The sequence below is a fragment of the Chryseobacterium sp. SORGH_AS_0447 genome (genome assembly GCF_030818695.1).
GTDB lineage: Bacteria > Bacteroidota > Bacteroidia > Flavobacteriales > Weeksellaceae > Chryseobacterium.
Genome location: NZ_JAUTAR010000001.1, coordinates 115,343 through 230,685 on the forward strand (window position 1 = coordinate 115,343; position 115,343 = coordinate 230,685).

A 115,343-nucleotide genomic window follows, 5' to 3' on the forward strand; every position below is an offset into this window, starting at 1 on the left:
GGCCTTCTTACTTTCCATGGCCAGAAACATTGCTGTAGGCCACAAAATTCCGATGGCATTATTCTCGCTCGAGATGGCATCGGTACAGCTTATCACAAGGATGATTGCTTCCGAAACAAGAATTTCATCGGAAAAACTCAGAAAAGGAACACTGGACGACGAAGAATGGCAAAGACTGTTCTCCAACGTATCCGAACTGGAAAATGCACCTTTATATATCGACGAAACCCCTTCCCTTTCCATCTTCGACTTCCGTGCGAAATGCCGGAGACTGGTGATGCAGCATGGAGTACGGCTGATCATGGTCGACTACCTTCAGCTGATGACCGCCGGTGGTGGCGGAAAAGGAGCCGGAAACCGGGAGCAGGAGATCTCCATGATCTCCCGTTCATTAAAAGCCATTGCAAAAGAACTTAACGTTCCGGTAATTGCGCTTTCGCAGCTTTCGCGAAGTGTGGAAACCCGTCCCGGGAAAAGACCGCAGCTTTCCGATCTAAGGGAATCCGGAGCGATTGAGCAGGATGCGGATATCGTATCCTTCATCTTCAGGCCGGAATATTACAAGATCACCGTTTGGGACAATGATGAAGAAGGACAGGAAACCTCAACAGAAAACCAGGCCGAACTTATCATCGCGAAGCACCGAAACGGGGCTACTGCTGACGTGCGTTTATCCTTCCTGAAACATTTTGCAAAATTTGGGGATATCGAAGCCGCGTTTGACGGAGGCATGGGCGGAGGATATCCGTCAGGTTTCAGTACTCCTGAGCCTAGCGGTTTCGATAAAATTAAAACCACGATTCAGCCGGGAGCCGCTTTTGATTTACCGGACAGTTCGAAACTTTCAGGATCTTCCATGAATGATTTTGATGACGATGATGATTTTCCTTTCTAACAATTAAAGGTAAATCTTTCTGAATCTTAAACTAAACCTGAGCCTTCACCTCAACCTGATATGAGAATTGAAATATATACCGATGGAGCTTGTAGCGGAAATCCCGGAAAAGGCGGATACGGAATTCTCATGCGTGTTCCTGAAAAAAACTATCAGAAAACATTCTCGAAAGGTTTTAGAAAAACCACCAACAATCGGATGGAACTATTGGCGGTAATCACTGCGCTGGAAAAATTGAAATCTCCTGACAATGATATTCATATTTATACCGACAGCAAATATGTAGCCGATGCCATCAATCAGAATTGGCTCGCCGGATGGATCAGACGAGGATGGAAAAATGTAAAAAATCCTGATCTGTGGCAGAAATTTGTCATTCTGTATAATCTCCATAAGCCTAAAATGCACTGGATCAAGGGTCACGCCGGACATTTCGAAAATGAATTGTGTGATAAGCTGGCAGTGGCTGCAGCGGCATCACCGAATCTTGAAATAGATCACTATTTTGAAAGTCTGGAAAACAATACTTTATTTTAGTATCTTCGACTACTACTCCGATCGAAAATTTTCATTATTTACCCTTTAAACTTATCATTTTTTGACGATTAGCCATCATTTCCGGCAAAATTAACATTGAATACGTATTTATTGGTTGGGATTTAATATCTTTGGCAAGTCTAATTTTAAGTATCATCATATATGAATAAAAAACTATTGGCTTGTTTCATCCTGCTCTTATCGTGCGTTCTGGGAAAATTCTCAGCTCAGACGTATCAGCTGACGGGAAACCCTGTAGTGACTACAGGATGGGATATAGTCCCTTCCGCAGCGGTTAACACGGACTTTATTCAGCTTACTGCCGACCAGATCTCTCAGGTAGGCGGTATCAAATTAAATGCTCCCATCAATCTTAAATTCTGCGATAAATGGAGGGTGGAATTCGATTTCAGGATCGACGGAAACGGGACAACCAGCTACGGACGTGGTGACGGTTTTGCCTTTTGGTACCTTGCCAATCCTCCTGCTGCCTATACCGCAGGTGGTGGTTTGGGAATTCCCGCCAACTCTACCGGGCTGATGGTAGGATTTGATATCTTTAACAACAGTACCGAAGCGCAGATGAGCAAAGTACACGTTCTTTATGGAACCAACAATACAGCCGGATCAAATATTGAATTCAACAATACACCGGGAAGTACATTTCATACAGCAGATCTTAACCCTACCCAACCTTTTGTAGGTGCTACTTATAAGCATGTGGAAGTATTGGGACAGGTAGATCCTGCGACGCCTGCCAACTGGATTATCAGTATCAAGATCGACGGCATTACAGTAGTAAACCAATCTTTTGCCCCTTCGGGAGCAGCGGTGGGAATGACACAAGGCTACTTCGGTTTCTCAGCATCTACGGGAGCGGCAAGTGCAAGACACTCTATTAAAAATGCGAAAATTTTTACCGATAAAGTTTCGATCAACCAGACAACTGTTTCGGCGAGTGTATGCCCGAATCCTTCTACCGGACAGGGAACCATTAATTTAACGACATTCCAGAACCAGTTTGTAACGAATCCGGCGAACTACACATTCACTTACAGCGTTGGCGGAACTCCGATTACGAATCCGACCAACTTTCAGTTCAGCGCAAATACAACCGTATCAGTACGAATTAAAGATAATGCCGGGCTTCTTTGTGATAACCCGGACGGTAAGATCCAACTGACCCTATCGCCGTTCACTGCAACAGCAGCCACTCTTACCGAATGTAATAATAATAACGCCGGGACTGCAACCTATAACCTGACGCTTGCCAACGTGAATGAGCCTGCCGGTTCTACCAAAAAGTTCTACACGACGATGGCCGCTACCACAGAGATCACCAATCCGACCGCTTATGTTTCGGCAGCCGGAACCGTATATGTAAAAGTTACTACACCTCAGGGATGTCAGGGATCTGCCCCTATTACTTTAGCATTTTATCCGCAGATTGCATCACAGGATGCGACCATGGAATCCTGCTTTATTGATGTTGCGCCTACAACCGCTTTATTTAATCTTACCCAGGCCAATGTAACCTCAGCAACAGGAGTTACGAAAAGGTATTTCAAAACGCAGGCTGATGCGCTGGCCGGAACCAATGAAATTTTAAATCCTTCCACTTATATCGCGACATCATCAACAGTATATGTTAGAATCACCAATGTAACGAATTGTTTCGTAATCGTAAAAATAACCCTGAAGGTTTTACCTCCGATCTATTCTTCCGTGCTGAAAGATAAAACCATCTGTATCGACGCCAAAACCAGCCTGGATGCAGGACCTGGCTTCGACACCTACCTATGGAGTACGGGAGCAACTACGCAGACGATCCAGAACATTGCTCCGGGTCAGTATTGGGTACAGCTAAAAACCGGAAGATGTACAACGTTACAGACTGTAAAGGTGAACATAGCAAACCAACCGGTGATTTCCAGCATTGATATCAGCAACAATACGATTACCATCAATGTAAAAGGCGGAAAAGGACCTTTCCAATATTCTCTTGACGGAATTAAATGGCAGGATTCCAATGTCTTTACCGGACTTCCGAGAGGTGAAGTTACCGTATACGTAAAAGACTCTTACAACTGTACACCAATCCATGTTCAGATCACAGTTCCGAATCTGATCAATGCCATCACGCCAAACGGGGATAATGTAAACGACGTTATCGATTATTCCGCTTTAGCGTACAAGAAAAATCTTGTTTTCACGGTATATGACCGATATGGAAACAAACTTTACGAAGCCAACAAAATCAGAAACTTCAAGTGGGACGGTACTTCCGGCAACAAGAAAATATTGACCGGCACTTACTGGTATACCATCACCTGGAATGAAAATGACAAAAACAATACACAGACTTCTTATAACGGCTGGGTATTGGTAAAAAATAGGGAATAATATATTCTAAAAGATCACTCCGACCGGAGTGGTCTTTTTTTTATTCTCAACATCTATTTAATCAATTTAAAAAGGATTTATTGCCTTTATTATATTAATCATCAGTTAATTTACTCAAATGAAAAAACTATTACTCCTTAATTTTTTTATCATTTTTCTAGGTTTTAGCGGAAAAATCTCTGCACAGACCTACCAGCTTGCCGGAAACCCGGTGAATACCACAGGCTGGGACCTTGTTTCCAATGCTACGGTAAACACAGATTTTATACAGCTTACCCAGGATATTACCAGTCAGTTCGGAGTGGTAAAACTGTCAACCCCTATCAATCTTAAATACTGTGACAAATGGAAGGTCGAATTTGATTTCAGGATCGACGGAAACGGGACGGCAGCCTACGGTCGCGGGGACGGATTTACGTTCTGGTACCTGAGTAACCCACCCACCGGCTTTACGAGCGGAGGTGGTCTGGGCATCCCTTCAAATGCCAACGGACTGATGGTCGGTTTTGATATTTTCAACAACTCTACCGAAGGTCAGATGAGTAAAATTCATGTCTTGTACGGAACAAACAACTTACCGGCAGGAGCCAACAATATCGAATACAACAATACACCGGGAAGCACTTATCACACTCCCGATCTGAATCCTACCCAGCCTTTTGTAGGATCCACTTATAAACATGTTGTCGTAAACGGAACCATCGATCCTTTGAATGCCAACATTTGGAATATTAAAATCCAGCTCGACGGTGTTGTACTGGTAGACCAGCCTTTCACCGCTTCAGGAGGTGCTGTAGGGATGACAACCGGTTACTTCGGGTTTTCTGCAGCTACGGGAGGCGCCAGCGCAAGGCATTCTATTAAAAATGCGAAAATCTATATCGATAAAGTTCCGATCCTTACGAATACCGTTACCCCTTTTGTATGTGTAAATCCAGCTACAGGAAGCGGAACAGTAGATTTAACTTCTTTCCAGAACCAGTTTGTGACCAACCCAGCCAACTATGTATTTACTTACTTCGGGCCTGGAGGGACACCGATTACGAATCCTTCGAATTATACTTATCCTGCAGGAACAACGACGATTACGGTAGTGGTAAAAGATCCTTCTTCCACACTCTGCGACAATGGTGACGGAAAAATCGTATTGACTCCTACTGCTTTTGCAGCTAATGATGTAACACTTACCGGCTGTAACAATGACAATGCGGGAGGAGCTGTTTTCAATCTTACCAATGCCGCGCTTTCTTCGGTGACGGGAAGTACATCGGTGTTCTATAATTCCATGTACGACCTGAATCATCACATCAATGCGATTACCAATCCTTCGGCCTTTTTCTCGCCGGCAGCTACAATCTATGCTCAGGTAACCACTCCGCAGGGCTGTACAGACGTAGCCGAGATCACTCTTTCGATTTCCCCTGTTGTAACAGTACAGAATGCGACGTTAAGAGCCTGCGCCATTGCTACAAATCCTTCAACCGGTCTGTTTGACCTTACCACAGCTTTAGTATCTTCACAGCCGGGAACAAAGACATATTTCCCATCATTAACGGATGCACAGAATGGAACCAACCCGATCCAGACACCGGCAACCTACACTTCTCCCAACGGCATAGTATACATCAAAGTAACCAATGCCAACGGTTGTTATGCCATCGCCAAAGTCACCCTGATTGTTATTCCACAGGTTTTCTCTATGACGCTGGATGATAAAATTATCTGTATGGAAGACACAACGACCCTTGACGCTGGTTCTGGATTTACAAGCTATAAGTGGAGCACGGGCGCAACCAGCCAGAGCATTAATAATGTAACAGTAGGAACGTATTGGGTAGACCTGAAAACGGGAGACTGTACTGCAAGACAGACCGTAAAAGTATATGCCGCCCAGCAGCCGGTAATTACAAGTGTTGACATTTCCAATACAACAGTAACGGTCTATGCAAACGGAGGAACCGCACCTTATAAATACTCAATGGATGGAATTCACTGGCAGGATTCCAATGAATTTAAAAATGTACCTAGAGGAGACAGCCAGGTGTATGTAAAAGACGCTTACGACTGTGATCCGATTACCATTACTATCGTTGTACCGAACCTCATCAATGTCATTACTCCGAATGGTGACGGTGTAAATGATGTGATCGATTACTCTGCCCTTGCCGGGAAGAAGAATTTGACATTCAGCATCTTTGACCGATACGGTGCGAAAATTCACGAAGCCGACAAATCCAACCGGTACAAATGGGACGGAACCGTAGGCGGACGGAAAGTATCTACCGGAAGCTACTGGTATTCCGTTTCGTGGAATGAAAACGACAAGAAAAGCACGCCGATCAAATATTCCGGATGGATTTTGGTAAAAAACAGAGATTAGGAAAATAACCATTCCATATATATGAAAGGATCACTTCAAATTTATTTGGAGTGATCTTTTTTTAGTCTAATTTAGAATAAGATATTTTGCATAATTCTGATTTAATTCACATTCAATTATTAAATTTGTCCTATGAATTATTTGGAGGCTTTAAGCAGAAGATATTCTGTAAAAAAATTTAACGGCGAGATTATTCCTCAGGAAATATTGCATAATATTCTTGAATCGGGAAAATTATCGGCAAGCTCCCTGGGCCTCCAGCCTTATGAAATTCTGATTATAGAAAGTGAGGAGATGAAGCAAAAATTGATTCCGGCTTTTTATAATCCGTCTCAGATTTCCACCTGTTCACATCTGGTTGTTATTGTGGCCAAAAGAATAGTGGACGACCATTATATCAACGGCTATTTCCGGCACATTTCGAAGGTAAGGGATACCCCGCTGGAAAAGCTGGATCTTTTTAAAAACAGCATCAATCAACATATTAATCAAAAGACTCAAGATGAAATTTTCAGCTGGGCAGAAAAGCAGGCTTATATCGTGCTGGCCAATCTTATGTATGCCGCAGCGATCGAAAATGTAGACACCTGCCCGATGGAAGGCTTCCGCCAGGAACTGATTGAAGAAATTTTAAGCATCAATCCTGAAACCGAAAAAGTAAGCGTTACCCTTGCATTAGGCTACCGATCGGAGGAAGATCATTTTCAGCACATGAAAAAAGTGAGAAAACCAAACGAAAAATTGTTTAAATTTATTTAGTCATTAGACGATTTTTCTTAAACCAAGGATATGATAAAAGCGGATGTACTAGTAATCGGTTCCGGGATTTCGGGACTTTCCTATGCCATAAAAATTTCTGAACAGCTTCCCGATGCCAAAATAATCATCGTAACCAAGTCAGACGAAGATGAAAGCAACACCAAATATGCCCAAGGCGGCCTTGCGGTGGTTACAGATTCTAAAAATGATAATTTCCAAAAACATATCGAGGATACGATGCGTGCCGGAGATGGGGAAAACAAACGCGATGTCGTGGAAATGGTCGTTACGGAAGCACCTGCGAGATTTAACGAAATCGTGGAATGGGGTGCCAACTTCGATATGAAAAACGGTGAATTCGCTTTAGGAAGAGAAGGCGGCCACACCGAGAACAGGATTGTGCATCATAAAGATATCACCGGGTTTGAGATAGAAAGAGCTTTGCTGGAAACCGCCAATAAAAGTGATAACATTGAGATCTTGGACCATCATTATGTGATCGATATCATTACCCAACACCACGTTCCGGGAAAAGAACTGAACGAAGGCGACATCCACTGTTACGGTGCTTATATTTTAGATGAAAAATCTAAAAAAATTAAAAAAATCACCTCAAAGATCACTTTGGTCGCAACAGGAGGTGCCGGCCATGTTTACAAGAATACCACCAATCCTACCATTGCTACCGGAGACGGAATTGCTTTTGTAGCCAGAGCAAAAGGCAAGGTTTCCAATATGCAGTATTATCAGTTTCACCCGACGGCCTTATACAGTAAAATTGACGGGATGCTGTTCCTGATTTCGGAAGCCGTTCGTGGTGACGGAGCCAAACTACGGACGAAAAAGGGCGAAAAATTCATGCATAAATATGATGAGCGTGAAGAATTGGCCTCCCGGGACATCGTGGCAAGAGCTATTGATGCTGAAATGAAAGTCACCGGTGATGAATATGTTGGACTCGACTGCCGTGAAATGAACCGTGAAAAATTCCTGGAACATTTCCCTAATATTTATAAAAAATGTAAAGACGAGGGGGTAGATCCTTTCACCCAGCTGATTCCCGTGGTTCCTGCTTGCCATTACCTGATGGGAGGAATTGAAGTAGACCGGGACGGACAGTCTTCCATCAGAAACCTTTTCGGCGTGGGAGAATGTACCAATTCAGGACTTCACGGCGCTAATAGACTGGCTTCCAATTCTTTATTGGAAGGACTGGTTTTTGGACACAATGCTGCAATGAAAACCGTCGAGCTTCTTAATGAAAACAATTTTAACTTTGATGATTTGAAAGCCGTACCGGAATGGAATGAAGAAGGCATGAAGATCATGGATGAAATGGTAATTGTTTCGTATTTGAGAAAGCAGCTTCAGGAAATGATGAGCGACTTGGTAGGCATTGTAAGAAGCAATCGCCGTCTTAGCATGGCTTTACAGAAGCACCAGGAAATTGCTGCAGCCGTTGATGAAATATACCACTACTCCATTCTTTCTCCGCAACTATCAGAATTAAGAAATTTAACTACCGTGGCGCATCTTATCATTACCCAATCTATGGAAATGACTGAAAATAAAGGTGCGTTTTATAATAAAGACTTAGTTTAAAGTTTAACACAGTACATGGAAATCTTCGGCCTGAGAATTTTAACCATCGTCAATATTTTATATTTTTTAGGAATATTGTTGATTTTTATTGTTTTTATAGTGATGGTTTTTCTGATTTTCGGAGGTCATCGCCACGATGCAATCTATTTTCTTGGCTGGATGTTCTTATTAGCTTCTGCAGCTTTCGGAAATAAGTTTTTCAATTATTTAAAGAAAGTAATTATTTCTGAAGCAAAACATCCGCTTCCATTAAATTTATTATGTAACATCCTTAGAATGGGGAAACCATATTATTTTGGAAGAGAAACATTTGATCTGGACGAAATCATTCGTGACAATAAGCTTCCATTGACTTTTTATTATGTTAGTAATCCTCAACATCCTATTCTTCAATTTAAAAGAGATAAAATTCTTTTCCATAATCAGGAATACGACTGGAAAAGTTTCAATTGGAAATATTTTCTTTTCCGTGAAAGTCCATGGCACACAAAAAATGCCAAACATATCATTGAATTTACAGGCACCAATAAAAATAACATCCGGATAAAGAATAAGATCTATTTTGAAAAAATAAAAGCTCAAGAAAATGAAGTAATTTTGCTTTTTGTGATTCACGATTTATTATTCGGAAGCAAATCATCTTATTACTATTAAATTAAAGATATGAAAAGACCAGCATACGTTACTGATAAAGTTTTAAAACTATTCATAAAAAACGCTCTTGAAGAAGACATCCAGGATGGTGACCACTCCACTCTTTCTACCATCCCGAAAGATCTGGAGCAGAGCGCCAAGCTTCTGGTGAAACAGAATTGCATCCTGGCAGGTGTAGAGCTGGCCGAAATTATTTTCAAGACTTTTGATAAAGATTTGAAAATAGAGACCTTCGTAAAAGATGGGGACGCCGTAAAAGTGGGTGATGTAGCCTTTATCGTCACAGGAAGCGCAAGATCGATTCTTTCCACGGAAAGACTGGTATTAAACTGTATGCAGCGGATGAGCGGAATTGCTACCCTGACCCACGATTGGGATTCCAGGTTGGTGGGTACCAAAACAAAGCTTCTGGATACCCGGAAAACCACCCCCCCAACTTCAGGGTTTGTGAAAAATGGGCCGTGGCGATCGGCGGCGGGACTAATCACCGGTATGGCCTTTACGATATGATTATGTTGAAAGACAACCACATTGATTATAACGGAAGCATTACCAATGCTGTAAAAATGGCTAAAGACTATATTAAAAAGAATAAGAAAAAGCTGAAGATAGAGGTCGAGACCCGAAATCTTGACGAAGTTCAGGAAGCCATCAACGCCAAAGTCGACCGAATCATGCTCGACAATATGGATATAAAGACCATGAAAAAAGCCGTTAAGCTTGTTAACGGTACCTGCGAAATCGAAGCATCCGGCGGAATTACCCGTGATCAACTAAAAGAAATTGCCTCCACAGGAGTCACCTATATCTCTGCCGGAGCCCTCACTCACTCGGCTGACAATATGGATTTAAGTCTGAAAGCTGTTAAATAGGGATTGAATTTTCAATAAAAATAAATATATTCTATTAAAAATTCAATAATGTGATTTTTTTCATACGGAATCTCAACTATTATTCAATGCATTGTAAATCAGAAATTTAAACCTTATTGAGAATGGTTAAAAATTAACATACAGTTAATATTAGTTAAAATATATTTCCTCAATTTTGCAGAAAATTTAATCTAACTATTACTAACGATTATGAAATTAATCAACAAATCAATGCTTACTGCGATAATCACGTTATCCACAGCAAGCGTTTATTATGCTCAACAGGTTCAGGATACTGTAAAAGACACAAGATCCAAAGACATTGAGCAGGTTGTACTTACAGGAGTTGCTGATATTGCTAAAGAGAGAAAAACTCCGGTAGCTGTTTCTACAATCAAAGAAGCACAAATCGTACAAAGATTGGGTAACCAGGAATTTCCTGAGATCCTGAACACAACACCATCTGTATATGCTACTAAAGGCGGTGGTGGTTTTGGAGATGGACGTTTGAACGTAAGAGGTTTTGACACTTCTAATACTGCTGTAATGATTAACGGTGTTCCCGTTAATGATATGGAAGGTGGTACAGTATATTGGTCCAACTGGGCCGGGCTTTCTGATGTAACTTCTGCCATGCAGATTCAAAGAGGTCTTGGAGCATCAAAATTAGCAATTGCTTCTGTAGGAGGAACAATTAATATTATAACAAGAGCTGCAGATAAAAAGAAAGAAGGTAATGTAACTGTAGGTCTTGGTAATGATGGTTATCTTAAAACTTTATTTTCTTATAATACCGGAAAATCTGCAAAAGGGTGGTCTACTTCATTCTTAATGAGTAGAACAGCTGGAGCAATGTACATTGATGGTTCAGATTTTGAGGCATATAATTATTATTTCGCTTTAGGCTTCCAGCCAAATAAAAAGCACGATTTCCAATTTACCTTTACAGGAGCTCCACAATGGCATAATCAAACATTTAATAATACCATCGCAACCGATTTGGATATGGGCGACGGAAGATTAGATGGTATCTTATCTGATAAACCAAACAGAAGATATAACTCTAACTGGGGTTATTTAAATGGAGAACAATATTCACAAAGTGTAAATTTCTACAGCAAGCCAGTTGCATCTATTAACTGGGACTGGAATATTTCTGAAAAATCAAAATTATCTACTGTTGGATATGCCTCTTGGGGTAGAGGTGGTGGAACAGGAATTTTGGGTTCCATCAACGGAAAGGGTATCAACGCTTTACCAAAGACAGCAGATGGATTGATTCGTTTTGATGATATTTATGCTTGGAATACGGGACAAACAGTTGCCGACTTTGGAGCAAATAACAAGACGCCGTTTATTGGTACAAGTTCCAATGGTATTACCAGAAGAGCGAGTATAAACTCACATGACTGGTATGGAATTCTATCTAATTTCCAACATAAAGTTAATGATAACTGGAATTTCTCTTTAGGTATAGATGCAAGGTACTACTATGGTTATCACCCAGGTCTTGTTACTGGTTTCTTAGGAAATAGAGAATATCGTGAAGCAGGAAACTTCAATCAATATCCGTATTATACAGTTACGCAAGCATATGAACCTGTACCGCCGGCAAATCCTTTTGCAGCTGCGGTGAAAGATAAATCGCAGATTGTATATAGAAATTATGACGGTAAAGTTCTTTGGGGAGGAGTTTTTGGACAATTAGAATATACAAACGACAAAATTTCTGCATTTGTTCAAGGTTCTGCGTCTGAACAAAGTAACCAGAGGATCGACAATTGGGTAGGAACAGCAGATCTTTATAGTGGATCAACTTTAATTGCCTCTCACCTACAACAAGGACAAGAAGTAAGCAGAACAACAGAACAAAAATTCAGATTTGGATATAATGCAAAAGCCGGTGTAAATTATAACATTGATGAACAGCATAATGTTTTTGTAAATCTTGGTGTTTATTCCAAACAACCAAATCAAAATGCTATTTTCCCTTATAACTTACCAACTAAAACGTTCGGCTCTCTATATCAGCAAATTGAAAACAAAGATTTAAGAAACGAAAAAATATCTTCTGCTGAAATTGGTTATGGATTTAAAAGTGGTAAATTCAGAGCAAATCTGAACGCTTATTACACAGATTGGAAGGATAGATTTGTTCGTATTACAGGTATTACTTATATTAATCCTGATAATACTACTGGTACAAATGGTACAGCAAGTTTAACAGGTGTGCGAGAAGTGCACATGGGGGTTGAATTGGAAACATTCTACAAACCTTTAAATTGGCTGGAATTCAACGGAATGCTTTCTTTAGGAAACTGGAAATACAAAAACAACCCAACAGGAAGGATAGCTAACGTAAATGGTGATCCAATTACTACGAATGGAAAAGACGAAGTAACTTTAGCGTTAGATGGACTGAAAGTTGGAGATGCAGCACAAACAACAGCTGCTTTAGGGGCAACAGTAAGACCTGTTAAGAATCTTGATGTTTTCGGAACTTGGAGATATTATGACAACTTGTACGGAACATTCAGCATTAATAATAGTTTTATTATTAGAGACGGAAATATTCCTGCAGCCAGAGCTGAGAAAGGTTCTTTAGAAGCACCTTCTTATAATCTTACAGATGTTGGAGCTTCCTATACATTTAATTTGAAGAACGGTAGTAGACTAATTGTTACGGCGAATATCTATAACCTATTTGACACTACCTACATTTCAGATTTGAGATCATCAGTTAAAAAAACATTCTCAGATTTTAAAACTAGTGCGAATACTAACGAGCAGGCACAAGCCTTGTTAGATGCTTATAACGCAAATCCTAAAAACTTCTACAAAGGGTTAGATGTTAGCAATAACGTTTATTTCGGATTCGGAAGAACTTGGTCAGCATCTCTTTCTTATAGATTCTAATCAAATAAAAACATTAGATTTTATACATACCAATCCCGGCATTTCGCCGGGATTTTTTTGTTATCTTTGTGTACTTAAAAAAGAAAAAATAGATTATGGAATTTTACAACATTTTGCTTAATGCGCACAAAGGAATCGGATACCTGGAAATTCTTCTGGTGACCTTATTTGTAGTTGCCCTTTTAACGACGATGTTCGGCTACAGTGGAAAAGTAAATAAGTTTCTTAAGAAAATTACCCTTTTCACAATGATCTTTTTCCATGTGCAGTTTATAGCAGGAATTGCTTTATTATTGGTATCTCCTGGGGTTAAAGCTGCTTTATCTGCAGGAACGTTAATGAGCGATTCTTATTCAAGATTTCAATACGTAGAACATCCGTTTTCAATGTTAATCGCTGCTGTTTTAATGACAATCGTTAACAAAAAAGTAAAAACAAACCCTACCATTACCTTAGGTGTAGTGATTATGGGATTAATTGCCGTAGGTTTATTTGCATTCGCGTTCCCTTGGACCAGAGTCTTTGGGGCATAAATATATTAACAAAATAATTTTTAATTAAATCAATGAAAGTAGCTGTAGTAGGTTCAACAGGAATGGTTGGACAAGTTATGCTTAAAGTTCTCGAGGAGAGAAACTTCCCTATCACCGAACTGATCCCGGTAGCATCCGAAAAATCTGTAGGTAACAAGGTGAAGTATAAACAGGAAGAATTTACAATTGTAAGCATGAAGGACGCTATAGCTGCCAAACCTGATATCGCGATCTTCTCTGCCGGAGGCGGAACTTCTCTTGAATTTGCTCCTCTTTTTGCTGAAGCAGGTACTACCGTGATCGACAATTCTTCTGCCTGGAGAATGGATCCCGACAAGAAACTGGTAGTTCCGGAAATCAATGCAGAGGTACTAACCAAGGAAGATAAGATCATTGCCAACCCGAACTGTTCTACGATTCAGCTGGTGATGGTATTAGGTCCATTGAATAAAAAATATGATCTTAAGAGAGTGATCGTTTCCACTTACCAATCCGTTACAGGAACCGGTAAAGCAGCCGTTGACCAGCTAAATGGAGAAATCGGCGGAGATGATTCCGTTGCTAAAGTATACCCTTACCAGATCTTCAAAAATGCATTGCCACACTGCGATGTTTTTGCAGACGACGATTACACAAAGGAAGAGATTAAACTTATGAAAGAACCTAAGAAAATTTTAGGGGACGACACGTTTAATTTAACGGCAACTGCCGTGAGGGTTCCGGTACAGGGAGGCCACTCGGAAAGTGTAAACATCGAGTTTGAAAATGAATTCGATCTTGACGAAGTAAGAAAAATCTTATCCGAAACTCCTGGAGTTGTAGTGGTAGACAATGTGAAAAACAACGAATATCCAATGCCTTTATATTCCGAAGGAAAAGATGAAGTCTTTGTCGGAAGGATAAGACGGGATCTCTCACAGCCCAAGACCCTGAATCTCTGGATTGTGGCGGACAATCTGCGAAAAGGAGCCGCAACCAACGCGGTACAGATTGCAGAATACCTGGTAGAAAAGAACTTAGTGTAAACTAACAAACATAAAAAGAGTCTCAAAATTGAGATTCTTTTTTTTAGCTAACCGATGAACGTTCAGCAGAATAAAAATAAAGATAAATTAGCCTTCCAGAAGCTTATAGCCGTTTTTGGAGTCATCCTTTTTATAGGGAAAATCGTTGCATGGAAACTGACGAATTCAGATGCGGTCTTTTCGGATGCGATGGAAAGTATCGTCAATGTAGTCAGCGCCTTTATGGGACTATATTCCCTTCATCTGGCCGCCAAACCGAAGGATGAAGACCATCCTTACGGCCATGGAAAGGTGGAATTTGTAACCTCCGGAATCGAAGGTGCCCTTATTGCCATTGCCGGAATCATGATCATTTATGAGGGCATCAACAGCCTTATCGTCGGAAAGGTTTTAAGCAAGCTCGATGTCGGTATCTGGATCATCGCGGCCACAGCTGTTGTGAATTACCTGTTGGGTTATATTTCTATTAAAAAAGGAGAAGCTGAAAACTCTCTGGTGCTGATTTCATCCGGAAAACACCTGCAATCCGATACCATTACCACTTTGGGTGTAGTGATCAGTTTAATTGTAGTTTATTTTACTAAAATTTACTGGCTGGACTCAGTAGTCGCTTTGATTTTCGGGCTGTATATCATCTTTGTCGGGTACAAGATCGTCCGGAAGTCTTTAAGCGGAATTATGGACGAGCAGGACCCTGAATTACTCAACCAGATTATCAAGGTACTGGAAGAAAACCGCCGAACGGAATGGATCGATGTGCACAACATGAAAATCCAGCAGTTCGGAGCCAATCTACATATCGATGCCCATATTACCTTACCCTGGTATTACAGCCTCCGCGATGCGCACAACGAAATGGAAAAAATGATCATCCTTCTGGCCAAAAACACCAAAAGAAGTGTCGAATTCAATTTTCATATGGACGACTGCAAGCCGATTTCCTGCCCGGTCTGCCAGATCGCAGACTGTCCGGTCCGTGAGAAAGATTTTGTGAAAAGAGTAACCTGGACCCCGGAAAATGTGACCAATACGGAAAAGCACACTGCGGAATGAAAGTATTAATTTAAAGTTGGCAGGATTTGATTTACTGTTAATTGAATATTGAAATGCATATCGGAATTCAGAGAGGTAAGTCAGTATTTTAAATTGGCTTTCTATTTATATAATAAAAAATGATCTCATTTGATAATAAATACCTCTAACTGTAATGTTGACAAATAAACTCCAAGCATCCAGCTTCCCTCTTCCAACCTATTAATCCAATTTCTGCTTTAAGTCCACATTAATTTATTTTTTCTCTAAATGTTTCCGGTAATAAAACATCGGGATAATCAGAAGCAGAATCAAGGGCTGGATTACGAACCGCCGCATATAGAAAGAAAACAGATATCCGATTTCAAAACGATCGTAAATACAATAAAGATAAATCGGGAAGGTAATCAGAAAAATAATGATTATTAAAATCGCTCCCTGGATCGTCCATTGCTTATTCCGGAACCAGCAATGAATAATCAGGCAGGAGAAAAAGAGATTTAATACAAATCTGAAAAGATATCCTGTGATTAATTTTCCCCATTCAAATGATGGAAAAGGAATATTTTTTTTTGCTTCATGGAAATAATTGAGAAAAGGATCGTAGAAAAGCCGGTCTTCCACTACCCTGATACCGATGAGCCCAAGTACACCGAGGATTACCAGAAACCAATTAAGAATTCTCATTTTTTAGTGCAAAAAATTTAATCCAGATCAGCCACAGAACAACCACCGTCCCATAGATTACTGCCGGAAAGATAAAATCATGTGAAATTTTTCCGTATTGCTTGTAGTCGGCCATAACGATATTTAAACCTACAATCCTCAGGAGATTCATTACATACAGCAGGATAAGACCAATGAATGCAAAAACAAAAGTTTTAGAGCCTTTATAAAAAGCAAAAACAAAAGCGACAAAAAGAATCATTACCGATACGGCATTACACCCTTCCACCATCCGGGTCACGTATTCCTGTTTTACGTAAAACCATACCTGTTCTCCTTTTATATCATTATAAAGCTGGGTAGGAAAGCCAATAGAATTCTGAATACCACTCACCTGTTCTGCAATCATCCGGGAAAAAGGATCAAGGCCTTCCCCCCGAAAACAGTTCAGAAAGAACTGATAGCCAAAAAGCAGCACCAGGTAAATGATGATGAAGCGCAGCAAAATGCCCAAAACAGGTTTAAAATCCTTTAACATGCTGCAAAGATAGAAATTCGACCGTAAATTACTATATTTGTTTCGCCTATGATTTCCGAATACGCACAACGATTTTTTGAAAATTATACAGAAATACCATCTTCTGAATTTGTAACTTTGGCTCAAAGCGGTTCTGCAAGAGTCAATTTTCTGGCAGCAGCCGGAAATAATAAATACATTGTAACTTACAACGAAAATATTCGGGAGAACGAAAGCTTTCTGTATTACTCAAAAGTTTTTGGCGGTTTACAGCTTAATACCCCAGCTATTTTTGCCGTTTCCGAAGACTGCAGGATGTATGTCCAGGAGTTTCTAGGAGAAAACACCCTTTCTGAGATCATTACGAATAGAAGGTTTATCTAATCAAGTAAAATCTCTAGTTAAACAGACTTTGGAGAAATTACACCTTTTACAGGTTTCAACAAAGGATAAGATTGATTTCAGCAAAACGTTTGAATATGAAAGCTATGACGAACTTCCGGTAACCCACGATCTGTACTATTTTAAAAATTTTGTGGCAGATGTGCTGGAACTGGAATACCATAAATCGACTCTGCTGAAAGAGTTTAAAAAAATCGTGAACCTCATCGAAAATCTGGAACCGAAAGGACTCATGATCCGCGATTTTCAGGCCAGAAATATTATGGTGAATGAAAAGGATGATGTCTCTTTTATCGATTACCAATCGGCGATGCAAGGTCCATTGATGTATGATGTCATTTCATTTCTGTTTCAGGCCAAGGCTAATTTTCCTGAAGATTTTAAAAATGAAATGCTGGAATACTACATCAATTTAACCGAGGATCAAATAATTAAAGACAAACTAAAATCTTCGGTGGAACCAATTCAGATGATGAGATTCCTTCAAGTATTGGGTGCCTACGGTTTTAGAGGACTCATCCAGAGAAAAAAACATTTCATATCAAGCATCTCCCAAGGAATAGAAAACATAACCGCATTCTCAAACACCTGGGAAGGTATGAAAAATTATCCCGAGCTAAAACAGCTCATCGGACAATTAAGCCTGGAGAAAACAAGGTTAAAAATTGAAGAAGTTTTAAAACATTAAATAGTAATAACCCTAGTATTGTCATTCCGTAGAATCTCAACAAAGCATAAAAAAGCACGAAAGATTCGGATTTAGATTCCTCCGGAATGACAAAAACACAATTAAAACTTATCAGAAAATCAAACTTACTTATTAACAGTTTAAATAATAAATTAAAAATGCTACACATCGATATACACAGCTTTTCCTATAAGAAAGGAGGAATCCCGAAAGATGAAACGGGAAACGGAGGTGGTTTTACCTTTGATTGCCGTGGAATACTGAACCCGGGAAGAGTGGAAGAATATAAGATACAGACAGGAAATGATATCGGTGTTCAGGAATACCTGGAAACTAAAACAGACATGCCTAAGTTTTTGGAATTAATTAAAAGCTTGATATCTATCAACATCGACAATTACCTAGAAAGAGGTTTTGAAAACCTTCAGATCAACTTCGGATGCACGGGCGGGCAGCACCGATCGGTTTATTCTGCGATTAAAATTGCCCATTTCATTGAAGAAAAATACGGCAACCAGGTAGAAATCAGCCTTCATCACGATGAACAGCACCAGCTTAATTCATAAATGATAAATGATAATTTATAAATGATTATTAACCATCTTGAAAATTATCAATCATAATTCATCACCTATCAATTATAGACTATGAAGGCCCTTATTTTTGCAGCAGGAAAAGGAACCCGACTGAAACCCTTTACCGATCATCATCCGAAAGCACTGGCTAAGGTAAACGATATTCCTCTTCTGGAAAGAAATATCCGATATTTAAAAAATTTCGGTATAACCGATTTTGTCATTAATATTCATCATTTTGGAAATCAGATTGTTGATTTTTTAAAGCAAAACGATAACTTCGGGTGTAAAATAGAAATCTCAGACGAATCCGGGGAACTGCTGGAAACGGGAGGCGGCTTGATTTTTGCTAGAAAATTCCTCGATCATGGCGAAGATTTCCTGATCATGAATGCGGATATTCTTACCGACATCAACATTACTGATTTTGTAGAATACCACAAAAAGATAAAAGATTTTGCTACATTAGCCGTTTCGGATAGAGAGAGTTCCAGGAAGTTACTTTTCAATGATGATTTGGTGCTGAGAGGCTGGCTGAATGTACAGACCGGTGAGCAGAGGCTTGCGGAATTCAACAAAGGCTTTAAGCCATTGGCCTTCAGCGGAGTGCACTGTATAAATCCTCTTATCTTTGAAAAAATAAAAAGAACAGGCAAATTTTCTGTGATGGAAGAGTATCTGGATCTGATGCACACGGAGCATATTCATGGTTTTGTGCATAACAGCATCCTGATCGACGTCGGAAGACCGGAATCCGTTACAGAGGCCGAAAAATATTTTAAATAATTTGCAATGGGAATGGAAGGAACACGGGATGAAAGCTTGATCAATCCTGAATTTGAAACAGACGATACCAGGCTGCACAACAGTTTACGGCAGAAGACATGGGATGAAACCGTAACAAAGGACAGCTGGATGGTTTTCAAGGTGATGGCTGAATTTGTGGACGGCTATGAGAAGCTGGCTAAAATAGGACCTTGCGTTTCCATATTCGGGTCTGCGAGGCTACAGCCGGAAAGCAAATATTACGAAATGGCTGTTGAAATTGCAGAAAAAATTACCAAAATCGGTTTCGGGATCATTACCGGAGGCGGTCCGGGAATTATGGAAGCCGGAAATAAAGGTGCTTTTAATGCTAAGGGAAAATCCATCGGACTCAATATCGATTTGCCCTTTGAGCAGCATTTCAATCCTTACATCAATAAATCATATTCCATGAATTTCGATTATTTCTTTGTGAGAAAAGTGATGTTCGTGAAATACTCGCAGGGGTTTGTGGTAATGCCCGGAGGATTTGGCACACTGGATGAACTTACGGAGGCCTTAACATTGATCCAGACCAATAAAATCGGGAAATTCCCTATCGTGCTGGTCGGTTCGGAATTCTGGAGCGGGCTGCTGGACTGGTTTAAAGCGACACTGTTGAAAGAAAAGATGATTCACGAGGAAGATCTCGACCTATACCGTGTGGTAGATACGGCGGATGAAGCAGTAGCACACATCAAAGCCTTTTACGATAAATATTCTGTGAATGTCAATTTCTAATTGGCATATTATTTGTGATTTAAACAGACAACCATGAGTGCAAATTTATTTTTTAAGATGAAAAAAATTTTATATATATCAGGAATTTTAACATTTTTTATGTTAATGAGTTTCACGTATGTAGACTTTTTCTCTTCAATGACCAAGGTGGATTATATAGATGGAAGCAAAACATTGAAGTTCACTACAAAAATGAATACAAATCATATTTCTGATGCCATAAAAATCAACCCTAACACGGCAGGATTTGAAGCAGAAGTTAAAAAGTATGTAAATAACAATTTTGATGTGTACGTCAACGGAGTTCCCAAAACAATTACTTTCACGGGAAGTCAGGTAAGCGGAGAAACAGTATGGGTATATTTTGAAACGGGAGGCGTTTCGGACATCAATACCTTAAGAATAAAAAATACCATTCTTCTAAGCACTTTTCCCAAGCAGATTAACCTCGTTAATATAGCTTATAAAGGAAGCCAGAAAACAATGAACTTCCAACGCGGAAAAGAGGTAAACGAAGTATCTTTTTAAAGACCGTTTAAATTAGCTAAGACCACTGCATTTGCGGTGGTTTTTTTATGGTTGGCTTGAATACAATTAATGAGCTTACCAACAGTTTTGAGGCTAAAAGAAAGCCTTTTTATTGTTTTAGAGAATCAGTACCGGATGTAAAGCTATAATCAGTTTTAGTATGAATTAAACTACTTTTATAAAACAGGAAGACTGCCGATACTGGCAGTCTTCCTATTTTAAAATATTCAAACATCTTATTGAACCTGAATATTATCTAACTGAACGGTAGTGGTTACTCCACTTCCGTTTCCGGTGTATTCAAATAGAATAAATCCGTTACCTGTCAATGAAGTCGGGAAGCTGTACATTCCGGCAGGCGTCAGCGTTCCGTAACCGCTTACAGGAGTCTGCGGGATATTGGTGAATGCCGATGTAATATCGTTCTTCGTAGCCTGGGTAATATCACCAAGCGGAGTATAATTGGTTGTGTAATATACTTTTAATGCATTACCATTCCAGAATCCAACATTAACATCGAATTTTAGGGTGTTTGCAGCGGTAAAGTCTACCGGAACTGCGAAATACGTCACATAAGGACCAGTTCCTGAGTTTGCTCCCAACTGAATGTATTTGTTGCTGTTGAAAGTCTTCAACTGCCAGTATCTGTTTCCTAAAAGCGCATCATTTACATATTTAGGAAATACTTCAAGGTTACTTGGTGTTGTCGGGTAGCTTTCAAAGTTTTCAAGGAAAGATCCTGAATACGTAATGGCTGTTCCCCCTTTTGGCGGCGTTGCATCTACTCTTGCTCCTTTGAAATTAATATCCTTGGTATTTCTAATCAGCATCTGCCAGTTTGAATTGTAACGGCTTACCACAAAAGTAATATCTCCGTTTCCTGTAGGAAGCAATGAAGATCCTTCGGCAAAGAATCCTGAGTTTCTTAAGGTAACGGTGTTTCCGGAAGCATCCTCCAGAGTCCTGTCCGTATCGACACCCGCTCCGGCCACATAATCGATAAATGTTTTAGGATTAGGATAAATATCTCCAATCGCAAACTGAGCATTCGAAACTTTTACGAGAGTATTGATATATTGATCGTTTTTAGCAGCTGCCAGGTTTGGCAATTCCAAAGGCTTAAGAGTTGCCACTTCAAGACCGTTTCCATTACAAACTCCGGAAACATATCTGCTTAACAGCGATGCCGGAATTCTTCCGATAGAATAAGTAGGATCCACAGAACCGATCTTTACGGTACCTCTGTCTAATCCTAGTCGAAGACCTTTTGCGTTAATTCTGATGTGCGCTCCTACCGGAAAGTCTGCGTAGTTGCTGGATCTGTCCACTTCAATCTGTAAACCGGCCGTCGGATTTTCAGGCTTATCCTGGAAAGAAATCGTTTTGTAGAAGTTTCCGTTCTCGTCTGAAGAAACTACATAACCGTCAAAAATCTGGTCATTTGAAATTAAGACATATCCTGTAGAAGGAGCCTGAGCTTTAAATGCCGCAAGCGTCATCGTAGGCGCAGCAAATTTATTTTCACATTTAATAGGCGGAGTTTCCCACTCGTCTTTCTGAACGCAAGATGTAATCGAAATTGCTGCAACCGCAACCCCTGTTACCAAACTTAAGTATTTCTTTATTGTCATTTTATAATTTTTAGAATAGTTAGCGTATTGATTGTTAGAATCTAAACTGTAAATTTACGAAATATGATCTTCCCTGTGTGTACCAATATTTAGGTGCAAACAAAGTATACTCTCTGCTCAAATCTTCTGCGAAGGTAGGATATACCGCATTTCTGGTCTGTTCGAAACCTCCTGTAATATATTTTCTGTTATTTAAAATATTATTTACCGTTCCGGAAATCAGAACATAATACTTGCCGATCACCCATGATTTTCCTGCATTGGCATTCAGGAAGAATGACGATGGCAGCCTGTTCGGTTGAAGCACTCTTCTCAAATCAGCTTCCGTTAGTCCGGTGTACGGGGTTCCTGTAACGTCGTTCTGAACAAATGATTCTGTTCGTACCAATGCGGCAGGATCCAGATAATTGTCATCAAAATAGTTCCAGTTAGCTCCTACCCACCAGTATTTAGGATTGTTGTAACGGAATCCTACAGAGTAAGCCTGCTGAGGAGTTCCTCCCTGGCGGTAATTGGTGATATACGCTTTACCAAGGTCGATGTACGGAAGGCCATTTGCGAATACACCAACCGCATCTGAAGCGAAATAGGTTCTCGGATCATTTTTATAGGTATACTGTCCGATACTTGCCAGACCCTGTAAAGATAATGTCGGCATTACTTTTACATCTACCCCTAGCTCAACGCCCATATTCCTTTTCTTAACATCTGTCATTACCTGGGAAACAAAAGCACTCTGAACATTAGTCTGGTTACCGTCCGCATCTACGCTTTTCAACGGAATACCATCTGCAAAGAATCGCTGAACAGTTGTTTCATTATCTGTATCAACCAAGTATCCTGTTAATCTCAATTTCAGGAATGGAGAAGAAATAACATAGCTAAGGTCATTGGCATTTACCGTCATGCTTTTTACATTCGGTGCCACAGATCCGTTTACTCTAGGATTTACGAATAAATCTTCGAGATAAGGTGCCTGGTTATAGTATGCTCCATTGTATAAAAAGAAGTTTCTACCATTCAATCGGTATACGATCTGTCCTTTCAGACCATAGTTCCAATAGTTGTAGTCAGCTCCTTTTCCGAATGAATCTTTATACAAATAATGATTGAATAATCCTTCTCTGTTAGAAGTTGAATAGCCCGCCAAGGCAGATACAAATACATCAAAAGCCCCTGTAGTAAATCGTACGCCTGGGTTCACTTTTACCTCCTGTCTTCTGAAAATATAGTCGTAGGTCATTTTATCCCCTACTTTTTTCGTTACATTTTCTTCACCCTGATTGTATAAACCGGATTTTCCAGGTTGGTTGGTCGCTGCAAAAGGATCTCTGTTCAATACGAAGTCAGCTCCTAGGAGATCATTGACCTCTCTATACTGTTCAGAACGGTAATTCTGGTAAGATACATTTAATAAGAATTTCGTATTGTCGCTGAAATTATGTATAAAATGGGTTGCTGCATTCCAGATCTTATCATCGCTTACATCATTTACCAGATAATACAATGCTCTTTTTCCAGTTTGCCCATAATAGTTTCCAGCGGCCTGCTGCATATTTCTACGATATAATCTGTCCCAGTTAAGCTGGGTAAAATTAGGATCGTTTGAGGTCCATCCGTTCATTGCTGCCTGAAAAGCCTGCTGCGCTGTTGTTCCATCTACTCCCTGAGGAGGGGTTACTGATGCATTAGGATCTAAGAAATCATAATAGCTTGGTAAGTTTCTGTAATATGTTGGTGACGGATTCTGAACATTCTGCCAGTCTAAACGGGAACCTTTATCCTTTCCGAACTGATAGGAAACGGAAGTCCAAAGACTGCTGTTTTTATTAATTTTCCAGAAATCCTGAATTTGAAAGATCGGTTGGAAGCCTTTCCTTACTCTTTCACTTCTCTGCTCTCCATCCTGGTATCCCCAATAGGAATTATAATGTACCCCTCGGTAATCGTATACCTCCTGTGTACTTGGGCTGGCAGTAGATCTTCTGTATGGTGCACCGATAAAGTTGAAAGTCATCGAATGCTTATCATTAAACTTCTTCTCGATTCCCAGATACGCTCCGTAAGCGTCATAGAATGTTCCTTCCTGGATACCTTCTTGTGCCCATCTTCTGGCCCCCATTGCCGTAAATGCCCATCCGCTCTTACTCATTCCTGAGCTGTATCGCAAAGAGGTTCTGTTTCTGTAGTTTCTGTTGGTTAAAGACTGGGTAAACTGAAATCCTTTTCTGTATTCGCTCGCCTTTGTGTTCTTATAAACTACGGAGCTGTTCCCACCGAAAGCATATTCGGATGGCGAATGGTTTGCAGAGATCTCAGGATATCTTGTGATCTCATTAAGACCACCCCAATTTCCAAAATCGACATTACCGTTATCAGACTTGATCATCGAAACCCCGTTTAACATCGTTTCTCCGAATCTTCCATCGATTCCTCTTGGGCGGAACCAATAAAATCCTAAATCAAACGCTGCGATTCTGCTGAAAATATCCTGGGACGACTGTAGTAAGCCTACCGTAGAAGCTTGTCCGCTGTTGCTGTCTTCATCATCACCATCACTGTCAATAATCGCTAAACCCTGGTCCGCGCTTGTAAGTGCAGAATATAGGGTAATAACCCCTAAATCCTTTTTCTTCTCATTGTCCATCACATCAAACTCCATTACTTTGGTTTCGTAATTGGGTTTTGTAATCACAATTTGGTAATGCCCCGGCTTCAGGTCTACAAACTGGAAGTATCCGATTTTGTCAGCCGTTACATCATTGTCATTCCCTTTCAGATCTACTTCTGCCCTTTCAACAGGCTTTCCTTCGCCATCCTTCAGATACGCAGAGACAGTAGTCTGTGCAAAATAGTATGACGCTGGAAGTAAAGTAAATAAAGAGACTAATGATAGTTTTTTAATCATGAGTATATTTATTTTTTTAAATACTTTTCTTGTTAATTCTCAACAGTTTAAAAGTTGGGGCGACAAATTTAGTCAAAATTTACAACTAATAATCTTTTTAAGGTTATTTTTTCTTAACATTGCAAACTTTTAAGAATCATTATAGATAAAAAACAGGAATACCATAATTTAAATTTACAAATATTTAAAATGGGGTCAATTAAAAAAAAGTAAATTTGCAGATTAAATAATATTAATACAACTCTAAGAAAATGAAGAAATTTTTGAGTTTTTTTGCCATCATTTTTGCGGTTATGGCATTTTCACAACAACAGGGAAAACTGAGGAAGGTAGCAACTGTAGGGTTTTTAAATGTTGAAAACCTTTGGGACACGATTCGTTCAGCAGATTATATAGATGGGACCAAAGATATCAGAAATCCTGCTTTCCACAGAAGCATACCGGTGGATTCGGTAAAATTTCTGGAGGCTGAGAAATACGACGGCCCGTGGAGCGACGGTGCCCTGATCGGCAAAAAAGCGGTGCGCTACCAAAGTGGTGCTGATGAATTTACTCCGAAAAGCGCGAAAAACTACAATACAAGAGTTTATAAAGCAAAACTAGCCAACGAAGCCAAAGTAATTTCCGAACTGGGAGCTCAGTATACGAAAACAGCTCCGGCAGTGGTTGGTCTTATCGAAGTGGAAAACAGACAGGTGATCCAGGACCTCATCAATGAACCGGCCTTAAAAAAATACGATTACGGAATCATTCATTACAATTCTTACGACTACAGAGGAATTGATGTCGCTTTGATTTACCAGAAAAGAAGATTTACTCCTACCAACTCCCTGAAAAAAGAACTGAAAGTTTTCGGTGACGACGGCAGAAGAGAATACACTCGGGATATTTTGGTGGTAACCGGATTTCTGGATAATGAGAAAGTCGCTTTCTTTATGAATCACTGGCCATCCAGAAGAGGAGGTGAAGCAGCTTCTCTGCCCAAAAGAAATGCAGCTGCAGCTTTATTGAAACAGCAGATGGACAGCGTAAGAGCAGCAGATCCTTCAACAAAATTGTTTGCGATGGGTGACTTCAATGATGACCCGGTAAGTTCCAGTTTAAAAAACTACCTTAAGGCACAACCGAGCCCGAAAGACCTTAGCGACGCCAATCCTTACTTAAACCTGATGTATCCTTTATATAAGAAAGGAGTTGCTTCACTGGCTTATCAGGATGCACCGAACTTGTTTGACCAGATTATCGTTTCCAAAAACTTAATCTCGGATCAGGTAACGAAAGATTACTCCGTATACAAAGCTGAAATTTTTGCACCCCCTTATCTGGTGAACAAAGAAGGAAATTATAAAGGGTATCCTTTCAGATCCTGGAATGGGGATCAGTTTACAGGAGGATACAGCGACCACTTTCCTGCGTTTGTTGTTCTTCAGAAAGAACCATAAAGTTTAAGGCACTCCTTTTGAGTGTCTTTTTTTTATAACTTACGGATATGAAAAATATAATCGCCCTTTTGATAATTTCTTTATGTACTTTCAGCTGTTCCGCACAGACGCCTTCTGCAAGCGATAAAGAAAAGAACGAAATGAAACCTTCCAAAAATGAAGACGGAGAATGGGATCTTACGGTAATTGACACCCAGTTCGATTATTTTATGAACGCCATAGCCAAACCGATCAGCCAGTATACAGAATCTTATTTGAAGAACAGAAATACCCAGCTCGTAGCAGAATGGAATTCCTATTATTTTTCCGGACGGTACCGGAATGTGATCGAATCATCCATTGATTATGACCCTAAAGAAAAATACGGGTTAAAATTTGAATACAAGTTGTATCAGGTTTTCGCGTATGTTAACTGGCGTTATGGATTGAGGATGAACGGGCTTTCCGGAAGTGATACGACAAGGTTTTAACTAAAAAAGGTTCAGCGCAATGCTGAACCTTTTTAGTTTTAAACAGTAAAAAATTATTTGTTGAATAATTCCTCTGCTTTATCCCAGTTTACCACTTCGAAGAATGCTGTAACGTAGTCAGGTCTTCTGTTTTGGTAATTTAAATAGTAAGCATGCTCCCAAACGTCAAGTCCTAGAACCGGTGTTCCTTTTACATCAGCTACCGGCATTAGTGGATTGTCTTGGTTTGGCGTCGAAGTTACTGAAACAGAACCGTCTGAATTTTTAACCAGCCAAGCCCATCCGGAACCGAATCTTGTTTTAGCAGCATCAGAAAAATCTGTCTTGAATTTTTCAAATCCTCCGTAAGTTTCGATGGCTTCTTTTACGTTTCCTACCGGCTCTTTGCTTCCGCCCGGCGTCAGGATCTCCCAGAACAAAGTATGGTTGAAGTGTCCTCCTCCGTTGTTTCTTACTGCTGGCTTATCTGTTCCGGTCTGGCAGATTTCTTCTATTGTTTTTCCTTCAAGGTCTGTTCCTTTGATGGCGTTATTTAAATTGTCAACATATGCCTGGTGATGTTTCGTATGGTGGATCTCCATCGTTTTTGCGTCGATAGTCGGTTCTAATGCATCATAAGCATATCCTAGTTGTGGTAGTTCGAATGACATAATTTTATTTTTAATGTTATTACTCAAATTTAGTCATAATTTGATCTACCATCAAAAAATGAAGATTACTTTAATAAATCTTTAACATTGATTTCTGATTTAGAATGAATTAAATTTTGAAGCCGGGAAGATGGGTGATGGAAGCTGGAAACTTTTGGATTCCACGCATTCGAATGTAGTTTATTGAGGTCATTAAAATAGGGATCAATAAATCAATGTAAATTAAAATTACTCAATGCTCTTTTAATTTTTACCGTTAAAACATTTTTAAATGAGCAGGTTCTTAAAATAAAAGCACGGACATAAATGCCCGTGCTTTTTATAACAAATTAAATTAATTTATTTATTCATAGACATCAGGAATTCCTCATTATTCAGGGTTCCTCTGATGTTTTTGCTTACGAATTCCATGGCTTCCACCGGATTCATTTCAGAAAGATATTTTCTCAGAATCCACATTCTCTGGGAAGTCACCTCATCAAGAAGAAGATCGTCTCTACGTGTGCTGGAAGCTACCAGATCAATAGCAGGATAAATTCTTCTGTTGGCAATTTTCCGATCCAGCTGAAGCTCCATGTTTCCTGTTCCTTTAAACTCTTCAAAGATCACTTCATCCATTTTGGAACCGGTATCAATTAAAGCGGTTGCAATAATCGTCAAAGAACCGCCGCCTTCAATCTTTCTTGCTGCTCCGAAGAATCTTTTCGGCTTGTGAAGCGCATTGGCATCTACCCCACCGGACAATACTTTTCCTGAAGCAGGAGTAACGGTATTGTATGCTCTTGCCAGCCTTGTAATCGAGTCTAACAAAATAACTACGTCATGTCCGCATTCCACCATTCTCTGGGCTTTTGCTAATACAAGATTCGCTACTTTCACATGCTTTTCAGCTGCTTCATCAAAGGTAGAGGCAATTACTTCCGCATTTACGCTTCTTTCCATATCGGTAACCTCTTCAGGACGTTCGTCGATCAGAAGCACCATCATATATACTTCAGGATGGTTTGCCGCGATAGAGTTGGCAATATCTTTCAGCAACATGGTTTTACCGGTTTTCGGCTGGGCGACAATCATCGCTCTCTGTCCTTTACCGATCGGTGCTACCAGGTCAACAATTCTTGTAGAAATGGTAGAATTGTTTCCGGCCAGGTTGAATTTTTCTTCCGGGAAAAGCGGCGTCAGGTATTCAAAAGCAACACGGTCCTTAATAAAAGCAAGGTCTCTTCCGTTAACTTCCGTAGGTTTCAGCAGCGAAAAATATTTTTCCCCTTCTTTCGGAAGCCTTACAATTCCCCGTACGGTATCTCCGGTTTTCAATCCGAAGTTTCTGATTTGTGCCGTAGAAACATACACATCATCCGGAGAGGAAATGTAACTGAAATCCGACGAACGTAAGAAGCCGTAGTTATCCGGTAAAATCTCCAGAACACCTTCAATGCTCACCATTCCGTCGAAACTGAACTCTTTTTTCTGTTCATGCTGTTCCTCCGCCCGTTCAGAATGTTGCTGCTGTTGCTGCTTATTCTGATGCTGGTTTTGGTTTTGATTCGGGTTCTGGTTCTGATTTTGATTTCTATGCTGGTTTCCGTTGTTATGCGGATGGTTGTTTTGTCCTTTCTGAGGTCTTGCCTGATGTTGAGGGGTATTCGGCTTTTCTTCTGCGGGAGCAGATTCCTGAGATTCTGTGTTTTTAGGAGCTTCTGTTGGTTCCTGGGTTTCAGTGCCTGTGGTATTGGCCGTTGAAACTCTCTTTCTCTTTTTCTTTGCCTGCGGGGCAGCGTTTGTTTCTTCTGTTTCTGCCGTCTGCTCTGCTTTTGGCTCTTCTGTTTTCTGTTCCTGAACAGGAGTTTCTTTTAAAGCGGTTTCTGCTTCTGTATTTTCTTCCGCTTTTGGCGCTGCTGTTTCTGTTGCAGGCTTGGCTTCCGCTTTTGCTTTCGTTACAGTCTTTTTCGGAGCCGCTTTTCGGGCAGGCGCCTTCGCAGGTTTATCTGCCGGTTTTTCCTCAGTATTTACACTGGTTTCCGTGGTGTTGAAATATTCTTTTGCCACTTTGGGATTTGAAGCCTGAAAGTCAAGAATTGCAAAGATTTTGTCATTTTCAGTGCTGTTTCTTGCCACTTTAACGCCCAAATCCTTTAGGATTTTAGTCAGTTCCGTTACGGATTTTGACCTTAACGTTTCAATGTTAAACATATTTAATGTAAAAAATGTAATTAATTGTGAATAAGAAAAGTAAGTCGGGTGACTATTGTTTTCAAGTACATTTGTATAATGCAAATCTACACTTATTTTTGAATTGTGCAAAATTTATATTACTTTTGCGTAGAATTTAATATTCAATGCTACAAAGAATACAGACTATTTGGACGTTTTTAGCAGTTTTGGCTGCTGTGTTCCTGTTCGTTACAGCGCAGGATGTGATCATTTCCGATAGTATTCCCGTCATCAATATCGGATGCTTCGTCCTTGTTTTGATCGGGCTGCTGAGTGTTTTCAGCTTTAAAAACAGAAAAAGACAGATTTTGCTGAATACCGTCAGCATCATTATAAACGCTTTGTTGATTGGAATATTGGCGTACTGGCTGCTAAACTTATCCGGAGGAATCAGTTTTCCTGAGAAGGGTATTGAGCCGATTTTTTCATTGATTGCGGTGATCTGTTTGTTTATAGCAAACATTTACATTAAGAAAGATGAAAGGCTCGTAAAATCAGTAGACAGACTTCGATAACCTTACAACGATTTTTTGAGTGAGAACAGCTTCTTTTTAAGGAGCTGTTTTTTCTTTTATGCCTGCTTCCATCTTAAATGCTATGGACGCAAAATGGGAACTGATGTATACTGATATTGTCGGTCGCAAAGGCGCTTCTTTAGCAATTAATAGCATGGGTAAATTTATATTTTTTATTTTTTAAAATTGATATTTAAAAACCAGCTGCTTAATACTTTGGTTATACTCCATCATATCATCTTTATTATTTTTGTAAATTGAAGAACCTGATGCAACATTTTCCGGTAAACCGCGACAGATTATGCATAAATTTATCATATGAAAAAACTGACCTATCTTACCCTAAGTTTATTTTCCATTTTTACCTTTGCTCAGGAGGTTTCGCAGGAAAGAATCAAAACCGTGCTTTCCACTTTGGCCTCCGACGAAATGAAAGGCCGTGAAATCGGCACTCAGGAAAATGAAAATGCTGCCAATTATATCGCCAAGCTCTTCAAAGAGAATAATCTGGAATATTGTACCGGGACTTCTTACCTGGTCCCTTTTGATTATAAAGGAAAAACGGCTTATAACGTTTGTGGTATCAAAAAGGGAAAAACAAATCAATACCTGGGTTTCTCGGGACATTTCGACCATATCGGCACAAGCAATAATCCGAAGGATCATATTTACAACGGTGCAGATGATGACGCCAGCGGAATTACAACGCTCGTAGGCATCGCGGATTATTTTAAAAATAAAAAGCCGGAATTTTCGATGGTCTTTATAGCCTTTAACGGAGAGGAAAAGGGCATGTTGGGTTCAAGAGCTATTTCAACCGATAAGAACCTGGATAACATTTACAACAACATGACGGCCCTATTTAATTTTGAAATGGTGGCTACCGAATCTGCGTTTGGAAAAAACGCTCTGTTTATGACCGGTGACGAATTTTCCGACCTTGATGAGCTGTTCAATAAAAATGCAGCAAACGGATTAAAGGTAAATCCTGATCCTTACGCCGCCCAGCAGTTGTTTTACCGTTCGGATAATGTAAGCTTTGTAAAGAAGAAAATTATCGCGCATTCGTTTTCAACAGTTGATATGACGAAAGCCACCCATTACCATCAGGAAAGCGATGATGTAAACGTTGTTGATTTTTCCAATCTGACGCAGATCATCAATAATTTCGGAAAAACACTTGAAAAGCTGTCTCCGAAGAATTTTGCCCCAAAGTATAATGACAAAGTAAAGTTTTAAATACTCAACCGCCAATTGGCGGTTTTTTCTTTATCTAGAGGCACACTAACACGCCTCTTCGCGAATCACGTAACAAATTCCAAAGATTTGAAACTTATTGATTAAAGTAAAACGCCATTCAAAACGTCTTATCATTTTAATTATGTAATTTTGCTATCCAATTTTTTCATTGAATGAATCAATATATTAAAATACTTAAGTTCGCAAGACCCCATCGAAAATACATTTACGGAAGTTTGTTTTTCAACCTGATGTATTCTGTATTCCAGATTGCATCTTTAGGGACCATCCTTCCGGTTTTGGGAATGCTTTTCGGCACCATCGAAGCTAAAAAATACAGCTCGCCTCCATCCTATTCAGGGGAAGTGCTGGATTTCTTCAGTTACATTAAAGAATATGCCAACTATTATGTTCAGAGCCTTGTAACACAGTATGGCGCACTTACGGTATTGGCCTGGCTGTGTGTAATTACGGCTTTTATGTTTTTACTGAGAAACCTTTTCCGTTACTTGGGATCCTTTTTACTGATCAACTATCGTGTCGGGGTCACCAAAGACCTTCGGGGAGCGATGTACAGAAAAATCCTCTCTCTTCCCGTTTCTTTCTTTACGGAAAGCAGAAAGGGGGACTTGATGTCCCGTATGTCGAATGACGTAGGAGAAGTGGAAGGAAATATTTTGGGAAGCCTTGTGGAGCTGATTAATGCTCCGTTTATGCTCATCAGTACGTTGGTAACTCTGTTTTTCCTGAGTACGGAAATGACGCTTTTCTCCCTGTTGGTATTACCGGTAATGGGTACCATGATTGCCCTGATCGGAAAAAGCCTTAAAAAAGATTCTCATGAAGCTCAGAACGAAATGGGAAATATCTTTTCTATTGTTGATGAAACTTTAAAGTCAACGAAAGTGATCAAAATTTTCAGTGCTGAAAAGATTATGGACAGCCGTTTTATGCAGTCGATGCAGAAATGGATCAACAGTTCCATCCGGTTGGGAAGAAAGAAAGAACTGGCTTCGCCGATGAGCGAATTCCTGGGTTCCGTGACCTTCCTGATCATTGCCTGGTACGGAGGAAAACAGATCATCGTGGATAAGAGCATTTCACCTGCCGACTTTCTGGTTTTCCTTGGAATATTCTTCCAGATTTTACCTCCGGTGAAAAGTTTATCCCAGTCGATCTCCAACGTTCAGAAAGGGGAAGCTTCCTTGGAACGGGTACTTGATATCCTTGATGCGGATGTAAAAATTGATGAAGTTCCGAACCCTGTCAGTATTTCTACACTTAATCAATCTATCGAGTTTAATAATATCGGTTTTTATTACGATAAAGATCACACAATCCTTAAAAACTTCTCACTGAGCATTCCTAAAGGAAAAACTGTTGCTCTTGTCGGGCAAAGCGGAAGCGGGAAGACTACCATTGCAAATCTTCTGGCCAGGTTTTACGATGTTTCAGAAGGTGAAATTTTAATTGACGGTATCAATATTAAAAACTTAAGGCTGAAAGAATACCGTAAGCTGTTGGGAATGGTAACCCAGGAGTCGGTACTTTTTAATGATTCGGTGTACAATAATATTTTAATGGGTAAGCCTGATGCAACGAGAGAAGAAGTAATCGCAGCCGCAAAAATTGCTAATGCCGATCATTTTATTTCCAATCTTCCGGCAGGATATGACTCAAATATCGGTGATGACGGAGGTAAGCTTTCCGGAGGCCAGAAACAGCGGGTTTCCATTGCAAGAGCCGTCCTGAAGAATCCGCCGATCATGATCCTGGATGAAGCTACTTCTGCGCTAGATACGGAATCTGAACGGTTTGTACAGGACGCGCTGGAAAAAATGATGGAAAACAGAACTTCTCTGGTCATTGCCCACCGTCTATCTACTATCCAAAAAGCAGACTGGATTGTGGTTATGGAAAAAGGAGACATCGTGGAACAGGGAACCCATCATGATCTCATTGCGAAAAGAGGGGTGTACCACAAGCTGGTAGAGCTGCAGAATTTCGATTAAAAATTTAATCTTGTTATAAAATAAAAAGAGAAAGCCATTACAGCTTTCTCTTTTTTATGTATTATGATAAATTTACTTTTTAATCACCTTATGCGTAAACCGGACACCTCCTTCCAACGTAATATCCAATACATAGGCTCCGGCAGGGTAAGCGGTAATATCAGCTTTGGAATCAGTAGTTTCCGAAAGTTTCCTTCCGTCTGTTGAGAACACGGAGATCAGTTTTACCTTTTTCTGTCCTTTTACCGTTACATAATCTGCCGTAGGATTCGGATAAATGGAAACATCCGTCGTAGAGACATCTTTTACCGAAAGATTCTGGTTCAGGCTCTGCATATACATGGACAATACGATCTGGCCGTCCTGGTTATAAAATACGGCAGAAGGAACCTCATATTTAATCGTATGGCTTCCGGCAGAAAGAGAAGTCACCGAAAAAGTCCGTATCGGAACGGAATCTCCCGGACACCAATTGTTCCAGCTGGTCCACCAAGACGTCGACTGTGCATAATTTCCATAAATACCGTTAGGCTGTGTATTGTACATTCTGTAAGGCTCACACGATTTCCCTCCTGGCGTAAAGGTTAGCACCTGCGTATTATCAAGGGAAACGAAATTCTGTCTTCTTACATATTCTTCACCGTTGGTACCGGCTCCGTGCGGTGTCGAAACAATAAAAAACTTAGGGTTAGCCGCCGTTTGCATAAGATTGAAATTAACCAACCGTACGGTTTGCCCCGCAACATCCGTATTGTTATAGTTATTCAGCGGGCTGGAATCCAGCATCGGAAGAACCGTATTGAAGTTATTATTGACCGTAGGATCATTGGAAGTCACAAACGTCAACGTTCCGGCAAATACATCATTTCTGTTGGCGCATCCGGCAACCTGTGTATTGGCCGCATACGGAACGCCGAATACATCAAGCTCCACCCAGATATCATAAGCTGTTCTAAGTGCAACATTACTGAAAACAGGATATAGGTTATCCACATTATAAGTATAAGGAACCTCGGTGGGAGAAATATTTTTATTCATGAATGGCGTAATGTACCTTCCGACTTCAAATCTCTTTACCAATGGATCGCTCATGGTATAAGAGGCCTGCCCTTTTGGGACCAAAGCAATATGCACCCCGCCGATTCTGTCGTAGTTGTCACACAATGCCCCGATAATAACATTCATCTGGATTCTGTTCTGGAAACTATTCAGCTCTGTGTCCGTCAGTTTTCTGGTGTATCTTGAGTTCGCCAGCCGGATGGTATTCGCAGGTACGGGTTGTGAAACATTAGCTGCGTAGCCGTCATAGAAGACAATCTGTGAAAAGACATTGATGCTTGTCTGGGCTTTAAAGAAAGAGGATAGAATAAGTAAAGACAGTAGAATTTTCTTCATTCAGCAATTTTTTATTTATTAGATTTATTTAAAAACAGACAAATTTATAAATTACCGGTTAAATTATACCCATCATATCCAAAAAATATTTACAAACTTCATGTTATCATTAAATTTTATACAAAATCATAAATTTACAGTTAGGGTTTAGTATTCTGTCAGACGGGTTTTAATAAATACAAAAAAGAGGAAACCTTCCGATTTCCTCTTTAAATTTTATCATTATTAAATTTAGTCTTCTTTCATTCTGGCAATAACATCCAGACCTCCCTTTGTGATATCTCCGATCTTACACACGATTTCCGTATCCAAAGGCAAAAATACATCCATTCTAGACCCGAATTTAATAAATCCGAACTCGTGCCCCGCTTTGGCGTCATCGCCTTCTTTACAATAGAAAACAATCCTTCTGGCCACGTATCCCGCAATCTGTCTGAAGACTACCTGATGATTGGTTAAGCTTTCTACAGCAACGGTTGTTCTTTCATTCTCTGTAGAAGATTTTTCGTGCCATGCAACCAGGTATTTTCCGGGATGATATTTTTTATAGATTACTTTTCCTGAAACCGGATACCGGCAGATATGGACATTCAGCGGAGACATAAAGATGGAAACCTGGATGGCTTTCCCTTTGATAAATTCGTCTTCCTCAACTTCTTTGATCATAACAACCTTTCCGTCTACCGGGGCAATCACATTTTCCTTGTGATCCAAAATATCACGGTTTGGTACTCTAAAGAACCAAAATACCAGACTGTATACCACCAGTAAAGGCAGAATGATCACCAGCGACCACATTTCTAGAAAATAAATAGCCAGTACGCCTACGATGATAAACAGCAAGGTGGCAACGGTGATGGTTCCTTTCGATTCTCTGTGTAATTTCATGAGATTAAATAAATTTTTCTAAAATAAAGTACAAATATACGACAGGAACGCAGATTAAAAAACTATCCAGGCGATCTAATACACCGCCATGCCCAGGAATGATGTTGCCGCTGTCTTTTACAGCAAAGTTTCTTTTAAGCTGGCTTTCCACCAAATCGCCTATCGGAGCAAAAGCAGCGACCAGGAAACCGACTATCATCCAGTTTCCGCGCAGGTCATGCTGATATTTTTCAATGAAGTATGATAAAACCAAGGTGAGTACAACTCCTCCGATATATCCTTCCCATGTCTTTTTAGGAGAGATTTTTGGTGCCATTTTATGCTTACCGAAGAATTTCCCGGTGAGATAAGCGAAAGTATCGCTGCTCCAGATCAGTATAAACAGGAAAAGAACTTCCAGTGTAAAACGGTCATCGAATCTTGAAAATTTGGGCAGCCCCAAAGCAAAGCTGAAAGGCAAAGCTACGTAGATAACGATAAAGATGAGCTTACCGCTGTCGTAATAGAGTTCGTTAGGATATTTAAACAAAGTGACCACAGCAATCAGGATTAAAACCATTGCCAAAATTTCACTTAACCTGAAATCGAAAAAGAAATCGAAATGAAAATATCTTTTTGAAAAAATATAGAAAATAAAAATAACCAGTGGGAAAACAACAAATCGCTCGTAGCCTTTTCCGAATTTCATGATTTTAAAACATTCCCACGAGCCTACTCCTAATAACAGCGCAATTAATCCGAAATACAGGTATTCCTGCCTTACAAGATCAGGCGAAAAACTGTTGATCAGCTGTGCTCCGAGCGGAGTGGTACAAAGAATAATGACGGCGACATAAACAAGCCCTGAAAGAGTTCTTTGAATGAGATTTTTGTCCAAAATTTTAATTTTATAAGTTGATGCCTAATCTTCAAGCAGCAATAAAAAAAGCTTCGTATTCGTATGCGAAGAAGTATCGAGCTTGGAGTGGCCTCCGCTGATGGATGTAAGATTCTTAATGTTCCCGTTCCGTTTGATTTTCCCCATAGCATCATTCAGGTTGTTTACAATCTGTGAAACGTTGGCCATAATAATGATTTTATCCGGCAGCCTCGACGAATGGTAATGCAGGATATTGTTGTGCGAAAGCATGATCCTTCCATCGTAAGCAATCAGATACTCACAGGTAATAAAACTGGCATCGTCTCCTGACTGAAGTTCCGGTGTATACGGCGTTTTTACCACATTCAGAAAATTCTGAAGATCTTTATCCCAGCAGAACATGTTTCGGATCCCTTCTATTTTGATGATCTGGTTCAAGGTCTGCAGAGCTTCTGCTTCATCTGCACAATAATTGAAAAATCCTCCTGAATGTGTAAACAACTGGGCAAATTTATAGTCAAGATCCGCATTTTTCAGCGAATCCCCTAGCTTTTCCAGACTCTGTTTCTGCTCTTCTTCAGGCTGGTTGGTAAGTTTGCTTACAATCTTCTTGAATAAATTCAACGTAGTTTATTTTTAGTCAACTTAATACAAAAATATAAATTAATCCCATAGAAATCCAAAAACATGCCGATAAATATGAAAAAACCTGACAATTTCAGAACTGTCAGGTTTTATGATGTTTAATTTTTAAGCTTTAGATCTGGGTAGGGCTTTCAGGTGCCTGGATTTCGCCTTCTCCTTCTTTTCCTTTAACAAGGATCTGCTCTTGCGGTTCCGCAGTAGGAATCGTATTCGTTACCGGTTTTTCCGTCAATTCAGGATCCCAGGCTCTTTTTCCAAATACCTCTCTTCCAAATCTTCGCGGAAGATTACTTCTTTTTCTAGAAGTTTAGTTGCCAAAGCATCCAGCTTGTCTTTGTTATCGGTTAGAATCTGTACCGCACGGTCGTATTGTGTTTCAATAAGCCCTCTGATTTCAACGTCTATTTTCTTAGCCGTTTCTTCAGAATAAGGTTTTCCGAAATTGTACTCAGACTGCCCTGAACTGTCATAATAAGAAATGTTTCCGATATTCGGGCTCAGACCGTAGATGGTTACCATTGCCTGTGCTCTCTTTGTAACACTCTCCAGATCGGAAAGCGCGCCTGTCGAGATATTATTAAAGATAACCTGTTCTGCCGCTCTACCTCCTAACGTCGCACACATTTCATCCAACATCTGCTCTGTAGTGGTCAATTGTCTTTCTTCAGGCAGGTACCATGCTGCTCCTAACGAACGACCTCTCGGTACAATCGTCACTTTCAAGAGTGGTGAAGCATGTTCTACCAGCCATGAAATGGTCGCATGTCCTGCTTCATGATAAGCAACTCTTTTCTTTTCAGATGGTTTGATGGCTTTGTTTTTCTTTTCAAGACCACCGATGATTCTGTCAACCGCGTCAAGGAAATCCTGCTTGCTTACCGAAGAATGATCATTTCTGGCAGCAATAAGGGCTGCTTCATTACAAACGTTGGCAATATCCGCTCCACTGAATCCAGGAGTCTGCTTTGCTAAAAACTCTCGGTCTACATTATCATCGAGTTTGATCTTCTTTAAGTGAACATCAAAAATCTGTCTTCTTTCATGCAGTTCCGGAAGGTCTACATAGATCGAACGGTCAAAACGTCCGGCTCTCATCAACGCTTTATCCAGGATATCCGCTCTGTTGGTCGCTGCCATTACAATAACGTTGGTATCGGTACCGAAACCATCCATTTCAGTAAGCAACTGGTTCAGTGTGTTTTCTCTTTCGTCGTTTCCGCCCGAGAAATTGTTTTTCCCTCTTGCACGTCCGATGGCGTCGATCTCATCAATAAAGATAATTGCTGGAGACTTAGCTTTAGCCTGGGCAAAAAGGTCTCTTACCCTTGAAGCACCAACCCCTACAAACATTTCCACGAAATCTGAACCTGAAAGCGAGAAGAAAGGAACTTTTGCTTCCCCTGCTACCGCTTTCGCCAATAAGGTTTTACCGGTTCCCGGAGGCCCAACTAAAAGAACTCCTTTAGGAATTTTACCTCCCAGTTTCGTATATTTTTCTGAGTTCTTCAAAAAGTCTACAACTTCCTGAACCTCTTCTTTAGCGCCTTCTAAACCGGCAACATCTTTGAATGTTACCTGAATTCTTTCTTTTTCGTCAAAAAGCTTGGCTTTTGATTTCCCGATGGAGAAAATCTGTCCTCCGGGGCCACCGCCGCTTCCCATTTTTCTGAAAAGAATAAAATAAAATATTCCCAGGATCGTAATCCAGATCAATGCCTGAACCAGAATATCCATTAGTGGGCTTTTTCCTACACCGTAATCTTTCGATGTTTTAATAGCCGGGTTTTGTGCTTTTACCTGGTCAAATTTCTGAAGGAAAAGCTGAAGGTCTCCGTATTTAACCGTATAATCTGCTTTCGGAGCCATTGAAAAAGCAGAAAGCGGATCGTTTTCTCTGGTGTTTACCGTCGCTGTTTTTGCAGCTTTTGTAAGGAAAACATCGGCTCTTTCGGTGTCTTTATAAATTATAATGTTCTGAACTTTTCCCGCCTGCATTTCTCTGAAGAACCCATCTTCATCGATAGACTTGGCGCTGTTGTCACCAAAAGAATTGGCCACAAAAAATAGCACCAGTGCTACAATCATGATCGGAAAAAACCAGTTAAATCCTTTGTTGTTCATTTATACTTTTTAAATTAATATTAATTTTCAATTCTCGTGATGGCGGCATCCCCCCAAAGCTCTTCGATATCGTAATACTCACGTACTTCTTTCTGGAAAATGTGAACGACTACCGAAACATAATCTACGAGTACCCACATGGAGTTTTCGGTACCTTCAACGTGCCAAGGGCGGTCTTTCAGGTCGTTTCTTACTTTCTTTTCCACACTTCCTGCCAAGGCCGAAACCTGGGTATTGGAGTTTCCGCTGCAAATGATGAACGTTTCTGCCACTGAGTTTTCGATGTTGGAAAGATCAAATATCATGATATCTTCGCCTTTTACATCCTGGATAGCCTCTACAATTTTATCTATTAGTGCTTGTTTTTCTGCTGTTTTATTCATTAAAAAATACTATAATCTGCAAATTTATTGTTTTTCTTTTACTTTAGCCTTACTTTTAACCCCCGAAAGTCTTAAAGTTTTCTTAAATGAGTCAATTATTTTACCTGAATGAATGTTCTTCTACTAATGACGAAATATCCAAGTTTTTACTTTACGAAAATTCAGATTTTATTACGGTGTATACATTCAATCAGACAAAAGGTCGCGGACAATACGGAAATACCTGGTCTTCAACGGCTGAAAAAAATTTGGCTTATACGCTGGCCATAAGGACTGAAAATTTCACGGCCTCCGATGTCATGTTCAATTATTATACCGCAATTGTTATTAGCGATTTTCTTGCCAATCTGGCTGAAACCCAGGTGAAAATAAAATGGCCTAATGATATCATCCTGAAAAATAAAAAAATCGTCGGAATTCTGATCGAGAAGAAAAAATTCAACCACCGGAATTATTTTATTATCGGAGCAGGATTCAATATTCTACAGGAAACATTTGATGAAATTTCCCATGCAGGCTCACTTCTGACACTTACGGGAAAACGTTTTGATCTCCACAAATTTGCTTTGCAATTGGATGAGTATTTAACAGAGAGGTTAAAAATTTTACCTTCCGAAAAGGAAATCCTGAATCTTTTTAATGAAAAGCTTTTCCGAAAGGATGAAATTTCAGTTTTTGAAAAGGATAAAAGGCGACAAAATGGCATCATCCGCAATGCTGATGAAAAGGGAGAGCTATGGATCGAACTTGAGGATGAAGGATTACAGTCTTTTTACCACAAAGAGATAAAACTGCTTTACTGATTGGCCCTTTTGATATAAAGAAAGGCAGCAAGCGGAAAAAACACAATATTCGGGAACCACATCGCCAGAGCCGGAGACATGCTTTTGTTCTCAGAAACCACTTTTAAAGCTTCAAACGAAAATACGAAAACAAAAGCCAGGGAAATCCCCAAAGCTAAGTTAACGCCCAGCCCTCCCCTTTTTTTCTGTGAAGAAAGGGAAAGTGCCAGAAAAGTAAGGATCACGATGGAAATAGGCATGGAAGTCCTCTGATGCAACTCATTCAGGTGGGCATTCAGATTGCTGTTTCCTTTTTCGGTTTCCCTTCGGATGAATTTTAAAAGTTCAGGCGTGGTTTTATTCTGCCCCAATAATTCGTTCGGGAAAAGTTCTTCCGGATCATGACCATAATTTTTCTTCAGGTCGAATCCGTTGGAAAGTTTTTCCGTATCGTCTTTATTGATGGTTTTTTCCGTGTATGAATTTAAAACGAAGATCTTCTTGTCCTTATCCCACGATACATCGGAAGCCTTCAGCTCATAAACCATTCTCCTGTTTTTATCAAACTTCTGATACAGGAACCCGGAACCTCTCTTTTCCCTTTTGTTCCAGGTGTTGATAAAGATATATTCGGTTTTGCTAAGCTGTGCGGAAACAGGAGCGGTACCGAGCACCTTCTCCTTATTCGTTGCATTGTAGGTATAAGCTTCCAGCTGGTTTTTCTGGATATTGGCCCACGGCAATAAAAAATGGTTGATTCCCAATGATAAGATGGCGATAAATAAAGAAGTCAGCAGATAAGGCCGGGCAAAGCGATGGAAACTGGCCCCGCTGCTTATTACCGCAACGATCTCGGTATTATTTGCCATTCTGGAAGTGAAATAAATCACTGAAATAAAGACCAGGATCGAAAGGAAGGTCATGATCAAGTTGATGATCCAGAACGGGTAGAAATGGATCAGAAAGTACGTAACATTCAGCTTCGGATCGATCGCCGTAGCGTTTTCGATCCTCGGGATCTTCTGCTGCACATCGATCACCAATACTACGATAGACAGCAATATCAGCATGAAACTGAAAGTCCCAAGGTATTTTCGTACGATATATCGGTCAATGATCTTTAGCATGCTACTGCATTTTTATTTAATTATTCCTGTCAGAATTTTCTTATTTCTCTATTACAATCTCTGGCGCAGCACTGGAACTACAGCGTCTTTCCACTGGTAGAAATCTCCTGCTAAAATATGTTCTCTTGCCGTTTTTACCAAATCCAGGTAAAAAGCCAGGTTATGAATCGAAGCAATCTGTTTCGCCAGGTATTCTTTGGAAACAAATAAATGCCTCACATACGCTTTTGAATATTCCGTATCTACGAAACTTGTTCCAAATTCGTCCAGCGGCGAAAAATCCTGCTTCCACTTTTCGTTTTTCATATTCATGACCCCTTTCCAGGTAAAGAGCATGGCATTTCTTGCGTTACGCGTCGGCATTACACAATCCATCATATCAATACCCAAACCGATCGATTCCAGGATATTCCACGGAGTTCCTACCCCCATCAGGTATCTTGGTTTTTCTTTCGGCAGAATATCGGTCACCTCATCGGTAATCCGGTACATTTCCTCTTCAGGCTCACCCACGGAAAGTCCGCCGATGGCATTTCCTTCAGCTCCCGATTCAGCTATCACTTCTGCAGAAATTTTTCTCAAATCTGAAAAAGTAGATCCCTGCACAATCGGGAAGAGTCTCTGCTTATGGCCATACAATTCAGGATTGTTTTCCGTCCATTCAATGCATCTTTTCAGCCAGCGGTGCGTAAGCTCCATCGAAGATTTCGCCTGGTTATACTCGCAGGGATAAGCCACACATTCGTCAAAAGCCATAAAAATATCGGCACCGATCTGTCGCTGGATTTCCATCGATTTTTCCGGGGAAAACATATGATAGCTTCCGTCGATATGAGATTTGAATCGGGCCCCTTCTTCGGACATCTTCCGGCTGCTCGCCAGTGAAAATACCTGAAAGCCTCCTGAATCCGTGAGAATAGGAAGATCCCAGTTCATGAATTTATGCAGCCCTCCTGCTGCCTGCATGGTTTCCATGCCCGGACGGAGGTATAAATGATAGGTGTTGCCCAGAATGATCTGCGCTTTTATATCTTCTTTTAATTCCCTCTGGTGAACGGTCTTTACACTCGCTACCGTTCCCACCGGCATAAAGATCGGGGTCTGAATCTTACCGTGATCCGTGGTAAGCTCTCCCGCTCTTGCTTTTCCTTCAGAGGTTTTTTCTATAGTAAAAAACTTTTGCATCTTCTTATCTCGATAAAACGGGAGGAGGCTGAAGTTCCCCCGGTTTATTTTTTTTATCCTTTACATACTGATCCGCCTTCGGATCTTTTTCCAATATTATTTTTTGTGCATCCTCCGCAATTCCCTGCATCTTTTCCTTTACAACATAGTATTTAAAGCTGGCAATAAAATCTTCGGATTTAATATTGTGCTGTTTTAAAACATATCTCGTCCCTGCTTCCAGATTGGAATTCGGATAGATAAATGTAGCCTGATCATTGATAGCCAGGTCTGCCAGTACTTCCGCCATCTGATCTTTGGAAAGCAGGTTCTTGGGCTTATCGATGTAGTCTCCGCAGGAAAAAAGACCCATCAGCACGAAAATGAAGAACAGTTTTTTCATAACCTGTTGATGAAAGATTTCCATTTTAAATTTAATACTCCGAAAACCGCTTCATGAATAATTCCGCCATTCATCTTGCTTTCTCCCAAAATTCTGTTGGTAAAAATGATCGGCACTTCCACGATTTTAAATCCTTTTTTAAAGGCCCTGAACTTCATTTCAATCTGAAATCCGTATCCTTTTAACTTTACATTATCGAGACCGATCTCCTCAAGTACTTTTTTTGAAAAACAGACAAAACCTGCCGTTGTATCATGAATCGGGAGTCCCAATACGAACCGTACGTATTTTGAAGCAAAATACGAAAGCAACACTCTTCCCATCGGCCAGTTTACCACATTTACCCCTTTGGAGTAGCGGGAACCGATGGCCATATCCGCATTCAGACAGGCTTCGAAAAGTTTCGGCAGATCGTTCGGGTTATGGGAAAAATCGGCATCCATTTCGAAAATGTAATCATAATTGTTCTCGATAGCCCATCTGAAGCCGTGGATATATGCTTTTCCCAGACCGTCTTTTACTTTTCGTACGGATAAGTGAAGATGATGCGGAAATGCCTTCTGCAGCTCTTTCACCTGTTCCGCCGTTCCATCAGGAGACGAGTCATCCACTACCAAAATATGAAAGTCATCTTCCAATGCAAAAACTGCGGAAATAATATCTTCAATATTTTCCTTTTCGTTGTAAGTCGGAATTATGACCAGTTTTTTCATTTCAGTTTGCAAAGATAGTTTATTTAACCTTTTTATTTTATACAAAATAATCTATAATTTTGCAAAAAAATTACGTTGCCGCTATCACAAAACTTTATAAATCATACGAGAATACCTGAGAACAACGACTGGGTAATCTTTATATTGTTAGGTTGTATCTTTTTATATCTTTTTATGATGAATATCGTAGAGAGAGAAGCCAACCTGAGAGACTTTCTGCTGCAGAAATATTTTGACTCCAGCAACAATTTGCCCAGCTGGGTCATTACTTCCTGCGTAGTGGTACTTACCCTGGCCGTCCTGATCTCGCAGTATGTTCCTATGGTTCCTAAATTCGTGGCTGACTTGCAGATTTTGGGGTACCAGCTGAACAAATTTGGGTTCTGCCTGATTGCCGTTATGCTTTTTTACCTGGTACGGACCAGCCTGGGATTTTTATTTTTCCAGAGTATCGGTGATGGAAAGAAGTGGACTATTTTTTATTTTACTGCTACAAAATTTTATTTTATTCTCTCCTTTTTACTGATTATTTTGTGTGTCACCCACTATTATTTCCCGGTTGACAGAAATAAAATATTTTTCTATTACCTGTTCTTTTTTTCTTTTGTATTCATTTTCAAGGTTTTTTTCTATTTATTTCACAAGAACAAGATCTTACCTGAAAAATGGTATTATAAATTTTTGTATATTTGCACCCTCCAAATCGCACCTCTTTTGTTGCTTTGGAAGCTATTATTTTTTTAATAAATGTCAATGATGAGAATAAAGTCTATATTGGTTTCTCAACCAGCGCCAAGTGAGTCGTCTCCGTACCTGGAAATTGCAAAGAAGGAAAAGATAAAGATTGATTTCCGTCCTTTCATCCACGTCGAAGGAGTTGACAATAAAGAACTGAGAACACAGAAGATCGATCTTACGCAATATACCGGAATCATTTTCACGAGTAAAAATGCGATAGACCATTACTTCAGATTAGCGGAAGAGCTGCGCTTTTCGGTACCTGACACGATGCGTTACATCTGCCAGTCCGAAGCGATTGCGAACTATCTTCAGAAGCATATCGTTTACAGGAAAAGAAAGATCAGCTTTGGAGAAAAGAATTTTTCCGATCTGTTGCCGCTTTTCAAGAAGTTCCCGACAGAGAAATATCTGCTTCCCTCATCAGATGTTCTGAGTCCGGATATCGTAAAAACAATGGAAGCTTCCAACGTAGATTGGAAAAGAGCGATTATGTACAGAACCGTTTGCAGCGATCTTACCGACATCAATGTAAAGGATTACGACATGCTTATCTTCTTCAGCCCGCAGGGGATCAAATCTCTGCAGCAGAATTTCCCAGGCTTCAAGCAGGAAGATACGAAAATCGGTGTTTTCGGATCTACCACTTCGGCAGCAGCAGAAGAAGCAGGATTGAAAGTGGATTTGATGGCGCCTACAAAAGAAACTCCGTCCATGACCATGGCATTGGAAAAATATATTAAAGCACTTCACAAATAAGTTTTAATATAAAAATATAAAGCAACCGTCTTTTCATACAGGAAAGATGGTTTTTTTTTAACTAAATTTGAACAAGAATTAATATTAATGGAAGCTCCAAAGGCAAAAAAAATAGAAAAACTCCTCGAAACACACGGTGATCAAAGAATTGATAACTATTTCTGGCTCAACGAAAGGGAAAATCCCGAAGTCATTAAATATCTTGAAGAAGAAAATACGTATGCCGATTTCGTGATGAAAGATACGGAGCAGCTGCAAGAAGAACTCTTTGAGGAAATGAAAGCCCGCTATAAGAAAGATGATGAGTCCCTGCCGTATTTTTTCAATGGATATTGGTATATCGTTCGGTATGAAGAAGGAAAAGAATATCCGATCTTCTGCAGAAAATACCAAAGCCTGGAAAACGAAGAGGAAATTATTCTCGATGTCAACATCCTGGCGGAAGGCGAAAATTATTTTGAAGTAGGCAGCGTGGCTGTAGCTCCGAATAATGAATTAGCTTCTTTTTCAACCGATAATGTAAGCCGCAGGATTTACAGCATCAATTTCAAAAATCTTAAAACAGGCGAAATCCTTACTGATAAAATTGAGAATACGACCGGAAAAGCAGTCTGGGCCAATGATAACGAACATGTATTCTACATCAGAAAAGACGAAAGCCTGAGAGCTTTCCAGGTTTACCGTCATAAGCTGGGAACCGACGCTTCTGAAGATGTGCTGATTTTCCATGAAGAAGACGATACCTTTGACGTAAATGTCTTCAAAACAAAATCCCTGGAATATATTTTTATTGCCAGCTCAAGCACGATTTCGGATGAACACCGGTTTATCCCTTCCGACAATGTTTTTGCAGACTGGACGATTATTCAGCCGAGGATTGACGATCTGGAATATTCCGTAGAACATTACGAAGACGAATTTTACATCATTACGAATGCAGATGATGCTTTCAATTTTAAAATCGTAAAAACCAAAATCGATAACTGCGGTATGGAAAACTGGGTGGATGTTATTCCGCACCGCCCTGAAGTTCTGCTGGAAGGTTTTGAGATCTTTAAAAATTACCTGGTGCTTGAAGAGCGCGAGCAGGGCCTTTTACAGATTAAGATCATCGACGAAAAAACGCAGGAATCTTATTACCTACCGTTCTCGGATCCTACCTATACGGCCTATATCGGGGTAAATCTTGAATTTGATACGGAAGTTCTCCGCTACGGCTATACTTCCCTTACGCAGCCAAGTTCTACCTACGAATACAATATGAAAGAGAAGACCACCATTCTTCTTAAGCAGCAGGAAGTACTGGGCGGAAAATTTTTCCCGGAAAACTACATTTCGGAAAGAATCTGGGCAGATTCCAGAGATGGGGAGACAAAAATTCCTATTTCTCTGGTATATCATAAAGACACAAAAAAATCTGCGGATACCCCGCTGCTTTTATACGGATACGGAAGTTACGGCCATACGGTAGATGCAAGTTTCTCGAATGTACGGCTTTCGATCCTGGACAGAGGTTTTATTTATGCCATAGCACACATCAGAGGAGGAGAATACCTGGGAAGAGAATGGTATGAAGACGGAAAAATGCTGTTCAAGAAAAATACGTTCTTCGATTTTATTGATGCCGGAACGTTTTTAATTAAAGAAAATTACACTTCATCCAAACATCTGTATGCCATGGGCGGAAGCGCCGGAGGATTGCTGGTAGGAGCAGTAATGAATTACGAACCTTCCTTATTCAACGGGATCGTGGCGCAGGTTCCTTTTGTGGATGTGGTGACGACCATGCTGGATGAAACCATTCCTTTGACAACCGGAGAATACGACGAATGGGGAAATCCGAATGACGAAGAATATTACTATTACATGAAAGAATATTCACCGTACGATAATGTAGAAGCCAAAGATTATCCGAATGTACTGATCACTACCGGACTGCACGATTCGCAGGTTCAGTATTGGGAGCCGGCCAAATGGACTGCAAAACTGAGGGAATTGAAAACGGATAATAACCTCTTGGTTTTTAAGACCGATATGAGCGCAGGCCACGGCGGAGCAAGCGGAAGGTTTGAATCCTTAAAAGAAGATGCCCTGGAATATGCATTTTTACTAAAACTCGAAAATAAAAATTAAGATATGACTCTCCTGATTATTTTCATTGGCATTGCTCTCGTGTATTATCTTTTCCAAAAAAGCAGAATCAATCGAATTGAAAAACAGGAATACCTGCGGGAAAAGAGAGATGAAAAGTTTGAGCAGCTTCTGAATCTTGCAAGAAAGCAGGACGCGGCAAAATCTGAAGCGCAGCATATCCATAACAATCAGGAAAATTGATTTATACATTATGAATAACGAAGCAGAATATTGGCAGAAAGTAGAACAATTTTTCATTGAAAATTTTGATACGGAGAAAAATGCGCCTATTGAAACCTATCTTTTCCTGATAGGCCTTCAGGAACTGGGCAGCGGCCAGCAGAAATATACGAAAGACGATAAAGTTAACCTCATCCATATTGCCGTATGCAGGCTGCTGGAACCGTTCGGGTACTATAAATTTTCGCATTACGACGACGACGGTTATCCCCATTTTGAAAAACTGGAAGACCTTCCGGAACTGAAGCCTAATGAGCAGCAGCTCTTGATGAAAAAAGCGATCATTCAGTATTTTCAGGATGAGGAATTGATTTAAAGTTTAATTTTAATCTTTTTAAAATAAAAAAGGAAAGTAGTAGTTACTTTCCTTTTTATTTTTGAAATAATTCTTTTTACACTTTGACTAAAGCCGATGGAATGGCTTTATATTGAAAACGGGCTGAAGCCCGTTCTTACGGATAAAGGTGTTTCCATTGGCATTTTCTGGAATGATCACCGTCAGGTATTACTTCAGAATTTCATCCAGCTGAGTTAACCCCGTTTTAAATCCTTCTTCAAAACCCATTCCTAGCAATTTTGTTAACACCTCTTCGCTCGGAAAATGGATATTAACCGTTACTTTTGTTCCTTCTTCCACCCCTGTAAAGCCGAAAAGCCATTTTACTTCAGGAAAATCAGGACTTTCAATTCCGTTTTCATCGCAGAAAGAATCGGTTCCGTCGAAGCTGCGGTGTTCGGTAATTTCTCCGAACTTTACTTTCGCATAATGCCGTTCTCCCGCCGGCCCAACCATCGCATACAGCCATGTTCCGCCATTTTTAAAATCCTGGGTTTTCGTTTCGCATTTCCAGGGTCTCGGTGCCCACCATTGGTCTAGCAATTCGGATTTTGTAAAATAGTCCCAGACTTTTGATACTTCAGCATCATAGATTTTCATTACATAGATGCTTTTTGCATCGAAATCTTTGTTGAAAATAGTATTGGATTCCATAAAAAATATTTTGTTTATACAAAGCTACAGTTTATTTTAAGCATGGCTAGTTTTCCTATGCCACCCATTTAAAAATTCCTAAATAAATGTTAAAAAATAGATTTTTAAGAAAAATTACACAATTTTATGGCTTATTTTTTGTTTATTAAATCACAAAATAATAATTTTAACATTTACTATTTAAAAAACCCATTAAAAATCAATAAATGAATAATAAATTCATTCCAATAATTTCAGTGTTTATGACGATCTCACTGATTGTTTTCGTAACACTCCAGTTTTATTGGCTGAAAAATTATTATGGTGCGCTGGAACAGGACTTTTCTTCAAAAGTCTATTCTGCATTGGAAGGAACAACCAAAAGCATCGGTGAAATTGAGCTTGATAAATACCTGAATGTCGAAAACAAGGATTTCAGGAACAATATTCTGGCCAATAGTGAGCAGCCGACTTTAACGACCATCCAGCAGGTAGAGGATTCCGGCAAGCAACGACAGATCATTTACCTGAAAAACATTATCGAAAAAAGCCAGCTTCCGATTTCGCAGAAAGGAGATTCCATCAAGCTTACCAAATTATACACCGACGAAGCGGCCTATAAAATAAAGCGCGATACAACCGACCGCGGCATCCTTACGGCCGACCTCAACCAGGATATTGAAAATGGCGATTATTCAATGAAAGAATACGCCAAGATCGTAGGAAACAACCTCCCGATATCGAAAAGGGTAAATTCCAAGGTTCTGGATTCCGTGATTACCAAAGAGCTCCGGATTCGTGGGATTTCCGCTAAATTCGGCTATGGGATTATCGACAAGAATAACAACCTTACTAAAGTAGTAAGCAGGGATTATAAAGACCGGAAAGATAACAATACGTACAGTTATCCGCTGTTTACGGATCAAAAAGAAAGAACGCTGTATAGCTTAGCTCTGGTATTCCCGAAAAAGGATTATTCCCTGGCCATGAACAACTGGCCGATGCTGTTGGGAACTTTTCTGTCCTTGTTAACGATTTTGGGAATTTACATTATTTCCATCAACTATATGATGAAACAGAAAAAGCTGGCGGAGGTAAAAACGGATTTCATCAACAATATGTCCCATGAGTTTAAGACGCCGCTGGCGACGATTTCCGTAGCCACCGATTCCTTAGCCAACGATAAGATTGCCACCAATCCGGATAAGGTAAAATATTATTCGGAACTGATCAAGCAGGAGAACCTGAGGATGAAAAAACAGGTGGAGAACGTCCTGAACATGTCGAAGCTGGAAAGAAACGAAGTCCGGTTGTTTTTAAAGGAGACCAATGTACGCGAACTGATCCGCAGGACAACGGAATCTTTTAACCTGATCGTCCAGCAAAGAAACGGGACCCTTGTGCAGGAATTTAACGCAACGCATTATAATTTTAAAATCGATGAGTTCCATATTTCCAATATGCTGGTAAACCTTTTGGATAATGCCAACAAATATTCGCCGGAGGCACCGGAAATCACGATCCGAACCAAGAATGAAGGGCATTTTTATGTAATAGAAGTTTCAGATAAGGGAATGGGAATGGAAACCCATAACAAAACGAAGATTTTTGAGAAATTCTTCAGAGAAGAAACAGGAAATATCCATAATGTAAAAGGACAGGGATTAGGGCTTTCCTATGTGAAAAAAATTGTAGAACTTCATAAAGGACAGATTATTGTAGATTCTTCTAAAGGAAAAGGAAGTACCTTTACAATTAAACTGCCGATGAGCTAGATAAAAAATAAACCAAAACAAAATACAGGAAGAAAAGAGTGACGGGTTCATTCTGACGATTAATTTTAATAATTTAAACTATGAGCAACAGAATATTATTAGTAGAAGACGACCAGAGTTTCGGGGCTGTGCTGAAGGATTATTTAACGATAAATAATTTCGAGGTTACTCTTGCCACCGACGGCGAACAGGGATTGAAAGAGTTTACGGAAAACGAATTCGACATCTGCATTTTTGACGTGATGATGCCGAAAAAAGACGGTTTTTCCCTGGCTGAAGACGTAAAAAAAATCGATAAAAATACCCCGATCATTTTCCTTACGGCAAGAAATATGAGGGAAGACATTCTGAAGGGATATCAGCTGGGTGCGGACGATTATATCACCAAGCCTTTCGATACCGAATTGCTGTTGTACAAGATCAAGGCTATTCTTCAGAGAAGCTCTACGCTGGAAAATGAAGAGCAGGAACAGTTCAAGATCAGCAACATCTTCTTCGATTCCATGCTGAGACAGTTGAGAGTAGGTGATAATGAATACAAGCTTTCTCCAAAAGAAAATGAGCTGTTGAAGCTGCTTTGCATCCACAGAAACGATTTTATGCCAAGAGACCTGGCCTTAAGAAAGATCTGGAAAAAAGAGAATTATTTCACGGCAAGAAGTATGGACGTTTATATTGCAAAACTCCGTAAGCTGCTGAAAGACGACGAAGGACTGGAAATCATCAACGTACACGGTGAAGGATTCAGACTTTTGGTTAAGAATTAATTTAAAATAAATTATTATAAATATAAAGTTAGCAAAGCAATTAAAAATGTTTTGCTAATTTTGTTTTATATGAAGAATACATTGTTGGGCCTGATGGCCATTTCTATAATTACAGTTTCTTGTAAAAAAGACGAGAGAGCCACCTATCTTACGGAAGAAGCAGGCGTTGAGCAGCCGGCTGTGGCTGTAAACCAGGCTCCAAAGGCTTCTCTTATAGACCAGGCGGGCATTACCACTGGTTCCGGAACAGCAACCGTTACCGCCGCCGGGATGAACCCTCCTCACGGGCAACCGGGACACCGGTGTGATATTCCTGTCGGGCAGCCTTTGAATTCCGCTCCGGCACAACCGCAAAACGGACAGAATGTAGCGGTAAATACCCAGCAGGGACAAGCCATCCAGATTGATCCTAATGCGCTTCAGCCCGGAAAGTTTACCGTAGACAAAAGCGGAAAAGCAAAAACCGTAACTCCAAAAGGAATGAATCCGCCTCACGGAGAACCTGGGCACCGATGTGACATTCCTGTCGGACAGCCTCTGAACAGCAAACCGGCTCAGACCCAGCAACCGGCTCAGGTAGTTGCACAAAACACACCGGTTCAGGCTGCTGCACCGGCACCTACAGGTCCGAAACCGGCAGCAAACCCTCCGCACGGAGAGCCTTGGCACAACTGCGCCGTGAAAGTTGGTGAAGCTTTACCATAAATTTTGTATTTTTGCAGCATGAAATTATTTCAGATCATAACGATTATTTTCTGCTTAGGAATATTCTTTATTCCTAAAGATAATTTCTATGCGCAGAAGATGCAGGAGACCTGCTGCAAAAATGATTCTGAAATGAGCTGCTGTAAGAAAGACCATCAGCAGCATTCCAAAGAAAACCAGGGTAAGAAAGATAAAAAATCCTCATGCAGCGACGATTGCTGCTCTACCTGCGTTACCTGCTACACGTATATAGAAACACCGTGCTCCAGGAATCTGCAGGCGGAGATTTCGTATTATCAATCCAATAAAAATTTACAGTTCGAATATTCGGATCCGTATATTTCAGACCGTTTAAAAGAAATCTGGCAACCGCCGAAAATAGGTTAATTAAATAAACTTAACAATGTATCCGTTTAGCAATTTATCAATGTTTTCAGATGACTACTTTGCTATATCGAGACATTCATTTAATTAATCTAAATTTTTTAAACCCCATGAAATTATATATTTCCAGGATTATTCTTGGTATATTCTTAATATCTGCCTCATTGATATCGGCTCAAAATCTTTCTAAAAACAGTTTTACGGTAAAAGGAAACTGCAACATGTGCAAAGAAAGAATTGAAACTACCGCCAGAAAGGCAGGCGCAAAAACGGCAGTCTATTCCGTAGACCTTCAAACACTGACTCTAGAAACAGATAATACCGTTTCAACAGACGAAATCCTGAAAAAAGTAGCCGATGCCGGCCATGACAATGAAAAGTTCAAAGCTCCTGAAAACCGCTATCAGGCCCTGCCCGACTGCTGCCATTACGAGCGGAATCTACAGGCTGCGACTACAGAAAATCACGATCATCCTTTAAAAAAGGAAAATGAATTCTATGTAAAAGGCAATTGCGAATCCTGCAAAGCCCGCATTGAAAAAGCCGCTAAGGATGCCGGTGCCGATGCAGCCGAATGGAACGCGGAAACCCAGACCGTCGCTTTACATTTTGATTCGGCTAAAACCTCATCCGATAAGATCTTAAAGAAAATAGCGGAGGTAGGCCACGATAATGAAAAGTACAAATCCGGCGACAATACCTATAAAAACCTTCCTTCCTGCTGTCTGTATGACCGGACAATCCCGTTCGGGGAAGCTAATCCAAAAGTTCATTTAGAAGAATCTGAAGCATCAGAGCATTCGGAGCATACAGTTTCCAATACTGAACATTCTGCCGGAAAAGCCATTGAGGGCGTTACGGTAACAGGATCCAAAGCGGCTACCTCATTACAGAAAAAAGAGGCCGGACTGGTTTTTAACATCGATAAAAAAGAATTATTGAAAGCCGCCTGCTGCAACTTATCCGAAAGCTTTGAAACCAATGCCACGGTAGATGTCTCCTTCAGCAATGCCGTGACGGGAACCAAACAGCTTAAAATGCTGGGCCTGGATCAGAAATACACCAGCCTGACAAAGGAACTTCTGCCTGAAATCCGGGGATTGGCTTCTGCCTATGGACTCAATTTCATCCCCGGAAGGTGGATTGAAAGTATCCAGCTCACAAAAGGAGGCAGTACGGTAACCAATGGCTATGAAAGCATCACCGGACAGATCAACAGCGAGCTGCTGAAAAATGCTAAAGCGCCGGAAACTTCATTAAACCTCTTTGCCGATTTCAACGGAAGAACCGAAGCGAATATCACCAGCGTCTCACCGATCAACGAAAAATGGTCGCAGACGTTTCTGCTGCATGGAAACGGTACTTTCGGAGAGACGGATATGAATAAGGATGGGTTTCTGGACCGGCCGAAAGGAACCCAGCTGAATGCCGCTTATCTGCTCAACTACAATGATTTGGAAAAGTCAGGCTTAGGTTCGCATTTCGGAATTAATTTTATCAAGGATGAAAGGATTTCCGGACAGATTGGTTTTGATAAAAAAATCCCTCAGGAAAAGCAGTCACTCTATGGAGTAGAAATTGATATTTCCAGGTTTCAGGTCTGGAATAAAACAGGATACGTTTTTAAAGGCAAGCCTTACCAAAGCTTAGGCTGGATGAACCAGTACACCTATCACCAGCAGGACAGCTTCTTCGGATTGAGAAATTATTCCGGGAAGCAGCAGACATATTATTCCAACTTGATTTTTGAAAGTATTCTGGGAAATACCAACCATAAATACATAGCCGGGGCAAGCTTTATGTACGACGGTTATGATGAAACCTATCTGGCAGACCGTTTTAAAAGAAACGAGATCGTTCCCGGAGCATTTGCAGAATATACGCTTACCGGTTTAAAGTATACCTTAGTAGCCGGAGCAAGGGTTGATTTCCACAACCTCGCAGGAACGCAGTTTACACCGAGACTGAATTTTAAATACGATTTTACACCACAGACCATTCTGAGGCTTTCTGCGGGAAGAGGTTTCCGGACAGCCAATATTTTTGCGGAAAGCCAGCCGTATTTTGCCTCCAACAGAAGCATTCAGATCTTAGAAAATGGCGGCAACATCTATGGACTGAAACCTGAAATTGCCTGGAACTACGGAGCCAGCCTGCAACAGGAATTTAAAATCTTCGGCAGAAAATCAACCGTTGTTGCAGACTTTTTCAGAACCGATTTCAAGGATCAGGTGATGGTGGATCTGGACCGTTCCCCTCAACAGCTGAATTTCTATAATTTGGAAGGAACATCATTTGCCAACTCATTCCAGACCCAATGGGATTTTATCCCGCTTAAAAATTTAGAAGTAAGACTGGCTTACAAATATTACGATGTCCAGGCAGATTACCTGACAGGAAGAAGAGAGGTGCCATTTATGGCGAAACACAGAGGATTTGTAAATGTTGCTTATTCCACCAATAAAGATAAGCAAGGCGGATTCTGGAGTTTTGATACGACGCTGAATATTGTCGGAAAACAAAGGCTGCCGGACACCTCCTCCAACCCTGCTGCTTTTAAGCTTCCGGCATACTCAGGATCCTATGTGGTTCTGAATGCTCAGGTTTCAAAAAACTTCAATAAAAAAATCAGGGCTTATGTCGGTGGTGAAAACCTGACTTCCTATTACCAGAAGAACGCAATCCTAGATGTAAAAAATCCTTTCGGAAATTATTTCGACGGCGGAATGGTTTATGCTCCGATTATGAAGGCTAATTTTTATATCGGGTTGGATGTGAGTTTTTAGGATTGAATTTAAATAGAGTAAGATCAGAATGAATTACAGCTAATTTAACAGGAACTTAATGTGACATAAAATGAGTGGGCTGAAATTAAATTGATCATATTTCATCAATAGCGTCGGGCTTTAGCCCGATATGAAAATTGTAACTCCAAATTGGCTAAAGCCGAAATTTATTATAGGTTTTGGCTAAAGCCGCTCAGTATCCGCCATATTGTGAATGGGCTAAAGCCCAATGTCATTAAGTTAAGGTCTTATAGATTTTTTTTATAGTTTTTAGTGACCTTTGGTTTCGCTCTGACTCTGTATTTTAAAATATTCCTTTTAAAGGATCTTTTGGGTCTGACGGGGATCATATGAGAAGCAAAAAGAATTTTAAGCTCTGCCACTATATCCTCTTTTTTTACATTGCTAAAGAGCAAATTCAAAATTCTGTTTTTCATCAAGCTGTAAGAAAGGGAAGTATTGACTTTGTACCGGTACTTCTTTTTCGTATCAACTTCATTAAGCTCCTGTTCGAGTTCTCTGACAATAAGGGTCTGTATATTGCTTACAAGCAAAGTAGAATAGAAATCCTGTAAGATGCTGTTGTTTGAGTAACCGGAAAATTCCTCCAGGTGAAGCTTGTTTTTGATTTCATCAAAATAGGTTTCTATGCCCCAGCGTTCAAAATATAGGGCTTTGAAAATCTCCGAAGGATAACAAGCCTCATCTAAAAGAGAGGTTGCAAGAACTTCGATGGTGCCATTATCCAGTACGACACGCAACAATCTTACCTTAAAAGTATAGTCTCTACCATAATCTTTTCCTGACAGATCTACGTTGGGAGAAGGCTTAAAGTCTGTTATCATACTGGATATTCCGCTTTTGACGAAATCTTTTATGGTTTGGTTCAAACCTACTTTTACGCGCATAAGGTAGTTAAAATTTCTTTTGTGATGCTGATAAAAGAAATCAAATGAAGCAAAACCACGGTCATATAGCAGCAGATCATTATGGCAACAATGAGCCAACAGCTCAAGAGCCTGTAAACGTTCATCAGTATCTATAGAAGAAAGTACCCCTTTTAAACAGATTTTATTGATTGTATCATACAGTACGCAGGCTTTGGCCTGTACGCAGGTATGAGAAGTCTGGTTTTTGGATACACCATAAATCTCTTCCAGCTCTCGGGTTTGAGGTAGATTAATTCTCGAACCATCAATAGCCAACAGACGAAGACCATTGAATTTGGTCTGTACTGCAGAATTATCTGTATAGAATTCTTCCACAAGCCGCTTGTTCAGATGAATAAAAACCTCGGGCTTTATCTTTTTTCTGTTCTGTACGTATGCACTTTTTGTAAAAGTATTCTGTGTCTGGCCCAAAGATCTTATATAGTGAATGAAATTTACAATCTCACAGGACAGGCTTTTGGTAATGAAGTTGAGCATAAACAAAAGCGTATTTGAAAAGCTCAACTTCCTTTTGCGGGTGAAATCTCTGCTACTCATCCTGTATTCATTACAAATAGCCACGCTGTGGATTTCCTCCTCCAATGATAATAAAATATCTGAAACATTTTTTTTGCATAATAAGAAAATGAAAGATTAAATCTCAAATTTAGCAAAAACATAACACTAAAAAATACTAACTTAATGACATTGGGCTAAAGCCCATTTCTATTGATATTAAATAGTATACTTAGCTTATTAAAAACATTCAGCATGGCTTATAAAACTATTTAACTTAAAGCCATGCTTTTTTGTATCTTTAGCTAAAGAAATATTGCTTACTTACTGATGCTTATTTTTGAAGACCATTACAAAAAACTGGGTTTCGAAACCTTTTCTGAACAAAATCTGCAGGACTTTACAGAGAGCCGGTACAAATCCGAAATCAAGATTTTTCATGTTCCGGAAGGTTATGAACTGACCATAGATTTTAAAAACTACAAAAACGAAAATCCGGCCCTGTTTTTCCTTACCAGCCAGCACCTGCAGGTGGAACACGGCACCGGAGAATCCCAACTACTGTATTATAACCGTGACTTTTACTGCATCCAGATCCACGATAAAGAAGTGGCCTGTGACGGGCTGCTTTTTCACAATGTCTTTGAAATTCCTTTTGTTGAGCTGGACAAAGAGGAAAACAGAATGGTTAAAAATTTGTTCAGGAGCATTAGGGAGGAATTGGAGGACCAAGATTCGTCTGCTGAAGAAATGATCCGTACCTATGTAAAACAGATCATCATCCGCGCCACCCGAAAATGGAAAAAGCAGAACCTGGATAACGATAAGATCAAAATTCCCGGCAACGAACTGGAAATTTTCCGGGATTTCAGCCGGCTGCTGGAAATCCATTTCAGGAAAAAGCATCATGTATCAGATTATGCAGAGCTGCTGCATATGGCCCCAAAAACGTTAACGCACAAATTTAAAAGCTTAAAACTGGAATCCCCGAACCAGTTAATCATCAACCGGATTTTACTGGAAGCCAAAAGACTGCTCTTTTATACCGATAAGCCTGTAAAAGAAATTGCCTATGATCTGGGATATGATGATCCGGCTTATTTTAACCGTCTTTTCACCAATAAAACAGGAAATACGCCTTCCAGCTTTAAGAAAAACTATATGTCGGGAAAAAAGTACAAGAGTTAGTTCTTTTTATCTATTGAATCGGAACAATATCTGCTATAGCTTTGTCCTATTAAAAAATTCTAACAACAAAAAAATTTAACACATTATGAAACGTAATGCAACAGCCGTTTGGAACGGTACCATCAAAGAAGGAAAAGGACATTTAACCACACAGAGCAGCACATTGAACCAGACCCAGTATTCTTTCAACAGCCGCTTTGAAGAAGGAGTCGGAACAAACCCTGAAGAATTGCTGGCAGCGGCCCATGCCGGTTGTTTTACCATGAAATTAAGCGCTGAACTTACCCAGGCAGGATTTACTCCTGAAGAACTGACTACAAAATCGGTGATTACCCTGGATCCGAGCGCTGGAAAAATTACAAAATCAGAACTTACTTTAACGGCAAAAGTTCCGGGAATTTCTGAAGAAGAATTCCAGAAATATGCTAAAATCGCAGAGGAAGGATGCCCGGTAAGTGCCGCTTTCAATTTTGAAATTACCCTGGAAGCTACTTTGGCAAACTCATAATTTTGTCTGAGATTATTTTACGTTAAAAATCTTATATTAAATATAAATAGGAACGGGCTTTAGCCCGTTTTTCCTATTAAAAATCCATTCGGCTTCAGCCTAACCAAAAAAAAACAGCCCGTTAATATACCGATCGGTATATTTTTGTATATTTGTCCTGTAATTGATTATCCATGTCGAAAGCGGAAAAGACAAAACAATTCATTATTGAGAAAACAGCCCCGGTGTTCAATACCAAAGGCTACATCTCCACGTCTTTATCCGACATTGCGGAAGCCACCGGACTCACCAAAGGAAGCATCTACGGAAATTTTGAAAATAAAGAAGAAGTGGCGCTCGCGGCTTACCGGTACAATGCAGGCTCGTTAAAAGAAAAAATGATTTCATCTTTCAGCGACAAATTTCCGGCCTCAATCGATAAGCTGTATGCTTTTGTTGCTTTTTACAGAGAAAACTGGCAGTCTGTATTTTTAAGTGGAGGCTGTCCCCTGATGAATGCGGCTACGGAATCGGATGACACTTTTCCCGATCTGAAAAATCTGGTCACCCAATCTTTTGTAGAGTGGATTTCTAAAATTTCATCTGTCATATCCGATGGCCAGGAAAAAGGGGAACTTAATAAAAAGCCGGATGCGGAAGAATATGCCTCATTGTTCATCATGATGATCGAAGGCGGGATTCTGCTCTCCAAAACCACGGGTGACGAAAAATTTCTGAATCTTGCCTTAGACCATATTCTCAGGATTATTGAGGTGGAATTCATTCCGGAAGAAAAACAAAAAAATTAACATATAATATGGATAAATTAGCGGTCCTGAAAAGCTTTACGGGAAAAGAGTTTACGGAGTCTCCCTCCCCATTCATGAGATGGCTGAAGCCGGTCGTGGTTTCGGCAGAAGAAGGCCGGATCGAATTTCAGTACACTGTAAGGGAAGAATGGCTGAACCCGATGGGCAATATGCACGGCGGAGTCACCGCGGCCATTATGGATGATATCATCGGAGCCACGATGTTCTCTCTGAACGAAGAAAATTTCATTGTTACCATCAATAACAGCATTGATTATTTTTCAACTGCCAAAGAAAATGCTCATATTGTAGCCGAAACGAAAATCATCAAAAGAGGAAAACAGTTTGTAAACGCGCAATGCGAAATATGGAATGCAGACAAAACCCCGCCTGATTGCTCGGGGAACCTCTAATTTATTCAAAATCAGTAATTAAATGAAAAGAGTTGTTATTACAGGTCTTGGCGCAGTGACGCCTTTAGGAAATACCGTTGAAGAATTCTGGCAAAACAGCATCCGCGGAGTAAGCGGCGCCGGAAACATTACCCATTTCGATACAGAAAAATTTAAGGTACACTTTGCCTGTGAAGTGAAAAACTTTGATCCGAAAGCGCATCTTACCCATAATGAAATCAAACGGAGCGATCTGTTTTCACAATATGCCATGTATTCGGCTGCGGAAGCCCTGAAAGATTCCGGGCTGGAACTGGGAAGTATGGATCCTTTTGATACCGGCGTGATCTGGGGAACCGGACAGGGCGGAATGTGGACCTTTGAAAACGAGGTGATGGAATTTACCAAAGGAGACGGAACTCCGCGTTTCAATCCGTTCTTTGTCCCTAAATTCATTGCCAATATGGCTTCCGGCATGATTTCTATGAAATTCGGGCTGCAGGGCATTAATTACACCACTATTTCTGCCTGTGCTACCGGGAATACAGCCATTATGGATGCGTTCAACTACATCAGGCTCGGAAAAGCCAAGGTCATTGTAAGCGGAGGTTCCGAAGCAGCCATCACTCCGGCATCGATCGGAGGATTTTCCATTATGAAAGCCATGTCTACCCGAAATGATGATTTTGCTACGGCAAGCCGCCCTTATGATGCAGACCGGGACGGATTCGTGATGGGCGAAGGAGCAGGTGCCTTGATTCTGGAAGAATACGAACATGCCAAAGCAAGAGGTGCAAAAATCTATGCCGAACTCGCGGGAGCAGCCATGACCGCTGATGCTTACCATATGACAGCACCTCATCCGGAAGGAACGGGAGCTATTAAAGCCATGCAGCTGGCATTAAAGGAAGCAGGAATCAATACCGAGGATATCGATTACATTAACCCGCACGCCACTTCTACCCCGATGGGCGACCTGGTAGAGCTGAACGGGATTAACAAACTGTTTAAAAGAAGCAAAAACCTGGACATCAGTGCTACCAAATCCATGACCGGACATTTACTGGGTGCTGCCGGAGCTGCAGAAGCCATTTTATCAATCAAAGCCATTGAAAACGGGATTATTCCACCGACAATCAACCTTCATAAGATCGATGAAAATATTCCGCAAGACCTGAATATTGTTTTCGGAGAGGCTAAAGAAAAGAACATCAATTACGCCTTGAGCAATGCTTTCGGGTTCGGAGGACATAATGCTACTCTGATTTTCAAAAAATTTCAGTAGTATTCGTTAATTAGTTTACTATGTATTATAACTTTATGAATAAAATTAATGCAAAGTTTCATGAGCATCACGCTTAGTGAAAGGGAGCAAAGTAGAGCGGCAAAGCCGCCGATGAAGCGAACGCATAATGCGCAAGCTTTATCAGATCAGCTTACTGATCCTTCTTAGCTTCCTTATCTTATACATTAGGAAAATAAAAACTTTGCGTTTAAAAATCCAGAGTTTGGAAAACAAGAAATACATTTTGAATTACATAAAAAGCAGCCTTCTGGCTGCTTTTCCATTGTACGAATTTATATAAAACACAATATGATGATGATGTTGGGTTAATCGGAATCTTTGTCTGCAACAAAAAAGTCATCCGCATCTTCTCCGATCGGGATATAAAGCCTTTCCCAGACTTTGCTTTTCACCATATCCCAGCTGTGCCCTTTTCCTTTCAGGTCTTCCGCCAGCAATACGGTTCCGGGTTTGATTATAAAGGTGGAACCATCGGTTACTTTGAATCTGATTTTACCTTTGATGGTGATTACATACTGCCTTCTCGGTGCCGGATGTGCATTTTTCTCCCAGTCTTCGGTTTTGTTGCTCATCCAGAAAGTCGTGGTGTTCATGTGCTTCAGCGTCGGAATTTTTCCTTTTTCAAAAGTGCAGGTACCGTCGGGCTTATTGATGAGCCTGATGGCCGGAATAGATTCCGTGGTCTCTTCTACTTTAACGCTGACGTGTTTTTTGTGATGATCTTGTGCATTCATAAAACTCATAGTTGAAAATGCTACAACAAGGCTCATGCCTTTAACAAAGTTTTTCATTTTTAAATAAGATTCTTTTTTATGGGTGGTAAACGGTATCATGAACCAGCATTCTTTCAAAGAACGGCTTGTATTTCTGTACAAGTGCAAGGTGTTCCGGCAGCTTTCCGTAAGCTTCAAGCTCTTCCAGGCTGTCGAATTCCATCGAGGCGTTATAGGTAAAGCTGTTGTCCAGAACATTTCTCGGACTGGAGGCTGCCGGTCTTCCGTAACGCAGGTTTTTCTGGTAAGGAAGTTTGGCCAGCCCTTTGAAAAAGTTCTCAAACGCTGTCACTTCAGCTTCGGAAAGATCTTTTCTGAGCCAGAATAATAAATAATGGAAGTACACTTTTTTCTTTTTTATAGGGTTAAACATCGGTAAGGCAGAGGCAAACAGGTTCCCGGAAACCAACAGCAGTGCAGAAGCCTGTACCGAACGGAATAAAAATTTTCTTCTTTCCATAATAATTAATTTTGTTTAGAGGTTTGTGTCGCCCGGTGGGCAGGCATTTGTTTAATTAAAATCAATCCTGTATTTCAGCACGAACTGCCATTTCCGGTCTGAAGCAACGGCATTGCCGGCAGCATCCGGTGTAAAGACAGGACGGTTCTGGGCATCGAAGGTGAACCTTGAAGACATCCCGCTCATCAGCAGGGAGATTCCGGCATCATAAATCACGGCATTGTCATGAAGCCCTTTCAGATCAGACAGCTGCACCCCTACTGCAGGCTGTAGCTGCAGGTTTTTCTTTTCTTTGTTTAAATAAGGCAGCGTTCCACCAAACTGGAGATAATAGGTATTCCCGGTTCCGATCACAGGCATCGCATTTCCGGCCCCGTTAAGGCTTGCCAGGGAAGCATCTACCGAAGTTGCCGGGTTATTGGTTCCTACATAACGGACGTAATTCGGACCGTAATCGTTGTGCATCGCCATGGCATACGCACTTACGGAAGTTCCTTTTTCCTTATTCAGCGGAGCATCATAGAACAGGTCTACGGCAAAGCTCTTCATATCATCATTCACCGTATTCTTGGCGGCATCCTGATGCCACAGCGCATTGTGGATGTAATCAAATCCTGCTCCCAGGCTCAGGACATTCTTTTTCCCGACATACGTTCCCGAATTGAATGGGGTCGAAATGTTTTCCGTATCCAGGAAAGCATACCTGAAATATCCTGAAAAATCTTTATGGGGCGAATTTTTACTGAAGGTAGATACATTCGGTTTCGGTTCGGCAGTCGCCATGGTATACGGATCTGCAACAACCAGCCGGTAATCGAATTTTCCAAGCTGCCCTTTGATATAGGCGCTGAGTTCCCTCACGGTATAATCCGTGGCACCGGCATTGGATGTAGCGTAGGCCGGAAGGTCATACAGCAGCGTGTTCAAAGGCCCTGTTGTAAAACGGGAAAGCCCTCTCCAGGTGGAACGCCCGGCCCCGAAAGCGATTTTATCATTAAAAGAATATTCTGCATAGGCGTCCAGCAAATCGAAATAATTGCTGCCTTTCGCCGTTACGTTCACATTGGTGGTTCCTCCCTGAAGCACAAACATCAGTTTTTCCGTCGGTTTGTATGTCATTTTTACCCTTACCCTGCGTAGTGAAAGATCGGATACGTCTGATTTTGCATCGTTGTTGATCATGCTTCCCGGGTTCAGCTGGGCATAACGTGCCCACAGCTCCGCATATCCGCTGAAAGAGATATACCGGGAATGCTGTTCATTGAGATAATGGGTAAGTGCGGGATTATTGAAATCGTTTTTTTTCTGTGCTTCTGCGGTCTGGCTCATCCCAATCAGTAACGCTGCGATAAGCCCGGTTTTAATATACCTTTTGTCCATAGTGTCTTGATCCTCTTTTCGTTGTTTTGACGGGACAAAATTAGTTTTGAAAATCCGGGAACCTCATTAGAAAACTATTAGAAAACCTTTAGAAAATCATTAATCCGGAGATTCTGTTTTTCCGGTTGTAAAATATGAAATACTTTTGTATGGGATTTGTACGACATCGGAATCAGACTTTTAAAAGTGTATTCCGTTTAAGATTCCTACCCAAAAATAGTATTCCAGATGAAAATATTAATCATAGAAGATAATGCCCGGGTTTCTGCACTGCTGAAAAGGGGCCTTGAAAGCCAGGGCTATCAGATCTATATTTCTGAAGATGCGGAAGATGCCCTGATCCTGGCAGACCGGATTGCTTTTGAGCTCATCATTACCGACATCATGCTGCCCCAGATGAGCGGAATTGAATTCAGCAAGATCATCAAGCAGAAACATCCTGACCTTCCAATCATTATGCTGACCGCTTTGGGAACGATTGATGAAAAAATCGAAGGATTTGATGCCGGTGCCGATGATTACATGGTGAAGCCTTTTGAAATCCGGGAACTGTATGCGAGAATCAAAGCTATTCTGCTGAGGAAATCATTGTTGCCCAAGAAAGATGAAGAAACAGATATTATTCAGTATCATCACCTTGCCATTCACCGGAAGACCAACCGCGTATTCCGTGATGAGAAGGAAATCATTCTTACGCCGAAGGAATTCAGGCTGCTTGTTTTCCTTGTGACCCATGCAGACCGCATCCTGACCCGGGAAGAAATTGCGGAAAATGTCTGGGGCAACCATTTTGATACCGGCACCAATTATATTGATGTCTACATTGCCTATCTGCGTAAGAAAATCGATAAGGATTTTGACGAGAAACTGATTCATACCAAACCCGGCACAGGGTTTATTTTTACCCGCAATCTATGAAAATTGCTACCAGAACAGCCCTGATATACGCATTGCTTACCGCTGGCATCCTCTTTATTTTTGCCTACGTCGTTTATTTTGTATCCGAAAAGAACAGGAATGATGAATTTAATGACCGGTTAGGCTACAAAATCATCTGGAGGGCAGAATTTATTTTCGATGCCGATATTGATGATTATAAAATAAAAAGGCTCCACGAACGGAATAAAAAAATGCTGAATGAAGCCGATATCAGTGTTTATAACAGCAAAAAAAAGCTGATCTTTACAGACATCAGTCCAAGCTCGAAAAACCCGTATTATCTTAACCGCCTGATCAGGACAGGAAAGGATAAGCTCACCTGGCAGCGGAGAGAGCGGCAGTACATGGCTTTCAGGTATGAATTTGACGGTGAAAATTATTACATCATCGGAAGTGCCGTGGATGTAACGGGGCTAGCGCACATCCGGGAGTTCAGGGAAGATATTATCGTCATTTATATCATCTCCGTTCTCATCATCTTCGTTACCGGCTTTTTGTTTTCCTATTATACATTAAAGCCTCTGAAAGACATTATCATCCAGATCCGCGATATTTCAGAACACAACCTTCATAAAAGACTGGTGGTTCCCAAAGCGAAGGACGAAATTTATGAGCTTACCGAAACTTTTAATTCTACTTTTAACCGGCTGGAAAAATCCTTCAGCAACCATCGACAGTTTGTGACCACGATCTCCCACGAATTCCGGACACCGCTTTCCACTATGATCGCCGAACTGGAGCTTGCCAAAGAACTGAATGTAACGCTGGAAGATTATAAACTGTCCATTAACAATGCCCTTGAAGACGCCACCCATGCTTCCCAGCTTTCTTCTGCCCTGCTGGATTTTGCACGCGCGAGCTATGATGCATCCCAGATCAGCTTTACCGACCTCCGTGTTGATGAAATCCTGGCAGACGCCAAGGTAGATCTGCTTCAGAAAAATCAGGAATACAGAATAGGCATTCACTATATGGATAATCTGGCCGATAAGGATGAAAGCAATTATGATTTCCACGGAAACCCTTACCTGCTGAAAATAGCCTTTCTGAACCTCATGGAAAATGCCTGTAAATACTCATCGGACAGAAGCTGCTTCGTGGAGATTGAAGTTCACCACCAGGTTCTGGACATCCGCTTTATCGATCATGGTATCGGGATTGATGAAAACGACCGGGATAAAATTTTCGACCTTTTTTACCGCGGAGCCAATAAAAATAAGGAAAAAGGCAATGGCATCGGGTTATCGATCGTGAAAAGAATCATTGAAATGCATCAGGGAATGATTTTGCTCTCTTCCGTACCCGGTAAAGGAAGCATTTTCCAGGTACGTTTTATTTCTGACCATAAAAAAAGCAGCCTTACATAAGACTGCTTTTCTATTTTATTTATTCTGTTTTTATGCCTTCAGCCACTCCGATTTGGAAAGATAGTTCTGATCCGGATAATAGATGAAAAGAAGATTTCTTCCTTTGATCGTATTGATGATCGGCTGGGTAAGCTCCCTCGGAACGGCCGGACATCCCCAGCTTCTTCCAATTCTCTTGTGCGTAGCGGCAAACTGATCGCTTACATAATCGGCACCGTGCATTACGATTGCTCTCCTGTAAGCCGCATCATTAAATCCTTTGTCCATTCCCAAGAGTTTCAGAGAATACCCGTTGTCCCCCTGGTAAGTAGCATCCGTGATATAAAATCCTAAGCTGCTCTGCAACGAACTTTCCGTGTTAGAAAAATTCGTCGCAAATTCTTCGCCTGTATTTTTACCGTGTGCTACGAGTGAGTTGAACAACACTTTTTTCTCATTCATATCAATTACCCAAAGTCTTTTGGTATTGGAAGACATGGAAAAATCGCATACCGTAAGCAGATGGGAATCCGGATTAAGAAGACCTGCTTTTTTCAGGTTTTCAAATCCTGTCATGGCTTTAAAGAAAACGTCGGGATTAAGCTCGTGGCCTTGTTCAAAAGTGATGGAGTGGTATAATTCTTCGGATGAAGACATGGTCTTTTCTGCTTTCACAGAATTCATTTCAACTGATTTTTCAATTCTTTTGGTATTGGTTTCATTTCTCATCACGGCCTTTTCAGGAGACCCGTAGAATGAAGTGGTAATCATATAAACAATACCGAGTACGCTATAAATTCCTTTCATTAAAAATATTATGTTAAATACAATTGCGGGACAAATGTATAAAAACATAACGGGTACAGCGTTAAAACTCTAAAAAGTTTAACGCTATTTAAGAAACTTTAACGTGCTGATTCCTAGATTTTAAACTAATGTTTATTTTTCGGAATCTGGAATAAATTCAAGGCTTACAGAGTTCATGCAGTACCGTAATCCGGTAGGTCGCGGGCCGTCATCAAAGACATGGCCAAGGTGAGAATCGCATCTTTTGCAGAGCACTTCTACCCTTTCCATCCCAAATGCTGTGTCCCTTTTATAATATACGCCTTCTTTATCCGCTTCAAAAAAACTGGGCCAGCCGCAGCTGCTGGAAAATTTAGCATCCGACCTAAACAGATGGTTTCCGCAAACAGCACAAAAATACTCTCCTAACTGATCAAACTCGTTATATTTTCCGGTGAAGGGACGTTCCGTAGCCGCTTCCCTGGAGATGGCGTATAGATCAGGAGAAAGAATTTTTCTCCATTCCTGATTCGGAATATCCAGTTTGGTACGGTCTGTCCGGGAATAGTATGGATTGTTTTTTGCTTCGTGTTCCATATCGTTTGTTTAACGGGTTTATACCAGCTAAAATCAAACCACAACTGGATGAAAGTCTTAAATTTTAACTATTTTTAAGTAATTATTTCCGGCTGATGGTATTTAATAAAATTTAAAGCATTGATTTCTAATCAATTATTATTTTAAAAAGATTGGACCGCGAATATTAAACTGAAAAGAAACTCATCAATAATAACCGTATACCGAACCTTATGAATGATGAAGCAAAGAGAAAACAACTGAATAAATACAAGGCCTTCGCCACCGGGCTGTTCCTTCTGATGGCCGTTATTTTTGTTATTACCACTCTTCTACAGAAGCGTATGGATTCCCATTGGATCGGCTATGTCCGCGCTTTTTCCGAAGCCGCCATGGTGGGTGCACTTGCCGACTGGTTTGCCGTAACCGCTCTGTTCCGCCATCCGCTGGGACTTCCGATCCCGCATACCAACCTTATTGAAAACAGCAAGCAGCAGTTGGGTGATAACCTGGGTGGATTTGTAGTAGAAAACTTCCTGTCTCCCCAAAACATCCGCCCGTACATTCAGAAGCTGAAAATTTCAAATTTTGTCGGGGAATGGCTGGGAAAAGAAAAAAACCAGGAAATCCTGATCCGGAATATTTCAGACATTGTCCTTGACATCCTGAATAAGCTTGATGATGCGGAGGTGAGCCAGTTTATCAGCCGGAAAGTCTCTGAAATGGCAGGTGACATCAAACTCAATAAAATTGTAGGCAATGGGATTACCTATATCACGGAGAAGAATGACCATCAGCGGATGGTCACCAGCTTGTCTTCACAGATCAAAAATTACATTCTTGAAAACAGCGAGCTGATTAAAGAACGTGTCCGGAAAGGCAGTTACACCTTTATCCCAGCTTTTGTCGATAATAAGATTGCCGAAAAGGTCACTACCGGTCTTTCCGACTTTTTTGCCGAAATAGAAGCAGATCCTAAGCACGAAATAAGAGATCTGATTACGAAAAGGATTCAGGAATTCTCCCGGAATCTGGCTGAAGACCCAAAATGGGAACAGGAATTTACCACCATTAAAAATGACCTTCTGCTGCCGGAAAAATTAAATGAATATTCCCGGGACATCTGGGCTTCCATCAAAAAAACCGTCACGGAAGAACTTCAGCAGGAGCAGTCTTCCCTGAAAACCTATCTTTCCAAAAACCTGAACGAGTTTGCCCTGAATTTAAATACCAATGAAACGCTGCAGGCTAAAATTGACAACTGGGTCCGCGTAACGGCTTATAAATACATCCTGAAAAACACCCATCAGTTTGGGAACCTCATCAGCTCGACCGTCGGAAACTGGCAGGGAAAGGAATTGAGCGAGAAGCTGGAGCTGGAAGTCGGGAAAGACCTGCAATTCATCCGGGTAAACGGGACCATTGTCGGCGGGCTGGTCGGATTGATTATTTATACAGTGGCGCATTTTTTTATATGATTCAACGCAACGACACAGGATTGCACCCTGTGCTGGTTTAAATCGCTTCTTTGGGGCTCGTCAAAGTTCGCCAGATATTAACAAAAATCATTAGAATACTGATAGATAAAAAGCAACATTTCCAGATGTTGCTTTTATTATATATTTATTTCAATAAGTTCCTCTTATTTTCTGCTCTTCATCTATTAAGCAAATAGCCAGAAGCCAGTTGCCAAGAGCCTCCCGCCAGCAGCACTATCTCGGTAAACGGCTTGCTCTTTTAAGGACTTCCCGGTTGATATCGTTGATGAGTTCCGGGCCTTCGTAAATGAAACCAGTATACAACTGCACCAGGCTTGCGCCGGCATCCAGTTTTTCGATGGCATCTTTTGCGGAATGGATCCCGCCTACGCCGATGATTGGGAAAGCACGGTTGCTTTTCTCGGAAAGATAGCGGATCATGCGGGTACTGCGTTCACGGATCGGTTTCCCGCTCAGGCCGCCGTTGCCGATCTGCGCCAGGACTTCCGGTGACGTTTTCAGTCCTTCCCGGTTTACGGAAGTGTTGGACACAATAACGCCGTCGATTTTCGTTTCTGCGATCAGGTCAATGATCTCATCGAGCTGACGATCATTAAGGTCAGGAGCGATTTTTAAAAGAATCGGTTTCTGAACGCTTTTGGAAAGGTTGATCTTTTTAACTTCGGTAATCAGCTCACGCAGGTATTCCACATCTTCCAGCTTGGCATGGCTTCCCACATTCGGACAGCTTACGTTGAGCACAAAATAATCGACATGCGGATGCAGGCCTTCAAAGCAATGGAGGTAATCGTTGGTGTACTGTTCCGGAGTCGTATCCGTATTTTTTCCGATGTTTCCACCGATGATGATTTTGCCTTTGTTTCCTTTCAGCTTTTCAATAGCTGCTTCCAGTCCGTCGTTATTGAATCCCATCCGGTTGATGATCCCGCCGTCTTCGATAAGCCGGAACAGCCTTTTTTTAGGATTCCCGGCCTGTGCCTTCGGCGTCACCGTACCGATTTCCACGAATCCGAACCCAAGATCTGCCAGTTCATTGAACAGCACCGCATTTTTATCGAACCCGGCAGCAAGTCCGACCGGATTTTTGAACTTCAGTCCGAAGACTTCTCTTTCAAGACGTTTGTCTTCAATGGGTTTCGGTAAAAACAATTTAGTCAGAAAGCCGAAATTCTTAAGCATCGAGAAGGTAAAATGATGCACGGCTTCAGGATCGAATCTGAAAAGGATCGGGCGGATCAGCGATTTGTACATGCCTGGTTTTTGAGGTACAAAGATACTGATTTTTAATTGAAATCCTAAATTCTTTGTCAGGCAGGTCGTCTGATTTTTTAATTTGAAAATGGAAGAATTTGGAAATTTGAAAATGAGGCAGGACTCATGAAACTGTCAGCCGATGGACGAAGTACATCTTAATGATTCTTTACATACGCATTCAGGTCAAGCCCGAGGAGATCACCCGCTTCTTTAAACTCTTCGTCTATAGTGGCGGTTACGGTAATTCTTTCGTTAGAAACAGGATGATTGAAAGTAAGCTGATAGGCATGAAGTGGCATTCGGGTCATGTTAAAAGTCTGCAGCAACAATTTGTTCTGCTTGTTGCAACCGTGTTTGCGGCAACCTAAGATCGGATGCAGAATATGCTTAAAATGTTTTCTCAACTGATGAAACCTTCCCGTTTCAGGAATGGCTTCCACCAAACAATACCGGGAAGTCTGATGTTTTAAAAAAGGTAAAGCGATCTCCGAAGTCTGTAAGCGGCGATAGTAAGTCACAGCATTTTGCTTTACTTCATTTTCATTAATCAAATCATAGTCGATTGTTTCTTCTTCTTTCGTCCAGCCCCGGAGAATGGCGATGTATTTCTTTTCGACTTCCCTTGTGGCAAACTGCTCACTCATTGCCCTCAGCGTTTCCTTATCTAAAGTAAACAGCAAAACACCTGAAGTTTTCCGGTCCAGACGGTGTACCGGATATACTTTCTGCCCGATCTGATTCTTTAGTTCCTGAACAGCATAGGTATCTGCTGTTCCTGCATAAAAGGATTTATGAACAAGCAGTCCGCTGGGTTTGTTGATGGCAATAAGATGTTCGTCACGGTAAAGGATTTCTAGCATTCGGCAAAAGTAGAGATTTTTGACTGATAATCAAGGCAGGACAGAATCCATTCCTTTGCGCCTTCAAACGGCACTCAAACGTTCCCGTTTCTTAACGCGAAAATTCATCACTTTATTCTTCAAACGTAAGGTTGATATTGAAAAACGGCAACAAGCTGTTCTCTATCCTCCCGTTTTCCCTGCTGACTTCGCTTCCGTGGGTTCCGATGTATTCTTCGGCTTCATGCTTTACCTTGAGCAGTTCGAGGGTCTGGCTGAAATTTCTGCAGGTAACCGGGATGTGCCTGAATTCGTCATTCCTTCCCCAATCGAGTTTGATGGCTTTTAATTTTCTGAGGTTTTCATAATGGGTGAAAGGCAGTTCTGAAACGGAATTGTTTCTCAACTCTTCCAAAACGTCCGGGTTTACCTTTATATGTTCTCCGTCAAAGGCAAACGGCAGGTCGGCAAAAAACGGAGGCTTGCTGCTGTTTCCGTTGTAGGCTCTGGCAATGGCAAAAAGAATGGTTGCTCCGGTATTTGAAGGTTTTGAAAGATCCTTTAATTCTTTGATCCCGGCCGTATTTTTATAGGCATCGATTTCGGTAAGTACAAAATACCTTGCATCCAGAACACCAGGAGAAAGCGCATAAACGGAGGAAAATGTTTCAGGGTGGAGGATGGCATTCCGCAAAGCACCATTTCCCCCCATTGAATGACCTGCAATCCCGCGGCTGGCCTTATTGGGGATGGTCCGGTACTGGCGGTCGATAACATCCACCAGTTCTTTTGACGTAAAATCCGACCAGTTGCCGGAGGACTTCGAATTGGCATAGAAACTCCCTTTGAAAACCGTGCTTTCGTCCGGCATCACGACAATAACAGGTTTAATTTTTTTCAGATGAATGGCCCGATCGAAAATCCGGTTGATTTTGTCATTGCTTACCAGCAGGCTGTCGCTCCAGAAAAAGCCATGTAAAAAATAAATGACCGGATACCGCTTGGAGGAACTTTCATAGTCCGGCGGCAAATACACCGAAATCCTTCGTTTTGGATTTTCCCCGGCTTTGTTTTCCAGGGTTTTTGCCGTGATGTATGTAGTGACCACTTTACCTGCCGGAATTTCCTGGGCTGATAAGAAATGGGTAAGCAGCAGTAAAATAATCGTAAGAAAAACCGGTCTTTTCATTGTAATTGGTTTGATGGTAACAAATATCGCTAAATTATCTCAATTTGAGACAATAATCACATCGATGTATATTGATTCCTGAAATCTTCAAATCTTAATTTATAAAAACCTAACGGGTTTTGGAAACCCGTCAGGTTTATACGCTGCTTTGTCCTAGCCCTGATTGCAGCGGCATCCTTTTCCGCAAGGGCATTGCATGGGCGGAAAAGATACAGCGGAAAGCAGGTTCCCGGCTTCTGAAATTTAGTCTTATAAATAAAATCCGAAGCTTTTCAGGTTATTTTTTCGTTGTTTACTTTTTGTCCAGTGAGTCTAAAATTTTCTTTACGCCTTCATAATGCCCGGCTCCATAAATTAATGCTATTTTTTGCCTAGAATCATTTTTTATAGCATTCGCTATAAGGTTATTTCGATAATTCAAGACTAAGGTCTCATAAGCTCCGGAATGTTTATTTTTTCTGCATTTTGTACTATTTGATACATCAGGTACTGCCAAATCACATTCTTCCAGTTTGACTTCTCCATATTTAGACTCATAATAGTTGATTAGCTCATGAACGGTTGCATCCGTATTTTTACTGTTATTATCATTCAGTTGCCAGTCCGAATAATTGGGCTGAAAAACGATTTTCTTTTTTAACACTATTTTTTTCTCAGTGAGAATTGAGTCCAGTATTTTTTCATATCCCCCGTTTGGCAAAGCAAACCCTATAACTTTTCTCAATTTCATTAAATCTTTTTTTTCAGAATCCTTCATATTTACTTTTTCTGTAAAGAAAAAATAGTTAGACTTACTTAATGAATCTATCTTATTATTAACATTTACATAGAATTTTTCAGTTCCTATATGATGCATTGGTAAAAAAATGATCTCTTTCTCCTTGTACTTTATTTTTTTTAGAGAAACATTATCATCATATATTCCGTATTTTTGAAGGGCATAATTAAATAATTGATTGCTACAGCTTACTATTGTGAAGTATAAAATTGAAAATAAAATAATCTTTTTCACTATGGGATTTTAAATTAAGAGCTTGTTTAAAAACTGTTTATAAAATAATTTTGAAGATAGACCGGCCAGTAGAATTTATGTTTCACCAAAAAATCAGAATCCATAGCCTAGAGCTATCTTCACCTCATTCGCCGGTAATGGCAAGTTATGGAAAATTTTTCACCTGTAAAACGAAAGACCATTATGCACCAAACTCAGATTTATCTACATTCTGGTATTTATAAATTTGTCCAATGGACCAATTAAATACTTAATCATCGATAACCTATATGGTTAAACGGATAATATTCAATAATTTTTAAAAACTTAAATCCTAAACGAATTCATTAGTTTAAAAAGAAACTTCCGGCATCCGGCTCCTTTTCCGGTCATGTACCAAGCCACTCCTTTGAGTTCTTATACTATAAGAAACCTAACGGGCTTTGAAAACCCGTCAGGTTTATGCGCTGCTTTGTCCTAGCCCTGATTGCAGCGGCATCCTTTTCCGGAAGGGCATTGTGCGGACGGAAAAGATACAGCGGAAAGCAGGTTTCCGGCTCCTTATCAACCTGGCCTGCAAAAACTTCCTCCTTCCCTCTTCCAACTTCCCTCTTTTTCACTACTTTTGCAACTTCAGACGTTAAAAAATTATGGCAAAGCAAGAAGATGTTTTCAAGAAAGTGATTTCTCACGCTAAAGAATACGGTTTTATTTTCCCTTCGAGTGAGATCTACGACGGTTTATCCGCTGTTTATGATTATGGACAGAACGGTGCCGAACTTAAAAATAATATCAAGCAGTACTGGTGGAAAGCAATGGTACAGCTGCATGAAAATATTGTGGGTATTGATTCGGCCATCCTGATGCACCCGACGACCTGGAAAGCATCCGGCCACGTAGATGCTTTCAACGATCCGCTGATTGATAACAAAGATTCCAAGAAGCGTTTTAGAGCAGACGTTTTAGTGGAAGACTACTGTGCTAAAATTGAAGATAAAGAGAACAAGGAAATTGAAAAGGCAGCCAAAAGATTCGGTGAAGCTTTCGATAAAGACCAGTTTGTCGCTACCAATCCTAAAGTATTGGAGTATAGAGCCAAAAGAGAAGCCATTCTTTCCCGACTGGCAAAATCCCTGGAAAACGAAGACCTTGCTGATGTAAAAGCGTTAATCGAAGAGCTGGAAATTGCCGATCCCGATACCGGTTCCAAAAACTGGACGGAGGTGAGACAGTTTAACCTGATGTTCGGGACGAAGCTGGGTGCTTCCGCGGATTCTGCGATGGACCTATATTTGAGACCGGAAACCGCACAGGGTATTTTCGTTAATTTCTTAAATGTACAGAAAACTTCCCGCCATAAACTTCCTTTCGGGATTGCCCAGATCGGAAAAGCCTTCAGAAATGAGATCGTGGCCAGACAGTTCATCTTCAGGATGCGTGAATTCGAACAGATGGAAATGCAGTTTTTCGTTGCACCGGGAACCGAACTGGAATTCTACGAACAATGGAAACAGAAACGTCTGAACTGGCATTTGGCTCTGGGGTTGGGTGATAACAATTACCGATTCCATGATCACGAGAAGCTGGCGCATTATGCTAATGCAGCGGCTGATATCGAATTCAACTTTCCATTCGGTTTCAAAGAGCTTGAAGGGATCCACTCCAGAACGGATTTTGACCTTAAAGCACACGAGGAATTCTCCGGCAGAAAGCTTCAGTTCTTCGATCCGGAAAGAAACGAAAACTATGTTCCGTATGTGGTGGAAACTTCTGTTGGACTAGACAGATTGTTCCTTGCTTTATTCTCCCACTGCCTGAGAGATGAAACCCTGGAAGACGGTTCGGAAAGAACGGTTCTTTCTTTACCTCCTGCTTTGGCACCAATTAAAGCGGCCATCCTTCCGTTGATGAAAAAAGACGGTTTGGCAGAATATGCAGAACAGATCTTCAATGACCTGAAATACGATTTCAATTTATTCTACGAAGAAAAAGATGCAATCGGAAAGCGTTACAGAAGGCAGGATGCGATCGGTACCCCTTACTGTATCACGATCGACCACGATTCTTTAACGGATCATACGGTAACGATCAGAGACCGGGATACGATGCAGCAGGAAAGAGTTCCCGTTTCGGAACTGCGAAGAATTATCGACGAGAAAACAAGTTTTAGAAACTTACTTTCAAAAATATAAACGGAAAGCCTTGAGAAATCAGGGCTTTTTTATTGCTTACATTTTCGTTTGCGATGAAAAATCATAGCCCACGTTTACCTAACAGGTCATACATTATAAAACGAATCATTTCCTTTGCTGTTTTTAAATTTATTTTAAATTTGTTTAAGATCGATTATTATGACCATTCTTATTTATCTGGCGACCTTCATTATCATTGCCCTGGCCCTTTTCTATATTCTGGGATACGGATATCTTTTTAACGGAATCTCAAAAACCTATTTAAGAGGAAAGATGAGCGCAAACATAGATGACGGAAAATTGTTTTCCGCCAACCTTATCGACACAGAATCGCCGGTGCTTTGGGAAGAAGCTCCGGAATACAATAAAAAGGAGCTGCCTAAGACCATTGCCGATGATCTTCGCCGTTCTGAAACCGCTTCTTTCATTGTAGTGAAAGACGGAAAATTGCTTCACGAACAATACTGGAAAGGCTATCATGCCCTGTCTGCCACCAATTCTTTTTCCATGGCAAAAGCCGTAACGGTCATGCTTCTGGGAAAAGCCCTTGAAGAAGGAAAGATCGGCAGTATCAATGATAAATTTTCGGATTATTTTGAAGAATTTAAAAATAAAGATTTTGCACAGAACCTAACGCTGAAACATCTGGCTCAGATGGAATCCGGTCTGGACTGGGATGAAGATTATAAGAATCCATTTCTTCCCAATGCCAGAGCTTATTACGGAAGAAGCCTGATGAAAGCTACTTTTTCAAGAAAATTCAAATCCAATCCGGGTGAAAGGTTTGAATACCAAAGCGGATCGACCCAGCTTTTAGGTTTTGCCGTAAGAAAAGCCGTGGGACAATCGTTGGCCAGTTATCTTTCTGAGAAATTCTGGATCCCGCTGGGTATGGAACAGAATGCTACCTGGAGCACGGATGAAAACGGTATGGAAAAAACCTATTGTTGCATCCACTCCAATGCACGCGACTTCGCAAAATTGGGACAATTGTTTTTAGACAACGGAAAAGTTGGTGACAAGCAGCTTCTGAACACTGATTTTATCAATCTGATGAAAGAGCCAACGAAAAATTCCGATGAAATTTACGGTATGGGCTTCTGGATCAATAACGACAATCCGATTAAGCATTATTATTTCCTTGGTCTTCAGGGCCAGTATATCATCATGGTACCGGAGCACAATATGGTGATCGTAAGAACCGGAAGCTACAACAACCTCCCGAAAACCGACAGAGGTAGGCCGGATCAGGTAAGGTTCCTGGTGAATGAAACGGTGAATTTTTTTAGCGGGAATGAATGATTTATAAAACACACCGTCAAAAATTCTCTGAATTTTCGCCTCCAATTCGGAGGGGAATTTGAACGGTATATTCCAAATCATTGGATCTACTATACTCAGCTTAATTTTTATTATCATTTCATACGTTTAATAAGTACAAATTTTATTACATAAAAACTTTACCTCAGTCCGATATTAATTCTCTGCCTTGGCAATCCGATTTCATGGGCCTGCGGGTAAGGTTTCCGTGAGGTCATGCTCACATCTTCCCGGATTTTGTGGTGCACCTGGTAATTTTTTTCTTGGTCGGAAGAATACCGCGGATCGGGAATCATCTGCATTTTTGCCATTTTGTGGACGGTAATGGTGGGGAAATGATAATCAATTTCTACGGTTCCGAGCAGCAAATAGCAACCCCCGCCCTGGAAATCATATTCCTTCAGGCTGTCCGGGAAATGGGCGGTATCAAAATATTCTCCGTTGGCATCGATCCAGGTTCCGAAATACATCGCTCCTTTCTTCGTCGGCACATGCTTTCTGGAAATAAGGTAAGCGAGCATTTTTACCTGCCGTTTATGGTATTTCGCCAAGTCCTTTACAAACACCGAACCCCTGTATTTGGTTTGCAGCAGATCGAAAGGGGAACATGAAATCGGAAACCCGATGATTTCAATTTCATCAAAAGCATCTTCAAAGCGTTCTCTTTTCAGCTCCGGAAGCCTGAATTCCTGCACAGGCTCTTCAATCAGCGTCATCCCACGGTTTTCAGGCCTGAAGTTTACCAGCAGCATCCGGGCTTCCACCAGCAATTCATTTTTTTGTTTGCCGGTAAATCTAAATGCACCGATAAAAATCAAAGTCTGAATGGTTTCTACTCCTGCAGCAATACGCCTGATGAAATTTTCTAAGGAGGTATAATTTCCGTTTTTTTCACGCTCTTCTACAATTCTGTTGACCATTTTTGTTTCGAGCCCTTCCAGTAAACCAAGTCCCAGATAAATGTCTTTTCCTTTCAATGCTGTCTGCACCTCACTCGAATTTACACACGGAAGCTGGATATTTCCGCCGGACATTTTCGCTTCATGAATATAGACTTCAGTACGGTAAAATCCGCCCTGGTTGTTGATTACAGACACCATAAATTCCAATGGATAATAGACTTTTAGATACAGGCTCTGATAGCTTTCTACTGCATAAGAAGCCGAGTGTGCCTTGCAGAAAGAGTAGCCGGCAAAAGATTCAATCTGCCGGAAAGCCTCAACAGTAAGAGCTTCGGAATGTCCTTCATCTTTGCATTTTTCAAAAAAGTTAGCCTTTACTTCCTGCAGTTTCTCTATGGACCTCCCTTTTCCGCTCATCGCCCTGCGAAGTGTGTCTGCATCCGCCAGGGAAACGCCTCCGAAATACTGGGCAATTTTGATTACATCTTCCTGATAGACCATAATTCCGTACGTTTCTTTCAGGTTTTCCTCAAATATCGGATGGAAGTATTCAAACCGATCAGGATGGTTGTGCCTGAAAATATATTCCCGCATCATTCCGCTTTGGGCCACTCCGGGACGGATAATGGAAGAAGCAGCCACCAATATTCTGTAATTGTCACATTTTAATCTTCTGAGCAATCCACGCATCGCCGGAGATTCGATATAAAAACAGCCAATGGTTTTTCCTATAGCCAGGTATTCATTGCATTTTTGTTCATTTTTGGAAATGCGGGTATCCCGGATATCAATATCAATTGCCCTGGTTTTCTTAATGAGTGCCACCGTATCGTTAATTGTTCCCAATCCGCGCTGGGAAAGGATATCTAATTTTTCAAGCCGCATGTCTTCCGCCGTATCCATATCGAACTGAGCGATCGGAAAACCTTTAGGCGGCATTTCCAGTGCGGTAAAATTGGTAATCGGTTCTTCGGAGATCAGGATTCCGCAGGCATGCATGCTGCGCTGGTTCGGGAATTTCTCCATTAAAGCCCCATAGCGATGAACATGCTTTACGATGGAATTCCGGTCATGTTTTTCAATCGGATCATTCGCCAGGCTGTCGAGTTCTTCTTTCGGCAACCCGAAGACTTTTCCTACCTCCCGGAAAATGGATTTGTATTTAAATTGAACATTCGTTCCGCAAAAGGCCACATGTTCTTTCCCGTATCTTTTAAAAATATATTCCAGAATCGTATCCCTGTCCTGCCAGCTCCAGTCGACATCAAAATCAGGAGGTGAATTCCGGTTCAGGTTCAGGAAGCGTTCGAAATAAAGATCCAGTTCCAGCGGACAGATGTCGGTAATCCCCAGGCAATAACTTACAATTGAATTTGCACCGCTTCCCCTTCCCACATGCATTAATCCCATACGGTTACTGTAACGTACGATATCCCAGGTGATCAGGAAATAAGAACAGAAATTACGTTCATTAATCACCTTCAGTTCTCTTTCTACTCTTTTCCTCGCTTCCTCATGATTGGCTCCATACCTTTTCTCAAGTCCAAGATACGCCAGCCTGGTTAGCATCTTCAGGTCGGCAGCTTTTGATTTAGTATAATGCTGCTTGTTTCGGACTTTTTTAAAATCGAATTCAAAGCTGCAGGCCTCAAGAAGCTTTTGGGTATTTTCAATGATTTCAGGATAAAACTGAAAATCTTCAGTCAGTTCTCGTTCGGATTTAAAATATTCGGATTTGCGGCAAATATCATGTTCGGAGAGTTTGGACAACAACGTATTGTTATCGATCGCCCTTAGGATCATGTGCAGATTATATTCTTTCTGGGAAATGAAGGTTACCGGCTGTAGAATCACCATCCGGTCCATATGCTTCTTCAATTCAGGCCGTACCAGGAAATTCAGCTCTTCTTCCCGGATGCCAATATATTCATTGTCTTTAAGCTGCTTCGGAATATTCTGCAGTGGATAAACCACAAATACGTTTTCAAAATCGGGAGCTATTTCCGAAAGTTCTGCACCGTCGCAGTTGTGTGCGGTCATCATCCGGTTCACTTCCCCGATCCCGGAAAATTCCCGGGCGATTGCGATGTACAGCAACCGGTTTTCTTTCCTGATTTCCATTCCGGCAATGGGTTTTATTCCCACGTCGTCACATTGTTTTTTAAAATCATAAATGGCCGTAACGGTATTAATATCTGTGAGCACCAGGGTTTTTATCTCCAGGGCTTTGGCTTTCTGTACGAGTTCTTCTACGGAAAGGGTGCCGTAACGCAGGCTGTGGAAGGAATGGCAATTAAGGTACATAGCAAAAAGGTTAAAGTGTTGTTTTATGTTCAAAATCAAATCCCGAAGCCCTGCCGACAGCATCCGCTCCGAAACGGTTTTTAAGGTAATCCATGGTCTGGTATAAATTCATCTGTTCTTCAGTGTCTTCAAAGAGATTCATCTGATGGCTGCCATGAACCAGATCGGTAAATCGTAGGCCAATCAGTCGAATCCGCATCCTGCGGGTATACAGCCGGTTAAACAACTCCAGGGCTATTCTTGATAAGGTATGGTCTGCCGAAGTATAGGCTACCCGGCTCTGTTTGGTTTCAGTGTCGAAATTGGCATAGCGGATCTTCACAACAACCGTTGAAGTAAGCCATTTTTCCTGCCGCAGCTGATAGGCCAGCTTTTCCGACATCCTGGTGAGGATTCTTTTTAACTCCGGAATATCGATGGTATCCGTAGAAAATGTTTTTTCTGTAGAAATAGACTTTCGCTCGGAATACGGGATTACTGGGTTTTCGTCGATGCCATTGGCTTTTTTCCACAGTTCTTTTCCATTGATCCCGATCATCTGCTGGAGCACCAGAACAGGCATTTCAGACAAGGTTTGAATGGTACGGATACCTACCCGGGAGAGAAGCTGGAAAGTTTTATCGCCAACCATCGGAATTTTCCTGATGGAAAGAGGATTTAAAAAAGGACGGATTTCCGTTTGCGGGATTTCCATTTTTCCGGCAGGCTTGGCTTCTCCGGTTCCTATTTTGGAAACAGTCTTGTTGGCAGACAAGGCAAAGCTTATGGGAAGCCCTGTTTCTTTTTTTACAGCAGATACGATTTCCTGGGTCCACTGGTAACAGCCGAAAAATTTGTCCATCCCGGAAAGATCCAGATAAAATTCATCGATGCTCGCCTTTTCCATGACTGGCACTTTTCCCTGGATAATATCCGTTACGGTGTGGGATAAATTGGAATACAGCTCATAATCCCCTTTGATGATCTTAGCCTCCGGACAAAGCCTCAGCGCCATCCGGATCGGCATAGCGGATCTTATCCCAAATTGCCGGGCTTCATAGGAACATGACGCAACCACTCCACGGTCGCCGCCTCCGATAATAAGGGGAATACCGTCAAGCTGAGAGTTATTGAGTCTCTCACAGGATACAAAAAATGCATCCAAGTCCATATGTACAATCGCTCGATCCACATGACAAAAATAGTTACGTTTTTAAACAAAATTTGTATTTTTGTTGTTACAAATTATAACAATGTCAGTTTTTTCAGATAACATCAGGTTTTTGAGAGGTAAGAAAGAGATTACCCAGCAGGATTTGGCGGATACTTTAATTATCACCCGGTCGCGGTATGTTTCTTACGAAGACGGGCGATCGGAACCGCCGATTGAAGTATTGGTGAAGATTTCAAAGTTTTTTAATGTAAGCATTGATCTTCTCGTATCGGTGGATATCCGGAAATATCCACTGGAAGAAATATTAAGGCTTCCGGATAACAGGATTGTGCTTCCGGTAGTGGTGGATAAATTGGGGAACAACAGTATTGAAATCGTTCCGCAGAAAGCATCGATGGGCTATCTGTCCGGTTACAGCGATCCTGAATACATTGAAAGTTTACAGAGAATTTCCCTGCCTTTTCTGGTCAATGGAAAATACAGGGCCTTTCCTGCCAAAGGAGATTCGATGCCGCCGTTTAAAGACGGTTCGTACATTATCGGAAAATACGTTGAGGATATTGAGGATTTAAAACCAAATAAAAGTTATGTCTTTGTCACACTGAATGACGGAATTTCCTATAAAAGGTTTAAAGCTAAAAAGAAAAAATCAATAACGGTAGCTGCCGATAATTCATTTTACAAGCCTTATGATATTCCGCTAGGGGAAATTGTGGAGATCTGGCAGTATGCGTCAGGTATTTTCCCAGAAGATTTTGAGCCGGATAATTTTGAAAGTTACCAGGTGAAAGATATGTTTCTGGAATTAAGAAAAGAAATCCGGGAATTGGACAGGAAAATTTCCCGGTAACAAACCCTGTTCAACCATTTTATTCGGAACCGATCTGCAATTTTATATTTCTCATTTTTAGTTTCTTAGTATTACATTTGATTGAATTATTAATAATAAATAATTACACGTCAAGTTTTGTCGCACCCGGCATTTACTTTTGCATTCCAGAACACTAACACATTGAGAATATGGACAAAGTAACTTTACAACGAATTGAAAAGCTTCATCCCTCGGTAAGAGAGGAAGTAAAGCAGATTATTAAGGAATGCGATGAAGCCTTAACCGGAAGGGCAAAGGTGAGAATTACCCAGGGTTTAAGAAGTTTTGAAGAACAGGAAAAACTTTATGCGATCGGAAGAATTACCACAGGAAAAAAAGTAACCAACGCCAAAGCCGGTCAAAGCATTCACAATTACGGATTAGCGGTTGATATCTGCCTGATAATCGACGGGAAAACTGCCAGCTGGGATACAGCAAAGGATTGGGACAATGATAAAGTAGCCGATTGGTACGAATGCGTGAAAATTTTCGCCAGACATGGCTGGGACTGGGGTGGAAACTGGAAAACCTTTAAAGACCTTCCGCATTTTGAAAAGAAAAGTGTGATGACGGCAAAAGGTCCGGTGAAAGCAAGCTGGCGCACCTTATTAAAAATGAAAATGGATAAAGACGGGTATGTGATTCTATAATTTTAGTATTACCATCCGGAGAAAGACAAAACTGAAAATCACAACCTTTATAATTAAAATTAAAAGTTAGTTTAATATTTCTAATCAGCTTTAAAATGAGGTATACACCTTTTAAAGCGCGATATTCAATATAAAGAATATTAAAATAAATTCTCTGTTTAGAGAATTTATTTTTTAATACGACGAGTTTTGTCGCTTCTCCATTCTACCTTTGCTTCAGAAGAAACACCAAAAACAACTTCATACCACGAGATAAAACCAATAGTTATTGCCTGACACTATTGGTTTTACTTGTCTAAAGTTGTAAGTGATTTCTCATAAAAGCGAAAAATCTTATGAAAAAGACAACCATTCTTTCTTTGGACGGGGGCGGAATCAGGGGAATTATCACCTGCATCATTCTGCGTTACATAGAAGAGCAGCTTCAGTTATACGATAAGCCGGGCGCAAGACTCGGCGACTATTTCGACTTTGTTGCGGGAAGCAGCACAGGCGGACTGATTGCGTCTATTATTTTATGCCCCGATGAACACCGTAAAGCAAAATATTCAATCCAAAAAGGATTGGAATTGTATGCTGAAAAAGGTGGCGACATATTCCAGGTTTCCTTTTGGGAACGCCTGGTAAATCCTTTCGGATTATTAAACGAAAAAATTTCCCAGGAAGCACTGGAAAAAAACCTGAATGACTTTTTTGGAAATTTAGAATTAAAAGAACTGATAAAACCCTGCTTAATTACAAGCTATGATATAGAAAACAGAAGAGCCAAGTTATTCAATTCCTGGAAAGCCAGTCTGAGCACGGATAATTTTTATGTAAAAGACGTCTGTAGGGCAACTTCTGCAGCACCGACGTATTTCAGTCCGGTACAGATCAAATCCATGTACGGACAGATCTTCAGCCTGATCGACGGCGGAATGTTTGCCAATAATCCGGCACTCTGCGCATATGCGGAAGCAAGGAAAATTCCTTTTGCGGAAGTATTGAAAAATCACCAGAAAGCAAATAAGCCAACTGTTAACGACATGCTGATCATCTCTATAGGAACCGGGATCGAAGCCAGACCGTATTCGTTTAGAAAAATGCAGAAATCCGGTAAACTTGGCTGGGTAAATCCTATTATTGACATCCTGATGTCTGCCAATGCTGAAACCGTGGATTACCAGCTTTGCCAGATGTTTCAGACTTTGGGATTAAGAAACCAGAAGAATTATTACCGGCTAAATCCATCCTTGAAAAACGCTTCTCCCGCAATGGATAATGTAAGAAGATCCAATATTGAATGCCTAATCCAGGCTGGATTATGTTATATTGATGATAACAGAGAAACTTTAAACCAAATTGTACAAAAGTTAATTAAGAATAAAATATAAGCTATTTTAATTATAATGTATTAATATAAGCTTTTTCGATTATATTATTATTCTTATTTAATATGTTGTAATAACAAATGAAAGCAACTTAACGGCTTTTCTTATAAACATTCATTTTTCATTTTAGCTTATTTATGTTTTTTATTTGATTAATTCAATCATCTTGCTATTACAAAAGACGGGTACCGGTATATACTATTGAAAATATCTTAATCCGGAATTATAACTTGTATCTACCGGCTCTGTTTTTATCACCATCAGAAATAAATAAAAAGAAATTTTAAATTTTTTTGAAATTAAAAAATAACACGTCAAGTTTTGACGTTGGCAGCCTCTACCTTTGAAATGTAAAACAAAAGCAAATAAAAATTAAAACCTAATAACTTTTGAATTCACTATTAATTCATCCAGATTTTAACACCAAAAACTGCAAAAAGAATATGGAAACCAGAAATTGTACTTCGGAAACAGCTTTTAAAGAACTCTATACCATTGAATGGAGCGACATCGAAAATACTGAGGCAGATTATGACAACTACCTTAATAACCTTAAGAATGTATTCCGGCAAGGTACAAGAATAATCTATTCCTAAATAAAACTCACAGTTCCGCAGCTGTTCAGCATTCTATTATTCTCCATCCTTTAATGTCTCATTTCTTTGAATTCACCATTCACAACATGCTGGACAGCTGGAACTGTTTTAAAAAGTTCAACTAAAAAATTTGAAAACATAATCTCATAAAACCAAATTACATGTTAGACAAACAAAAATTAAGACTTCGTTTTGAAAATGATGATACTCCCAGCCAGGAAGATTTTTGGGAATGGCAGGACTCTTATTGGCATAAAGAAGAGAAGATTCCCACCACAGCAATAGACTATGATCTTACAAAAAAAGCAGATGCAGATGCTTCCAACTTAACTCCACAAAATGTAAAGCTTTGGCAAGATAAAATAGAGACTCAGACCTCTATCCAAAATCCCCAACTGAACGGAAATGTGTTAACGGTATTTTATACAGGTGAAAATGGTGTTCAGCAAAGTAAATCCATAGATTTAGGAGGCTTGGTTACCAATGATATTCATATTGAAAATGCAGCATATGATGCTGCCCAGAACATTCTTACAATTACCCAAAACAACGGAACGTCTTTCCAGATTAATCTTTCAGAGTTTAGCATTATCCCAACCACCAATCCTGACGGAAGTGTTACGTTAACTCAAGAAAGCCAGGAAAAACTCGTTTTGAAAAAAGTGGCCGTTACTGGCAGTTATAATGACTTAACAGACAAACCAACTTTTACAGGCAATGATAATTTACAAAACGTTATCGACCGAGGCAATGGAACGACCAAACCTATTATTTTTCAGCCAAATCAAGGTCGGGCAGGAGAAGTGGGCTTCAGTCCTACAACCTACTCTTTATGGTTTGGAAATATGAATAAAGATCATACAGGAGTATACGGGATTGGAATCGGATATGGTACGCTACAGAATTTAACTACAGGAGCAAGCAATGTCGCTATGGGAGGCTTTGCCGGCAATGGTTTAACAACAGGACAATGGAATACCCTTACTGGTGTAAACAGTGGGCTTTCTTTGACAACGGGAAGCTACAATGTAATGCTTGGGAATGAAGCTGGAAAGAATACAACAACAGCTAATGGATGCACATATGTCGGGGATGAAGCAGGTGTTAAAAATATTGATGGCAAGAACAATACTGCTGTAGGATTAGGAGCCGGATATTGGCTTACCCATGGTACCCAAAATACATTTATTGGTGCTTTTGCCGGAAACAACCATGGAAAAACTACCGGATCGGGAGCTTGGGGTTATAATACTTTTATTGGATATAATGCAGCTTCTACTACTCATGCTATGGGAACGTGGGGAGACAATAATGTTGTTATCGGTTGTAATGCCCCATTAGGAGGTTCGGTCTCCAACCGGCTGGTTATTGAATCCAATATAGCAGCAAGACGTCATGACTTTGTAACGCCTCTGATCGGTGGCGACTTTGCTGCCAGAACACTGGATTTTGACGCCGTTGTTTCTGCAAAAAGAACTCCGTTAGCTGACAGCAGTTATACAAAAGTAGCCGTTCTTAATGCAGGAAATATCTTTGGATATAAAAATTTATCCGATTTTACAGGATTTATTCCGATTGCAGGGACGACTTCGGACGCACCCCTCACGGGAAATATCCGGTTCTCAAATGAAGATCCAACAGAAAAAATAATATACAGAACTAATGAAATTAACAATGTAAAAAATGCAGTAGGGTTATTTCCCGATTCCGTCATGATGTTTTCAGGAAACCCCGAGGGAACACAGACCTGCAGTCTAGATGTAAGTAAAAACAATGGCATTCTTGCCCGAGCTTATGGCGCTCGTATTATATTAGATACCGCTGGAATTGCTTTGAAGCAAACAGACGGTACAAATACCAAAGGATTTGTTGTGAGCTCAAACGAGGATGAACCTGTATTTATTGAACATCAGACAACAAAACCAAGAGGTTTAAGTTCTAAGACTTATTTTGGAGATAATGCCCAAAAAACCGATTATATTCAGAAACAGTATGTGGACATGCAACACTCCTATACTGAAAAAGAAGTAAAAACAGAAGGATTATGGATCAATAATAAGCCTTTATACAAAAAAACGCTATTCCTAAACGAAATCCCGAGAAACGGGGAAATTATGCTGGACAAGATTTTTGAAGATCTGGAAATAATTGTTTCCAATCAGATGTTCACAGAATCTTCTGTGTTAAATGCGAGCTTTTCAGGAAATCAATGGATGTCAAAACTATTTATTACACTGGAAAAAAATCTTGTGAAATTTGAAATGGCTAATGCACCGGATTATGACTATTCCCAAATCGATTCTTTTATACTGACTCTGGAGTATACTAAGAAGAATGACAGCCCTATACAATAGCCTTCTATTAAATAATAAATACTTTTAAATAAGACTAATATAACAATAGGATTTATAATAAACTCCGTAAGCGATACTATTTACGGAGTTTTTATATTCTCTGATAATTAATAATAAGTTATGTGAAGTGACTTTTGCCGGCTGTAGATTCGTATTCATCAAAGCACTTAAACATTTCTGGTCTTTGTTAAATTTTTAAACAAAAATCCAAACACGACACATTTTGTCGCATCAACCCCATATATTTGTGGTATAAACTTTTAGCAATGAAATGCCGGTATGCGTCCTTCTAAGCATGCAACAAACGGCGATATTAAATATTTTAGAATGAAAAAAGACTTTTACCTGACAAGATATGCTCTTATTATCAAGAGGCTGGAAACTTCCTCGGCTACTTATCCGCAGCTTGAGGAATATCTGCTCAATTCTTTTGAGTTTCAGGATGCGGGAATCAAGAGTTATTCAATCCGTACCCTGCAGCGGGATATCCGGGAAATTGCAAATCTTTTTAATCTTTCTATCCACAATAAAAAAAAGGGTGACAACCGTTATTATATCGAAAGCCGCCCTATTATGGAAGTAGATGAATACAACCAGAAATTACTGGAATCTTTTCAGGTAAGCAATGCTTTAAACCTACATCCTGACTTTTCAGACCTGATTTTTTTTGAAACAAGAAAACCAACCGGTGTAGAGAACTTCTATGACCTTTTCTTTGCCATCCGTAATAAGAGAATCGTTTTATTTGAACATTATAATTATAAAAACAAGGTCATGACCTCCCGAAAGGTCCATCCTTTAGCATTAAAAGAATCCAAAGACCGATGGTATTTAATTGCTGTCGATACCAAAGATAAAATGCTGAAATCTTTCGGATTGGACCGGATCAATTACCTTGATGTTTCAAAAAATAAATTCAGGGAAAAATATAAATACAATTTCAGGGAGCATTTCAAAAATGCTTTCGGGGTAATGAATCTTGCAGAACAGCACCCTCAGAAAATCATCCTGAAATGCAGCAGGCACCAAGGAGAATACATCAGAAGCTTTCCGCTTCACCAGTCTCAAAAAGAAACGAAAGAGACCCCGGAAGAAATTTTCTTCGAGTTCTTTCTTCATCCAACCTACGACTTTATGCAGGAAATTCTTTCATACGGCAAGGAAGTTCAGGTTCTGGAACCTAAAATTTTAGTAGAAGAAATCCGCAGGCATTTGCAGGAATCTCTAAACCGATACCTTGAAAACTAAACTTAATTGGTTATGATTTTTTGATTACATTTACATAAATATACCAAAGTGAAATCTCTTATTGTTTATTTGTTTTGCTTTATTTCATCATTCTGTTTTTCCCAGCAGGCAGAGGAATTTAAACTGATTAAAAATTATTACAACCAGCACCGTTCTATGCTGGGTAAGGAATTCAGGAAAAAGTTTGATGCAGAAACAAATAATTTTCATAAAGCTTCCATCAAACAGGATTATCTGCTTTTTATGCAGAAAATGGATAGCATCGAAAATGTTGCACTGACCGGCGCTTTATTAAAGACAAAAAACCTGGAAGATCTGGATAAGCTGAGGTTGGTCAATAAAACCTTACCTGCCGAGGCTTCACCATCTCCCTCTATCGTCATTGACAAAGCCGCAGACTATCCCGGAGGAATCAACAGCCTTCGAAAAGAAGTGGCAGATTTATTTTATCTTGGAGGAATATATTCCGAAGTTAAAACCGTAAAGACCAATGTGGCCTTTGTTGTAGAAAGGGATGGGAGCATCACCCATGTACAGGCAGAAGGTGATAATTTTACTTTTAACCGGCAGGCAGAAATTGCAGTATATTCTATCTCCCAAAAATTTTCTCCGGCCATCGTGAATGGCAATCCGGTACGATACCGGTTCCGACTTCCCTTAACCATGAATATCGAATAATTGCGTATGTTTACCGACGAATATTTTATGAAAATGGCTTTTCACGAAGCCGAATTAGCCTTTGAAAAAGATGAGGTCCCGATTGGCTGTGTGGTTGTTTCCAATAACCGCATCATTGCAAGAGCACATAATCTCACTGAAACCTTAAATGATGTCACGGCTCATGCTGAAATGCAGGCCATTACTTCGGCAGCTAACTTTCTGGGTGGAAAATATTTAAAGGACTGTGCCCTGTATGTAACTTTAGAACCTTGTGTAATGTGCTCCGGAGCGCTTTCATGGTCACAGATTTCAAAGGTTGTTATCGGAGCAAGGGATGGACAGCGGGGCTTTATCAATAAGCACCTCAGCCTTCATCCGAAAACGGAAATCGTTACAGGCATTATGGAAAATGAATGTTCATTAATTGTAAAAGAATTTTTTAAATCTAAAAGATAATCTTCAATAAAAAAACGGCTTAAGGCCGTTTTTTTATTTATCTATTCCTAAAAAATACAATCCCTTTAGAGTGTGAAGCCTGTCCATCACATGGATCTTATCCGTCAGCGGTTTATAAACATGGGAAACACCGCCCGTTGCTACCACAAAGCAGTCATCACTTACCTCATCATTGATCCGGTCGATAAAACCTTCTACCATTCCCAGAAAGCCGTACACCATTCCGCTCTGCATACAGGTAACGGTATCCAGGCCCAACACGGTTTTCGGTTTTACCAGTTCAATCTCAGGAAGCTGGGCGGTCTGGCTGATCAGAGAGTTCAGGGCCGTAACGATGCCCGGAGCTATAATGACTCCTAATGTTTCCCCACTTTCCGCTACACAGCTTGCCGTGAGAGCTGTTCCGAAATCAAGTATGATTTTCTTTCTGTCCGGATACATATTATGGGCTGCCACCAGGTTGGCGTAAATATCCGTTCCCATCTGCTTGGATTTTGCCTGAACACCCGATGGCGTATTTCTATCGACAATTATCGGGGAAATATGATGAATTTTCCTAATGGCCGAGCTCATTACTTTTGTAAGCTGCGGAACAACCGAACCGATAATCACTTTGCTGATTTCTTTCGGTTCAATTTTATAGGTTTGATATAGCATCAGCATCTGAACGTAAAGCTCATCCGCCGTCCGATAGGGTTTGGTATTGATCACCCAGGAGATATCACAATTATCATCATTAAAAAGTCCGAACCGAATGTTGCTGTTGCCTATATTTATTACAATTGAATTCATGTATCTATTTTCAGAAAGACCGAAATCTTATATTAACTTTGAGGCATTAAAATTAATGATTTTAGTAAAATTATAGGGCGGTCACTGAAATTACTTTTTGCTGTCTTTAAAACAATTAATTATATTTAAAGACTGAAAACCTCTTCAACCGTATCTCATGAAAAAACTGATCTTTATTTTTTTACTTTTTGCCGGACTGAATATACCTGCACAAACGGCGGCAGCGGCAAAGGAAGTATTTGAAAAAATTAAGAAAGAATCGAAGATTGACGGCAGTGATAAGGCTGTCTATCATCTTCTTGAAGAATTTTATGCCGAAAACCTTCAGGCGGAAAATGATGAAATGTCGGAAGAAACCATAGAGAAAACCCAAAAACTCGCTTCAGATCCTGATACAAAGAATCTCCACATTCTGATGCTTTTTCTGATGTATCAACAGCATATCAGCCAAACGGCAGCAGTAGGAAAAAAGCCTAATCCTGAATTTCAAATGGCAACCATGAGAATGCTTGAGGATGAAATTAAAAGTGTCTATGGAAAAATCCCTGCTATCATTTATGTTTACCAATATGAAGCATTGAGCGCCGGTAATAAAAAAGAGGAAGCAAAAGCCACGGCATTCCAGGGACTGAAAGAATATCCTGATTCCGTACCGTTAAAAGTATACACTTATTTAAGCACCAATGATGAAGCCATAAAAAATGATCTTTTGAAAAACCATTCCAATCATTGGATGGTAAAGCAGTTTGGAATTAAATAGATCCTGACATGAAGCTATTAAATAAAAAAAATCCCCGAAGAAAAATTCTTTGGGGATTTACATTTATCAGTATCTTTATTTCACCTCAACAAAATTATCATCAGGATTCACATCCGCCAGTCTCTGGCTGATATCAATCCCCAAAATTGACAACTGGGATTTCGTATAAGGAACCGTAATCGTATATTCCTTTTGCGTCCACGGCCAGTACGGCATTGTTTTGAATTCTCCATAGGCATCCTTTGTTTTCCAGGTATGCGTCATACTCATCGGGATTTGGTAATTCACCACTTTCTTATCTGCAGTCATGATACTGAAATCGATAGGCATCGGAACCTGACCGTTATTTACTAAGGTAATGGTTGTCGACTTAGCATCATATTTTACATCCTTAATCGCGTAATCTATCGTTTTGGTGGTATTGATCCAATAATTCTGGAACCATTTCAGATCCATCCCTGAAACTTTTTGCGCAATATGCAGAAAATCCCTGTCGGAAGGATGTTTCATTGCCCATTGGTCGTAATACTGTTTCAACGTTTCCGCAAGATTCTGCTCTCCCATAATATATCCCAATTCCACCAGATACAGTTCCCCTTTTACATATGAAGCATAGGTATAAGCAGTTCCGTTATCGTGGTGGTCTCCCAACCAGACAGCAGGTTCTTCAATTCCCTTTTTAACGAAATTACGGTACGCATTGATCGAATTGAAAAAAGGATTCGGAAGCGGTTGGGCCGGCGGAAACAATTGGTTCATCACATAGCCTTCCGCATAGCTGGTAAAACCTTCATCCATCCATGGGCGCATCGGTTCGTTGGTAGCCAACATCTGCTGGTACCAGGAGTGAGCACCTTCGTGGGCCATCAGTCCCATTAATCCTTCAATATTTTTGGCTTCTCCCAAGATCATCGTGCACATTCCGTACTCCATTCCGCCATCGCCTCCCTGGATGAAAGCATAAGAAGGATAAACATATTTTCCGAAATGGGCATTCATCAGCTGGTAATATTTTGTAATATAGGGCTGTGCCTCTTCCCAGACTTTTGTTTTGTCATTATTCTGATACACGAGAAAGACTTTCGGGCCTTGCGGAACATCGAAGCTTTTCACGATGTAATCCCTGTCGGCTGCCCATGCAAAATCCAGGATATTTTTCGCGGTCCATTTCCAGGTAGCTTTGTTTTTATCTGCTTTGATCTTTGCATTGACGTCGTACCCTTTCACTTCAGCAGGATTTTCCAAAGTTGCTCCGGCCCCAATTACATAATCTTTGTTGATTTTAATCGTCACATCGAAATCCGAGAACGGTGCGTGGAATTCCCTCCCGACATAATCGAACGTAGCCCAGCCGTCGTAGTCGTATTCTGCGATTTTAGGATACCATTGGGTCATCGTCATATCCACTCCTTCCCGGTTGTTCCTTCCGCTTCTTCTGATTTGCTGAGGAATTACGGCATCCCATTCCAAAGTAAAAGTGGTTGATGAATTCGGCTTTATCGGTTCTGCCAGATATACTTTCATCACGGTTTCCTGGATTTCATACTTTAAGGCTTTCCCATTTTGTTTGATCCAGTGGATATTCTGTGCGCCTTCCTGGTCTTTTGGAATTGAAGCCAGCCTTGAAACCCCGTCTTTCTGCAATCTTGAATCCCCGTTTTTCCCCTGTGACGCCACCCGTTGATCCATCATCGAACCCGGTTTGAAAGCATTCCAATACAGATGGAAATACACCACATTCAGCTCGTCAGGCGAATTGTTTTTATAGTCTAGGGTATGTTTTCCTTCATAGGTAAATTTTTCAGCATTCACATCAATATCCATCTTGTATTTCGCACTCTGCTGATAATAAGGTCCCTGCTGGGCGTGAAATTGTGAAATGATAAACGCAAACAGGATTGCAACCGATTTTTTCATTTAAAATTTTTATTTTTCTAAAGGTAAGTATTTTAAACAATAACCTCAAAAGAACAGGTATGATGAGGTTTGCTCTATGTTTAGATTAAATTTAAATCAAGGGTTAAATTACCTTTCAAATTTACTGAGTTTGAACTAATGTATATTTAAAGCCAAGAGTTTTTTAATTAAGGTAATCTGTCCCAGATGATAATACGCATGCTCAATCATTCCGTCGATATTTCGTAAATAGGTTCCGTATTTTTCATCAATGAAAACTTCATTCATTTTAGTATCAGGCATCTGTTCCAATAAAACGGCAAACTTTTCAGCATCGCTCAAAAGTTTATTCAGCAATGATTCCCACTGCTCCTGCGACTCAACCGGAGGAAGATCAAAACTGTATTGGTCTCTGATCTCCAAAGGTCCGCCTTCAAAAACCTGGATCAATCCTGCGATATAATAATCGATGTGAAAGGTAAGCATGGCAATGGTATTCAAAGAACCGACTCTTGTTACGGCCTGCTCCCAGGTCACATCAGAAAGCTGGTCTTTAAAATTGGTATTGGCAATCCACAGCCCATCCAGCAATACTTCTCTGAATCTTTTGGCTAATTGTAATACGGTACTCATTTGTTGTAATTTTCTTAAAGATAATTATTTTTATTTTTCTGGATGGCGTATGTTTTTTCAGATGAATCAAATGAATTTCCACAGCTGTTTATTAACTTCTGCTTGCGCAAACATCTGTCAGATCTAAGCCATCTCCAGGATAAAAAAATCCTTCAGCGTTTAGAACCCTGAAGGATGATATTATTATCGTCAAATAAATGTTACATTAAGCAAAAAGCTCCTTTTTTGCGCTTCTCAAAATCTTCTCAAGGATTTTTAAAGTAATCAGGTAAGTCGGTTTCACTCCCGTTAACCCCAAACCACCGGAAGAAAGCGTACTTCCTGTTTCCAGCGGATTATCTGATGCATAATAAGCATACATCACAAATAGATCTGGGGTAATATGATGCCTGATTTTAGAAGCTACCTGAATGGCCTTCTGGTAATGCGCACCTTCCATTTCGAGCCCGATCGCTTTCCATGAAGTGTTCATAAAGTAGGAAAGAATATCCCTGTTTTGCAGTGATGTGCCTAAAACAGTAATCATCGGCCCTTCGAATGCCAGCAGTTCATCATCTTTAAAATCATCGAGCTTCAGAGCATTTTCAAAAGGATAATTATCGGCTGTTCCTTCAAAAATATGAGAGGTCGGGATCATAATGTCCCCTTTTCCGCCGGCAAGAATACCTGCTTTACCCATAATAGAAACCGATTTTACTTTCATCATATAAACTTCTCCTTTATGTTCGAAAGGTCTCAGCAATTCATCCATTACTTCAAAAGCCTGTTCACCGAAAGCATAATCGAAAACCATGATCACATCGTCTCCGCCGTATTTTATATCGCTGAAAGGTGTATTTTTAAGATTAGTTTTGCTCAAATCGATGATCTGTACATCAATATTGCTCCCGCTTTTATCATTTATATAGATCATCCCCTCGTCCAAAGCATATTTGGAAACTTTGTCACGAAGCTCTTTTTTATCGGAAATCTCGCCGTATAACTTGTAATCGACTTCTTTATGGTCTTTCTTCTTTAAAGCATCATTGGCATACAGCATATTTTTCACCGAATGCATGTTGGCAGAAATAATGTGCAGCGGGCGCATGTGAAGATCATTCTCATATAAAGTCTCCTTTACCTTGTTCGCCCATTTTTCACCGAAATAGTGATGGCCTACCCTTTCTCTCAGGATCGAACTGAAATGAATTTCCCGTTCTCTGGTCTGTTTGGCATCTTCCAGGCTTACTTTCGCTAGGTTGTAGATGATTTTAAACAAACGGTCCGGATTATGATCGTCTCCAAAAGTATTATAAGCCCTCAAGGTTTCATCAAATGTTCTTCCTATTAATGAAGACAAATGGATTAATGCCACTTCCTTTTCCTTTCTGCTGAATTTCTTTTCGCCTTTCACCACTTCTTCGATGATTTTGAAAGCGCGGGTCGGCTTCCAGTTTTCATCCTGGATAAAAGCGAGGTTACGGATCTTATCCGCTTCTATAAATAAAAAAGTAAGGTGGGTAAGAATATCATAGATTTCCGAACGTCCCAAAAGCACTTCAATATTCATCTGGTGCTCGTCGATCCGGTAACAGTTTCTTCTTCTCTTTTTAGGAACAATCGGTTCGAAACTTCCTTTATCAAACCCCTCATCTGATGTAAGATGAATAAAAGCACATTCTTCAATTCCTTCCGGAAGCCTGTCCAGCACATACATCAATCCGTCAAGCTCCAGTTTACTCGGAATATTCATGCTTCCGTAGATCTCAGGATTAATGGTCTTCAACAAACTTCTGATCGTCTCCCCCGAAACACCGGCAGGTTTAAAAAAACCTCTGTAAAAGAGGTGTCTCATAGAAATATACAATCTTTCAATTGCTTCCGTTGTTTCTCTTGCTCTAGAATTTGTCATAAAATAAATTTCACACAAATATACAAAATCTCCGCCCAATTCATTTTAAGTAACTTTTAATAAGTCGCTTAACATAATATATAAGGTATAACATGTACTCCTCCATTTTGTTCAGCAATCGGTATTCTCAACCCTTTAAACTTCTGCTATCCGGCTTTCGACATTTATGATGGCCATCTCCCGATTCTTCAGGAGCCGGGAACCTGCTTTCCGCTATATCTTTTCCGCCCACGCAAAGGGCCTTGCAGAAAAAGGATGCCGCTGCAATCAGGGCTAAAGCACAACTCCACGAATGCCAGCCATAACTTCCCTCTTCTATTAATGAGATATTTTTCTATTAAATTCTTTAATTTAAACAGAACCCAACTCAAAATTTAAGCCCTTAAACATTTAACCCCCTCCTATAAATTCAAATTCTTGTTTAATTTTTTGTTAAATTTAGGTAAACCCCTTAAATTTTCAGGGTAAAAATATTTTGGATTTAATTTTTTCGTAAATTTGCCCCGTAAAAATCAAACCTAATATGTCAACTTTAAGATTCAAAGCGTTAGAAACTTTACCATTCAAGGACTTTAGAAGAGATAATTCTGTTGAAGTTCCTGTAAAATTGTCAGAATTATTCTGCCAGAATGTTTTCTCAGAAGAAACCATGAGAGAATATTTAACGAAAGAAGCATTCAATTCTATTATGGATGCGGTAAAAAAAGGAACCAAGATCCAGAGACACATTGCAGACCAGGTAGCTGTAGCGATGAAAGACTGGGCGATGAGCAAAGGGGTAACCCACTACACGCACTGGTTTCAGCCGCTTACAGGAAGTACTGCAGAAAAGCACGATTCTTTCTTTACTCCAATCGAAGGAGGAAGAGCTATCGAAAGATTCAGCGGAAACTTATTGATCCAGCAGGAGCCGGATGCATCTTCTTTCCCGAATGGTGGGATCAGAAACACTTTTGAAGCAAGAGGTTATACGGCGTGGGATCCTACTTCCCCGGCGTTCATTATGGGAACGACTTTATGTATTCCTTCGATTTTTATCTCTTATACCGGAGAAACTTTAGATTACAAAGCCCCTCTTTTAAGAGCGTTGAACGCGGTAGACGAAGCGGCAACCAACGTAATGCAGTACTTCGACAAAAACGTAACCAAAGTAACCCCTACGTTAGGCTGGGAGCAGGAGTATTTCCTTGTTGATTCCGCATTGTATCAGTCCCGTCCGGACCTTGTATTAACAGGTAAAACCTTATTAGGACACTCTCCTGCAAAAGGACAGCAGCTGGACGACCATTATTTCGGTTCTATTCCTACAAGGGTAATGAACTTCATGAAGGAATTGGAGATCGAATGTATGAAACTGGGTATTCCGGTAACAACAAGACACAATGAGGTAGCACCAAACCAGTTTGAGCTGGCACCAATGTTTGAAGAAGTAAACGTTGCAGTAGACCACAACTCTTTGTTGATGGACGTTATGGCGAGAATCGCTCACAGACACCATTTCCATATTTTATTCCACGAAAAACCATTTGCAGGAGTAAACGGAAGCGGAAAGCACAACAACTGGTCTTTGGCAACTGATACCGGTGAGAACCTTTTAAGTCCGGGAAGAAACCCTAAGAAAAATTTACAGTTCTTAACGTTCTTCGTAAATACCATTAAAGCGGTTCACGAATATGCAGATCTTCTAAGAGCAAGTATCGCTTCTGCAAGCAACGACCACCGATTAGGAGCTAACGAAGCACCACCGGCTATCATTTCTGTATTTATCGGAAGCCAGCTGTTCAGCGTATTGGAAGAGCTTGAAAAAGTAACCAGCGGAAAACTTTCTCCTGAAGAGAAAACAGAATTAAAATTAAATGTTGTAGGAAAAATTCCTGAAATCTTATTGGATAATACCGATAGAAACAGAACTTCTCCGTTTGCATTTACAGGAAATAAATTCGAGATCAGAGCGGTTGGTTCTTCTGCAAACTGTGCAGAATCCATGACGGTAATGAATACCATCGCAGCAAAACAATTAAGCGATTTCAAAAAAGAAGTGGATGCTTTAATTGAAACTGGTCTTAAAAAAGATGAAGCGATCTTCAATGTACTGAGAGAATACATCAAGCAGTGCAAGAGCATCATGTTCGAAGGAGACGGATATTCCGACGATTGGGCAAAAGAAGCTGAAAAAAGAGGATTGAACAACCTGAAAACCACTCCTGAAGCATTAAAGCAGGAAATGGATGAGAAATTCCTTGCCCTTTATGAAGAGATGGGAATTTTCACTCACAGAGAAGTGGAAGCCAGAAACGAAATCAAATTAGAAAAATATTCTACGGTAATCGATATTGAAGCAAGAGTTTTGAGTGACATCGCAAGAAACCACATCATTCCTTCTGCTTTAAACTATCAGAACAGACTGATCGAGAACGTAAAAGGTCTTAAAGAAATTTTCGGAGAGAATGAATTCAAGTCTCTGGCAAAAGAGCAGATGAGCCTGATTACTCACATTTCTGAAAACGTATCAAAAATCAAATTGGGTGTTGAAGACCTTATTAAAGCCAGAGAAGCAGCAAAAGGTGTTACTGAAAGCCAAAAGCAGGCAGAAGAATACTGTAATACAGTAAAGCCTTTATTTGATGTGATCAGAGAAGCGTCCGACGATCTTGAAATGATGGTGGACGACGAGCTTTGGCCAATGACAAAATACAGAGAAATGTTATTTACAAAGTAACATTTGTAAAGTTCCATATTAGTGAAACTCCCCGGTTCTTATCGGGGAGTTTTTATTTTACTGCTAAATTTAAGATCATAAATTTCTAGTCTTACATTTAAATGTTAAGATCACTCGGTGATGCATGCTGAAAACAGCAAATAGTGGAATTAAATGGCTAAATTATGCTTGTAATCAATTATTTATTAAGAAATATTAATAGCCTGTTTTTTGAAATATTTTTTACCACAGCCTATATTTTATAAGATCTGACGATAATTTTGTTAAAGAATCTTAATAAAAAAAACCGCATGCCTACCGAAAATAGGCGGTTGCGGTTTGTTTTTCTTTAACATACTTTCAAAATATGTTAAAATGTGTTAAATAAAGAACCTGACAATTGTCATATCAAGGCGCTTTTACTCGGATTCTATATTTTTGTATTGCTTTTGAAAATATACTAATCCTTTTAACACGGTAATCAAATATATATGAAGAAAAGAGTTTTGTTTTATCTAGTTGCTTTCGTCTCTACAGTATCGTTACAATCGTGTGTTACAAACTACGTCGTTTCAAAACCAGCAACTTACGCTAAAGAATACAAAACAGATGCCAAACTAGCTTCATTCGAAACGAACAAAATGGAGCAGGATAAGCAGAAACTTATCAATTCATTTCTAGCAGAAAAGGCAGCTGTTCTGGCCAACGCCAAAAATTCCATCAAAAATTCTGAGATTGCAAAAGCAATCAAACACAATACAACCATCGACAATATTTTAAACGAAGCACAGACCTATCTTGGAACTCCTTACCGATATGGAGGGATGACAAGAAACGGGATCGACTGTTCTGCTTTTGTTCTTTCCGTTTTCGGAGCTGCTGCAGGATTAAGCTTACCAAGAGTAGCTGCTTCCCAGTCTGAAGAAGGAGAGAAGATCGAAAAAGAGAACCTTCAGAAAGGAGATCTTATTTTCTTTTCTCACGGAAGAAGAATCTCTCACGTAGGTATTGTAGAAAGCGTAGATGAAAACGGTGAAGTAAAATTCATTCATGCCGCTACGTCAAAAGGAGTAATGGTCTCGTCACTGAACGATTCCTATTGGGGCCCAAAATACCGGTTCGGAAAAAGAATCATCAATGAGAACGGAGAAGCGTACAACAATCTTGCAACGACAACTCCCGCTTCCAACGGAACAAATTTTTAATTTTAAATAATTGATTTAAATAATGAAACCATCAGCAACTGATGGTTTTTTTATTTTTCAGACATTTTCATTTATCAATTACTACGATATTTAAACTTCAGACATCTAAATTCCATCTCCCAGCCAATCAACTGTTCTTATCAATTTCAATATCCAGATGACGAAGCAGTCCATGGATTTCAGAAAGGGAAAATCTGGCCTTTTTCAGCCTGTTTACGGAAGGATCAATGGAATAATTGTACGAAGCCCTCAAATCCGCTTTTTCAAGGTTCGTCCGATCGAAAACAGCCCCGGAAAGATCGCAGCCGGTAAAGACGGCATGTGATAAATCAGCTTCAGAAAAATCGGCTTCTGTTAACTTAGAATTTTTAAAACGTGTTTTCTTAATGGAAACTTTATAAAAGACAGAATTGTTCAGCAGGCAGTCTTCAAAGGTAAAGGATAATCCGAATTCATTACAATCATTAAACTGCAGCCCGAACATCTTACATTCCCTGAAAATCACATCGCGAAAAGCAGCCGAAACAAGCTTTGCCATGCTTAGGTTGCATCCTGTAAATTCACAATCGGTAAAATTGCATCGGGAAAGATCCGCATATTCAAAATTACAGTTGCGGAATGTACAGTTTTCGTATTCTCCTCTGTTAAAAGGTTCCTTTGTAAAATCTGTATTTTCGAAATGCTGATCTGAGAAATAGTTGCCTGCCATCGTTATTTGGGAATAAGTTAACTTGAAGTATCAATTGGTTGGATGAGGGAAGCTGGAGGCTGGAAGTTTTTCGCAGTTAATATTATATTACCCGCCCTCAGTTATTAATGATAATATTGCCTGTTAGCTGTTGCTCTGTTTGAAATTTTAAAGGATTTGGGATTACTATTTTATTACATTATTGTAATCAAAATAAAAATTGAAATTTTACGTAATAGATTGCCAAATTAACTTTCAGCTTCGATCATCCCGCTCCCAGCCTTTTATACCAAACTATTCTTATCCGAATAATTCAATTTAAAGAAAATAAAAGTCATCATCGAGAAGGCAAGCAGAGAACTTCCTCCGTAGCTGAAGTATGGAAGCGGAATCCCTACCGTCGGAAAAAGCCCCATAACCATCCCTAAATTGATCGTAAAGTGCATCAGCAGGATCGAAGCAAAGCAATATCCGAAAACCCGGTTAAAGCCCGATTTCTGCTGTTCTGCAAGATAATAGATCCTTCCGATGAAGATCATGTAACATAAAATGAGTACCGCACTTCCTACGAAGCCCCATTCTTCACCCACCGTACAGAAAATATAGTCGGTTTCCTGCTCCGGAACGAATTTCCCCTGAGTTACGGAACCTTCCCGGTAACCTTTTCCCCATAGTCCTCCGGAACCGATGGCTGTTTTGGAATACAGCAGGTTGTACCCCGAAGTATCCCTGAATGCCTTTTCCCCTTTGAAAAGAACCTCAATCCTTTCCCGCTGGTGCTTAGGCAATTTTTCTAAGATATAGGGAGAACCGAATGCCAGTCCGCACAATAACAATACAGAACCTGCAATACTTGAAATGGAAATAACATTCCAGGACATTTTGTAATAATTCATCGCGATATAACCGCCTATTATTACCAAAATGGTTATCACGACCCAGATCGGGTTGATCGCAAGCGAAACCAGAAAGACGGCAGCAAAAAGAAATCCTACTCCAAACAGAACACCGCTTAATCCTTCGCGATACAAAGCAATAAAGAATGCAATGAAGACCAGCATCGAGCCGACGTCAGGGATGGCCAATACCACCGCTGCAGGAATTCCGACAATGGCCAGCGTTGTCAGCAGAGACTTTCTGTTTTTCAGATTGAATTCGGGGCCGGACACATAGTTGGCAAGCATCAGCGCGGTTCCTATTTTGGCAAACTCCACCGGCTGCATCGTAAAGCTTCCGAATTTATACCAGTTTTTCTGCCCGAGAATCTCTTTACCAAAAGGAAACAGACCCACCAAAAGCAATACGCCGCCAATGTAAATAATACCCGACATATTTTCGAAGAATTTACTTCTGCCGACAAAAATGACCAATCCTACAAAGAGGGAAATTCCGAAGAAAATCAATTGTTTTTCTCCCAGTTTCTGGTCGACACTGTAAATATTTGCGATGGCAAAAGCACAAAGCAGAAAATACAGGCCGAGACCTAATTTATCTATTCCTTCTGCCCATTTCATTGCTTAACCTTTTTTGTCGTTTTAGAATTTTTATTTTCTTCGTCTATTTTTTTCTTCAGCTTTTCCTTCTGCTCTTTTACGAGTTTCAGACTGTCCTGAATTCTTTTCTGCTTAATAGAATCTTCGCTGGGCTTATACAACCCTTTACGCTTCAGATCGGCAATCCACTGTCTTTTATACTCAGGCATAAAGCTGGACGTGACCATCTTTTTGTAGAGAAATTCACGTTTTACATCACCTGTGATGTATTTTTCTGCAATAACGGTAGCTGCCGGACCTGCCCAAGTTGCTCCGAATCCCGCATGTTCCATAACAGCCGCTACAACGATCTTCGGCTTTTCCGCAGGAGCAATCAGTACAAAAATAGAGTTGTCCTTCCCTTGCGGCACCTGTGCCGTACCGGTTTTTGCCAGCTGGGTAAAATCACTTGACTTCAGCCCGTGCGCCGTACCTCTGAGCACCACCGCTTCCATTCCTCTGAGAACCGGGTCAAAATGCTTTTTATCAACCAGCGTATAATGTTTCTTCTTAAATCTCGGATCAGGATTCGGCTTTCCGTCTATGGCCTTTACAATATGAGGTGTATAATACCAGCCCTTATTGGCGATAGCCGATACGTAATTGGCCAATTGAAGCGGTGTTACAAGCACATCTCCCTGTCCCATTCCGTTGTAGATGGCTCCGGTAGACATTTCGTCCCAGTTTGTGAAATCGGTTCTTTTGGAACCGCTGGCTTTGATCATTGCTTTAAATCTCTTTTCATAGAAATCACCGGATGGGATTCTCCCTCTTGCGCCTACCGCAAAGTCGTTATTCAGGAATTCCCCGACCCCGAAGCTGCTCATGATCTTTTTCCATTCATCTACTCCACGCGATGGATTCAGCGGATATTTTTTAAGAATGGCAATAAAAGCATAGGTAAAGAAACAGTTGCTGGAAACCTGGATCGAAGGGATCAGCGGATCTGCACCGCCGTGGCCTTTAATTCTTTTTCCTTTATAGTAAAAGCCGCCACCACATGGGAAAATCGTATTTTCATCCATTACACCCATCTGCATCGCAGCCAGAGCTGTTAAGAGTTTAAAAGTAGATCCCGGCGGATAGGCAGCCTGTAACGACCGGTCGAAAGTCGGTTTGTTTTCGTAGATTGTATCTTTTGATAAGGCGTATAAATTTCTCGATTTGTTCGGACCTGTAAATAAATTCGGATCGATATCCGGACCTGTCGCCGCCACGAGTACTTCCCCGTTATTCGGATCGATGGCTACAATTGCACCATGCTTGTTCACCAGCATTTCTTCAGCCATCCGCTGAAGATCGTAGTCTATTGTTAATGTAATATCTTTTCCGGTAATAACGTCCTTATCCAGCGATCCGTTTTTGTAAGGCCCCACATTCCGAAGCTTGATGTCTTTCTGAATATATTTCATGCCTTTTACTCCCCGAAGTTCCTTTTCATAGGCTTTTTCGATTCCCGTTTTCCCAATGAAATCACCCGGCAGATAATAGGCTGAATCTTTTTTAATCTCACGCTCGTTCACTTCACTGGTGTATCCTAACAAGTTTCCGGAAGTAGACACTTCATATTGACGCTGCGGCCTCGAAACAATGCTGAATGCAGGATATTTGAATATAATCTCCTGAACCCTTGCAATATCTTCCCGGCTGAGGTTTTTCATAAAGGTCATCGGGGTGAGCTTGGAATAATATTTTTCTTTTTTAATATTATCAATGGTTCTGATGAAATCGTTTTTGGAAATCTTCATCAGATTACAGAATGCAACGGTATCAAAATCCGGCCTCATCAATGCCTGGGTAAACGAAATTTCATAAGCCGGCTGGTTTCCTACCAGGATTTTACCATTCCGGTCGAAAATTACCCCTCGCTGCGGGATAACGTATTCAATTTTAATGGAAGTGTTCGCCGCATTCAGCGCATAACGGTCTGTAAAAAGCTGTAAATAAGCAATTCTCGCTACGAAAATCAGGGCGATAACAATGAGAGCGAAAAAAATTTTTAAATAACGTGTGTTCAAACTTTTTGTTTGATTTTAAATATTAATGCGTAAATAACTATAAATATAAACGAAATTACACTAGTTACCAATACATTAAGTAATATTTCAAAAAATCTGCTCAGCTTGAAGAATTCGATATACTGTACTAAAAGCTGGTGTAAAAAGATACTTGAGAATAAAAACAGCAAAAACTGAGCCCATTGAAGGGACTGAAAAGAAAAGAAATCGGTAGAAGTATCGGTAGAAGTTCTGAAAATCAAGGTTCTGAAGTAAGCAATCAGCGTAGTGGCAAATGCATTGATTCCCCATGAATAGAGAAATGCGTCAACCGAAAGACCGATCAGAAAGCTCAACGCCAAAAACTGAAACCTGTTTCTGAAAAAGGGATAGAACATAACGAATACGGGATACAGCACCGGAGTGTATTTCCCGAAAATGGTAATCCTGTTCAGTACAAAGATTTGTAATGCCACCAGGAAAATCATAATCAATATGTCTGTAAATAATGTTCTGCTAATCATTTTCCTTTTTTATTACGGTCTGCATGGTGTCCTGAATTTTCTGCACTTCAGCTTTCTTAAGGTTTTTCACCACGTAAACTTTGCTTAAGGCTCCCATTTTTTCACTAAGTTCCACGGAGATATCCCAGAATCCTGTTTTGTTGTCCACTGAATAGCCTGCAATAGTACCAATCATTACCCCTTTAGGAAAAATGGCCGACTTTCCGTCCGTAACCACCGTATCTCCTACTTTCAGGGCAACATATTTGGGAATATCCGCCAGGTGCATGACCCTTGAATTTTCTCCGGTCCAGGTTAGGGTTCCGAAATATCCCGAGTTCTTGAGGGCTGCATTGATCCTGATTTTATTAACGCTTAAAACCGACTGTACCAAAGCGTAACTGTCGGTAGAGTTGATAACGATTCCTGCAATACCTTTCGGAGCCATTACTCCCATCTGTGGAAATACGCCGTCCCGCCTGCCTCTGTTTATGGTAAAATAGTTATTTCTCCGGTTGATGCTGTTGAAAACGATTTCTCCATCCACAAAAGTGTAGATCTGGCCGCCGCCTAACGTATCATGAACTTTTCTGAAAACGGGGTTCTTTGCTCCCTGCTTTCCGTAAAGCTCAGCCATTAAAGCCTTGTTTTGCGTCACCAGGTCTTCATTGATCTGTTTTAGCTTCAGGTAGGAAACCCCTTCATCGATATATCCGGAAACCCAGGAATTAAGCGCAGCCGACTGGCCCGCAATCCAGGATTGCTGCATCGCATTTTTAGAGAATATCAGAATGAGAGCAATGATTTGCAGAAATATAAAGAAGACAAAAAGTGCATTCTTGGAAAATAATCTCAGCAAAAATCCCATTCAGATGTGTTTCGTAAAAGGTTAGAATTATTTAATCAGGAAATTGAATTTATCCATATTTTTAAGAGCAATACCGGTTCCGCGAACTACTGCTCTCAACGGATCTTCCGCTACAAATACAGGAAGACCTGTCTTTTTGTGCAATCTGTCTGCAAGTCCTCGTAATAAAGCACCACCTCCTGCAAGGTAGATCCCTGTTTTGTAAATATCAGCAGCCAATTCCGGTGGAGTTAAAGAAAGCGTTTCCATTACCGCATCTTCAATTCTGATAATTGATTTGTCCAGTGCTCTGGCAATTTCTTTATATCCTACCATAATTTCTTTCGGCTTTCCTGTAATCAGGTCTCTTCCCTGTACCGGAATATCTTCGATGTCCACATCAAGGTCTTCAACGGCGGAACCTACTTCAATTTTAATTCTTTCAGCTGTTCTTTCCCCGATATAAAGGTTATGGTGTGTTCTTAAATAATAAGCAATATCGTTAGTGAAAACGTCGCCGGCAATTTTTACGGATTTATCACAAACGATACCGCCTAAAGCCACCACGGCAATTTCCGTAGTACCCCCACCTATGTCGATGATCATATTCCCTTCCGGTTTCTGAACATCGATACCTACTCCTATTGCAGCAGCCATCGGCTCATAAATCAGACGTACTTCCTTGGCATTTACTTTCTGTGCAGAGTCTCGTACCGCTCTTTTTTCAACCTCCGTAATTCCTGAAGGAATACAGATCACGATCCTTAAAGCCGGCTGAATGAATTTACCCTTAATGCCCGGGATTTTTTTGATGAATTCCTTAATCATGTGCTCAGAAGCGTGGAAGTCTGCGATAACCCCATCTTTCAGCGGACGGATCGTTTTGATATCCTCATGAGTTTTACCCTGCATGTGTTTTGCCTGCTCACCCACGGCAATCGGTCTGCCGGTAGAACGTTCAATAGCAACAATCGACGGCTGATCTATAACAATTTTATTATTATGGATGATAAGGGTGTTGGCAGTACCAAGGTCTATCGCAATCTCTTGCGTAAACATATCGAATAAACTCATACTTTTTTACTTCTGATTTTTTAAGGAGTTACAAAGATATAAATTTAACACATCTAAAGAAATTTCATTTGCATTTAATTTGGTTAAAATTTTATTAAAATTTATAGACGGTTATTAACTTTTACGTTAAGTATTTACAGAGCCTGATTTAAACCAGATTCAAGTTTTTTTCCGTGTTGAAGCCGGAATAGAGGAAGCATAGGTTTTTTATGATAAGAAATTCTCGAAAACATCTGTGGTAAAGTAAATAAGAATCCTTAAAATTTTTAACAATACACCGGGCCATATCTGTTGTTTCTGTTTATTTAGAAACAACCCAAAATAGTTATTTACGATAATTATCATATACATTTTCAGAGGGCATTTTGTGAAAAAAAACGTAAATTTGCCCCGCTTATGTTACAGTATTCCAACATACATCAGACTTCGAATTTTGCTGTTCTTTCCATCAGTTTTGAAAAGGCAGATACAGAAACGAGGGGGAAGTTTGCTTTCTTTGATGAAAACATCAAGAGCTTTGTCACGCGGATCCATAATGAAGATTTAGGGGATGCTTTTGTGGTTTCAACCTGTAACAGAACCGAAATTTATACCACGTCTCCCAATTATCTTCTCGTTGCTGAAGAATACTGCAAAACCATTGGCGTGAATCTGATGGACTTTATGCAGTTTGCCAATATCCTGACGAAAGAGGAAGCTCTGAAACACTTGTTCAGGGTGGCAGCCGGTCTGGAAAGCCAGATTATCGGAGACTTTGAAATTATCGGGCAGATAAAAAAAGCCTACAACCGTTTCAAAAAAGAAAGACAGAATTCCAATCCTTATCTTGAAAGGGCGATTAACTCAGCCATTCAGATTTCAAAAAGAATCAAAAACGAAACGGGGATTTCCAACGGGGCCGCTTCCGTTTCCTATGCTGCCGTTCATTATATTCTGAATAACCAGAAAAGGATTACCGAAAAAAACATCCTGTTGCTGGGCGTTGGAGAAATCGGGCAGAATACCGTAGAGAATCTGGTAAAACATGTTTATCAGCCGAAGATTAAAATTGCCAACCGGACACAGGAAACCGCTGAAAAGATTTCCGACAAATACAAGATTCCTCATATTGATTATGCGGATTTTGATAAAGAGCTGGGCGGAACCGATATTCTGATCGTCGCTACCGGAGCAAGACATCCGATCGTAAACAAATCCCACTTCCCGAACGGAAAAGAAACCCTGGTGATCGACCTTTCCATTCCGAATAACGTAGACAAAAACGTAACGGAAAACCAAAACGTAACGCTGATCGACGTTGATGAGCTTTCAAAACAGATCCAGCAGACCATCCAGCAGCGGGAAAAAGAGATTCCGAAAGCAGAAAAGATCATCAAAGAAATGACGAAGGACTTTCTGGAATGGGAGAAAAAAAGAAGGCTGGCACCAAACATCCATCATTTCAAAGCAGTCCTGAAAAATATGGAACGCAATGAAATGCATAATTTTTACAAAAAAAATAAATATATAAACATCACGGACATGGAACTTTCCGATAAAATGATTCAGAAAATTACCAACCGTTTTGCAAAATATATCATCGACAATCCGTTAAAAGCCGAAGAAATTAGTAAATTAATGCACGAAATATTAGTTGAACAACCAAACAACGAATTCAATGAAAAGCATTAGAATCGGAACCCGGAATTCCGCACTTGCCCTCTGGCAGGCGAGAGAAGTTGCGAGACACCTTCAGAACAACAATTATTTAACGGAAATCGTACCTATTGTATCCTCAGGAGATAAAAATTTATCCCAACCTTTGTATGCTCTAGGCATTACGGGCGTTTTTACACGGGATCTCGATGTGGCTTTATTAAATGACGAGATTGATATTGCCGTACATTCCTTAAAAGATGTCCCAACCAAGCTTCCCGAAAATCTTGAAATCGTTTCTTATCTGGAGAGGGATTTCCCCCAGGATGTCCTGATCCGCAAAGAATCGGCAAAAAATAAAGAACTCCACGAACTTAAATTAGCGACCAGCAGTTTAAGAAGAAGAGCTTTCTGGCTGAAGAATTTCCCGCACGCCGAGTTTTCGGACATCCGTGGAAATATCCAGACGCGTCTTCAAAAACTGGAAGAAGGAGATTTTGACGCTACGATCCTCTCTCTGGCAGGCATTAAGCGGATGAAGATGGAGATCGATTATGAAATGATTCCGTTTTTGATTCCTGCGCCTTCACAGGGAGTTATTGCCGTCGCCGGACATTCCCACAAACCCGAGATCAACGAGGCGGTAAAACAATTTACCAACCACGCAAAAACTCAGCTCTGCGTAGAAATGGAAAGAAATTTCCTGAGCACATTGGAAGGCGGCTGTACCGCACCAATCGGAGCATTTGCCGAAATTTTCGAAGACCAGATCCGCTTCAAAGGAGCACTTTGCTCTCTTGATGGTAAAAACTGTATCGCTACCGATGAGAGCTTCGTATATACGCCGGAGGAAAACTTCGGGGAAAAATTTGCCCGAGTAGTTTTGGAAAACGGCGGAAAAGAATTGATGGCTGAAATCAAAAACCAGATTTAAAATTCAAGGTTTAAGGCTTAACCTTCAAGTTTCTGAATGCGATGAAAAAATATTTCTCAGTATTTGCGGTCATTCTTCTGATATTTTTTGGAAAAGCACAGAACACTTTTGCGCTAAAGCTTTCCAATGCTGCCATCAGCCTTACCCGGAACAAAGTTACGTACGATCCAGCTTACTTTGTTATCAAGTATCCAAACGGTGACGTTCCGGCTGATAAAGGGGTCTGCACCGATGTGGTGATCAGAGCATACAGAAAGCTGGGAATCGATCTTCAGAAGGAAGTGCATGAAGATATGGCGAAAAATTTTTCAAAGTATCCGAAAACGTGGGGCTTGAAACAGCCCGATACGAATATCGACCACCGAAGGGTTCCTAACCTGCGGGTTTTCTTTGCCAAATTCGGGAAATCAAAATCTACGGAAACAAGGCCTGAGCTGTACGTTCCGGGAGATATCGTTACCTGGATGCTTCCCGGTAATTTAACGCATATCGGAATAGTCGTAAACAAAAAATCTGCTGATGGTAAGCGGTACCTGATTGTTCATAACATTGGAAAAGGTCAGGTGATGGAAGACTGCCTGTTTAAATTTAAGATTACCGGACATTATCAATATCAGAAATAATCAGGAATGAAGAAGATATTCTATTTTTATGTTGTTCTGATAATGGGTTTTGCAAAAGCGCAGACCAGAAAACCTGAAATCATCCAGAAGCCGATCAGCTATTCTGACGAAAGGATTCGTTTAAGCCTGGAATATCTAAAGGACCACCACGGCCTGATTCAGAAAACCCCGACGATTATTCCCAAAATGATTGTTCTGCATTATACCGCCAACGGAAATGTGGAAAGCAATTTTAAATATTTCAATAAAACCCATCTGGAAGGCGGCAGAAATACGTTAAAAAATCAAAGTATCCTGAATGTTTCTTCACAGTACATCATCGACCGTGATGGAACTATTTATCAGCTGATGGAGCCCACCCGGTTTGCCAGACATACCATCGGGCTGAATTACTGCGCCATTGGAATTGAAAACATCGGGAGCAAGAAAGAGCCGCTTACGGATAAACAGGTTGCATCAAACGCCCAACTGATCCGGTATTTAACGAAGAAATATAAAATCGAATACCTCATCGGACATTCGGAATACGGAGTTTTCAGGAATTCCAAGCTTTGGAAAGAATCCGATCCCGGTTACTTTACCATAAAAGAAGATCCGGGACAGGACTTTATGAATAAAGTAAGGCTGCAGGTAGCCGATTTACATTTAAAAGACCAACCGTAATGAAAATTTTATTTACCAAACCCATCGATCCGGAAATAATATCCAAAGAACTTGGAGATGATGTCCTGGCCGATTGTGTTGAGGTAATCCGGACAAATCCCGTAAAAATTTCCTCGTTTGAGCTTAAAAATTATTCTTTGATCTTCACCAGCGCCAAAGGAGTAAATGCATTTTTTAAAAACGGCTTTGTTCCAAACGAAGATTTTACCGCAAAAAATTATAATAAGATCTACTGCGTCGGTGAAAAAACAAAAAAAGAATTACGGAAAAACGGTTTCGGGACTTTCAAAGTTCTCAGAAATGCCGAAGAGCTTTCAAAATTTATTGTTATCCACTGCCAGCATGAAAAGTTTCTGCACTTCTGCGGAAACATCGCGCTGGACGTGCTCGATCGCAATTTACCTTTACAGAACATCAGCTATAAGAAAATCACGGTTTACAACACCGAGGAAATCAATCCGGTAATAACTGAAAAATATCATGCTGCCGTATTTTTTAGTCCGAGCGGAGTTCGTAGTTTTGCAAATCGGAATTCCTTTGAGGATATGAAGCTGATTTCCATTGGTGAAACTACTGCCCGGGAACTGAGAAAACATACGGCTCAACCGGTTTTGGTTTCGGAAGGAAACAGCCTGATATCGGTTCTGAAGCTGATCCGAAAGGAAATTCTGAACAAAAATTGATATATATTATTGTCCTTCGTGGCAATCTAGTCTAATACATTATGATTAAAAACGACCTCTACTTAAAAGCACTTCGCGGAGAAACCGTAGAAAGACCGCCGGTTTGGATGATGAGACAGGCCGGAAGATATTTGCCGGAATTCATTGCGTTACGCGACCAATATGATTTCTTCACAAGATGCCAGACTCCGGAGCTCGCTTCTGAGATCACCGTACAGCCGATCAGAAGATTTCCGCTGGATGCGGCAATTCTTTTCTCCGACATCCTGGTGGTTCCTCAGGCGATGGGAATCGATTTTAAAATGAAGGAAAGTGTAGGCCCGTGGCTGGATACGCCGATCAGAACTATGGAGCAGGTTCAGAATGTTGCCGTTCCGGATGTAAATGATACGTTAGGCTATGTTTTTGACGCGATTGAGCTTACTTTGCAAAAGTTAGACAATGAAATTCCGTTAATCGGTTTTGCCGGTTCCCCGTGGACAATCCTCTGCTACTGTGTGGAAGGAAAAGGAAGCAAGGCTTTCGATATTGCGAAATCGTTCTGTTTCCAGCAGCCGGAAGCGGCGCATCTGCTGTTACAGAAAATTACGGACACGACGATTGCTTATTTGAAGAGAAAAGTAGAAAAAGGCGTTTCTGCCGTTCAGGTTTTTGATTCGTGGGGCGGTATGCTTTCTCCGAAAGACTATCAGGAATTTTCATGGCAGTACATCAACCAGATCGTAGAAGCGCTGAGCCCGCTGACGCATGTTGTCGTATTTGGTAAAGGATGCTGGTTTGCCCTGGAAGATATGGCCAAATCCCCGGTTTCCGCATTGGGTGTTGACTGGACGATTACTCCTGAGCTGGCCAGAACATTTACCAGCCACAATATTACCCTACAAGGAAATTTTGATCCTGCAAGGCTGCATTCCACACCTGAAACCATCAAAAAAATGGTGACTGAAATGATCAACCGTTTCGGAAAGGATAAATACATTGCCAATCTGGGTCATGGTATTTTACCGAATATTCCGGTGGAAAATGCGGAGGCGTTTATCAGAGCTGTGGTGGATTGGAAACCGACGGCTGAGTTTTAAATCTTATTTTTAAAAATTCTTTGCTAAAGCATAGTTGAGGTTCCTACGGAATGACAAGCTTAACATAAGAATGATATAAAAAATACCCTTGCTGTGATAGCGAGGGTATTTTTATTTTACTAACTTAATTTAAATTTCCGTTACAATAACCGGTTCTGCCGGCTTGGAAATCTGATCGGCGAAATACTGCTCCAGATCTTTCAGGGTTTCCGGATTGGTCTGGATGTCTTTTACCAGCTGTCCTTTGTTTACGACCACAATTCTGTTACAGACTTCCGTGGTGTGGGAAAGATCATGGCTGGAAATAAGGAAGGTTACGCCGTCCTGCTTGGATAATTCTTTAATTAAATTTTTCAGTTTGATCTGGGTAGAAGGATCCAGGTTAGCAAAAGGCTCATCCAGAATAATGATTTCCGGGTTCCCGATGATTGCGCCTACAATTCCCACTTTTTTCTGATTTCCTTTTGAGAGGTCACGGATGTATTTTCCGGAGTTTAAAATCTCCCCGCTGAACAGGTCATGAAACTGTTTCAAAAACCCGTCTACCGAAGCTTTGTTCTGGCCTCTCAGTTCCCCGATGAAGTAAAAATATTCTTCCGGCGTCAGATAGCCGATCAGGAAAGAATCGTCTACAAAAGCGGAAACTTTGTTTTTCCATACTTCGGATTCATTTACTTTAATTCCGTCGATGCTTACAAACCCTGTGGTCGGCTGAATAAGATCCAGCATCAGGCTGAAAAGGGTCGTTTTACCCGCTCCGTTGTTTCCGACCAGCCCGAAAGTTTCTCCTTTGGGAATTTCAAGATGTTCTATATTTAAAACGGTTGCTTTACCGTATGTTTTCTTTAAATTATTAATAGTAATCATATTAGTCTTTGTTTTTGAATGCTTCTAGTGTACTGTATTTTTCTACCTTATAATGTTTTACGATGGTATCGAAGATTTTTTCCCTTAATAAAAACCCGATCAGCCCTAAAACCGCAATGCTGATTACCCCGGCCGTGATTCCGAAGAAATATTTCATCAGGGCAAATACAGTCATTGGCAGGATCATTTTAGGGATGAGCAATAGCATGGATTTGATGTTAAAGCTATTCTTCTGCCCGAACCTTTTTTCTTTTGAATTAAGATCGATCTGCATTTTGTTGAAAGCTCCGGACCAAAGGGTAAACTGGGAATTAACCCCGATATTGTAAATTCCTGCTGCGAAGAATGTGAGATACATGTCCCAGCCGAAATAGGCATAGCAGACCGCCAGAATCATCGAAATAGCCGTTACGATATTCATCAGCCACCATTTGGCTTTCAGGTATTCTTTATAAGGCACATTCAGTGTCATCATCAGCGGGTAATAAGAGCTGTCGAAGGCCGGCACCCTTTGTCCGAACATAAACTGAAAACCGCCCGTTACAAAAAGTCCCATAAACATCATCATCGCCGGCGTTTTATAGATGGACGAAGAGAACATCAGCATGCCGTAAAAAAGAAACAGGAAGCTTCCCCATATGATTCCTTTGGTGACTTTGTTCCGTTTGAGCATTTTGATGTCGTTGTTGATGAATGTACCAATCGCACCGAATTTATTTAAGAAAACGATATTTTCCGTTTTCCCAATTTCTTTTTTTGCTTCCAAACCTTCATCAAGGTAAAATATATTACGGATGTGGCTGAAACAGATTTTCCAAAGTCCCAGGAATACCAGTATCGAAATCACTACAAAATAAGGCCTCTCATAAAAATTGAAGAAAAACTTCTCCGAATAGTCCAGTACGGGAACGATATGGTAATACGCTAATGCTCCCAGTGCCGCGAAAACACAGCCTACCGCGATGGCAACCGCTTCCTTATCGTTAAAAAGAATGTTGATGAAGTTATTCAGATAAAAGAGCAGCGAAACCCCGATCAGCCAGGCCAGTACCCCCAAAACCTGATAATCATTAAACAGCGCAATTACCGAAAAGGTGACCAAAAACAGGGAATTCAGCCAACTGAATGCATTGAGGAATGTCTTACCCAGCATGTAATTCACCAGCGTCTTTTTAGAAATGTTTAATGTAAGAAAAGGCTTGATGTTCTGAGTCGGCAATTCCTGCCACAGGTATTTAACGATCAGATCAACCGCCCAAAGGACAATTAAAAATTTAGAAACGACCCTTACAGGATCCTGGTGCATTTCTTCCTGAACATAGAAAAAAGCACCGAACGCTCCTCCTACCAGACAGAGCATAAAATAAAGGATCCCGATGAAACGGAGAATTTTCATCGCCAGGTTGATCCCTACAGAACTGCCGCGGAAAAAACTTTTGATCTCTAATCTGAGAAATTGTATAAACATAGTTACCTTTTTCTTATTAGTTAAGATAAGGATAAAAATGTTACAGAATTTAATTTTAAAGGGTTTTAATAATGGTAATAAAAATTTATCCGATCAACTCCTTCGCCTGTGCCAGTGCAGCCTCCGTAATCTTACTTCCGGAAAGCAACTGTGCAATCTCGTTGAGCTTTTCTTTTTCGCTTAGAGGAACAATTGTAGATTGCGTTCTTCCGGCTACATCCTGTTTTACCACTTTATAATTGTTATTTCCTTTTGCAGCAACCTGTGCAAGGTGGGAAATAACGATCAGCTGCATATCGGCAGACATTTCGCGCATTAAGTTTCCAATTTCTTCGGCCACCTTTCCTGAAACCCCGGTATCTATCTCGTCTAAAATTAAAGTCGGAAGCTCATCGCTTTCAGCAATGATCTTCTTTACCGCCAGCATTACCCTAGATCTTTCCCCACCGGAAATCGCCGTTTGAATCGGTTTCAGAGGGAACCCGGAATTGGCCTGGAACAAAAGCTGGATGTTTTCCTTCCCAAATGGATTGAACTCTGCCGCATCCCGCAGCTCGATGTCTACCCTGGCCTTTTCAAGACCGAGTTTTTTGAGCAGTGCTTCGGCTTTTTTAATGAATACCGGAATACTCTTCTTCCTGTTTTTGGAAAGCTTGTCCGCCAGCCCCTGCAGGAAGCTTTCTTTCTGCGAAATATTTTCCTGGATGTCGGCAATCTGGGATTCTATTTCGGAAGCCCCTTTCTGCTCACCCGCCAGCTGATCCCGCACTTCTTTAAGTTCCGTAAGATTTCCTACATTATGTTTTAAAAACAACGCATTGATCCGGTTGTTGAGTTCCGTAAGAAGCGCCAGGTTTTCAGGGTTGATCTCTATTCTTTCCGCTTCGTCTTCCAGTTCGGAAATGATGTCTTTCAGTTCCACATAAGACGTTTCCAGCCTTTCGTGAAGCTCGGCAAAACTTTGAGAAACTTCTGCAATTTTCCCCAGCTTGTTCTTGGCTTCATTAAAGAAAGAGAAAATCCCCACCTCTTCCTGATGAAAGCGGGATAAAACCTGAGCCAGGTTATCGGAAATCATCCCTGCATTTTCCTGGATGGAAAGCTGGTTTTGGAGATCTTCAAAATCTACCTCGTCGAGATTTAACTCTTCAAGCTCGTTTAAAAGAAATGCTTTATAATCGCTTTCTTTATTGGCTTCCGAAAGCTGGGTCTGTAATTTTTTCAGCTGTATTTTCAGGCTCTGGAAATCTGAAAATCCGTTCTGATAGTCCTGTACGATATGTCTGTTTTCGGAAAGCCCGTCGATAATTTTGAACTGGTATTCCGAAGTAAAAAGGTTTGAAGTTTCAAATTGGGAATGGATATCAATAAGCTGAGAAGAAAGTTCCCTTAAAATATCCAGCGTCACCGGAACATCATTAATGAATGCCCTGGATTTCCCTGAAGGCAGGATTTCCCTCCGGATAATGGTCTGATGCTCATAATCCAGATCGTTTTCGATGAAGAATTTCTTGAATTGGTTATTTAAAGAAAATTCTGTTTCTACGATGCTTTTCTCCTGTGCTTTTGAGATGGATTTTACATCGGCCCGCTCCCCCAGGATCAGCCGCAGTGCTCCCAGGATAATGGATTTCCCGGCACCGGTTTCCCCGGTAATAACCTGTAAACCGTTGTGCAACGATACTTCAAGCGTATCAATCAGGGCGAAGTTCTTAATGTAAATTCTCGAAAGCATTGATAATAGCAATTATTTAGCTATTGCAAATATAGAACTTTAGATTTCAGAATTCAAG

At 40.5% G+C, this 115,343-nt stretch carries 100 protein-coding genes and 3 pseudogenes (1 of these 103 cut by a window edge); 60 read left to right on the forward strand and 43 right to left on the reverse strand.

What is annotated here, in order from left to right:
* From dnaB to QE422_RS00575, 12 genes and pseudogenes are all read left to right on the forward strand, one after another.
* Positions 1 to 895, forward strand: the 3' portion of a protein-coding gene (dnaB, locus tag QE422_RS00520; protein ID WP_307454296.1) for a replicative DNA helicase. The gene continues 698 nt to the left of window position 1, outside the view; 895 of the gene's 1,593 nt are visible here — the last part of the coding sequence; its start codon lies off the left edge, out of view; the stop codon is at positions 893 to 895.
* Between the two features lie 60 nt (positions 896 to 955).
* A complete protein-coding gene (gene rnhA, locus QE422_RS00525) occupies positions 956 to 1,432 on the forward strand; it encodes a ribonuclease HI (RefSeq protein WP_307454297.1) in 477 nt (158 codons plus the stop codon).
* A gap of 162 nt (positions 1,433 to 1,594) precedes the next feature.
* Positions 1,595 to 3,835, forward strand: coding sequence for a gliding motility-associated C-terminal domain-containing protein (locus QE422_RS00530; protein ID WP_307454299.1), 2,241 nt, complete (start codon positions 1,595 to 1,597; stop codon positions 3,833 to 3,835).
* A gap of 118 nt (positions 3,836 to 3,953) precedes the next feature.
* Complete coding sequence (locus QE422_RS00535; RefSeq protein WP_307454301.1) at positions 3,954 to 6,215, forward strand: T9SS type B sorting domain-containing protein; 2,262 nt, start codon at positions 3,954 to 3,956, stop codon at positions 6,213 to 6,215.
* A 132-nt stretch (positions 6,216 to 6,347) separates the two neighbouring features.
* Positions 6,348 to 6,974: an NAD(P)H-dependent oxidoreductase gene (locus tag QE422_RS00540; protein WP_307454303.1), complete on the forward strand. Its 627-nt coding sequence runs from the start codon at positions 6,348 to 6,350 to the stop codon at positions 6,972 to 6,974.
* A gap of 30 nt (positions 6,975 to 7,004) precedes the next feature.
* Positions 7,005 to 8,576, forward strand: coding sequence for an L-aspartate oxidase (gene nadB / locus QE422_RS00545; protein ID WP_307454304.1), 1,572 nt, complete (start codon positions 7,005 to 7,007; stop codon positions 8,574 to 8,576).
* 15 nt (positions 8,577 to 8,591) lie between these two features.
* Positions 8,592 to 9,230 (forward strand): hypothetical protein, encoded by a 639-nt coding sequence (locus QE422_RS00550; RefSeq protein WP_307454305.1) that lies wholly within the window; start codon positions 8,592 to 8,594, stop codon positions 9,228 to 9,230.
* Between the two features lie 9 nt (positions 9,231 to 9,239).
* A pseudogene (gene nadC, locus QE422_RS00555) lies at positions 9,240 to 10,102 on the forward strand (carboxylating nicotinate-nucleotide diphosphorylase).
* A gap of 210 nt (positions 10,103 to 10,312) precedes the next feature.
* Positions 10,313 to 13,018, forward strand: coding sequence for a TonB-dependent receptor (locus tag QE422_RS00560; RefSeq protein ID WP_307454307.1), 2,706 nt, complete (start codon positions 10,313 to 10,315; stop codon positions 13,016 to 13,018).
* Between the two features lie 95 nt (positions 13,019 to 13,113).
* Positions 13,114 to 13,551 (forward strand): hypothetical protein, encoded by a 438-nt coding sequence (locus QE422_RS00565; RefSeq protein WP_307454309.1) that lies wholly within the window; start codon positions 13,114 to 13,116, stop codon positions 13,549 to 13,551.
* 32 nt (positions 13,552 to 13,583) lie between these two features.
* The gene (locus QE422_RS00570; RefSeq protein WP_307454310.1) at positions 13,584 to 14,576 is read left to right on the forward strand and encodes an aspartate-semialdehyde dehydrogenase; all 993 of its coding nucleotides are present in this window, start codon (positions 13,584 to 13,586) and stop codon (positions 14,574 to 14,576) included.
* 54 nt (positions 14,577 to 14,630) lie between these two features.
* The gene (locus tag QE422_RS00575) at positions 14,631 to 15,629 is read left to right on the forward strand and encodes a cation diffusion facilitator family transporter (protein WP_307454312.1); all 999 of its coding nucleotides are present in this window, start codon (positions 14,631 to 14,633) and stop codon (positions 15,627 to 15,629) included.
* A 234-nt stretch (positions 15,630 to 15,863) separates the two neighbouring features.
* On the opposite strand, the gene QE422_RS00580 is transcribed toward QE422_RS00575, so the two are convergent.
* Both QE422_RS00580 and xrtF read right to left on the reverse strand, forming a co-directional pair.
* On the reverse strand, positions 15,864 to 16,295 hold the full coding sequence (locus QE422_RS00580; RefSeq protein ID WP_307454314.1) for an exosortase F system-associated protein: 432 nt from the start codon (positions 16,293 to 16,295) through the stop codon (positions 15,864 to 15,866).
* Positions 16,282 to 16,812 (reverse strand): exosortase family protein XrtF, encoded by a 531-nt coding sequence (gene xrtF / locus QE422_RS00585; RefSeq protein WP_307454316.1) that lies wholly within the window; start codon positions 16,810 to 16,812, stop codon positions 16,282 to 16,284. The genes QE422_RS00580 and xrtF overlap by 14 nt, the downstream gene beginning before the upstream one ends.
* 48 nt (positions 16,813 to 16,860) lie before the next feature.
* Here xrtF and QE422_RS00590 point away from each other — a divergent pair.
* The 5 genes and pseudogenes from QE422_RS00590 (at position 16,861) to QE422_RS00610 (ending at position 20,529) form a co-directional block, all read left to right on the forward strand.
* Positions 16,861 to 17,881, forward strand: a pseudogene (locus tag QE422_RS00590) (aminoglycoside phosphotransferase family protein).
* A gap of 158 nt (positions 17,882 to 18,039) precedes the next feature.
* Positions 18,040 to 18,447, forward strand: coding sequence for an ATP-binding protein (locus tag QE422_RS00595; RefSeq protein WP_373463311.1), 408 nt, complete (start codon positions 18,040 to 18,042; stop codon positions 18,445 to 18,447).
* Positions 18,448 to 18,528: 81 nt separating this feature from the next.
* Positions 18,529 to 19,242 (forward strand): nucleotidyltransferase family protein, encoded by a 714-nt coding sequence (locus tag QE422_RS00600; RefSeq protein ID WP_307454319.1) that lies wholly within the window; start codon positions 18,529 to 18,531, stop codon positions 19,240 to 19,242.
* 6 nt (positions 19,243 to 19,248) lie between these two features.
* Complete coding sequence (locus QE422_RS00605) at positions 19,249 to 20,001, forward strand: TIGR00730 family Rossman fold protein (protein WP_307454321.1); 753 nt, start codon at positions 19,249 to 19,251, stop codon at positions 19,999 to 20,001.
* Between the two features lie 105 nt (positions 20,002 to 20,106).
* Entirely contained in the window at positions 20,107 to 20,529 is a 423-nt protein-coding gene (locus QE422_RS00610) for a DUF6702 family protein (protein WP_373463312.1), read from the forward strand.
* A 236-nt stretch (positions 20,530 to 20,765) separates the two neighbouring features.
* On the opposite strand, the gene QE422_RS00615 is transcribed toward QE422_RS00610, so the two are convergent.
* Both QE422_RS00615 and QE422_RS00620 read right to left on the reverse strand, forming a co-directional pair.
* Positions 20,766 to 22,160 carry a DUF5689 domain-containing protein gene (locus QE422_RS00615; protein WP_307454323.1) on the reverse strand — a complete coding sequence of 465 codons (1,395 nt, stop codon included), beginning with the start codon at positions 22,158 to 22,160 and terminating at the stop codon, positions 20,766 to 20,768.
* A 34-nt stretch (positions 22,161 to 22,194) separates the two neighbouring features.
* Entirely contained in the window at positions 22,195 to 25,068 is a 2,874-nt protein-coding gene (locus tag QE422_RS00620; RefSeq protein ID WP_307454324.1) for a carboxypeptidase regulatory-like domain-containing protein, read from the reverse strand.
* A gap of 251 nt (positions 25,069 to 25,319) precedes the next feature.
* Here QE422_RS00620 and QE422_RS00625 point away from each other — a divergent pair, with 251 nt between their 5' ends.
* On the forward strand, positions 25,320 to 26,510 hold the full coding sequence (locus tag QE422_RS00625; RefSeq protein WP_307454326.1) for an endonuclease/exonuclease/phosphatase family protein: 1,191 nt from the start codon (positions 25,320 to 25,322) through the stop codon (positions 26,508 to 26,510).
* 47 nt (positions 26,511 to 26,557) lie between these two features.
* Positions 26,558 to 26,980, forward strand: coding sequence for a DUF6146 family protein (locus tag QE422_RS00630; RefSeq protein ID WP_307454327.1), 423 nt, complete (start codon positions 26,558 to 26,560; stop codon positions 26,978 to 26,980).
* Positions 26,981 to 27,033: 53 nt separating this feature from the next.
* Here the strand turns inward: QE422_RS00630 and QE422_RS00635 are convergent, their stop codons facing one another.
* Together QE422_RS00635 and rho are read right to left on the reverse strand one after the other, a co-directional pair.
* Positions 27,034 to 27,630 carry a superoxide dismutase gene (locus QE422_RS00635; RefSeq protein WP_307454329.1) on the reverse strand — a complete coding sequence of 199 codons (597 nt, stop codon included), beginning with the start codon at positions 27,628 to 27,630 and terminating at the stop codon, positions 27,034 to 27,036.
* 339 nt (positions 27,631 to 27,969) lie between these two features.
* The gene (rho, locus tag QE422_RS00640; RefSeq protein ID WP_307454330.1) at positions 27,970 to 29,823 is read right to left on the reverse strand and encodes a transcription termination factor Rho; all 1,854 of its coding nucleotides are present in this window, start codon (positions 29,821 to 29,823) and stop codon (positions 27,970 to 27,972) included.
* A gap of 146 nt (positions 29,824 to 29,969) precedes the next feature.
* On the opposite strand from rho, the gene QE422_RS00645 reads away from it, so the two are divergent.
* The 3 genes from QE422_RS00645 (at position 29,970) to QE422_RS00655 (ending at position 33,610) form a co-directional block, all read left to right on the forward strand.
* Positions 29,970 to 30,359, forward strand: a complete 390-nt coding sequence (locus QE422_RS00645) for a DUF4293 family protein (protein ID WP_307454332.1) — start codon at positions 29,970 to 29,972, stop codon at positions 30,357 to 30,359.
* Positions 30,360 to 30,677: 318 nt separating this feature from the next.
* Positions 30,678 to 31,598, forward strand: a complete 921-nt coding sequence (locus QE422_RS00650) for a M28 family peptidase (RefSeq protein WP_307454334.1) — start codon at positions 30,678 to 30,680, stop codon at positions 31,596 to 31,598.
* 173 nt (positions 31,599 to 31,771) lie between these two features.
* A complete protein-coding gene (locus tag QE422_RS00655; RefSeq protein ID WP_307454335.1) occupies positions 31,772 to 33,610 on the forward strand; it encodes an ABC transporter ATP-binding protein in 1,839 nt (612 codons plus the stop codon).
* A 72-nt stretch (positions 33,611 to 33,682) separates the two neighbouring features.
* Here the strand turns inward: QE422_RS00655 and QE422_RS00660 are convergent, their stop codons facing one another.
* The 6 genes and pseudogenes from QE422_RS00660 to rsfS form a co-directional block, all read right to left on the reverse strand.
* A complete protein-coding gene (locus QE422_RS00660; RefSeq protein WP_307454337.1) occupies positions 33,683 to 35,005 on the reverse strand; it encodes a peptide-N-glycosidase F-related protein in 1,323 nt (440 codons plus the stop codon).
* Positions 35,006 to 35,236: 231 nt separating this feature from the next.
* A complete protein-coding gene (locus QE422_RS00665; protein ID WP_307454339.1) occupies positions 35,237 to 35,893 on the reverse strand; it encodes a phosphatidylserine decarboxylase family protein in 657 nt (218 codons plus the stop codon).
* 4 nt (positions 35,894 to 35,897) lie between these two features.
* Positions 35,898 to 36,770: a phosphatidate cytidylyltransferase gene (locus QE422_RS00670; RefSeq protein ID WP_307454341.1), complete on the reverse strand. Its 873-nt coding sequence runs from the start codon at positions 36,768 to 36,770 to the stop codon at positions 35,898 to 35,900.
* A gap of 24 nt (positions 36,771 to 36,794) precedes the next feature.
* Complete coding sequence (locus QE422_RS00675; RefSeq protein ID WP_307454342.1) at positions 36,795 to 37,376, reverse strand: LUD domain-containing protein; 582 nt, start codon at positions 37,374 to 37,376, stop codon at positions 36,795 to 36,797.
* A gap of 133 nt (positions 37,377 to 37,509) precedes the next feature.
* A pseudogene (gene ftsH / locus QE422_RS00680) lies at positions 37,510 to 39,518 on the reverse strand (ATP-dependent zinc metalloprotease FtsH).
* 20 nt (positions 39,519 to 39,538) lie between these two features.
* Positions 39,539 to 39,901, reverse strand: coding sequence for a ribosome silencing factor (rsfS, locus tag QE422_RS00685; RefSeq protein WP_300225864.1), 363 nt, complete (start codon positions 39,899 to 39,901; stop codon positions 39,539 to 39,541).
* A gap of 86 nt (positions 39,902 to 39,987) precedes the next feature.
* Here rsfS and QE422_RS00690 point away from each other — a divergent pair, with 86 nt between their 5' ends.
* Positions 39,988 to 40,704 carry a biotin--[acetyl-CoA-carboxylase] ligase gene (locus QE422_RS00690; protein WP_307454346.1) on the forward strand — a complete coding sequence of 239 codons (717 nt, stop codon included), beginning with the start codon at positions 39,988 to 39,990 and terminating at the stop codon, positions 40,702 to 40,704.
* Here the strand turns inward: QE422_RS00690 and QE422_RS00695 are convergent.
* Genes QE422_RS00695 through QE422_RS00710 form a run of 4 tightly spaced genes read right to left on the reverse strand, consistent with a single transcriptional unit; the run spans position 40,698 to position 44,090 of the window.
* Positions 40,698 to 41,810, reverse strand: coding sequence for an LptF/LptG family permease (locus QE422_RS00695; protein WP_307454348.1), 1,113 nt, complete (start codon positions 41,808 to 41,810; stop codon positions 40,698 to 40,700). The two genes, QE422_RS00690 and QE422_RS00695, sit on opposite strands and share 7 nt — an antisense overlap.
* A 51-nt stretch (positions 41,811 to 41,861) precedes the next feature.
* Positions 41,862 to 42,995, reverse strand: a complete 1,134-nt coding sequence (gene tgt, locus QE422_RS00700; protein ID WP_307454350.1) for a tRNA guanosine(34) transglycosylase Tgt — start codon at positions 42,993 to 42,995, stop codon at positions 41,862 to 41,864.
* 4 nt (positions 42,996 to 42,999) lie between these two features.
* Positions 43,000 to 43,377 (reverse strand): DUF4296 domain-containing protein, encoded by a 378-nt coding sequence (locus tag QE422_RS00705; protein ID WP_307454352.1) that lies wholly within the window; start codon positions 43,375 to 43,377, stop codon positions 43,000 to 43,002.
* Complete coding sequence (locus tag QE422_RS00710) at positions 43,374 to 44,090, reverse strand: polyprenol monophosphomannose synthase (RefSeq protein ID WP_307454354.1); 717 nt, start codon at positions 44,088 to 44,090, stop codon at positions 43,374 to 43,376. Before QE422_RS00710 ends, QE422_RS00705 begins: the two co-directional genes overlap by 4 nt.
* Positions 44,091 to 44,165: 75 nt before the next feature.
* Between QE422_RS00710 and QE422_RS00715 the strand changes: the two genes are divergently transcribed.
* The 5 genes from QE422_RS00715 to QE422_RS00735 all read left to right on the forward strand — a co-directional run bounded on the left by QE422_RS00715 (position 44,166) and on the right by QE422_RS00735 (position 48,276).
* The gene (locus tag QE422_RS00715) at positions 44,166 to 44,834 is read left to right on the forward strand and encodes a DUF4271 domain-containing protein (RefSeq protein WP_373463313.1); all 669 of its coding nucleotides are present in this window, start codon (positions 44,166 to 44,168) and stop codon (positions 44,832 to 44,834) included.
* A gap of 12 nt (positions 44,835 to 44,846) precedes the next feature.
* The gene (locus QE422_RS00720) at positions 44,847 to 45,587 is read left to right on the forward strand and encodes a uroporphyrinogen-III synthase (RefSeq protein WP_307462259.1); all 741 of its coding nucleotides are present in this window, start codon (positions 44,847 to 44,849) and stop codon (positions 45,585 to 45,587) included.
* An 87-nt stretch (positions 45,588 to 45,674) separates the two neighbouring features.
* Complete coding sequence (locus QE422_RS00725) at positions 45,675 to 47,720, forward strand: S9 family peptidase (RefSeq protein WP_307454357.1); 2,046 nt, start codon at positions 45,675 to 45,677, stop codon at positions 47,718 to 47,720.
* 3 nt (positions 47,721 to 47,723) lie between these two features.
* Positions 47,724 to 47,921: a hypothetical protein gene (locus tag QE422_RS00730; RefSeq protein ID WP_307454359.1), complete on the forward strand. Its 198-nt coding sequence runs from the start codon at positions 47,724 to 47,726 to the stop codon at positions 47,919 to 47,921.
* A 10-nt stretch (positions 47,922 to 47,931) separates the two neighbouring features.
* Positions 47,932 to 48,276 carry a hypothetical protein gene (locus QE422_RS00735; protein WP_307454361.1) on the forward strand — a complete coding sequence of 115 codons (345 nt, stop codon included), beginning with the start codon at positions 47,932 to 47,934 and terminating at the stop codon, positions 48,274 to 48,276.
* 189 nt (positions 48,277 to 48,465) lie between these two features.
* Here QE422_RS00735 and QE422_RS00740 read toward each other — a convergent pair whose 3' ends face one another.
* On the reverse strand, positions 48,466 to 48,951 hold the full coding sequence (locus tag QE422_RS00740; RefSeq protein WP_307454362.1) for an SRPBCC domain-containing protein: 486 nt from the start codon (positions 48,949 to 48,951) through the stop codon (positions 48,466 to 48,468).
* Between the two features lie 206 nt (positions 48,952 to 49,157).
* Between QE422_RS00740 and QE422_RS00745 the strand changes: the two genes are divergently transcribed.
* The 5 genes from QE422_RS00745 (at position 49,158) to QE422_RS00765 (ending at position 55,347) form a co-directional block, all read left to right on the forward strand.
* On the forward strand, positions 49,158 to 50,705 hold the full coding sequence (locus QE422_RS00745; protein WP_307454364.1) for a sensor histidine kinase KdpD: 1,548 nt from the start codon (positions 49,158 to 49,160) through the stop codon (positions 50,703 to 50,705).
* An 80-nt stretch (positions 50,706 to 50,785) separates the two neighbouring features.
* Positions 50,786 to 51,472, forward strand: coding sequence for a response regulator transcription factor (locus QE422_RS00750; protein WP_027380477.1), 687 nt, complete (start codon positions 50,786 to 50,788; stop codon positions 51,470 to 51,472).
* A gap of 69 nt (positions 51,473 to 51,541) precedes the next feature.
* Positions 51,542 to 52,177, forward strand: coding sequence for a hypothetical protein (locus QE422_RS00755; RefSeq protein WP_307454368.1), 636 nt, complete (start codon positions 51,542 to 51,544; stop codon positions 52,175 to 52,177).
* An 18-nt stretch (positions 52,178 to 52,195) separates the two neighbouring features.
* Positions 52,196 to 52,564: a hypothetical protein gene (locus QE422_RS00760; protein ID WP_307454370.1), complete on the forward strand. Its 369-nt coding sequence runs from the start codon at positions 52,196 to 52,198 to the stop codon at positions 52,562 to 52,564.
* 107 nt (positions 52,565 to 52,671) lie between these two features.
* Positions 52,672 to 55,347, forward strand: coding sequence for a TonB-dependent receptor domain-containing protein (locus tag QE422_RS00765; RefSeq protein ID WP_307454371.1), 2,676 nt, complete (start codon positions 52,672 to 52,674; stop codon positions 55,345 to 55,347).
* A 248-nt stretch (positions 55,348 to 55,595) separates the two neighbouring features.
* On the opposite strand, the gene QE422_RS00770 is transcribed toward QE422_RS00765, so the two are convergent.
* Positions 55,596 to 56,834: an IS4 family transposase gene (locus QE422_RS00770; protein WP_307454373.1), complete on the reverse strand. Its 1,239-nt coding sequence runs from the start codon at positions 56,832 to 56,834 to the stop codon at positions 55,596 to 55,598.
* Positions 56,835 to 57,122: 288 nt separating this feature from the next.
* Here QE422_RS00770 and QE422_RS00775 point away from each other — a divergent pair, with 288 nt between their 5' ends.
* From QE422_RS00775 to fabF, 5 genes are all read left to right on the forward strand, one after another.
* Positions 57,123 to 57,980 carry an AraC family transcriptional regulator gene (locus QE422_RS00775; RefSeq protein WP_307454374.1) on the forward strand — a complete coding sequence of 286 codons (858 nt, stop codon included), beginning with the start codon at positions 57,123 to 57,125 and terminating at the stop codon, positions 57,978 to 57,980.
* 85 nt (positions 57,981 to 58,065) lie between these two features.
* Complete coding sequence (locus QE422_RS00780) at positions 58,066 to 58,488, forward strand: OsmC family protein (RefSeq protein WP_307454376.1); 423 nt, start codon at positions 58,066 to 58,068, stop codon at positions 58,486 to 58,488.
* 173 nt (positions 58,489 to 58,661) lie between these two features.
* Positions 58,662 to 59,276 (forward strand): TetR/AcrR family transcriptional regulator, encoded by a 615-nt coding sequence (locus QE422_RS00785; protein WP_307454377.1) that lies wholly within the window; start codon positions 58,662 to 58,664, stop codon positions 59,274 to 59,276.
* 8 nt (positions 59,277 to 59,284) lie between these two features.
* Positions 59,285 to 59,689, forward strand: a complete 405-nt coding sequence (locus QE422_RS00790; RefSeq protein WP_307454378.1) for a PaaI family thioesterase — start codon at positions 59,285 to 59,287, stop codon at positions 59,687 to 59,689.
* 22 nt (positions 59,690 to 59,711) lie between these two features.
* A complete protein-coding gene (gene fabF, locus QE422_RS00795; protein ID WP_307454380.1) occupies positions 59,712 to 60,953 on the forward strand; it encodes a beta-ketoacyl-ACP synthase II in 1,242 nt (413 codons plus the stop codon).
* A 326-nt stretch (positions 60,954 to 61,279) separates the two neighbouring features.
* On the opposite strand, the gene QE422_RS00800 is transcribed toward fabF, so the two are convergent.
* From QE422_RS00800 to QE422_RS00810, 3 genes are read right to left on the reverse strand one after another with little or no spacing between them, the layout of a single operon-like run.
* On the reverse strand, positions 61,280 to 61,765 hold the full coding sequence (locus tag QE422_RS00800; protein WP_307454382.1) for a hypothetical protein: 486 nt from the start codon (positions 61,763 to 61,765) through the stop codon (positions 61,280 to 61,282).
* Between the two features lie 19 nt (positions 61,766 to 61,784).
* Positions 61,785 to 62,207, reverse strand: a complete 423-nt coding sequence (locus QE422_RS00805; protein ID WP_307454384.1) for a Dabb family protein — start codon at positions 62,205 to 62,207, stop codon at positions 61,785 to 61,787.
* 51 nt (positions 62,208 to 62,258) lie between these two features.
* Positions 62,259 to 63,587 (reverse strand): porin, encoded by a 1,329-nt coding sequence (locus QE422_RS00810; protein WP_307454386.1) that lies wholly within the window; start codon positions 63,585 to 63,587, stop codon positions 62,259 to 62,261.
* A 228-nt stretch (positions 63,588 to 63,815) separates the two neighbouring features.
* Here QE422_RS00810 and QE422_RS00815 point away from each other — a divergent pair, with 228 nt between their 5' ends.
* Both QE422_RS00815 and QE422_RS00820 read left to right on the forward strand, forming a co-directional pair.
* Entirely contained in the window at positions 63,816 to 64,505 is a 690-nt protein-coding gene (locus QE422_RS00815; protein ID WP_307454387.1) for a response regulator transcription factor, read from the forward strand.
* Positions 64,502 to 65,893: a HAMP domain-containing sensor histidine kinase gene (locus tag QE422_RS00820; RefSeq protein WP_307454388.1), complete on the forward strand. Its 1,392-nt coding sequence runs from the start codon at positions 64,502 to 64,504 to the stop codon at positions 65,891 to 65,893. Before QE422_RS00815 ends, QE422_RS00820 begins: the two co-directional genes overlap by 4 nt.
* A gap of 30 nt (positions 65,894 to 65,923) precedes the next feature.
* Here QE422_RS00820 and QE422_RS00825 read toward each other — a convergent pair whose 3' ends face one another.
* Both QE422_RS00825 and msrB read right to left on the reverse strand, forming a co-directional pair.
* A complete protein-coding gene (locus QE422_RS00825) occupies positions 65,924 to 66,679 on the reverse strand; it encodes a murein L,D-transpeptidase catalytic domain family protein (RefSeq protein ID WP_307454390.1) in 756 nt (251 codons plus the stop codon).
* 132 nt (positions 66,680 to 66,811) lie between these two features.
* Positions 66,812 to 67,255 carry a peptide-methionine (R)-S-oxide reductase MsrB gene (gene msrB, locus QE422_RS00830; protein WP_307454392.1) on the reverse strand — a complete coding sequence of 148 codons (444 nt, stop codon included), beginning with the start codon at positions 67,253 to 67,255 and terminating at the stop codon, positions 66,812 to 66,814.
* Positions 67,256 to 67,467: 212 nt separating this feature from the next.
* On the opposite strand from msrB, the gene QE422_RS00835 reads away from it, so the two are divergent.
* Positions 67,468 to 68,712: a DUF445 domain-containing protein gene (locus QE422_RS00835; protein ID WP_307454393.1), complete on the forward strand. Its 1,245-nt coding sequence runs from the start codon at positions 67,468 to 67,470 to the stop codon at positions 68,710 to 68,712.
* 234 nt (positions 68,713 to 68,946) lie between these two features.
* On the opposite strand, the gene QE422_RS00840 is transcribed toward QE422_RS00835, so the two are convergent.
* The 5 genes from QE422_RS00840 to QE422_RS00860 form a co-directional block, all read right to left on the reverse strand.
* Positions 68,947 to 69,984, reverse strand: coding sequence for a quinone-dependent dihydroorotate dehydrogenase (locus QE422_RS00840; RefSeq protein WP_307454395.1), 1,038 nt, complete (start codon positions 69,982 to 69,984; stop codon positions 68,947 to 68,949).
* 158 nt (positions 69,985 to 70,142) lie between these two features.
* Positions 70,143 to 70,847, reverse strand: coding sequence for a pseudouridine synthase (locus QE422_RS00845; RefSeq protein ID WP_307454397.1), 705 nt, complete (start codon positions 70,845 to 70,847; stop codon positions 70,143 to 70,145).
* Positions 70,848 to 70,959: 112 nt separating this feature from the next.
* A complete protein-coding gene (locus tag QE422_RS00850; protein ID WP_307454399.1) occupies positions 70,960 to 72,015 on the reverse strand; it encodes an esterase family protein in 1,056 nt (351 codons plus the stop codon).
* A gap of 292 nt (positions 72,016 to 72,307) precedes the next feature.
* Positions 72,308 to 73,027 (reverse strand): hypothetical protein, encoded by a 720-nt coding sequence (locus QE422_RS00855; protein WP_307454401.1) that lies wholly within the window; start codon positions 73,025 to 73,027, stop codon positions 72,308 to 72,310.
* A gap of 401 nt (positions 73,028 to 73,428) precedes the next feature.
* Entirely contained in the window at positions 73,429 to 73,626 is a 198-nt protein-coding gene (locus QE422_RS00860; protein WP_307454403.1) for a hypothetical protein, read from the reverse strand.
* A 30-nt stretch (positions 73,627 to 73,656) separates the two neighbouring features.
* On the opposite strand from QE422_RS00860, the gene QE422_RS00865 reads away from it, so the two are divergent.
* The gene (locus QE422_RS00865; protein WP_307454404.1) at positions 73,657 to 75,198 is read left to right on the forward strand and encodes a glycine--tRNA ligase; all 1,542 of its coding nucleotides are present in this window, start codon (positions 73,657 to 73,659) and stop codon (positions 75,196 to 75,198) included.
* A 159-nt stretch (positions 75,199 to 75,357) separates the two neighbouring features.
* A complete protein-coding gene (locus tag QE422_RS00870) occupies positions 75,358 to 76,500 on the forward strand; it encodes a serine hydrolase (protein ID WP_307454406.1) in 1,143 nt (380 codons plus the stop codon).
* A gap of 158 nt (positions 76,501 to 76,658) precedes the next feature.
* Here QE422_RS00870 and QE422_RS00875 read toward each other — a convergent pair whose 3' ends face one another.
* Together QE422_RS00875 and dinB are read right to left on the reverse strand one after the other, a co-directional pair.
* Positions 76,659 to 79,724, reverse strand: coding sequence for a DNA polymerase III subunit alpha (locus tag QE422_RS00875; protein ID WP_307454408.1), 3,066 nt, complete (start codon positions 79,722 to 79,724; stop codon positions 76,659 to 76,661).
* A 10-nt stretch (positions 79,725 to 79,734) separates the two neighbouring features.
* Positions 79,735 to 80,895, reverse strand: coding sequence for a DNA polymerase IV (gene dinB / locus QE422_RS00880; protein WP_307454409.1), 1,161 nt, complete (start codon positions 80,893 to 80,895; stop codon positions 79,735 to 79,737).
* Between the two features lie 61 nt (positions 80,896 to 80,956).
* Here dinB and QE422_RS00885 point away from each other — a divergent pair, with 61 nt between their 5' ends.
* The 8 genes from QE422_RS00885 (at position 80,957) to QE422_RS00920 (ending at position 89,082) form a co-directional block, all read left to right on the forward strand.
* Positions 80,957 to 81,727, forward strand: coding sequence for a helix-turn-helix domain-containing protein (locus QE422_RS00885; protein WP_307454411.1), 771 nt, complete (start codon positions 80,957 to 80,959; stop codon positions 81,725 to 81,727).
* A 170-nt stretch (positions 81,728 to 81,897) separates the two neighbouring features.
* Complete coding sequence (locus QE422_RS00890) at positions 81,898 to 82,398, forward strand: M15 family metallopeptidase (RefSeq protein ID WP_307454412.1); 501 nt, start codon at positions 81,898 to 81,900, stop codon at positions 82,396 to 82,398.
* 335 nt (positions 82,399 to 82,733) lie between these two features.
* Positions 82,734 to 83,771: a patatin-like phospholipase family protein gene (locus QE422_RS00895; protein ID WP_307454414.1), complete on the forward strand. Its 1,038-nt coding sequence runs from the start codon at positions 82,734 to 82,736 to the stop codon at positions 83,769 to 83,771.
* Between the two features lie 440 nt (positions 83,772 to 84,211).
* A complete protein-coding gene (locus QE422_RS00900; RefSeq protein ID WP_307454415.1) occupies positions 84,212 to 84,364 on the forward strand; it encodes a hypothetical protein in 153 nt (50 codons plus the stop codon).
* Between the two features lie 161 nt (positions 84,365 to 84,525).
* On the forward strand, positions 84,526 to 86,718 hold the full coding sequence (locus QE422_RS00905) for a hypothetical protein (protein WP_307454417.1): 2,193 nt from the start codon (positions 84,526 to 84,528) through the stop codon (positions 86,716 to 86,718).
* Between the two features lie 327 nt (positions 86,719 to 87,045).
* Positions 87,046 to 87,966 (forward strand): YafY family protein, encoded by a 921-nt coding sequence (locus QE422_RS00910; RefSeq protein ID WP_307454418.1) that lies wholly within the window; start codon positions 87,046 to 87,048, stop codon positions 87,964 to 87,966.
* 48 nt (positions 87,967 to 88,014) lie between these two features.
* A complete protein-coding gene (locus QE422_RS00915) occupies positions 88,015 to 88,644 on the forward strand; it encodes an energy transducer TonB (RefSeq protein WP_307454419.1) in 630 nt (209 codons plus the stop codon).
* A gap of 6 nt (positions 88,645 to 88,650) precedes the next feature.
* Positions 88,651 to 89,082 (forward strand): nucleoside deaminase, encoded by a 432-nt coding sequence (locus QE422_RS00920; protein WP_307454421.1) that lies wholly within the window; start codon positions 88,651 to 88,653, stop codon positions 89,080 to 89,082.
* A gap of 33 nt (positions 89,083 to 89,115) precedes the next feature.
* Here the strand turns inward: QE422_RS00920 and QE422_RS00925 are convergent, their stop codons facing one another.
* Positions 89,116 to 89,874 carry a type III pantothenate kinase gene (locus tag QE422_RS00925; RefSeq protein WP_307454423.1) on the reverse strand — a complete coding sequence of 253 codons (759 nt, stop codon included), beginning with the start codon at positions 89,872 to 89,874 and terminating at the stop codon, positions 89,116 to 89,118.
* 157 nt (positions 89,875 to 90,031) lie between these two features.
* On the opposite strand from QE422_RS00925, the gene QE422_RS00930 reads away from it, so the two are divergent.
* Positions 90,032 to 90,634, forward strand: coding sequence for a hypothetical protein (locus QE422_RS00930; RefSeq protein ID WP_307454425.1), 603 nt, complete (start codon positions 90,032 to 90,034; stop codon positions 90,632 to 90,634).
* A gap of 75 nt (positions 90,635 to 90,709) precedes the next feature.
* Here QE422_RS00930 and QE422_RS00935 read toward each other — a convergent pair whose 3' ends face one another.
* From QE422_RS00935 to QE422_RS00945, 3 genes are all read right to left on the reverse strand, one after another.
* Positions 90,710 to 92,551 (reverse strand): M1 family metallopeptidase, encoded by a 1,842-nt coding sequence (locus tag QE422_RS00935; RefSeq protein WP_307454426.1) that lies wholly within the window; start codon positions 92,549 to 92,551, stop codon positions 90,710 to 90,712.
* A 135-nt stretch (positions 92,552 to 92,686) separates the two neighbouring features.
* Positions 92,687 to 93,163 (reverse strand): DUF1572 domain-containing protein, encoded by a 477-nt coding sequence (locus tag QE422_RS00940; protein WP_307454428.1) that lies wholly within the window; start codon positions 93,161 to 93,163, stop codon positions 92,687 to 92,689.
* Positions 93,164 to 93,368: 205 nt separating this feature from the next.
* Positions 93,369 to 95,054, reverse strand: coding sequence for a hypothetical protein (locus tag QE422_RS00945; protein WP_307454430.1), 1,686 nt, complete (start codon positions 95,052 to 95,054; stop codon positions 93,369 to 93,371).
* Positions 95,055 to 95,577: 523 nt separating this feature from the next.
* Here QE422_RS00945 and QE422_RS00950 point away from each other — a divergent pair.
* Both QE422_RS00950 and QE422_RS00955 read left to right on the forward strand, forming a co-directional pair.
* Positions 95,578 to 97,773: a glutamine synthetase III gene (locus tag QE422_RS00950; RefSeq protein ID WP_307454432.1), complete on the forward strand. Its 2,196-nt coding sequence runs from the start codon at positions 95,578 to 95,580 to the stop codon at positions 97,771 to 97,773.
* A 470-nt stretch (positions 97,774 to 98,243) separates the two neighbouring features.
* Positions 98,244 to 98,957: a C40 family peptidase gene (locus QE422_RS00955; protein WP_307454433.1), complete on the forward strand. Its 714-nt coding sequence runs from the start codon at positions 98,244 to 98,246 to the stop codon at positions 98,955 to 98,957.
* A gap of 127 nt (positions 98,958 to 99,084) precedes the next feature.
* Here the strand turns inward: QE422_RS00955 and QE422_RS00960 are convergent, their stop codons facing one another.
* The 6 genes from QE422_RS00960 to QE422_RS00985 all read right to left on the reverse strand — a co-directional run bounded on the left by QE422_RS00960 (position 99,085) and on the right by QE422_RS00985 (position 105,598).
* The gene (locus QE422_RS00960; RefSeq protein WP_307454435.1) at positions 99,085 to 99,666 is read right to left on the reverse strand and encodes a pentapeptide repeat-containing protein; all 582 of its coding nucleotides are present in this window, start codon (positions 99,664 to 99,666) and stop codon (positions 99,085 to 99,087) included.
* Between the two features lie 263 nt (positions 99,667 to 99,929).
* Positions 99,930 to 101,159, reverse strand: a complete 1,230-nt coding sequence (gene rodA / locus QE422_RS00965; RefSeq protein ID WP_307454436.1) for a rod shape-determining protein RodA — start codon at positions 101,157 to 101,159, stop codon at positions 99,930 to 99,932.
* The gene (locus tag QE422_RS00970; protein WP_307454438.1) at positions 101,156 to 103,195 is read right to left on the reverse strand and encodes a penicillin-binding transpeptidase domain-containing protein; all 2,040 of its coding nucleotides are present in this window, start codon (positions 103,193 to 103,195) and stop codon (positions 101,156 to 101,158) included. Before QE422_RS00970 ends, rodA begins: the two co-directional genes overlap by 4 nt.
* Complete coding sequence (locus QE422_RS00975; protein WP_294198328.1) at positions 103,192 to 103,698, reverse strand: rod shape-determining protein MreD; 507 nt, start codon at positions 103,696 to 103,698, stop codon at positions 103,192 to 103,194. Before QE422_RS00975 ends, QE422_RS00970 begins: the two co-directional genes overlap by 4 nt.
* Positions 103,691 to 104,545, reverse strand: a complete 855-nt coding sequence (gene mreC / locus QE422_RS00980; protein ID WP_307454441.1) for a rod shape-determining protein MreC — start codon at positions 104,543 to 104,545, stop codon at positions 103,691 to 103,693. The genes QE422_RS00975 and mreC overlap by 8 nt, the downstream gene beginning before the upstream one ends.
* 27 nt (positions 104,546 to 104,572) lie before the next feature.
* Positions 104,573 to 105,598, reverse strand: a complete 1,026-nt coding sequence (locus QE422_RS00985; RefSeq protein WP_027381028.1) for a rod shape-determining protein — start codon at positions 105,596 to 105,598, stop codon at positions 104,573 to 104,575.
* A gap of 396 nt (positions 105,599 to 105,994) precedes the next feature.
* Here QE422_RS00985 and hemA point away from each other — a divergent pair, with 396 nt between their 5' ends.
* Genes hemA through hemE form a run of 6 tightly spaced genes read left to right on the forward strand, consistent with a single transcriptional unit; the run spans position 105,995 to position 111,215 of the window.
* Complete coding sequence (hemA, locus tag QE422_RS00990; RefSeq protein WP_307454443.1) at positions 105,995 to 107,269, forward strand: glutamyl-tRNA reductase; 1,275 nt, start codon at positions 105,995 to 105,997, stop codon at positions 107,267 to 107,269.
* Complete coding sequence (hemC, locus tag QE422_RS00995) at positions 107,256 to 108,167, forward strand: hydroxymethylbilane synthase (protein WP_307454444.1); 912 nt, start codon at positions 107,256 to 107,258, stop codon at positions 108,165 to 108,167. Before hemA ends, hemC begins: the two co-directional genes overlap by 14 nt.
* Positions 108,168 to 108,208: 41 nt before the next feature.
* The gene (locus QE422_RS01000; RefSeq protein WP_307454446.1) at positions 108,209 to 108,790 is read left to right on the forward strand and encodes a DUF1287 domain-containing protein; all 582 of its coding nucleotides are present in this window, start codon (positions 108,209 to 108,211) and stop codon (positions 108,788 to 108,790) included.
* 6 nt (positions 108,791 to 108,796) lie between these two features.
* A complete protein-coding gene (locus QE422_RS01005) occupies positions 108,797 to 109,453 on the forward strand; it encodes a peptidoglycan recognition family protein (RefSeq protein ID WP_307454447.1) in 657 nt (218 codons plus the stop codon).
* The gene (locus QE422_RS01010; protein WP_307454449.1) at positions 109,453 to 110,136 is read left to right on the forward strand and encodes a uroporphyrinogen-III synthase; all 684 of its coding nucleotides are present in this window, start codon (positions 109,453 to 109,455) and stop codon (positions 110,134 to 110,136) included. Before QE422_RS01005 ends, QE422_RS01010 begins: the two co-directional genes overlap by 1 nt.
* Before the next feature lie 41 nt (positions 110,137 to 110,177).
* Positions 110,178 to 111,215, forward strand: coding sequence for a uroporphyrinogen decarboxylase (gene hemE, locus QE422_RS01015; RefSeq protein WP_307454450.1), 1,038 nt, complete (start codon positions 110,178 to 110,180; stop codon positions 111,213 to 111,215).
* Positions 111,216 to 111,344: 129 nt separating this feature from the next.
* Here hemE and QE422_RS01020 read toward each other — a convergent pair whose 3' ends face one another.
* From QE422_RS01020 to QE422_RS01030, 3 genes are all read right to left on the reverse strand, one after another.
* On the reverse strand, positions 111,345 to 112,082 hold the full coding sequence (locus QE422_RS01020) for an ABC transporter ATP-binding protein (protein WP_307454451.1): 738 nt from the start codon (positions 112,080 to 112,082) through the stop codon (positions 111,345 to 111,347).
* A gap of 1 nt (position 112,083) precedes the next feature.
* The gene (locus QE422_RS01025; RefSeq protein WP_307454454.1) at positions 112,084 to 113,550 is read right to left on the reverse strand and encodes a DUF5687 family protein; all 1,467 of its coding nucleotides are present in this window, start codon (positions 113,548 to 113,550) and stop codon (positions 112,084 to 112,086) included.
* An 85-nt stretch (positions 113,551 to 113,635) separates the two neighbouring features.
* Positions 113,636 to 115,285, reverse strand: coding sequence for a DNA repair protein RecN (locus tag QE422_RS01030; RefSeq protein WP_307454455.1), 1,650 nt, complete (start codon positions 115,283 to 115,285; stop codon positions 113,636 to 113,638).
* Positions 115,286 to 115,343: the final 58 nt, after the last annotated feature.

Bases quoted from the DNA above. Each gene is read 5' to 3' on its own strand.
- QE422_RS00610 (WP_373463312.1), top strand. From the start codon at position 20,107: ATGAGTTTCACGTATGTAGACTTTTTCTCTTCAATGACCAAGGTGGAT.
- QE422_RS00580 (WP_307454314.1), bottom strand. From the start codon at position 16,295: ATGAGAATTCTTAATTGGTTTCTGGTAATCCTCGGTGTACTTGGGCTC.
- QE422_RS00900 (WP_307454415.1), top strand. From the start codon at position 84,212: ATGGAAACCAGAAATTGTACTTCGGAAACAGCTTTTAAAGAACTCTAT.
- QE422_RS00705 (WP_307454352.1), bottom strand. From the start codon at position 43,377: ATGAAAAAACTGTTCTTCATTTTCGTGCTGATGGGTCTTTTTTCCTGC.
- QE422_RS00600 (WP_307454319.1), top strand. From the start codon at position 18,529: ATGAAGGCCCTTATTTTTGCAGCAGGAAAAGGAACCCGACTGAAACCC.
- fabF (WP_307454380.1), top strand. From the start codon at position 59,712: ATGAAAAGAGTTGTTATTACAGGTCTTGGCGCAGTGACGCCTTTAGGA.
- QE422_RS00630 (WP_307454327.1), top strand. From the start codon at position 26,558: ATGAAAAATATAATCGCCCTTTTGATAATTTCTTTATGTACTTTCAGC.
- QE422_RS00730 (WP_307454359.1), top strand. From the start codon at position 47,724: ATGACTCTCCTGATTATTTTCATTGGCATTGCTCTCGTGTATTATCTT.
- QE422_RS00615 (WP_307454323.1), bottom strand. From the start codon at position 22,160: ATGACAATAAAGAAATACTTAAGTTTGGTAACAGGGGTTGCGGTTGCA.
- QE422_RS01000 (WP_307454446.1), top strand. From the start codon at position 108,209: ATGAAAAAATATTTCTCAGTATTTGCGGTCATTCTTCTGATATTTTTT.
- QE422_RS00865 (WP_307454404.1), top strand. From the start codon at position 73,657: ATGGCAAAGCAAGAAGATGTTTTCAAGAAAGTGATTTCTCACGCTAAA.
- QE422_RS00625 (WP_307454326.1), top strand. From the start codon at position 25,320: ATGAAGAAATTTTTGAGTTTTTTTGCCATCATTTTTGCGGTTATGGCA.
- QE422_RS00805 (WP_307454384.1), bottom strand. From the start codon at position 62,207: ATGGAAAGAAGAAAATTTTTATTCCGTTCGGTACAGGCTTCTGCACTG.
- QE422_RS00810 (WP_307454386.1), bottom strand. From the start codon at position 63,587: ATGGACAAAAGGTATATTAAAACCGGGCTTATCGCAGCGTTACTGATT.
- QE422_RS00845 (WP_307454397.1), bottom strand. From the start codon at position 70,847: ATGCTAGAAATCCTTTACCGTGACGAACATCTTATTGCCATCAACAAA.
- QE422_RS00960 (WP_307454435.1), bottom strand. From the start codon at position 99,666: ATGGCAGGCAACTATTTCTCAGATCAGCATTTCGAAAATACAGATTTT.
- QE422_RS00945 (WP_307454430.1), bottom strand. From the start codon at position 95,054: ATGACAAATTCTAGAGCAAGAGAAACAACGGAAGCAATTGAAAGATTG.
- QE422_RS00690 (WP_307454346.1), top strand. From the start codon at position 39,988: ATGAGTCAATTATTTTACCTGAATGAATGTTCTTCTACTAATGACGAA.
- QE422_RS00735 (WP_307454361.1), top strand. From the start codon at position 47,932: ATGAATAACGAAGCAGAATATTGGCAGAAAGTAGAACAATTTTTCATT.
- QE422_RS00790 (WP_307454378.1), top strand. From the start codon at position 59,285: ATGGATAAATTAGCGGTCCTGAAAAGCTTTACGGGAAAAGAGTTTACG.
- QE422_RS00950 (WP_307454432.1), top strand. From the start codon at position 95,578: ATGTCAACTTTAAGATTCAAAGCGTTAGAAACTTTACCATTCAAGGAC.
- QE422_RS00540 (WP_307454303.1), top strand. From the start codon at position 6,348: ATGAATTATTTGGAGGCTTTAAGCAGAAGATATTCTGTAAAAAAATTT.
- QE422_RS01020 (WP_307454451.1), bottom strand. From the start codon at position 112,082: ATGATTACTATTAATAATTTAAAGAAAACATACGGTAAAGCAACCGTT.
- QE422_RS00765 (WP_307454371.1), top strand. From the start codon at position 52,672: ATGAAATTATATATTTCCAGGATTATTCTTGGTATATTCTTAATATCT.
- QE422_RS00920 (WP_307454421.1), top strand. From the start codon at position 88,651: ATGTTTACCGACGAATATTTTATGAAAATGGCTTTTCACGAAGCCGAA.
- QE422_RS00760 (WP_307454370.1), top strand. From the start codon at position 52,196: ATGAAATTATTTCAGATCATAACGATTATTTTCTGCTTAGGAATATTC.
- QE422_RS00550 (WP_307454305.1), top strand. From the start codon at position 8,592: ATGGAAATCTTCGGCCTGAGAATTTTAACCATCGTCAATATTTTATAT.
- QE422_RS00695 (WP_307454348.1), bottom strand. From the start codon at position 41,810: ATGCTAAAGATCATTGACCGATATATCGTACGAAAATACCTTGGGACT.
- rho (WP_307454330.1), bottom strand. From the start codon at position 29,823: ATGTTTAACATTGAAACGTTAAGGTCAAAATCCGTAACGGAACTGACT.
- QE422_RS00840 (WP_307454395.1), bottom strand. From the start codon at position 69,984: ATGTACAAATCGCTGATCCGCCCGATCCTTTTCAGATTCGATCCTGAA.
- QE422_RS00925 (WP_307454423.1), bottom strand. From the start codon at position 89,874: ATGAATTCAATTGTAATAAATATAGGCAACAGCAACATTCGGTTCGGA.
- QE422_RS00535 (WP_307454301.1), top strand. From the start codon at position 3,954: ATGAAAAAACTATTACTCCTTAATTTTTTTATCATTTTTCTAGGTTTT.
- QE422_RS00565 (WP_307454309.1), top strand. From the start codon at position 13,114: ATGGAATTTTACAACATTTTGCTTAATGCGCACAAAGGAATCGGATAC.
- QE422_RS00975 (WP_294198328.1), bottom strand. From the start codon at position 103,698: ATGATTAGCAGAACATTATTTACAGACATATTGATTATGATTTTCCTG.
- QE422_RS00570 (WP_307454310.1), top strand. From the start codon at position 13,584: ATGAAAGTAGCTGTAGTAGGTTCAACAGGAATGGTTGGACAAGTTATG.
- QE422_RS00725 (WP_307454357.1), top strand. From the start codon at position 45,675: ATGGAAGCTCCAAAGGCAAAAAAAATAGAAAAACTCCTCGAAACACAC.
- QE422_RS01005 (WP_307454447.1), top strand. From the start codon at position 108,797: ATGAAGAAGATATTCTATTTTTATGTTGTTCTGATAATGGGTTTTGCA.
- QE422_RS00660 (WP_307454337.1), bottom strand. From the start codon at position 35,005: ATGAAGAAAATTCTACTGTCTTTACTTATTCTATCCTCTTTCTTTAAA.
- mreC (WP_307454441.1), bottom strand. From the start codon at position 104,545: ATGGGATTTTTGCTGAGATTATTTTCCAAGAATGCACTTTTTGTCTTC.
- QE422_RS00605 (WP_307454321.1), top strand. From the start codon at position 19,249: ATGGGAATGGAAGGAACACGGGATGAAAGCTTGATCAATCCTGAATTT.
- QE422_RS00895 (WP_307454414.1), top strand. From the start codon at position 82,734: ATGAAAAAGACAACCATTCTTTCTTTGGACGGGGGCGGAATCAGGGGA.
- QE422_RS00780 (WP_307454376.1), top strand. From the start codon at position 58,066: ATGAAACGTAATGCAACAGCCGTTTGGAACGGTACCATCAAAGAAGGA.
- QE422_RS00905 (WP_307454417.1), top strand. From the start codon at position 84,526: ATGTTAGACAAACAAAAATTAAGACTTCGTTTTGAAAATGATGATACT.
- QE422_RS00935 (WP_307454426.1), bottom strand. From the start codon at position 92,551: ATGAAAAAATCGGTTGCAATCCTGTTTGCGTTTATCATTTCACAATTT.
- QE422_RS00645 (WP_307454332.1), top strand. From the start codon at position 29,970: ATGCTACAAAGAATACAGACTATTTGGACGTTTTTAGCAGTTTTGGCT.
- xrtF (WP_307454316.1), bottom strand. From the start codon at position 16,812: ATGTTAAAGGATTTTAAACCTGTTTTGGGCATTTTGCTGCGCTTCATC.
- QE422_RS01010 (WP_307454449.1), top strand. From the start codon at position 109,453: ATGAAAATTTTATTTACCAAACCCATCGATCCGGAAATAATATCCAAA.
- QE422_RS00655 (WP_307454335.1), top strand. From the start codon at position 31,772: ATGAATCAATATATTAAAATACTTAAGTTCGCAAGACCCCATCGAAAA.
- QE422_RS00930 (WP_307454425.1), top strand. From the start codon at position 90,032: ATGAAAAAACTGATCTTTATTTTTTTACTTTTTGCCGGACTGAATATA.
- QE422_RS00815 (WP_307454387.1), top strand. From the start codon at position 63,816: ATGAAAATATTAATCATAGAAGATAATGCCCGGGTTTCTGCACTGCTG.
- QE422_RS00835 (WP_307454393.1), top strand. From the start codon at position 67,468: ATGAATGATGAAGCAAAGAGAAAACAACTGAATAAATACAAGGCCTTC.
- rsfS (WP_300225864.1), bottom strand. From the start codon at position 39,901: ATGAATAAAACAGCAGAAAAACAAGCACTAATAGATAAAATTGTAGAG.
- hemE (WP_307454450.1), top strand. From the start codon at position 110,178: ATGATTAAAAACGACCTCTACTTAAAAGCACTTCGCGGAGAAACCGTA.
- QE422_RS00750 (WP_027380477.1), top strand. From the start codon at position 50,786: ATGAGCAACAGAATATTATTAGTAGAAGACGACCAGAGTTTCGGGGCT.
- QE422_RS00875 (WP_307454408.1), bottom strand. From the start codon at position 79,724: ATGTACCTTAATTGCCATTCCTTCCACAGCCTGCGTTACGGCACCCTT.
- QE422_RS00910 (WP_307454418.1), top strand. From the start codon at position 87,046: ATGAAAAAAGACTTTTACCTGACAAGATATGCTCTTATTATCAAGAGG.
- QE422_RS00650 (WP_307454334.1), top strand. From the start codon at position 30,678: ATGAAAAAACTGACCTATCTTACCCTAAGTTTATTTTCCATTTTTACC.
- msrB (WP_307454392.1), bottom strand. From the start codon at position 67,255: ATGGAACACGAAGCAAAAAACAATCCATACTATTCCCGGACAGACCGT.
- QE422_RS01025 (WP_307454454.1), bottom strand. From the start codon at position 113,550: ATGTTTATACAATTTCTCAGATTAGAGATCAAAAGTTTTTTCCGCGGC.
- QE422_RS00620 (WP_307454324.1), bottom strand. From the start codon at position 25,068: ATGATTAAAAAACTATCATTAGTCTCTTTATTTACTTTACTTCCAGCG.
- QE422_RS00800 (WP_307454382.1), bottom strand. From the start codon at position 61,765: ATGAAAAACTTTGTTAAAGGCATGAGCCTTGTTGTAGCATTTTCAACT.
- QE422_RS00870 (WP_307454406.1), top strand. From the start codon at position 75,358: ATGACCATTCTTATTTATCTGGCGACCTTCATTATCATTGCCCTGGCC.
- rnhA (WP_307454297.1), top strand. From the start codon at position 956: ATGAGAATTGAAATATATACCGATGGAGCTTGTAGCGGAAATCCCGGA.
- nadB (WP_307454304.1), top strand. From the start codon at position 7,005: ATGATAAAAGCGGATGTACTAGTAATCGGTTCCGGGATTTCGGGACTT.
- tgt (WP_307454350.1), bottom strand. From the start codon at position 42,995: ATGCAAAAGTTTTTTACTATAGAAAAAACCTCTGAAGGAAAAGCAAGA.
- QE422_RS00985 (WP_027381028.1), bottom strand. From the start codon at position 105,598: ATGAGTTTATTCGATATGTTTACGCAAGAGATTGCGATAGACCTTGGT.
- QE422_RS00635 (WP_307454329.1), bottom strand. From the start codon at position 27,630: ATGTCATTCGAACTACCACAACTAGGATATGCTTATGATGCATTAGAA.
- QE422_RS00785 (WP_307454377.1), top strand. From the start codon at position 58,662: ATGTCGAAAGCGGAAAAGACAAAACAATTCATTATTGAGAAAACAGCC.
- QE422_RS00745 (WP_307454364.1), top strand. From the start codon at position 49,158: ATGAATAATAAATTCATTCCAATAATTTCAGTGTTTATGACGATCTCA.
- QE422_RS00595 (WP_373463311.1), top strand. From the start codon at position 18,040: ATGCTACACATCGATATACACAGCTTTTCCTATAAGAAAGGAGGAATC.
- QE422_RS00850 (WP_307454399.1), bottom strand. From the start codon at position 72,015: ATGAAAAGACCGGTTTTTCTTACGATTATTTTACTGCTGCTTACCCAT.
- QE422_RS00575 (WP_307454312.1), top strand. From the start codon at position 14,631: ATGAACGTTCAGCAGAATAAAAATAAAGATAAATTAGCCTTCCAGAAG.
- QE422_RS00955 (WP_307454433.1), top strand. From the start codon at position 98,244: ATGAAGAAAAGAGTTTTGTTTTATCTAGTTGCTTTCGTCTCTACAGTA.
- QE422_RS00560 (WP_307454307.1), top strand. From the start codon at position 10,313: ATGAAATTAATCAACAAATCAATGCTTACTGCGATAATCACGTTATCC.
- QE422_RS00940 (WP_307454428.1), bottom strand. From the start codon at position 93,163: ATGAGTACCGTATTACAATTAGCCAAAAGATTCAGAGAAGTATTGCTG.
- QE422_RS00710 (WP_307454354.1), bottom strand. From the start codon at position 44,090: ATGAAAAAACTGGTCATAATTCCGACTTACAACGAAAAGGAAAATATT.
- QE422_RS00890 (WP_307454412.1), top strand. From the start codon at position 81,898: ATGGACAAAGTAACTTTACAACGAATTGAAAAGCTTCATCCCTCGGTA.
- QE422_RS00665 (WP_307454339.1), bottom strand. From the start codon at position 35,893: ATGAAATTACACAGAGAATCGAAAGGAACCATCACCGTTGCCACCTTG.
- QE422_RS01030 (WP_307454455.1), bottom strand. From the start codon at position 115,285: ATGCTTTCGAGAATTTACATTAAGAACTTCGCCCTGATTGATACGCTT.
- QE422_RS00740 (WP_307454362.1), bottom strand. From the start codon at position 48,951: ATGGAATCCAATACTATTTTCAACAAAGATTTCGATGCAAAAAGCATC.
- QE422_RS00885 (WP_307454411.1), top strand. From the start codon at position 80,957: ATGTCAGTTTTTTCAGATAACATCAGGTTTTTGAGAGGTAAGAAAGAG.
- QE422_RS00775 (WP_307454374.1), top strand. From the start codon at position 57,123: ATGCTTATTTTTGAAGACCATTACAAAAAACTGGGTTTCGAAACCTTT.
- QE422_RS00720 (WP_307462259.1), top strand. From the start codon at position 44,847: ATGAGAATAAAGTCTATATTGGTTTCTCAACCAGCGCCAAGTGAGTCG.
- rodA (WP_307454436.1), bottom strand. From the start codon at position 101,159: ATGAAATGGGCAGAAGGAATAGATAAATTAGGTCTCGGCCTGTATTTT.
- QE422_RS00825 (WP_307454390.1), bottom strand. From the start codon at position 66,679: ATGAAAGGAATTTATAGCGTACTCGGTATTGTTTATATGATTACCACT.
- hemA (WP_307454443.1), top strand. From the start codon at position 105,995: ATGTTACAGTATTCCAACATACATCAGACTTCGAATTTTGCTGTTCTT.
- QE422_RS00530 (WP_307454299.1), top strand. From the start codon at position 1,595: ATGAATAAAAAACTATTGGCTTGTTTCATCCTGCTCTTATCGTGCGTT.
- QE422_RS00820 (WP_307454388.1), top strand. From the start codon at position 64,502: ATGAAAATTGCTACCAGAACAGCCCTGATATACGCATTGCTTACCGCT.
- QE422_RS00770 (WP_307454373.1), bottom strand. From the start codon at position 56,834: ATGAGTAGCAGAGATTTCACCCGCAAAAGGAAGTTGAGCTTTTCAAAT.
- QE422_RS00755 (WP_307454368.1), top strand. From the start codon at position 51,542: ATGAAGAATACATTGTTGGGCCTGATGGCCATTTCTATAATTACAGTT.
- hemC (WP_307454444.1), top strand. From the start codon at position 107,256: ATGAAAAGCATTAGAATCGGAACCCGGAATTCCGCACTTGCCCTCTGG.